This is a genomic window from Mycobacterium kubicae (assembly GCF_015689175.1).
Lineage (GTDB): Bacteria > Actinomycetota > Actinomycetes > Mycobacteriales > Mycobacteriaceae > Mycobacterium > Mycobacterium kubicae.
This window is the reverse complement of record NZ_CP065047.1, coordinates 3553495-3668837: the sequence shown is the minus strand read 5'-3', so window position 1 is coordinate 3668837 and position 115343 is coordinate 3553495. Positions and strand designations below refer to the sequence as shown.

The following is a 115343-nucleotide window of genomic DNA, read 5'->3' as shown; positions in this document are numbered from 1 at the left end:
CAGCGCGGCGATGAACACCATCGACGCGGTGAACGACAGGTTCCAGGTGGGCAGCGCCGATCGGACGCTGGCGCTATCAGCCCTGGAATTTGACCTCTCCGTTTATGACATCTTCGGCATGTTCTCCGTCGGCGGCTCGTTGGTCGCGGTCGATTCCGAGGAGAAGGCAGCCGCCACCACGTGGGTGGAACTGCTTCGCCACCATCGCGTTTCAATCCTCAACTGCGTGCCCAGCATGCTCGACATGATCTTGGAGCTCGGCGGCAAACGGCTCGGCGAATCGTTGCGAGCCGTAATTCTCGGTGGTGACTGGGTCGGCGCCGACTTGGCCCGCAGACTCGCCCGGCAAGTCCCAGGCTGCCGATTCTCCGGACTGGGGGGTGCGACGGAGACGGCCATCCACAGCACCATCTGTGAGGTGGTGGGCGAACCACCAGCACACTGGGCGACCGTGCCGTTCGGAGTTCCGCTGCGCAACGTGCGGTGTCGGGTGGTTTCGCCGTCCGGCCGAGATTGCCTGGACTGGGTCCCCGGGGAACTGTGGGTGGGCGGTGCCAACGTGGCGGCGGGCTACCGCAACGATCCGAAGCGGACGGCGGAGCGTTTCGTCGAGCACGACGGGATTCGTTGGTACAAAACGGGTGACCTAGCCAGGTACTGGCCGGATGGCACCATCGAATTCCTGGGCCGCGCCGACCACCAGGTGCAGATTCGTGGCTACCGGGTAGAGCTGGGCGAGGTGGAAAGCGCGCTGCGCGCCGTGCCCGGGGTGCGGCACGCCGTCGCGGTCGTCGTCGGCGCCAACGCGCCGAAACTCGTTGCCGCCGTAGCGGGTGACCCAGGTGAGATCGGTGACATCACCGCAGCGGTCGCAAAGTTGTTGCCCAGCTACATGGTTCCCACCCGCGTGGTGTTCTTCGAACGAATACCGTTGACCGCCAACGGCAAACTCGACCGCCGCGCCGTGGTCGCGCTGCTGGAACCCGAAGCCGCCGACATCCAAGACAGCGCGCCACGCAGTGATGTCGAAGCCGCTGTGGCCGCGATCGTCGCCGAGGTGTTGGGAATTGATTCTGTCGGCGTGCATGACGATTTCTTCGCGCTTGGCGGTGATTCGGTGCTGGCTACCACCGTTATCGCCCAGGTACGCGACTGGCTCGACGTAGATCACGTTGTGGTCGCGGACTTATTTGCGGCACGCACGGTGGCCGGTTTGACCGGGCGGCTGGAGCAGAAAGAAGCGCTGCGCGGAACATCGAATCGACTGGCCCTCATAGCGCGGCACTATCTCGACGTCGCTGCTCTGACCGATGAAGAAGTGCTCGCCCAGGATTAACTGCGGGCCGGCGAACCGATGACCATGCTGCCGACGCTGCACTCTTGCAGTTCGTCGACTCCGGTGGCGGCGACGAATGCGGAAGTGTCACCGTATCCCTGCGCACAGGCTCCAATGCCCATCGCAGTCGCGGCCAGGTAGATCGTCTGCATGAGCACGCCAACATCCTTCAGAATGGTGGCGTAGGCGAGCTGCTCATAGGTCCACATTATGCGACCGCAACGTGCTGCCATGACGATAAGCGCCTGCGGCTCAGCGCCTCCGGCCAAAGTTGCCGCCGCGGGTGCGATCAGCTGGGACACGGCCGTGGAATCTGCCGAAGCTACCAGACGCAGCGAATGGTCAAACGAGTCGTAGTGATACATACCCGGACTCAGGCCGGCCACATTTCGGATCACCGGATAAAGCTCGAGTTCGTAGACGCTACCCGCGGAGGGGTAAGGCCGTGACAACAGCTGTTCGGCGTCGCCAGAAGGTTGGGTTCGCCGCGTGCGTGCGGCGCGGTAGAGCAATTCGCCCACCTGGTCGGCGGTTATTGGGTGAGCTTCGTCGAAACTCCGTGTCGAAACCCGATCTTCGAGAACGGCCGTCAGCGTCGGGTCTCGTAACCGTTTCGCCGCGAGGTCGGGAACCGGCAGCCTGAACGGCTCGCCTGGGTAACTCTTCCTGCGTGCAGGCGGTTGCCGGAATCGGCCTTTCGCCCATTTGGTCGGACCGAAATGCTCCCATGTAATAGTGCGTTCACCTAGTGTGCTCCGGCGATGAAACCACAGATCCGGCGCGCTCCAGCTAAGGGTCTCGAATTGCGCCTCCTCTTGGCCGACAGGTACCAAAATGCCGGACCAGCGCAAATCTTCGATGAACCGCGATGTGACGGCGGCCGGCAAGCCAGAGCAAACTGCGGCCGTTCCATCAAGTAGCGTGAGCAGACGACAATCGTGAACGCGCACATCGCACCATGTCAGCGGATGCTCGATAACGAAACCATCTGAGTCACGGTGCACTATCGCGAATTTCGACATTGCGAGACTTCGCAGCTCCGGTCCAACCGGCCATTCCGGGGGTTCCCCGAACGGCAGTATGGAGTAGCACTGCTGGCCTTCATGTCGGACCGCGACCGCCAACCATCCTGTCGTGGCTAGGTCATCGATCAGCGCGGCTATTTCGCCCGCCTCTGCAGGTTGTTCGTTGCTTGAGATTTCTGAGATTGTCGCCGGCCCATGACTCAGTCTTTCTAACGCTTGCACCTCAATTTTGGTCAAGTCGGTCAACTGCACCCGGTGCGGAGGATCGAGCAGCAAGGCTCCGTCGCGGCGAACTACGCAGGTAACGCCGAAGCGAAACGCGAACGTGGTATCACCGGGGTAAGTGACAGCGAACAATGTGCACCTTCCCTCATCTTGAGTGTTAATGCATTCGCGAGGACATCAGCCTAGGTGCTCGCGATCAAGGATGGGGCATCCTTTTGTTTGACTGGTCGGCGCGGAAACCGACGTGTCCCACAGTGTCCCGCTATGGCGACACGATGCAGGTAACTACCTTCGGAAAGATACCTGCCGGTATTCGAGGTGTGGCTAGTTTGCTTGGCGAAGGCGCGAAGAAGAGGCCGATACCGTGGCCGGCTTCGCCACTCGCCTTCAGAAGCGAAGCGGCCCGCGGTACACCGGAGCGGTTGGCGCTGATCGCACGCCACTACCTGGATGTGGCAGCATTGACCGACGAGGAAGTGCTCGCCGAGGGCTAGAGCAAGACACAACTGCCACACAGCTGGCCCTTAGCTTCGGCTGCGAAGTTCATAGGCACTCGCATGTAACGTGGCGAGCCAGGCGAACGAAACATCAGTAACAAGCTGCACAACTGCAACACGTCGTGACCGTGTCACTCGAAGGGGAAATACACCATGGGAACCATCAAATCACTGGCCACGGGTGTGGCCGCGGTAGCCGCAATCGGAGCCGCCGCCGCCGGTGTCACCTCCGCCGCGTTCGCCAGCCCCACCTCCGTCCAGGTCCAGCCGGTTGTGTTCGGCACACCGCTGCCTCAAGACCCGGCGCCGGTACCAGCCCCAGCCGCCAACCTGCCAACCGCCGGACAGCTGACCGGCCTGCTCAACAGCCTGGCTGACCCCAACGTGTCCTTCACCAACAAGGGCAATCTCGTGGAGGGCGGCATCGGGGGCACCGAGGCCCGGCTGGCCGACCACGAACTCAAGAAGGCCGCCAAGAACGGTGACCTGCCGCTGGCGTTCACCGTGTCGAACATCCAGCCCGGCGCTGCCGGCGCCGCCACTGCCGATGTCGCGGTGTCGGGTCCGAAGCTGGCTTCGCCCGTCACCCAGACCGTGACGTTCGTCAACCAGGGCGGTTGGGTGCTGTCGCGCGATTCGGCCATGGAGCTGCTGCAAGCCGCGGGTCACTGACCGCTACCCGCCGAGGGCGCTCAGATCGAGTTTGGCGATTCGCGACGGATCGGCCAGCACATCGATCGCCGCGACCCGGCCCTCGCGCACCACGAAACCCATGACCGCTGAGGGCTGCCCGCCCACGACGATCACCGCGCCGGCGGCGCCGTTCACATACGCCGGGTAGATCTCGCGTTCCGGGCCCGCGTAACTGCGCGCGAGCTTGGCCACCTCCGAAGCGCCCTCGGCGCGGAAAATAGCGGCGCCGGAACCGAAATCGCCGCGCAGCACCACATTCGGGTGCAGCACAGCGACCAGGCGGTCAAAGTCGCCGCTGCGCCCTGCGGCGAAGAAGGCGTCGACCGCCTCCCGTTGCGCCGCCAGGTCGCTGTCGGGTTGTGGCTCGGCTTGCTGGATGCGTCGCCGGGCGCGGCTGGCCAGCTTCCGAGTGGCCTCCGGTGACCGGTCCACGATCGGCGCGATCTGTTCGAACGGGACGGCGAAGGCGTCGTGCAGCACAAACGCGAGTCGCTCGGCCGGCGGCAGCGTGTCCAGAACGACGTACAACGCCAGGCCTACCGCGTCGGCCAGCATGGCCCGGTGTTCGGGGTCGAACTCGCCGTCGGTATCCACCAACGGGTCGGGGATCCGCGCGACCAACTCCTCACGCCCGCGAAGACGCCGGTCCCGCAGTGTGTTCAGACAGATCCGCGCCACCACCGTGGTCAGCCACGCTTCCAGGTTGGCGATGGCGTCGGGTTCGGCACGGCTCAGGCGCAGCCACGCCTCCTGGACAGCGTCTTCGGCGTCGTCGACCGAACCCAGCATCCGGTAGGCCACCGCGCCCAGCTGAGGGCGGAAGGCCGCGAAGCGCCTCGTGAGCGCCGGGTCAGCGGTCATGCGTGGTGGGTGTCGGGCAGCGCGCACACATTGCCGGCCGACAACCCCGACGACCCGAGGCCCAGCGCAAGGTTGAACCGGGCCCGTAGGTTGCCCAGCGTGATGATGTGGGTCAACCCGACGAGTTGAGCCGTGTCGAAATGTTCGCGCAATGCGTCGAAGAGTTCGTCGCTGACCTCGACCGGCGTGCGGGTGATGGCTGCGGCGTAGTCCAAGATCAGCTTGTCCACGTCGGAGAAGCATGCGGCGTTCCGGTGGTCCGACATGGCCAGCAACTCCTCGTCGGTGATCCCCAGCCCCCGCGAAATCTGCGAGCCCAGGTCGATGCAGAACTCGCAGCGGGCCACCGTCGCGGACTTGAGTTCGGCCAGCGCCCGTTGCCGCGGAGTGAGCACGTCCAGTTTGGCTTCCGCCTGTTCCAGGCGGCCATAGGCGCGCAACAGCCGGGGGAGATGCGCATACATCCGCAGCGGTTCGAGCATGGTCGGACTCTCCCGTCCGGTCATCTGCTTGAACCGGCGCTTGGTGAAATAGAAGGCCAATTTCGCGCCCAAGCCGGCGTCCTGATCGGAGATTCCGTTGAGTCGTGCCATGGCGTCCTCCTACGGGTGCTTTACCTAGCTCGACACCTGGGGAGGACCGAACGTGACCGACTACCGCTGCCCGTTCACCGGCACGTCCATGTCGAACACCCGAGCGTGCAACACGGTCCGGTTACGCAGCGCCGCCCGCACCGCGCGGTGCAGACCGTCTTCGAGATAGGTGACGCCGCGCCACTTCACCGCATGCGGAAACAGGTCGCCGTAAAAGGTCGAGTCTTCGGAAAGGAGACGGTCCAGCGCCAGCACGGTGGTGGTTGTGACCAATTCGTCAAGCCGGATTTGCTGCGGCGGAATCTGCGACCAGTCCCGGTAGGTGAGGCCATGTTCCGGGTACGGCTTGCCTTCCCGAACACCCTTGAAGATCATTGCCGAATCTCTTTTGACGTGTCACCTGAGTTCGACGAAACCATGCTGGACAGGCTAGCTGGAAAAGTCATCGACCGGTGTGCCAGCCGCCCCGGACCTGCCCGCCCGAACACGCGGCTGAACTGTCAGTCTCTGCTGAGACCGTAAAATGAATCGGTCCAGGTGGTGCGGGAGGTGATAGTCGATGGGAACTGCCGACGATCGTCGATTCGAGGTGCTGCGCGCCATCGTCGCAGACTTCGTCGCCACCAAGGAGCCCATCGGCTCCAAGTCGTTGGTGGAGCGGCACAACCTGGGCGTCTCGTCGGCGACCATCCGCAACGACATGGCGGTCCTGGAGGCCGAGGGTTATATCACCCAGCCGCACACCAGTTCCGGGCGGGTGCCCACCGAGAAGGGCTACCGCGAATTCGTCGACCGCATCCATGACGTGAAACCCCTGTCTTCGGCCGAGCGACGGGCGATTCAAAGCTTCCTGGAATCCGGCGTGGACCTTGACGACGTACTGCGCCGCGCGGTCCGCCTGCTGGCGCAATTGACCCGGCAGGTCGCCGTCGTGCAGTACCCCACCTTGTCGAGTTCGACCGTGCGCCATCTGGAAGTCATCGCCCTGACCCCGGCTCGGCTGCTAATGGTCGTCATCACCGACTCCGGCCGGGTTGACCAGCGCATCGTCGAACTGGGCGATGTCATCGACGACCACCAGCTGTCCCAGTTGCGGGAGATGCTGGGCCAGGCGCTGGACGGGAAGAAGCTGTCCGCGGCCTCGGTCGCGGTCGCCGATCTCGCCGGTCAGCTCAGCGGCGCAGGCAGACTGGGGGACGCCGTCGGCCGCGCGGCGACGGTGCTGCTGGAATCGTTGGTCGAGCACACCGAGGAGCGCCTGCTGCTGGGCGGGACCGCCAACCTGACCCGCAACGCCGCCGACTTCGGCGGCTCGTTGCGCTCGATCCTGGAAGCCCTCGAGGAGCAGGTGGTGGTGCTGCGGTTGCTGGCGGCCCAACAAGAGGCTGGCAAAGTGACAGTACGCATCGGGCATGAAACCGAGGCAGAACAGATGGCCGGCACCTCGGTGGTGACCACCGCCTACGGCAGCAACGACACTGTCTACGGCGGCATGGGCGTGGTGGGGCCCACCCGAATGGACTATCCGGGAACTATGGCGAGTGTTGCCGCGGTTGCCATGTATATCGGCGAAGTGTTGGGTGCTCGATGACCGCGCACCCGGTGCTGCATTTATCGGGCCGCGCGACGCGGCCCGCCCAGGCTTAGAAAGGTAACTCGTGGCACGCGATTACTACGGGCTGCTCGGCGTCAGCAGAGGCGCCAGTGAGACGGAGATCAAACGCGCCTACCGCAAGCTAGCGCGCGAATTGCATCCCGACGTCAACCCCGATGAGGGGGCGCAGGCCAAGTTCAAAGAGATCAGCGTCGCCTACGAGGTGCTCAGCGACCCGGAGAAGCGCCGCATCGTCGACCTGGGCGGAGACCCGCTGGAAAGCGCCGGCGCCTCGGCCGGCGGCTTCGGCGGCTTCGGCGGCTTGGGTGACGTCTTCGAAGCTTTCTTCGGCGGCGGCTTCAGCGGAGCCACGGCTTCCCGCGGTCCGGTGGGGCGGGTGCGGCCGGGCTCGGACTCGCTGCTGCGTATGCGACTCGACCTGGAAGAGTGCGCGACCGGCGTCACCAAGCAGGTCACCGTCGACACCGCGATCCTGTGCGACCGGTGCCAGGGCAAGGGCACCAACGGCGATTCGGCTCCCATGCCGTGTGACACCTGCGGCGGTCGCGGCGAGGTGCAGACCGTGCAGCGGTCGCTGCTCGGCCAAATGGTGACGTCGCGGCCGTGTCCTACCTGTCGCGGCGTGGGCTCGGTGATTCCCGACCCGTGCCACCAGTGCATGGGCGACGGCCGGGTGCGAGCGCGCCGCGACATCAGCGTCAAGATTCCGGCCGGCGTCGGCGACGGGATGCGGGTCCGGCTCGCCGCTCAGGGCGAGGTGGGGCCGGGCGGAGGTCCGGCCGGTGATCTATACGTGGAGGTCCACGAACAGGCCCACGACATCTTCGTACGCGAAGGCGACGACCTGCACTGCACGGTGTCGGTGCCGATGGTCGACGCGGCGTTGGGAGTGACCGTCACCGTCGACGCCATCCTCGACGGCATGAGCGAAATCACCATCCCGCCTGGAACCCAACCCGGTTCGGTGATTACCTTGCGCGGTCGCGGCATGCCGCAGCTGCGCTCCACCGCCCGCGGCGACCTGCACGTGCACGTCGACGTGGTGATCCCCACCCGGCTCGATCACCACGACACCGAACTGCTGCGCGAGCTGAAGAACCGGCGCGGCCGCGACGTCGCCGAGGTGCGCTCCACCCACGGCGGTGCGGGCGGCGGGCTGTTCAGCCGGCTGCGCGAGACCTTCACCGGGCGCTAGGCGGTTGTAGGCGCGCGCATGGTTGCGACGCTGTTCTACGTCGACGCACTGCCCGATACCGGCGCACTGGCTGTGGTAGACGGCGACGAGGGCTTCCACGCCGCCACAGTGCGCCGAATACGTCCCGGCGAAGAGCTGGTGCTGGGCGACGGCGCCGGGGGACTGGCCCGCTGCACCGTGGAGGACGCCGGGCGCGACGGTCTGCGCGCGCGAGTGCTCGAGCGGTGGAGCGTCGAGCCGGTACGGCCGGCGGTCACCGTGGTGCAAGCCTTGCCCAAGTCCGAACGCTCCGAGCTCGCCGTCGAGCTGGCCACCGAGGCCGGCGCCGACGCGTTCCTGGCATGGCAGGCCGCGCGCTGCGTCGCCAACTGGACCGGTGCCCGAGTGGACAAGGGACTACGCCGCTGGCGTGCGGTGGCCCGCTCGGCTGCCCGCCAATCCCGGCGGGCCTACATCCCGTCAGTCGAGGGTGTGTTGTCCACCGCCGTGCTGGCCCGGCTGGTCGAGGAGCGGGTGGCTGCTGGGGCTACGGTGCTGGCCCTGCATGAGTCGGCGACCCATCGGTTCGCCGATCTCGCTGTGGCACAAGCGGATTCGCTGCTACTGATCGTCGGCCCCGAGGGCGGCCTGGCACCGGACGAGGTCGCCGCGTTGACCGAGGCGGGCGCGGCCACCGTCCGGCTCGGGCCGACGGTGTTGCGCACCTCTACCGCGGCCGCGGTCGCATTGGGCGCGCTGGGCGTGCTGACATCGCGCTGGGAGCCCCGCGCCGACTGTGAAGGTGACGACGCGACACGCCGTTGAGGCGTCGTCGGGTTCACGCTCGACGCGCGCGGCATCGATGCGAGTGCCCAACGAGACTTTGGCCGCGACGGCTGACCTGGACTCTCCTTGCGGGCGTCGAATCTTTGGGACGCTCTAGGCGACCGGCGGTAGACTGAGAATTCGATACTGACCGTTTGAATCGCCAGAAAGCAGGCATTAGAAGCCACGTGACGCCCCGCGAAACCCGCGATGCTGACGCATCCGCCTCTGCCCAGGTTCGCAGCAGCATCGACGTTCCGCCCGACCTCGTCGTGGGCTTGCTCGGTTCGGCCGACGAAAACTTGCGCGCCCTTGAGCAAGCGCTCAACGCCGATCTGCACGTGCGGGGCAACACCGTCACCTGCTCCGGTGAGCCCGCCGACGTCGCGCTCGCCGAACGAGCCATCTCGGAGTTGATCGCCATCGTGGCCAGCGGTCAGCCGATGACACCGGAGACGGTGCGTCACAGCGTCGCCATGTTGGTGGGCACGGGCAACGAATCACCCGCCGAGGTGCTCACCCTGGACATCTTGTCGCGACGCGGCAAAACCATCCGGCCCAAAACGCTCAACCAGAAGCATTACGTCGACGCGATCGACACAAACACCGTCGTCTTCGGCATCGGCCCGGCTGGTACCGGCAAGACCTACCTCGCCATGGCCAAGGCGGTCAACGCCCTGCAGAGCAAACAGGTCAGCCGCATCATCTTGACCCGGCCCGCGGTGGAAGCCGGTGAGCGCCTTGGTTTTCTGCCCGGCACCCTGAGCGAGAAGATCGACCCGTACCTGCGCCCGTTGTACGACGCGCTGTACGACATGATGGACTCCGAGCTGATCCCAAAGCTGATGTCTGCCGGGGTAATTGAGGTGGCACCGCTGGCGTACATGCGTGGTAGGGCACAACCGTTGTCGACCAATGTGTTGACGCCCAATGGGTTCCGGCCGATCGGTGAACTCCAAGTCGGTGAGTACGTGATCGGCTCCGATGGGTGCCCGACTGAGGTGTTGGGCAGCTACCCGCAAGGCTTCAAAGAGATCTACCGGGTATTCACGCAGGACGGTTCTTCGACGCTGGCTTCCGGTGATCACCTCTGGTCGGTCTATACCCGCGACGACCGCCGCCGCGGGAAGCCGGCGCGCGTCCTGCAAACCAAGGAAATGATCGGCAATCTGCGCGCCGCGCACTACCACCGGTACGAATTGCCGCTATTGAGCGCGCCGGTGAACTTCGAGAAGCGTCCGGTGCCGCTAGACCCCTACGCTCTTGGACTTCTGTTGGGCGATGGCTGCCTCACCTGTTCGACGACCCCGTCGTTTGCAACAGCCGATCCCGAACTCGCCGAGTCGTTGGGTCGTTTCATTCCCGGAATCCAGGTGCGCCGGAAGTCTGAGGTCGACTACATCCTCAACCGCAGGACCGCTCCGGGCGACAAGATCACGACGCCCAATCCCGTCACCAGTGCCCTGCGCGCCTTGGGTTTGGCGGGTACGCGCTCCGACACCAAGTTCATCCCCGACCAGTACCTCTTCAATGAACCCGGGGTGCGGCTGGCGGTCCTGCAAGGTCTCTTGGACTCCGACGGCGGCCCGGTCACTCAAACCGGGCGTACTTGCCGCATCCAGTTCACAACGGTCTCCGACCGGTTGCGAGACGGCATCGTCTTCCTCGTCCAATCCATGGGTGGTGTCGTATATGAGCGCACCAGGCCATCGGCGGGACGCAAGCCGGGACTGGCGCGCGGCCATGCTGTACACCACCGGTCAGATGCGCACATCGTGGACATACGGTTGCCCGCGGGCGTCGTTCCCTTCCGACTGGCCCGCAAAGTCGCAAAGTACGACGCGACGGGCGGCGGCCGGCCGATGCGGTTCATCGATCGAATCGAGCCCGCGGGGACCGAAGAAGCCGTGTGTATCCAGGTTGCGGCCGCTGACTCCTTATACGTCACCGAAGATTGCCTGCTCACCCACAACACCCTCAATGACTCGTTCATCGTTCTCGACGAAGCGCAGAACACCACGCCGGAACAGATGAAGATGTTCTTGACCCGGCTCGGGTTCGGCTCGAAGATCGTGGTCACCGGCGACATCACCCAAGTCGACCTCCCCGGTGGCGCCAGGTCCGGTTTGCGCGCGGCGGTGGACATTCTCGACGACATCGACGACATTCACATTGCCGAACTGACCAGCGCCGATGTCGTGCGCCATCGACTTGTCTCCGAAATCGTCGATGCCTACGCGCGGTACGAGGAGCCAGGCGCGGGGATGAATCGGGCGGCTCGGCGTGCCTCGGCCAGCCGCGGTCGTCGATGATGATGCGGTGAAGTCAGTGCATTACGACCGGAAACCGCGATGAGCATCGAAGTCTCCAACGAATCGGGTATCGACGTCTCCGAGGCCGAACTGGTCAGCGTCGCCCGGTTCGTCATCGACAAAATGGAGGTCAACCCCGGCGCCGAGCTCTCAATGGTGCTACTCGACACCGCCGCGATGGCCGACCTCCACATGAGGTGGATGGATCTGCCCGGCCCGACCGACGTGATGAGCTTCCCGATGGACGAGCTCGAACCCGGCGGTCGTCCCGACGCCCCCGAACCCGGGCCGGCCATGCTGGGTGACATCGTGCTGTGTCCGGAGTTCGCCGCCCAGCAGGCCGCGGCGGCCGGGCACAGCCTCGGACACGAACTGGCGCTGCTGACCGTGCACGGTGTGCTTCATCTGCTCGGGTACGACCACGGCGAGCCGGACGAGGAACGAGAGATGTTCGCGTTGCAGGACCGGCTGCTCGAGGAGTGGGTGGCCGATCAAGTCGAGGCTTACCGGAATGACCGTCAGAATGAGCGGGACCGCCGGTTGTTGGACAAGTCAAGGTATTTCGACCAACCGTGAACAGCGTCGACCAGCTGCTCGGAGCGATCGCACTGATCGGCCTGGGCGGGCTCTTCGCGGCAATCGATGCCGCGGTCAGCACGGTATCGCTGGCTCGGGTTCACGAACTGGTGCGCGAGGAGCGGCCCGGCGCCGTTTCGCTGCTCAAGGTGATGACCGACCGGCCCCGCTACATCAACTTGGTGGTGTTAGTGCGCATCGTCTGCGAAGTCACCGCGACGGCACTGATGGTCGCCTTCTTCATGCACAACCTGGGCGCGAACCGGGGCTTGATCATCGCCGCTGCCACCATGGTGATCATCAGCTTCGTGGTGATCGGGGTCGGCCCCCGCACGCTTGGCCGCCAGCACGCGTATTCCATCGCGCTCACGGCTGCGCTTCCGCTGCAAGCGATTTCCTGGTTGCTGATGCCGATCAGCCGGTTGCTGGTGGTCTTGGGCAATGCGCTCACCCCTGGCCGCGGCTTGCGCAACGGTCCGTTCGCATCGGAAATCGAGTTGCGTGAGGTCGTCGACCTGGCTCAGCAGCGGGGTGTGGTCGCCGCCGACGAGCGGCGAATGATCGAGTCCGTCTTCGAACTCGGTGACACCCCCGCGCGGGAGGTAATGGTGCCGCGCACCGAGATGATCTGGATCGAAGACGACAAGTCTGCCGCTCAAGCGGTGAATCTCGCGGTGAGAAGCGGACATTCGCGCATCCCGGTGATCGGTGAGAACGTCGATGACATCATCGGCGTGGTGTACCTGAAAGACCTCGTGCGCCAAGCCCTGTTCACGCCCGGCGGTGGGCGGGGAACTACTGTCGCCCAAATCATGCGCCCGGCGGTGTTCGTGCCGGACTCCAAGCCGTTGGATGCGTTGCTGCGTGAGATGCAGCGCGACCGCAACCACATGGCCCTGCTGGTCGACGAGTACGGCGCCATCGCCGGCCTGGTCAGCATTGAAGACGTGCTCGAAGAGATCGTCGGTGAGATCGCCGACGAATACGACGAAGCGGAAACGGCGCCGGTGGAAGAGCTTGGTGACCATCGCTACCGTGTCTCGGCGCGCCTGCCGATCGAAGACGTGGGTGAGCTGTACGGCATGGAGTTCGACGACGACCTCGACGTCGACACGGTGGGTGGCCTGCTGGCGCTGGAATTGGGCCGAGTCCCGCTGCCCGGCGCCGAGGTGGTGTCGCACGGTCTGCGGCTGCACGCCGAGGGCGGCCGCGACCATCGCGGCCGGATGCGGATCGGCACAGTGCTGCTCAGCCCGGTCGAGCCCGAGGACTCAGCCGGGGTGGACGGCCCTCAGGCGTCCAGGGACAGCGAGCACCGTGGCTGATCAGTGCTGCAACGGTGGCCCACGATGACAGCCGAGACCGAGTTCCGTTCCGGCTTCGTGTGTTTGGTCGGTCGCCCCAACACCGGTAAGTCGACGTTGACCAACGCGATGGTCGGCACCAAGATCGCCATCACGTCGATGCGGCCGCAGACCACCCGACACACCATCCGGGGCATCGTTCACCGCAAGGACTTTCAGATCGTCCTGGTTGACACCCCGGGCCTGCACCGCCCGCGCACCTTGCTCGGCAAGCGGCTCAACGACTTGGTGCGCGACACCTACGCCGAGGTCGACGTCATAGGATTGTGCATCCCGGCCGATGAGGCGATCGGTCCGGGGGACCGGTGGATCGTCGAGCAGATCCGAGCGATCGCCCCCAAGACCACCCTGGTGGCCATCGTCACCAAAATCGACAAGGTGCCCAGGGACAAGGTGGCCGCTCAGCTGGTCGCGGTGAGCGAGCTGGTCGGGCAATCAGCCGAAATCGTGCCGGTGTCCGCGGTTTCCGGCGAGCAGGTCGACGTATTGATCGATGTGCTGGCCGCGGCGTTGCCTGCGGGCCCGGCCTACTACCCCGACGGCGAGCTGACCGACGAGCCCGAAGAGGTCCTGATGGCCGAGCTCATCCGCGAGGCAGCCCTGGAGGGGGTGCGCGACGAACTGCCGCACTCTTTGGCTGTGGTGATCGAGGAAGTCGAGCCGCGCGAGGGGCGAGACGACCTGGTCGACGTGCACGCCGTGCTGTACGTGGAGCGGGACAGCCAAAAGGGGATCGTCATCGGCAAGGGCGGTGCGCGACTACGGGAAGTGGGAAGTGCGGCGCGCACCCAGATCGAGAAACTGCTGGGCACCAAGATTTATTTGGACTTGCGGGTGAAAGTTGCCAAGAACTGGCAGCGCGACCCCAAACAGCTTGGCCGGCTTGGGTTCTAGCAACGAAAAATCGGCGCGGGCCGGCGCTCACGCCGTTTCGGGGTGGGCGGATGTCGACACCTCCAGCAGCCCGTGGTCGCGCACCGCGGCCATCGACAATGTGCGATAACCGAATTCGTCGAACAACACGGTAACGCGTTCGCGGTCGCCGCCGATCACGACGCCCGGCCCCCATTGCCGATGCTGCACCGCGGTGTCCACAGGGATCGCTGGGCCTTCCGCGGTGAGGTCTCCGAGCTCGGCGGCCTGTTCGCAGCAGTCACAGTTTCCGCAGGGCTGCGCCAGATACTCACCGAAATAGGAGAGTAAGAAGATCCTTCGGCAAGAATCGGTCTCGGAGTACCCGCGCATCATCTCGATCCGGCTCTGATCTACCCGTTCGCGCAATTCCACCATGTGAACGGCTTCGGCGACCGCCTCCGCCGCCGGCAGCTTGCCGCTCAGCAATCCCTTGCGGGTGGATCGGATCGCGCCTGACTCGTCGAGCAGGTTGATGCCGTTGGTCAATCTGCGGCCGGGAATATCAAGCTTGGCCCGCAAGTCTTTCGGTTTGGTGGGGCGTTGGGTGTCCAACGCGTTGTACACCGCTTCCAAAAGCTCCTCGTCCGGGCTGCCTGTGGTGAAGAACCGAGCCAGGCCGAGGTCTTCGGGCCGATATAACAACAACGCGCACGCGTCCTCGCCATCGCGGCCCGCCCGCCCGATTTGCTGGTAATAGCTATCCAGCGAATCGGGGATCGAGGCGTGTACGACGAACCGCACATTGGGCTTGTCGATACCCATTCCGAACGCGGAGGTCGCCACCACTACCTCGTAGTCATCGTCGCGGAAACCTTCGTGCACCCGGTCGCGGTCGGCCTTCGCCATGCCGGCGTGGTAGGCCGCCGCGGCAATTCCCTTGTCTCGCAGGCCCTGGGCGTAGAACTCCGCGTCCTTGCGGGTGGCCACATACAGCAGGCCGGGTCCCTGCAGGGTGGGCACTGTGTCGAGCACCGCGGTGCGCTTGTCGTCTTCGTCCAGGTGACGCTCGACCGTCAAGGACAGGTTGGGCCGGTCAAAACCGCCGACCACAATGGACGGATTGTGAAACCCGAGCCGATCCACGATGTCACGGCGCACCACCACCGACGCGGTTGCGGTAAGCGCGACGACCGGGATCGATTCGCCTAGCTGACGGAATACGTCGGCAAGCCGTCGGTAGTCGGGCCGGAAGTCGTGTCCCCACGCGGAGACGCAGTGCGCCTCGTCAACCACCAACAGCGACAGCTCGACCGCACTGAGCCGTTGCACCACTTCGTCATTGGCCAACTGCTCGGGCGATATGAAGATGAACTTTGCGTCGCCCCGATCGATGGCTTCCCAGTTGCGCCGCAACTGGGCAGCGCGCAGGCCGGAGTTGACCGCCACCGCCTTCCCGGCGCCGCAGTCGTCGATGGCCGCTATCTGGTCGTGTTGCAGCGCAATCAGCGGTGAGACGACCAGCGTCACACCATCCATCAGCAGGGTGGGCACCTGGTAGATCGCCGACTTCCCAGACCCCGTCGGCATCACCGCAAGTACGTCGCGCCCATTCAGCACCGCCCGCATCGCCGCGCGCTGATCTTCGGTCAGCTGTTGCCAGCCGAAGTGAGTAAGTGCCACGCCGTCGAGGTCGGCGGTGTCATCAGGCGATCGTTCCACCGCGGTCCATTACCCAGTGGCATGGTCGGCAAACGCGACCGGCCCCCTGGGCCCCTACATCACCTAACAACCGTTAATTTGTCGGTGGCGTGGGCACGTGCGGGATCGGTGCGGCGTTGGCGCCGGTGTTCCACCACACCTCCGGCTGCTTGGCCGGCCATCCGCTGAGTGCCTCGAGCTCGGCTGCCAACGAGATCAGCATGCCTTCGCTGTTTGCCGGTCCCATCAGTTGCACGCCAATTGGCAAACCGTCTGAGGTGAACCCGGCCGGCACGTTGATGGACGGCCAGCCCAGCACGTTCCACGGCCAGGCATAGGGGCACGCGGCGATCATGGTCCGGTCGGTGGCCAGCCCACCCATCCGGTCGAAGGCGCGGGCCAGCGGCGGCGGCTGAGCGGTAGTGGGGGCGAGCACCACGTCGACGATGTTGAAGATCGAGCCCACCCGGCGCTGGTCGGCGGCTTCGTGGCGGCGCGCGCTGCGCAAGATGGCTTGGCCGAGCAGGTGGCCGGTCCGCATGTTCGCCATGGTCCGCGGATCCAGGTTCACGTCGTCGCCGAGTCGCTCCCCCCACTCCCACAGGCCGGCGGTGGACCGGGCAAGGAAATCCCAGGACAGCCGCACGCCATAGTCGGGATTGCCCCGCACCACGGTGTGGCCGAGCAGTTCCAGCTGCTCACCAACCGTGCGAAGCGCGGCCAGGATTTCTGGATGCAGCTTCGTCCGGAACGCGGTGTAGGGAGCGCGGGTGGACAGCGCGATCTTGAGTGGACCGGGCGCGATGCTGACGTAGTCCGAGGCGGTCAGTGGCGGCGGTTTATGTAAGTCGCCTTCGACATTGCCCGACGCCGCGTCCAGCACCAGCGCCGCGTCGGCGACTGTGCGCGCCAACACGCCGTTGACGGTGATGCCGTTGAATGCCTCCGGGAGCGGCCAGGTTGAGATGCGCCCGCGTTGTGGCTTGATGCCGACCAAGTGGGTCCACGCGGCGGGGATGCGCACACTGCCCGCGCCGTCGGAGCCGATGGCGGCAGTCACCAAGCCCGCGGCCACCGCTGCGGCGCTGCCACCGGATGATCCACCCGGCGTGTGCCGCCGCGACCAGGGGTTGAGAGTGTGCCCGAAGGCGGGGCCGCTGGTGAACGGCCATTGGCCCAGCTCGCACGTGTTGGTCTTGCCGACGATCACCGCACCGGCCGCCTTGAGGCGGCGCACCACCTCGGAGTCCTGGGTGGCGGGCGGCACGCGACCCTCGGTGCCGAACGCGGTGGGTACCCCAGCCACGTCGACGTCGTCCTTGACCGCGATCGGAATGCCCAACAGCGGAGCGGTGTCACCGGCGGCCCGTCGACGGTCCGCCTTGGCCGCGTCGGCCAGTGCCGATTCGGTGAGGACCACCCGGAACGCGTTCAGGGTGGACTGGCTGACATCGATCGCATGCAGGGACCGTCTGACCAGCTCAGCGGAGGTAACCTTGCGGGTCGCCAGCTGGTAGAGCAGGTCGGTCAGGGTGGGCAGGCGCTTGCCGCTGGGGCCGTCGACGGCCCCGGATTCGGACTCAAAAGCGCCAATCACGGGGTACGAGACTATCGGCGCGGATGCGCGAGATGTCGCAGCGGGGTGCAAAACTATTGTGATGCGGCTGTATCGAGACCGAGCTGTTGTGCTGCGCCAGCACAAGCTTGGCGAAGCCGACCGGATCGTTACCTTGCTGACGCGCGACCACGGGTTGGTCCGCGCCGTGGCCAAGGGCGTGCGCCGAACTCGCAGCAAATTCGGTGCGCGGCTGGAGCCGTTTGCTCACATCGACGCGCAGCTGCACCCGGGGCGCAATCTGGACATCGTCACCCAAGTCGTCTCGATCGACGCGTTCGCCACCGACATCGTCAGCGACTACGGCAAGTACACCTGCGGCTGTGCGATGTTGGAGACGGCCGAACGGCTCGCCGGTGAGGAACGAGCCCCCGCTCCGGCGCTGCACCGGCTCACAGTCGGTGCGCTGCGGGCGGTGGCCGACGGGCACCGACCTCGTGACCTCTTGTTGGATGCGTACTTGTTGCGTGCCATGGGTACCGCCGGCTGGGCGCCGGCGTTGACCGAGTGCGCCCGCTGCGCCGACCCCGGTCCGCACCGGGCGTTTCACATCGCCGCCGGAGGCAGTGTGTGCGCGCATTGTCGCCCTGCCGGTTCCACCACACCGCCGCAAGGCGTGCTGGACTTGATGTCGGCACTGCACGACGGTGACTGGGCAGCCGCCGAGCAGTCACCGCAATCCCATCGCGGCTATGTCAGCGGATTGGTGGCCGCACACCTGCAGTGGCATCTGGAACGCCAACTCAAAACGCTGCCCCTCGTCGAGCGGTCTTATCAGGGTGATCGCACGGTCGCCGAACGTCGTGCCGCACGGATCGGGCAGGATAGCGAGTGTGGCTAGGAGAGCCGAGCGAAAGCTGAAGTCCACCGACTTCCCGCAGCTGCCCCCGGCGCCCGACGACTATCCCACCTTCCCCGATAAGTCGACGTGGCCGGTCGTCTTCCCGGAGTTGCCGCCCGCTCCCGACGGCGGGCCGCGTCGACCGCCGCAGCACACATCCAAGGCCGCGCCACCGCGGATCCCGCTTGACCGGCTGCCCAATCACGTCGCGATCGTCATGGACGGCAATGGCCGCTGGGCCACGCAACAAGGCTTGCGGCGCACCGAAGGCCACAAGATGGGCGAAGCGGTGGTCATCGACATCGCGTGCGGCGCAGTAGAACTCGGCATCAAGTGGCTCAGCCTCTATGCCTTCTCCACCGAGAACTGGAAACGATCGGCCGAAGAGGTCCGGTTCCTCATGGGTTTCAACCGCGACGTGGTGCGCCGCCGCCGCGACATTCTCAACGAGATGGGTGTCCGGATCCGGTGGGTGGGTTCGCGGCCGCGGTTGTGGCGCAGCGTGATCAACGAACTGGCGGTCGCCGAGCAGATGACCAAGAACAACGACGTCATCACCATCAACTACTGCGTCAACTACGGCGGGCGCACCGAAATCGCCGAAGCAGCAAGGGAAATTGCGCGGGAGGCCGCCGCAGGGAGGCTGAACCCCGACCGCATCACCGAGACGACGATTGCCCGCCACATGCAGCGCCCTGACATCCCCGACGTCGATCTGTTCTTACGGACGTCGGGGGAGCAGCGTGCCAGCAATTTCATGTTGTGGCAGTCGGCTTACGCGGAGTACATATTTCAGGACAAGTTGTGGCCCGACTACGACCGCCGCGACTTGTGGGCAGCCTGCGAGGAATACGCCTCGCGTAATCGACGGTTCGGGAGTGCGTAGTGCCATCGCTACAGGAGCGTCTGGCGGCGATATTGAGCGACGTGATGCGCGTCGAGGAAGAACCCGACGGGGGGTTGACCGTCCGTCACGATGGCACTTTTGCGTCGCTGCGGGTGGTGACCATCGTCGAGGACCTCGATCTGGTGTCTCTGACTCAGATATTGGCCTGGGATCTGCCGCTGACCGAACAGGTCAGCGAGCAACTGGCCAAGCAAGCCCGCGAGGCCAACTTCGGCTCGGTGACCACGGTGGAGAAACCCGCGCCCCGCGCCAAGGGCACCACCAAGACGGCGACCAGAACGGCCGCCAAGACCGCAGATGTGATGTTGCGCTACAACTTTCCGGGCGCCGGCCTGACCGACGATGCACTGCGCACGCTGATCCTGCTGGTGCTGGACTCAGGCACCCGGATACGAAACCTGCTCGTCACTTAGCTGCGGCAGTCGGAGCACAACCCGAAGATCTCGATGGTGTGGCTGACGTCGGAGAAGCCGTGTTTGGTCGCCACTTCCGCGGCCCATCCCTCCACCTCACGGTCGGCCACCTCAATCGTGAAGCCGCAGTTACGGCACACCAGGTGGTGGTGATGATGCTCGGAACAGCGGCGATATACCGATTCCCCGGTGTCGGTTCGCAGCGTGTCCACCGTGCCCGCCGCCGCCATCGACTGCAGCGTTCGGTACACGGTGGTCAGTCCGATGTTCTCGCCTCGCTGGCGTAGTTCGTCATGCAATTCCTGAGCCGACCGGAACTCATCGAGCGTTTCGAGCAGTGTTGAGATGGCCGCGCGCTGGCGCGTGGAACGCACGCTCGCCGAACTAGAGGAGGTCATACGCGGTCCTCGCCGGCGTGGGCCACCGCGTCGACGACGATGTGCGCCAGGTGATGGTCAGCCAGCCGGTACAACACTTCGCGACCCGACCGCTCCCCGGCGACCACGCCCGCGGCTTTGAGGATCTTCAGATGCTGACTGACCAACGGCTGCGGCACGTTCAGCGCGTCGACCAGTTCATGCACGCAGCGCTGCGACTCGCGTAGTTGCAGGACAATCGCGATGCGAACGGGGGCGGCCAGCGCGCGCAGCAGCTCGCCGGCGGCGTCGAGAATCTCGCGCGGGGGCGGGGTGGGAAAAGCGGTGAAGGCAGCTGCGTCGTGCTCGTGACGGGCCGGCTCGGCGAAAGCGGCGTCATGCGGCATGCTCGGTTCCGATGTCGGCCTGAGCGCAGGCGTCGCAGGAGACGTCACCATATGGGAGTCATCACCTCGAGAATTCCAGAGTGGGGAAAGCGGCCCGCGGCCGACTTCCACTGTCACATGCATATTGATGCATGTCAAAGACCCCTGGCATTGATCGCTACCATGACTGATGTTTTGCAGGCGGTGGTCGCTGCTGCCCGCCTCCGCTCGATTCCGTGAAAGGGAGTGGACTACCCCGTGGCGTCCGTCATCGACTCAGTCGTCAACCTGGCCAAACGGCGCGGCTTCGTCTTCCCTTCGGGTGAGATCTATGGAGGCACCAAGTCGGCGTGGGACTACGGCCCGCTGGGGGTGGAACTCAAGGAGAACATCAAGCGGCAGTGGTGGCGATCGGTCGTCACCGGCCGCGACGACGTCGTGGGACTCGACTCGTCGATCATCCTGCCGCGTGACGTCTGGGTAGCCTCGGGCCACGTCGAGGTCTTCCACGACCCACTGGTCGAGTCGCTGATCACCCATAAGCGCTACCGGGCCGACCACCTCATCGAGGCATATGAGGCCAAGCACGGACACCCGCCACCCAACGGCCTGGCGGACATCCGTGACCCGGAGACCGGTGAACCCGGTCAGTGGACTGAGCCGCGTGAATTCAACATGATGCTCAAGACCTACCTCGGGCCCATTGAAACCGAGGAGGGGCTGCACTATTTACGGCCGGAAACCGCACAGGGCATTTTCGTCAATTTCGCCAACGTGGTGACCACTGCCCGCAAGAAGCCGCCGTTCGGCATCGGACAGATTGGCAAAAGTTTCCGCAACGAAATCACGCCGGGCAACTTCATCTTCCGAACCCGCGAGTTCGAGCAGATGGAAATGGAGTTCTTCGTCGAGCCGTCGACGGCGCCGCAGTGGCACCAGTACTGGATCGACACCCGCGAGCAGTGGTACATCGACTTGGGCATCAACCCGGACAACTTGCGCCTTTACGAACACCCCAAAGACAAGCTCTCGCATTACTCCGACCGCACTGTCGACATCGAGTACAAATTCGGCTTCGCCGGCAACCCTTGGGGTGAGCTGGAAGGCGTCGCCAACCGCACGGATTTCGACTTGTCAACGCACGCAAAACATTCCGGCACCGACCTGTCGTACTACGATCAGGTCAACGACACCCGGTATACGCCCTACGTCATCGAACCGGCGGCCGGCCTCACCCGCTCCTTCATGGCCTTTTTGATCGACGCCTACACCGAGGACGAGGCCCCGAATGCCAAGGGCGGCATGGACAAGCGCACCGTCCTCCGCCTGGATCCGCGGCTGGCGCCAGTCAAGGCGGCGGTGTTGCCGCTGTCGCGGCACGCAGACCTGAGCCCCAAGGCCCGCGACTTGGCCGCCGAATTACGCCAGAACTGGAACATCGATTTCGACGACGCCGGCGCGATCGGCCGCCGCTACCGGCGCCAGGATGAAATCGGTACGCCCTATTGCGTGACAGTCGACTTCGATTCACTCGAGGACAACGCGGTCACGGTGCGTGAGCGCGATGCGATGACTCAAGAACGAGTGGCCATCGACAACGTCGCCGACTATTTGGCGGTTCGCCTGAAAGGCTGCTGACGCTTTCACTGCCGCTGCTCGCATGACAGCGCGCTGTTGACAACTCGGGGGTTTCGCATATCGGCAAATGTGCGTTCCGGGAATCGGGAGCCCGAGTCTATTGATGTCGGGTAACGGACTCCCGAAATCGTTGCAGAACGCATTCAAGAGCACGGCCCAAGACGCCCCCTGACCACCCATGACCGGCGAACCGGCGAGCGGGGCGGCACTCTCGAATGGGTACGGCTGTCCAATTTCGGCGGATCCCCGCGGCGTCAAAGGGGTCGTATTCTCCGGCACGCGTCGAATTGGTCGAGGTGATTTCGCGAAAGCCGACACCTCGAAGTGTGATCTAGCTTACGATCCGCCCGTGGGCTTGTGTGAGTTCGTGGTCCCAGAGGACGAGTGGTTGTCGGAACCGTGGAAGCGGGGGGTGTGATGATTCCAGAGTTCTCCTTTTTGCCGCCGGAGATCAATTCGCTACGGATCTTCTCCGGTGCTGGTGCGGCGCCGTTGATGATCGCGGCGCAGGCTTGGGAAGGCCTAGCCGCTGACCTGCAGGCGTCGGCGGCCTCATTTGACTCGGTGATCACCGGGTTGGCCGGTGGGGCGTGGACGGGCCCTGCTTCCATGTCGATGGCTGCTGCTGCCACCCCCTATGTCGGGTGGTTGAGCGCGGCGGCTGGTCAGGCGGAACTGGCGGCCAGTCAGGCTCGGGCGGCGGCCTCCGCGTTCGAGACGGCGCTGGCCGGCACTGTGCATCCGGCCGCGGTGGCCGCCAACCGCGCGTTGCTGATGGCGCTGATCGCGACGAACTTCCTGGGCCAGAACACTCCGGCGATCGCGGCCACCGAGTTCGACTATGTCGAAATGTGGGCTCAAGACGTCGCGGCGATGTTCGGCTACCAGGGCGGGGCCACGGCCGTGGCCGCCTCCCTGGTTCCGTTCAGCACGCCGCCACTGAGCTTGGCGGGATTGGCGTCGGGAGTGAATGCCGGACTCGCCGGGTTGGCGACGACGGCGACGGCGGCCGTGAGTCCACTGATCCAAGGCGTAACGGCGGGCGCTCCGGCGCTGGTGGCCGGCGTGCAGTCGGTCGCCTCGGCGGTTCCGGTGCAGTCGCTCATGTCGGTGGCGCAACTCGGCGCGATGCCGGCGAGCATGTTGATCTCGCCGATGATGTCGTTGGCCCAGACTGCCAACGCAGGTACCGCCGGCTTGGCCAGCGCGGGCATGGCGGCGGCCGCGGACGTTCCGAAGCTGGTGGGCGACACCGCTCCCGCTGCTGCCGGCCTGCGGGGGCTGGGCGGCGCCGGGATGGGCGCTGGGATGGCAGCGGACCTGGGCAAGGCCCACCTGGTGGGTGCGATGTCGGTGCCGCCGACCTGGCAGGGCTCGACGCCGAAGGCGATGCTGACCTCGGCCATGTCGGGTTTGGGCGCCGCGCCAGAGGCTGCGGCCATGCCTCCCGCCGGTGCTGGCGGAATGCCGATGATGCCGATGCCGATGGGTATGGGCGGCGCCGGTGGCGGTATGCCCGGCGGGATGATGGGCCGCGGCGGCGGTGGTGCCCACGTGGTGCAGAACCGGCCGAGCGTGGTGCCGCGCATCGGGGTGGGATAAAGCGGGGGGTGATTGGCCGGGATCTTCGGGTTGGCCGTGGTTCGCCGATGTGGCGTGTCACGTATCGGGGTTGAGTTTTTCGGTAGGAAAGGAAAAGGAAAATGGCTTCTCGGTTTATGACCGATCCGCACGCGATGCGCGCGATGGCGGGTCGTTTCGAGACGCACGCGCAGACCGTTGAGGATGAGGCGCGTCGGATGTGGGCGTCGTCGCAGAACATTTCGGGTGCTGGCTGGAGTGGTCAGGCCTCGGCGACGTCGTTGGACACGATGGGGCAGATGAATCAGGCGTTTCGCAACATCGTGAACATGCTGCACGGGGTGCGCGACGGATTGGTCCGGGATGCGAACAACTATGAGCAGCAAGAGCAGGCCTCTCAGCAGATCTTGAGCAGCTAGAAGGGACAGCAGCGATGACGATCAATTACCAGTTCGGTGATGTCGATGCCCATGGCGCGTTGATTCGCGCGCAGGCGGCCAATCTGGAGGCCGAGCACCAGGCCATCGTTCGTGATGTGCTGGCTGCCGGTGATTTCTGGGGTGGCGCCGGTTCGGTGGCGTGCCGGGAGTTCATCACCCAGTTGGGTCGTAACTTCCAGGTGATCTACGAGCAGGCCAACTCCCACGGCCAGAAGGTTCAGTCCGCCGGCAGCAACATGGCGCAGACCGACTCTGCTGTGGGTTCGAGCTGGGCATAGCCCACTTCGCCACGGGCGCGGGTATCACCGGGGGGTCGTGATATCCGCGCCTTTGGCATGTCGATTCAGCAATTACACTGGAGTCAGTAAGTACGGCGACTCGGTGCGCTGAAACCTCACCAGGCGAACATTCCGTGAAAGCGCAGTGTCACGGTATGGCTTGCTCTAGCGTGGGTATTCGCGTGTATCGGGTTGCGGACATGAGTCGTTGTCGGAGCCGTTTGAGCGGCTGGTTGGTTTGGGGTTTGGATGATTCCAGAGTTTTCGTGGTTGCCGCCGGAGATCAACTCGCTCCGTATCTTCTCGGGCGCCGGCGCTGGGCCGTTGATGATTGCCGCGCAGGCCTGGGAGGGCCTAGCAGCTGACCTGCGCGCGTCAGCCTCGTCATTTGACTCGGTGGTCACTGGATTGACCGGGGGCCCGTGGACGGGTCCGGCGTCGGTCTCGATGGCGGCCGCTGCCACCCCGTATGTCGGGTGGTTGAGCGCGGCGGCCGGTCAGGCCGAGTTGGCGGCCAGCCAGGCGCGGACGGCGGCGATGGCGTTCGAGACTGCACTGGCGGGCACGGTGCATCCCGCTGCAGTGGCCGCCAACCGCGCCTTGCTGATGGCGCTGGTCGCGACGAATTTCCTGGGGCAGAACACCCCGGCGATCGCTGCTACCGAGTTCGACTATGTCGAGATGTGGGCCCAGGATGTCGCGGCAATGCTCGGCTATCACGGCGGGGCGACATCCGTGGCGGCGGCGCTCACTCCCTTCAGTGCGCCCCCGGTCAACTTGGCGGGACTGGCTTCGTCGATCGGCACTTCGGTCACCGGGCTCGCCTCCACCGCAACGAGTGCCGTCAGCCCGGTGATTCAAGGTGTCTCATCGGCGGCTGGCCCATTGGTGGCGGGTGTGCAGTCCGTAGCTTCAGCGGTGCCGGTGGAGTCGGTGATGTCGGTGGCGCAGCTTGGCGCGATGCCGGCGAGCATGTTGATCTCGCCGATGATGTCGTTGGCCCAGACGGCCAATGCGGGCACCGCTGGCCTGGCCGGCGCAACGATGGCCGCTGATGTGCCGAAGTTCGTCGGTGACACCGCGCCGGCCGCCGCGGGATTGCACGGCTTGGGCGGCGGCGGCGGAATCGGAACGGGCATGTCCGCCGGACTGGGCCAAGCCCGCTTGGTGGGCGCGATGTCGGTACCGCCGACCTGGGAGGGATCAGTGCCCAAAGGCATGGCCACCTCCGCCATGTCCGGGCTCGGTGCGGTGCCCAATGCCGCCGAAATGGCGCAAGCCGCCGGTGCCGGGGGCACCGGCGGTATGCCGATGATGCCGATGCCCATGGGGGCTGGGGGCGCAGGCAGCGGTATGCCCGGAGGCATGATGGGCCGCGGCGGCGGCGGCGCGCACGTCGTGCAGAACCGGCCTAGCGTGGTTCCCCGCACGGGCATCGGATAGCTTCTCGCGATACCGTACGCGTTTTGCGCCAATAGGATTGTGCGCGAACGCATTTCGTTGCGACGCGCGGCCCCCGCAATTGCCGCGGGTCGGCTGCGCTGCGCCACCGCGCGCCGCGTGTCACTACCGACGCAGCGCCTGAGATCGCCTGTCCGGCATACCCTTCCGGCACTCGAGCAGCCCTCGGTCGAACGGGCTCGCAGCTGCACAGGACGGCCCCGAGGCGGAGCATCAGCTCCGCGCAACGACGGGTTAAGCCAACTTTTTGGGCGTGTGTGTACTAGAACCAGAGAAATTGGGGAATCACGGACATTGTGCCGCGTGTTGGCATACGATTTGGTGTGCTCGGTGGTTTGTCATGGCCGCTGAGCCGTGGTGTGTGAGATCGGCACTGGAAGGGGAAAAGGTGCTGTTGCCTCTAGGTCCGCCCTTGCCGCCCGACGCCGTAGTGGCGAAGCGGGCTGAATCAGGCATGCTCGGCGGGTTGTCTGTTCCGCTCAGCTGGGGCGTGGCTGTTCCGCCCGATGACTATGACCACTGGGCCAAGGAGTCCGAAGAGGCTTCCGACGCCAGCATGCCCGCGGCCGAAGCGCTCGGTCCCGAAGGTGCCGACGGCACGGGCGAGTGGAACGAATGGGCCGAATGGAACGAGTGGGAAGCCGAGAACGCTGAACCTCGCTTTGAGATGCCACGCTCGAGCAGCGTGATACCGCATTCTCCGGCGGCCGGTTGAGAGAGAGGGGGGAAGACTGTCGTTGTTTTACGGGTGATCGACGACTTCGGCACCCCCGCGGCCGGCGATTACAACAGTCAATGTGTATGAGGAATCCGGGTAATTCAGTCCAGTAGGTCCACTTAACAAGGAGAACAGACAACATGGCAACACGTTTCATGACGGACCCGCACGCTATGCGGGCCATGGCGGGTCGTTTCGAGACCCACGCGCAGACGGTGGAAGACGAGGCCCGCCGGATGTGGGCGTCCTCGCAGAACATCACCGGTGCTGGCTGGAGTGGTCAGGCCTCGGCGACGTCGTTGGACACCATGGGTCAGATGAATCAGGCCTTCCGCAACATCGTGAACATGCTGCACGGGGTGCGCGACGGACTGGTCCGCGACGCCAACAACTACGAGCAGCAAGAGCAGGCCTCGCAGCAGATCCTGAGCAGCTAACGCCGCCGCGGCGAAAGCCGCTGCAACCCATCAAACTTCACAAGCTAAGGAGAAAAAGTTCAATGACCATCAACTACCAGTTCGGCGATGTGGACGCCCACGGCGCTCTCATTCGCGCGCAGGCCGCCAATCTGGAGGCCGAGCACCAGGCCATCGTTCGCGATGTGCTGGCTGCCGGTGATTTCTGGGGTGGCGCCGGTTCGGTGGCGTGCCAGGAGTTCATCACCCAGTTGGGTCGTAACTTCCAGGTGATCTACGAGCAGGCCAACTCCCACGGCCAGAAGGTTCAGTCCGCCGGCAGCAACATGGCGCAGACTGACAGCGCCGTCGGCTCCAGCTGGGCCTGAGAAGTTCCGTCAGCGGCGGGCGCACCCTTGGGGTGCGTCCGCCGCTGCTTTTGTCGTTCTAGAACCTGCCCCCGCCGCCCATCCAGCCGCCGCCGGACGAGTCGCCGGAAGAATTCGATGAACCGCCGAACGAGGTGGGGCTCCACCCACCGAAACCGCCACGCAGGCCGCCGCTGAGCAGGTCGCCGATGATGATGCCGCCGATCATCGCTCCCAGATCACTGCCGCCGCCGCGGCTGGTGTAGGCACTATGGGCCGACTGCACGTCGGCGTTCGCCAGTGACTGCGCATGAGCGGCCAGGGTGGACGCCGCGTTGGCGTAACCGATCGCCTCATTGATATTCGTCGCCCTTCTGTCTTGGGCCGCGTCGAGGTTGCGTTTGGCCTCCGCGAGCCGGGTTCGGGCTTCCGATCCCACGCTGCCGCGCCGGGTGTCGATGTAATCGGACACCGTGCGCACCCGCGACTGCGCAGTGAACAAAGCCTGCTCGAAGGAGCGGTTGAGCCGGTCGGCATCCGCCCGTTCTTGTGCCACGGCGGCCAGTAGCCGATTGAGTTCAGCGTCGGCCTTACTCAACTGTGCGAATGAGCCCAGCGGGTCAGCGGAGCCTCGGGCGCGATCCACAGCCCGGACCGCCGCATCGCGCGCCGCAGTCAATTCGTCGACGTGCGGTGACTTGTTCGTGCCCGCCTGCTGCAGCTGTTGATTCGCGTGCTCGATAGCGGACTGGATGTCAGCAGTGACCGACGGCAGCTCCGCAACGGCGTGCCTGATGTCACCCGCGGCGTTGTCCACCGCGTCGAGCAGGGCGCGGGCCTGGCCCAGCGCCGATTCGGCAGCCCGCACCCCATCCACCAAACGGCTCTGCTGTCCACTCACCGCCCGGCCGGCCAGTTCCCTGGCTGCGGTGATGTTGCGGTCGGCGAATTGCAGCCGCTCCTTGGCGGCGCCGATATTGCCGGAGATGGAAGCGATTGTGGCCGAACCGAATTCTCTATGAAGGTCGGACATGCGCTGTTCGGTCGGCGATATGCGGGTCGTGAGCTCGATGTACTGCTGGGTCAGCAGATCCAGCCGAGACTCGGCATTGATCACCAGGTCGCGCAGCTGCTCGAACGCTTGGGCCTGCGATTCCAGTTCACGATCGGCCTGAGCCGCCGACACGATCACCCGGGTGAGCAGATCACGGCGCTGAGCGGGCGTTTCTGGAACCCTGTCGTCGAGTTGCTGGCGCACGCTGAAGGCCTGCGCGAGAGCGGCTTTGGCCTTGTCGACCGCCTGCCGGAACGGCGCGGTGCGCTCCGCGCCGAACTCGTCGATCGCCACCTCGAGCTCGTTGGAGCTGGTGCGCACGGCGTTGTCGACCTCGACCACCATCGACCGGGACAGTTCGTCGAGCGCGTCGAGAGGCACGGCGGCCAGTGCCCGCGGGTCGGTCGGGTCGACGCGTCGGGCCGCGGCCACTGCATCGGCGTGCCGGCGCCGAGCGCGGTAACGCATGACGACCAGCAGCACCACGACAGCGAAGACGACGGCACCCAGCGCGAGCAACACCACCATCCGACCCGTTGAGCTGGGGGGTTCGTCGAGTCCGTTGGCCGCGGCGACGGCGGCACCGCTCCAGTCGTTGTTGCGCAGTGCGGGCTCTATTCGATTGCGCCGCAGGTCGTCTACCCGACGTTCGTTGGCGCTTTGCACGCTGGATCCCACCAGGAAGGCGTACGCCCGTCCGGTGGTCGACACGGCCAGCAGCGCGTCGTAGGTACTGAGCTCGCTGGCCTGGATGGTGCGTTGCGCCCAGTTCTGCGCGCTCTCACCGGAGAAGTTGTCGACGTATACGACCCACAGCCGCACATGCCGATCGGCGTAGAGCTTGTCGACGGCCGAGACGACGGCGGCGCGCCCCGAATCGCTGAGCACACCCACGTTGTCGGTGAGGTAGCCGGGCAGTCGGAACGGAGGCTGCGCGCCGGCCGACGGCGCAAACAGCAGCCCACCGGCCAAGCTCATGGTGACGAACGTCAGGAACGCGCCGAGCAGGCGAGCAATGCGCATACGTCAATTTACTGCGGCCCGCCAATGCGCTGGGAGCTTGACGTTCGATGCGTCGCGCGACCGCGGGGCACGGTCAACCCGGAGGCCGTGGTGGTAGCCATCGACGTCCGGGCAACCGCGCCCCGCGGCGCCCTCCCCCCGGGGATCTGGGTTAGGTGCGGCCGCCGCCGCCGGCGCCCAGGTTGCTCTGCACGTCGCCCTTCATGGCCACCAGCTGGGAATTCCAATAACCCCAGCTGTGCACGCCGTTGCTATCCAGGTTGAAAGTGGCGTTGTGGCCACCGGCAGCGGTGTAGGCATTTCTGAAGTCGTTGTTGCTTTGTAGTACGACCTGCTCGATCACCGTGCCGGGGATACTGCCTTGCCCCAGCTCTGAGGGAGTGCCGTTGCCGCTATAGATCCAGAGGCGAGTACCGTTGCCCGCCAGTCTGCCCGCCTGAACCGTAGGGTCGTGGCGCTGCCAGCCCGGGCCGCCAGCCGGTCCCCACATGTCTTCCGGATTGAAACCGCCCTCGTCGTTCATCGCGAACCTGATCAGGGTGGGTCCGTTGCCGCTAGAGGGAGTCAGGTACGCCGAAAGGGAGGCGGCATAGGAGAACAGCTGCGGGTGGTAGGCCGCCAGGATCAGCGACGACAGCCCCGACATCGAGACTCCCACCACCGCATTGCGTGTCGTCCGGACACCTTTACCCGCCAGGTAGGAGGGCAGCTCGCTGGTGATGAAGGTTTCCCACTTGTAGGTGGCGCCGTTGGCTGACCCATACCAGTCGGAATAGAAGCTGGAGCGCCCGCCCACTGGCATGACCACTGAAATGCCGGAACCGCGGTATTCGTCGAAAGCCGGTGTCTCGATATCCCAGCCATTGCGGTCGTCGCGGGCCCGCAAGCCGTCGAGTAGGTAGACCGCCGGCGCGCCGTCATTTTGGAACTCCACGGTGATGTTGCGGCCCATCCCGGCCGACGGAACCTGCAGGAACTCAGGCGAAGCCGCCCGTGCGGTCGGTTCGGTTCCCGTTACACCGACTAGTCCTGGCAGCGCGGCGGCTGCGACCGCAGCTGTCATCAGGCGATGCAGCCACCGCCGTTTGTGCACGTTCATTTCCGCTCCTTGTTTTCGCGAGTGTGGTCTTGCCCTAGGTATTAGGGGTGCGCGGGCCACCGGCCCGTCTTCGATGCAGCGCTTACCAGACCCGATCGGGCGTAAGCGTTGGGCGCTCAGAAAGCTGGCGCATACGTGATGCCGACTGGTCAGGCCGGCGCGCGAAAGCCGACCGCGGTCAGACTTCGCCGAGGCTCTTCGCCGCTATTGGTCGAACCAAGAGTGCTGTCCATCCGTCTTGCACATTGTTTGCCACCCTGGATCCGACCCAGTGATCCTCTTGGTACCCGTCACGGAACGGTCTCAACCAATCTCGCGAGCCCGATGGGCAGGCCTGCCTGCAGGCGATTTTCGGCACCGCCCTGGCAGACTGTGGGTCGGTGATCACGAATCAGCGAGACCCGTACGACGACTTCGATCGTCAACGGCGGGTGCCCGAAGCGCCGAAGACCGCAGGTCTTCCAGGTACCGAAGGGCAGCACCGGACCGACTTCGCCCGCGACCGGGCGCGGGTCCTGCATAGCGCGGCGCTGCGCCGGTTGGCCGACAAGACACAGGTCGTCGGTCCTCGAGAAGGTGACACGCCCCGCACCCGGCTCACCCACTCGCTCGAAGTCGCCCAGATCGGACGTGGCATGGCGATGGGGCTGGGCTGCGACCTCGATTTGGTCGAGTTGGCCGGCCTGGCGCACGACATCGGCCACCCACCGTACGGGCACAACGGTGAGCGGGCGCTTGACGAGGTCGCCGCCGCTTACGGTGGCTTTGAGGGCAATGCGCAGAATTTCCGGATACTCACCAGCCTTGAGCCCAAAGTGCTTGACCCGCAGGGAAATAGCGCCGGCCTGAATCTGACCCGGGCAGCCTTGGATGCGGTGACGAAGTATCCCTGGACGCGTGCCGAGGGGCACCGCAAGTTCGGCTTCTACGACGAAGATCGCGACGCGGCGGACTGGGCCAGACAGGGGGCGCCGCTGCACCGAACGTGCTTGGAAGCCCAAGTCATGGACTGGGCGGATGACGTCGCGTATTCGGTGCACGACGTCGAGGACGGTGTCGTCTCCGAACGCATCGACCTGCGCGTGCTCGCAGACGAGGAGGACGCGGCCGCACTGGCCAAGCTAGGGGAGCGCGAATTCCCCCGGGTCAGTGCCGACGACCTGATGGTGGCCGCCCGCCGGTTGTCGGGTCTGCCGGTGGTAGCCGCGGTCGGCAAGTACGACGCCACGTTGGCCGCGTCGGTGGCCCTGAAACGGTTGACCAGTGAACTGGTCGGCCGGTTCGCGACGGCCGCGATAGCCACCACCCGCGCCGCGGCCGGCCCCGGGCCGTTGGTGCGCTACCAAGCTGACCTGCACGTGCCCGATCTGGTTCGTGCCGAGGTTGCCGTGCTGAAAATCCTGGCGCTGCAGTTCATCATGTCCGATCCGCGGCACTTGCAACGACAGGCCAGGCAGCGCGAACGCATTCACCGGGTGGCGCAGTGGCTTTATGCCGGAGCGCCGCGGACGTTGGATCCGGCTTTCGCCGCGGCATTCATCAACGCCGCCGACGATGCCGTCCGCTGGCGTGCCGTCGTCGACCAGATCGCCTCCTACACCGAAAGCCGGCTGGAGCGAATCGACGACGGCCAAGCGCACTGAACCTGGTGCCACTGGCTTATCAGCCACGCCGTTAGGCTGCCGCGCATGGTCAACCGCACCGCCTTTGCCGCTATCTCGTTGGCGATCACCGCCGTGGCTGGAAGTGCCTGCAGCCCCGGCCAGAATCCCAGCAGTCAGCCTCCGGTCCAGAGCGGTCCTTCGTCAGCGGCGAGCGTCAGCCCACCGTCGGCTGGCTATTCGCTTGTCGCGCAACTGAAGACACCGGACGGACGCCCAGTGGCCACGGCGACATTCGACTTCACCAACGGCTACGTCACGGTGACGGTCAAGACGGATGTGACGGGAATCCTGGCGCCCGGCTTGCACGACATGCACATCCACCAGATCGGCAAATGCGAGCCGAATTCGGTCGCCCCTACCGGCGGACCACCCGGAAACTTCCTCTCCGCCGGAGATCACTACCAGGCACCCGGACACACCGGGAAGCCGGCCAGCGGAGACCTCACCATGCGGTCAAGTCCAGAGATGTGGTGTACGACGTCGTCGTGTGATTCTTCGTTGTCGTGGTTAGGCGGTTAGTGCCGCGGGGGTGTCCTCCTGTTCTGTGGGGGTGTCGGTTGAGAGGCGGGATTTGCTGAGGACGTCGAGGCCGCTGTAGCGGCGCGATTCGGCCCATTCGTCGTGTTGTTCGGCCAGGACAGCGCCGACCAGGCGAATCAGGGCGTCGCGGTTGGGGAAGATGCCGACGACGTCGGTGCGACGGCGGATCTCTTTATTAAGGCGCTCTTTTATCCGGCCCTCGGGGGCGGGTCAACCCGTCGGGGTGGGATGTTCATCGATCGAGGCGCTGGAGGTGGTCGGTAAGGGCGTGGGCGACGCGGTCGTGGCGGGCGGCTTCGTCGGTCCAGCCGCGGCACTCGGCGTCGGTTCTGAGGGCCTGGACGTCGGCGAGTTGGTCGGTGAGCGTGTCGCGGAATTCGGGGGCGGTGACGTAGTTGTCGCAGGTTTCGCAGATGTTGGCATAAGGGCACGCGCCCGCGGATTCGTGGCGAGCGCAGTATCCGTGTGCAACGCGGGTTTTCAGCATTTCACTGTGCAGCCAGCCGACCTTGTCGGGCAGGATCGGTTTGCCGACCGGGGTGAGGGTGAACTGGCGGCGCATCTTGCCCATCGCTTCGTCGTAGGCCGCGCGCAGGGTGGGCGAGGCCAGGGTGGCGTAGCGGATCGTCATTTGTGGAGTGACGTGCCCGAGTAAGGACATCAAGGCCTGCAGACTCATCCCGGCGTTGGCGAGTTCGGTGGCCCAGGTGTGGCGCAACTGATGTGGAGTGACCATCAGGACGCCGCCGTCGGGACGGTGCAACCCGGCGGATTCAGCGGCGGTGAGCAGCCCGTTGCGCAGCCGGGTGTAGCCCAGGCGGCGTCCGTGCCGGGTGAACAGAAAGTCGGTGAGCACGCCGGTGCGTGGGTGCGGCAGCGGCCGGTGCGTGCCGCGGAGGGCGACCCACTCGTCGAGCGCGGCGAGGGTCGCGGCGGAGAGCGGGACCATGCGTTCGGTGGCGAGCTTGCCCAGTGGCACCTTCAGCCAGGTTCCGGCCGGTCCGTAGTCGATGATGCTGCCCAGTTCGAGGTCGAGCAGTTCCCCCGCCCGCAGGCCGGCACCACGCAGCACGGTCAGGCCGATGCGGGCGAACGGATCCTGCAGGTGGGCAACGGCGTTCATCACTGCCGCGTCCACATCGGGTGCTAGCGCGCGTGGCAACGGCTGGTCGAGTTTGGGGACGTCGGCGGCGAATACCAACCGCCGTGGTGGGGCCTGCGCCCAGCCCCAGGCGGTGATGTCGTCGAGCAGGTTGCGCAGACTGAGCACTGCCGACTGGGCCACCGCGGCCGAGACGGTGCGCCCGGCGCCCGCGGCGGCGCGCTGACCACGCCAGCCCCGGGTGCGATTCCATTTCAGGTAGCCCTCGATGCAGCTCCGGTCGAGTTCACGCAGGCTGATGACGTCGGGATGGTGAGCGGTGAGGTATTCGGCGAAGGGCAGCAGGTCGTTGATCAGCGACTCGACCGATTTGGGCCGCAGCACCGCCGCGCGCACGCCGATGTAGCGCAGCAACGTCTGACGGATCGGGTCGGGCATCTCCACCTCGGTGAAGCGCTGCTCGAGGCTACGGGCCCACCGCCGGCGTTTCGGCGCGGTGTCGATGACCGCGGTCTCGAACAACAGCTGCCGCAGGCTGGCCAGCCGCCCCCTGTATGCCCGCCGCGACGATGGCGGCACCACGGTACGTGACAGCGCGGCGTCGAAGTCGTCGAGCGCGTCGCCGGTCAGGTCGGCGACCATTCCGCCGTGGTGTGCCAGCACTACCGCCAGACATTCGCCGAGGACCGTCTCGACCCAGGAACTCCTCCAGCCCAACCGAATTCCCGCATTCCGCAACGCGGCGAATCCGCTCGGATCCCGGTCCTCCACTGCGCGGCCCAGCCCGGTCAACTGTTTGACCGCGGCCAGCTCGACGTCCAGCCGTAACCGGCCGGTGCCGATCGTGTGACAGATCAGCGGCCACGCCCCGGTGTCCCGTATCTCGGCGATCCGCTCGGCTGCCGGCAGCGTCATCCAGGCGTGCAGGTCGCGGTGGCGTGCGGTGAAGTCGCGAGCGATCCGAATCCGGTCGCGTACCGCCCGCCCGCTCAAACCCAGGGTGGCGACGTGGTCGAGATAATCCGCCACCACCTCGTCGGCGCCTACGGGTTGGCCGACCAACACCGTGGTCACTGCCGGGCTCCGGCCAACGTCGCACGAGCAGCACCGTATTCGGCGGCGAGCTGCTCGATCGACAAATGCACGTAGCGGGCCGTGGTCTCCGGCGAGACATGCCCCATCAACGCCCGCAACGCCAGCAGATCGATTCCGGCCGCCGACAATTCGGTGCCGTAGGTATGCCGTAAACGGTGCGGGCGGACTCTTGTGGCGCCAGAGGTCTCCCGGTGCCGACGGAACAGGCTGCGCAGCCCGGCCTCGCTGACCGGTGCACCGGTCGTCGGGCCGCGCAGCACTACGAAGCACTGCGGCGTCGCCAACCCCGGCGGCCGCTCCCATCGCAGGTAGGCGGCGAGCTCGGTGAAGAACGCCGCATCGACCGGGACATGACGTTCCTTGCCGCCCTTGCCGATCACCCGAAGCCGGCGCCGGCCCATATCGACGTCGGCGAGCAGCAGGCCACGCGCCTCGGCCGAACGCAGCCCTCCGAGTAGCATCACCAGCACCATCGCCCGGTCCCGGTGCGTTGCCAGTGTCGCCAGGAACGCGTCGACATCGTTGGTGGACAACGATTCCGGAAGACGCTGCGGCTGACGCACCAACCTACCGCCACTGCGTGCACGCCCGGGACCCAGATGACCGAGCAACCCCCGCTGCGACTGGCGCAGCCCCTGTCCCCGCCGCGGCGACGGCACCGGATTGTCGGTGCAGACACCGGTCATCACCAGATACTCGAATAACGCGCGCACTGCCGCGACCCGGCGGTTCACCGTCGAAGCTGCCGGCGGGGTCGACGAGCGGTGACCGCCGGTGGGCTGGTCCGTTCGGCGGACGCCTTGCCAGTCGATCCAGTCGAACACCAACGGCGCATCGACCGCGGCGAGCCCGACCGCTTGCTGGACGAGGAACCGGCTCAAATTGGCGACGTCGAATGCGTAGGCCCGCACCGTGGCCGCGCTGAACCCCCGTCCCGCCAAATGGTTGAGAAACGCGTTCACCGCGTCCTGCCCGTCCCAGTCGCCCTCCAGGACATATCCGCTGTCGCTCTTGAGTACCCGCATCGCCGCTCCGCCTTCCCCCACCGAGATGCAGACAGCATCCATCCGTGCTCAGCGCTTGTGCGTGAACCTCACGCTGCAGCCCGAACCGTGTCCCCGGAGAGCCGGTTAACGGATAGAGGGTTGTTGGACCAGATTTGGCGCCAGATCTGCTTGGGAAATGCGGTGAACGCCAGCAGATCGGACCGGGCGGCTTCGAGGTGATCGGCGACCTTGGGCAGCTTGTCGGACAGGGCGTCGATGATCCGGTCATATTGCGCGGCAACGGAATCAGCGTCAGGTTGGTCGAACACCGAGTGCACCAGGGTGCGCACCCACGGCCAGGAGCTCTTCGGGGTGACGGCCATCAGATTGGTCGTGTAATGGGTGCGACAGCGCTGCCAGGACGCGCCGGGCAAGGTAGCCCCGACAGCCGAGAGCAGGCCAGCATGAGCGTCGCTGGTGACCAGTGCCACCCCGGACAGGCCGCGGGCGGTCAACGACCGCAGAAACGTCAACCAGCCCGCTCCATCCTCGGCGGTGGTGACGTCGACGCCCAGGATCTCGCGGTAGCCCTCGGCGTTGACGCCCACCGCGATCAGCGCGTGCACGTTGACCACGCGGCCGGCCTCGCGCACTTTAAGGACCAGGGCATCGGCGGCCATGAACGTGTACGGGCCGGCATCGAGGGGCCGGGTGCGGAAGGCTTCCACGGCGGTGTCGAGTTCTTTGGCCATCACCGACACCTGAGACTTCGACAGCGACGTAATCCCGAGGGTCTCGACGAGTTTGTCCATCCGTCGCGTCGACACGCCCAATAGATAGCAAGTGGCCACCACCGTGGTCAGTGCCCTCTCGGCGCGTTTGCGGCGTTCCAGCAGCCAGTCCGGGAAGTACGAGCCCTGACGCAGCTTGGGGATCGCCAGATCCAATGTGCCTGCCCGGGTGTCGAACTGGCGCTGCCGATAGCCGTTTCGCTGATTGGACCGCTCGGCGCTGCGCTCCCGGTATCCGGCACCGCACAGAGCATCGGCTTCAGCACCCATCAGGGTATGGATGAACGTGGCCACTAGCTCGCGCAACACATCAGGGTGGGTGGTAGTGAGTCGCTCAGCCAGCAGCGCCGGCAAGTCGATATCGTGGGCAGCGGTCATCGCGTCGATTCCTTTGCTCGAGTGACTTTGGACGGTCTCTCGAAGAATCACGCGATGACCCTCATCTATCCGGCTACGACACGCCGGTACTCAACTCACGGCCCGACTCGTACACCACCTTGGTGGACGCAACCCCGCGCTACCGCAGACCGAAGGGCAAGCAACTCCCGTATTGAACGCGGAAGCAAAGGCTTAAAATCTGAAGTAGTCGTAGGTAAGCGGTTCGGCTTACTGTGACGGAAAAGAGGTGACACCGGTGGGTGGTTTGCAGATTACCCCGCAGAATGTGCGTGCTGGTGCAGATCGAATCGGTGCGGAGAAGGCGACAGTGACAGGGATCGCGATACCAGATGGTACCGCCGCGATGTCGGGGCTACCCGGATTCGCCACCGCCGCGGCCCTAGCAGACGCCCATGACCGCGTGGTCGCGTCATTAATGGTTGTCGGCGGCAGATATGAGCGAATGGCGCAGCTGTGCCGAAATTGCGCCAAACAGTTCGAACTGGCGGATCTAGTGCGACCCGGGGTGATGTCATTGCCCAAGATGCTTGGTGACGGGTTAGGCGGCCTCGGCGATCTCAACCGGGCGGTACCAGGCAGGTGAGTTTCAGATGACGGCGAACCAGCCCGAACCTTAAGGGATGTCGTGGGACGTCCACAAAAGAGCAATGTTCTGAGAGCTAATGCGACGGCCCTCGGTGACTTAGCCAAGCCCTTACGCGATGCTGCGACCAGCCTGCTGCAGTCCGCGTGGCGCGTTCACCAGAACGTGCACGACTTCAAATGGGAAGGCCAAGCCAAGAACGCCGCTGAAGGGCGCGCGGATCGTGAGTACTTCCAGGACCGCGCCGTCGCCGCCGGCTACGAGGACCTGGCCGATGCCTATGAGGACGGCAAGTCGGCGATGCAACCCATGATCGAGCACCTCAAGTCCAAGGTGCAAGGCCTCGAAGCTGATGATTTCGCGGTGTCAGAGGATTGGGTGGTCACCGACACCTACGACTATGCGGCGGCCAGGAAGCTGGCAAAATTGATGGGATTGGATGACTCCGACATCAACACCTTCCAGGCCCAGCGGGCCAAGAGGGCGGCTGACGAGACCGCGAACTTGCAGCAGCTGGCCGACGATTTGGGCACCGCCGACGCCAGCACAGCTAACGCGATAAACGAGGCTAAAGCCGCACTGGGTGCCACCACCGACCCCAACGGACCCCAAATCGTGCTGGTGGACAACGACACGCAACTTGCTCCGACCATTAACGCTGACGCGACACCCCCCGTGTTCGAATCGAGTGGTGACGACTTGGATGCGACAATCCCCAACACTGGTATCAACATCGGCGGTGACGGGGCGCACCACCATCCATATCTAAACGGTGGACCCAATCCCCTGGAATCAAACGTGGGCCCAGATGCTCGCCCAATACCCACGGGTACAGCCGCCGGACCGAACGGGCAGCAGCTTGCGTTTTACAGCACACCGCCGTACCACCTCCCGCCCGGCTCGAATACCCCCAACAACGGGTATGTCACGCCCAACAGTGTCATCGTGGACCTACAAAATCCGTCGACGGTCATCGGACGCGCACCTGTAGCCCAAGCCAGCGGAGCCTACGACAGAAGGTCGAACACCATATTCGTCGTCGGGAACCCGGGAGATGGGCACGGCATAGGCAGGGAGCTGTGGCAGTCCGATCCCATTGACCCCCACAATCCGAACGCCTGGGCAAATAATTGGCACAAAGTCGGCGAAGTTCTGCCGGGCAACCGAGAGAACCAAATCACCGCTCTTCAGGGCGGCGGCTTCATGCTCACTGGCTCGACGGATGATGGTCCAATTTCGGCAGTCGCTGCTGCAACACCAGAAGGGCTCGTTGGGCAAACGCGTGGTATCCCCGTTGTGACTAACCTGCCCGATGGGGGTGTCCCGGGAGTTTACGGACCAACGGTTGTCAGCGATCATTTCGATCCCGCGACGGGCAGAGACACGATCCAATTACGGGTCAGCCAGTACGCGCCGCCGGGCTCGCCTCCGGATGTCTACGACCCTCAGACATTCACCTCGACCTTCACAGTTTCGCAGCCGCCCCCTGTAACGCCCCCACAGCAATAATGCGATAGGAGAGCATGATGTACGTCATGAGGTCGATGCGTGGTCTTGCCAGCGCCGCTCTTCTATTCTCGGCCACCATCGCTCCAGTCGCTGCCGCGCAACCGCCCGGTTTCCCGGACCTCAGCGGCTTCTCAGATGTGACCAGTAGCTTTACGACCCCGGGCGGACATGGAAATCCCGGCGTGAACTTCTCTACTGCAGATGGTGTCAACTGCGGATTCGGCAAGCCTCCACAAGTGACGCCAGACAGTCAGCTCGTCCAGTGCTTCGGTACCTTGCCAGGAGTGCAGAATCTCCCCATTACTAATGGCAACACCCAAGGAGCCTGCGACCTGGGCGGTGCTCAAGTCGCAGGCGGACCAGGAGATGTCTGGCACTACAAGGGAAATTGCCCCGCCCCCAGCGGCAACAAAATTCTCAATCCCGGCCAGAAGGTCTACTACGGCAACATCACCTGCGGCGTGGCACCGGGCGGCGTTACCGCGTGCCAGAGCACTGCTAACGGCGAGCACGGCTTCGTCCTGCAACCGTCTGGCTCGTCGGCGTTCTGACGGGCCGGAACCATGGTTGATCTCTCTGACTTCCACCCATTAATGCAGGAAGCACTGCGGACAGGCAAAATCCCCGACAATGACGAGTTAGCTCGCGCCCTTGGCGATGGACCCGGGAGGGTGACCCGATTTCGTAACCAGCGGGAGAGTGAGTCGCCGGACCCACATGTTAATGCCGAGCCCGATCTGCACGAGCCTAATGAGAAGCGGTTCCGCGAAAAGTATCGCGATATGGTCGCGACTATCATTGCCGACTGGCACGAGGACAACCCCAGCGCTGGCAACAGTCTTCCTGACGATGAGCGTGAACGGATCGAAGATTACTGTCACCGCCAGATTCAGCAAGAATGGCGAATGCACCGGAAGCGGTTAAAAGACGAGCAGGAAAGCTGCGAAGGGTCTGAAATCTGATGACATCGTTTTTGATCAGCCTGGAGCGCCCAGGGACATGCCGTTCCTCAACTTGACCGCGATCTTCGGCCGCGAGACGGCGCGGCAGCGCTTACGCCAAGCGACCCAAGAATCGTTCACGGTTCCTACGTTCAGCGCCCCATTAGATTGCACACCTTGGATTATCGGCGGTCTGTGGCCCGACGAATTGTCACGCCGCAATGCCGAAACCGAGACGCTCGCAAACAGTCTTCGGGAAGACCTGCAACGGATAGCCGCGTCAGCGAACGCTGGCCTGCAGGCCATCGGCCGCACCGGAATGGTCTATTCGGCGCGTCGGAGGGCCGAAGCCAAGGTCATTGACGAAGCCCGCGCGCTGGCGGTGCGCCGCGTCGAATCCACGATGCGTCACTTGCATCGGATGACATACCGCACGCCGAACCACGCCCCGGGAGGTGATGCCGGTTGCCCACCTCTTCGACGCAACAGCCATCCCGATATGGACAGGACGGAAGTGCTACCGGCGGTTCGGGATCATGTTCCGCCAAGTGATATGGACGACACACAGGTCATCCCGGCCCTCAGAGACCAGACATGGCCGACGCCGGTGATCAGCGATCAGCGGGAGGAAGTGGATTACGGCAAGCACCGGTTGCTCAACGATGGCTGAATCCATGCCGTCTCTGCGGTCAGAGTGGCGGTGATCCAAGGTCTGCAAGGGCGCTGCTCCACTCCGCATTAAGCCTTTCCACCTCGGGAAAGGACCGTATCTGCGGTGGGCCAAGGGGCCGGTTGGCGTAATCACTACGAAGGCGATTGAAGACGGTCCGCACTATCCGCCGTTGCAGACGCCGCAGAGCCTCTTTCGGTGGATCATGGGAGTCGCGACGTTTCCGGTAGTACGTCTGGCCGGGACTGTTGTGTCGAATTTGAACGAGCGCGATGCGATATATGGCGGTGTGAAGTTGACGATTCCCTGACCGACTTGTCCGTAACGCCACTCGGGTGCCTCCCGATGACCGCGGGGTTGGTGCGAGCCCGGCATAGCGGGCGAATGCCGCTTCGTTGCGGAACCGGACGACACCGGCTGTCTCCCCGACAACCTTGGCCGCCGTTAATTCCTTGCAGCCGAAGATTGTCAGGAGCGATGGAGCGTTAGCTCGCACTCGTAGAGCGATGCGCCTTTCCAACGCATCTATCTGGTCGGTGAGAACGATGATGTCGGCAAGTTCGTCACGGGCGAGCTCGGCGACCAGTCCCAATTGAGTGGTAAGCCACGCGCGCAGCTCCCTGTGGGTCTTGGCCCGGCCCAACGATGCGGGTTTGGGGGCACGGGACGGATCGAGTTCGTGGATTCGCCACAACAATCGGTTCATCGTCGCCGAGCTGACCTGTTCCCGGTTCCCCGGACGGTTGGTGTTGGGTGTTCACGCGGCCGTGTTCGTGGTCGTGTGGTGTCTTTCGTAGTCGATGGGGCTGCGGTAGTCCAGGGCACTGTGGCGGCGCACCGGGTTGTAGAAGGCTTCGATGTATTCAAAGATTGCTGTGGCGAGCTCGGCGCGGGTGTTCCAGGTGCGGCGGTCGAGGAGCTCGATCTGCATAGAGCCGAAGAACGATTCGATCATCGCGTTATCGAACGCAGAAGCGACTCGCCCCATGGAGCCCAGCAGGCCGGCCTCGCGTAGCCGGTGGCCGAAAAGCCACGAGGTGTATTGAGTCCCACGGTCCGAATGGACCACTGTGCCAACGGGTTTGCGGCGTAGGCGGGCCATGTCCAGGGCGTCGGCGACCAGTTCGGTGCGGAGGTGATCTGCGATCGACCAGCCCACTACCCGGCGGGAGTACACGTCGAGCACGACCGCGGCGTATATCCAGCCTTCGCAGGTGCGGTGCTGGGTGTAGGGGTCGGACCGGGGCGCGGTGTCGGCATTTCTACCGATCCGTTTCCCCGGCCCGCCCTCCGAACCCGCCGAGCGAATTTCTCCGCAACGGGCTCTCCACGGATTCAGGCCACTGGTGCAGTGATGTCCGTCGGCCTCGCTGTCCAAGGGGTGATGATTTTCGTGCCCCGGTAGCGGTATCGGGTGACCTCTACCTTCTGCGGCCGAAACATCGCCGTCTTGCCTTCGCGGATTTGCCAATTGGGCAGGAACCGTCGATGGAAGACGCCCCACGCCAGCCCGTGGTGCCGTTTGCGCATCCAAGTCACCACCCGCCACCATGTGAAGTGGTCGAGGTAGTCGAAGGTGCGTTTGGACACCCCGTGCTGGAAGTAATTGCACCATCCCCGCAGGACGGGGTTGAGTTGGCGCAGCAGATCAGCGAGCGTTCGATGTTTGTGTCGCCGCGTCAGATTCCTGACTTTGTCGGTGATGGACATAAGTGCCTTCTTCGACGGCCAGGTGTAGACGTAGTGCTTGGTCGTGCCCCTTTTGATCTGCCGTTGGATGCGGAAGCCGAGGAACTCGAACCCCTCGTCGACGTGGCAGATCCTGCTCTTCTCGACCGACAGGCGCAGGCCCATCGGCGCGAGCACTGCTGCGATCTCGTCCCAAAGCGCTTCGGCATCAGCGCGAGTGCCGTGGACCATGACACAGAAATCGTCTGCGTAGCGGACGATTTTCATGGTCGGAACTCCGGCGCGTCGATGCTTGGCACGTGTCCATTCCGGGCCGAGCGCCTTCCACTTCGCGGCGAAGTGCTCGTCGAGAACGGACAGGGCGACATTGCTGAGCAGTGGTGAGAGGATTCCGCCTTGCGGAGTGCCGGTGATGGTGTCCCGGTAGCCGAGATCTTTCGAGAGAATCCCGGCTTTGAGGAACGACTTCACCAGGGCCAGAACGCGTTTGTCCCCGACACGTCGCCGCACCCGGCCCATAAGGGCCGAATGCGAGATTTCATCGAAGCACGCCGTGATGTCTCCCTCGAAAACCCAGTGATAGGCCCGTGAGCCGCTGGCGAGGTGATGGATCTCAGCGATGGCGTCCTGGGCTCGCCTGCCCGGCCGGAACCCATATGCGCACGGATGAAAGTCCGCCTCGAAAATGGGCTCCAGCACCAGCTTCAGCGAAGCTTGCACGACCCGGTCGGCGACGGTCGCGATACCCAGGCGGCGGAGCTTGCCGTTCGCCTTCGGGATCATCACCTCCCGCACCGGATCCGGCCGGAATATCCGCTCCTTGAGTTCCTCGCGGAGCCGCTGAAGCAGTCCGACCGCCTCTGCCGCACCGACAGACCGCGGTGCGGTCCCATCGGCACCGGCTGAGCGCGCACCCTTGTTCGTCCGCACCCGCTCCCACGCGAGGGTGAGGAATGCGGGGTCATAAACGAGGTTGTACAAATCATCGAAACAGCGGTCGCTTTCATCAACCGCCCAATGGTGCAGTTTGCGTTGCATCCTGCGTACCCGCAGCTCGGCCGTGTCCGGGTCGGGCCACAAAGCACTCGTATTCACAAGTGACCTCCACAGTCTGCGTACTCGCCGCGAACCCGCTGGAGCCCTTTGCCATGCGACCGGCTTTCCCGGCCTCGGACTACTACGGCTCCTCCGCCCCACCACACCGGCATCAGCCGACGACTGCCTACCCCTCCAGCCCGGCTGGCTGCCGGATCTGACCGGGGACCGGCGCGGTGGTTCCCGTGTTCACTGTCAACCGTTTGACGGGTGAGGTGTCCAGCTATGCCCCTGCGACCTCGTCACGGCTACGCCGCAGTCCTTCACCGTGACCTCCCGAACCGGCGACATCAACCGGCCCACGAGTTCCCCGCCCTCAGGGCGGGTGCGCGTCGCTGCCCAGCCCGCATCCGCCAGGTTGGAGCTGGTGGTCTTCTCTTAAGAGGCGTTCAGCCGCTGGTTCCTCGCGTACACCTTCCCGTCTCGCTAGCCGGACCCGACCCGTCTGGCAGTACCAGGCCGTCCCGGCGTTGTCGGGGCTGCTTCCCACCCTCACCAAAGTCTCTTTAGATCAGGCTGCCCCCAGCTTCTACCGGGCCACTGCGATGGCTCGGCGACGGTGGTCTCTCACCTCCGTTCGGTTGAACAGCGCCTCACGGCGCTCGATGTCGGTGACCCACAACCGGTCGGGACCTTCGGCGCGGAACTGCCGCTGAACCAGATCCGGCCACGATGCGGCCGCCGGCGGTTCCCGCCTCCAGCGGCGGCGATGAACGCCCTGCACGCCAACCAGTTTCATGCACCGCCACACCCGCTTATGGCTGACCTCAATCCCATGGCCGTGACGCAGCTCAGCCTGGATACGGCGCACCCCGTAGGTTTGACGCGACGCGGTGTGAATTGCGGTGATGGTGTTGGCCAGCTCGGCGTCGTGGCGGTCGCGATCGCAGGCCGGCCGAGTGCGCCATTCGTAATAGCCGGACGTCGACACCTGCAGGATCCGGCAGGTCAGCGCGACAGGGAAGCCCTGCGCAGCCAGCTCTTGGACCAGCCGGAACCCTATTTTGGGAGGATGTTGTCCCGGGCGAAGTAGGCGCTGGCCCGTTTGAGGATCTCCACTTCCATCTCCAGAACCCGCTTTTCTCGGCGCAGCCGCACCAGTTCAGCGCGCTCATCGCGGGTCAGGCCCTCTTTGTGGCCCTCCTCAACGTCGGCCAGATCCATCCATCGACGCAAACAGGACTCGCTGATCCCCAGATCTTTGGCAACCTTGGCGATCGGCTTCTCCCGCAGACGGGCCAACTCCACCGCACGACGGCGAAACTCCTCCGGATGAGCAGCAGGCATCTTCTCTCGGACTCCTTCCCTTGAGACGATCATCGCCTCAACCTCGGTGTCCGGGAAATCGGGAACAGGTCAATATCGTGGGCAGCGGTCATCGCGTCGATTCCTTTGCTCGAGTGACTTTGGACGGTCTCTCGAAGAATCACGCGATGACCCTCATCTATCCGGCTACGACACGCCGGTACTCAACTCACGGCCCGACTCGTACACCACCTTGGTGGACGCAACCCACCATGCTCGAAGTGCGCGGTGACGGTTCGGCATATCTGGTGACCACCACCGACGCATTCACCCGGGATCAGTTGCTGGCAGGTGAGAAAACCGCCGTGATGCTGCACGGCGCCGAAGGCAGCGATGACGCGATGCAGCGGGTGGCCTGCGGCGTCATCGAACCAAGGAGCTGAGCTGGTCGCCCGGACCTGCCTGCGTCGCCTGACCCGGCGCTTAGACTGAGCCGATGGCTGGCCGGATCTCTGATCGCGATATCGCCGCCATCCGGGAAGGCGCACGCATCGAAGACGTCGTGGGCGACCATGTCCAGCTGCGTAAAGCCGGTGCCGACTCACTCAAGGGCCTGTGCCCGTTTCACAACGAGAAGTCACCGTCCTTCCACGTGCGGCCCAATCACGGCCACTTCCACTGCTTTGGCTGTGGCGAGGGCGGTGACGTGTTTGCCTTCGTCCAAAAGATCGAGCACGTCAGCTTCGTCGAGGCCGTCGAACTGCTCGCTGATCGCATCGGCTACACCATCACCTACGCGGGGCCGGCCACCAGCGTGCAACGAGACCGCGGCAGCCGCAGCCGGCTCGTCGCGGCCAACGCGGCCGCTGCCGAGTTCTACGCCGAGGCGCTGGAGTCCGACGAGGCCGCCCCGGCTCGCCGGTACCTGACCGAACGCAACTTCGACGCCGCAGCCGCCCGCCGGTTCGGTTGCGGCTTTGCGCCGTCGGGCTGGGACCGGCTGACCAAGCATCTGCAGCGCAAAGGTTTCGAGTTCAAGGAGCTGGAGGCCGCTGGGCTGTCCCGGCAGGGCCGCCGTGGCCCGATCGATCGCTTTCACCGGCGACTGCTGTGGCCCATCCGTACCGCGTCCGGCGAGGTCATCGGTTTCGGGGCCCGACGCCTGTTCGACGACGACCCCATGGAAGCCAAGTACGTCAATACTCCCGAAACGGTGCTGTACAAGAAGTCGTCGGTGATGTTCGGCATCGACTTGGCGAAGCGCGACATTGCCAAGGGCCATCAAGCGGTCGTCGTCGAGGGCTATACCGACGTGATGGCCATGCATCTGGCCGGGGTCACCACCGCCGTCGCATCGTGCGGAACCGCCTTCGGTGACGAGCACCTGGCGATGCTGCGCCGGCTGATGATGGACGACAGCTTTTTTCGCGGCGAGCTGATCTACGTCTTCGACGGAGACGCGGCCGGCCGCGCCGCCGCCCTCAAAGCCTTCGACGGCGAACAGAACCTCGCCGGACAGTCCTTTGTCGCTGTCGCCGCTGACGGCATGGACCCGTGCGACTTGCGGCTCAAGTCCGGTGACGGCGCCCTGCGCGATCTGGTCGCACGGCGCACGCCCTTGTTCGAGTTCGCGATCCGGACCGCGATCGCGGAAATGGATTTGGACAGCGCCGAGGGCAGGGTGGCCGCCCTGCGTCGTTGCGTGCCGATGGTCAGTCAGATCAAAGACCCGGCACTGCGCGACGAATACGCGCGCCAGCTCGCGGGCTGGGTCGGCTGGGACGACGTCCCCCAAGTCATCGACCGGGTACGCAACACGGCCAAAGGCGGCCAACCGGCCGGACGGAGCGGGAACGGGTCGGGTGCGCCTGGGCAAGGCACCCGGCCGGGCTCGAAGGCCAAGGCCGGCAGCGCGACCCGCCCCGACCCGCGTGACCCGACCCTGTGGCCACAGCGTGAGGCGCTCAAATCGGCGTTGCAGTATCCGGCGCTGGCCGGTCCGGTGTTCGACACGTTGACCGTGGAGAGTTTCACTCACCCCGGCTACGCGGCGGTGCGCTCGGCCATCGAGGCCGCCGGAGGTACGTCGACCGGTGCCAGCGGCGCCCAGTGGATCGACGCGGTGCGTCAGCAGACCTCATCGGAGTTGACCGCGGGGTTGATCACCGAGCTGGGCGTGGAGTCCGTCCAAGTCGACGACGAAAAACTGCCGCGGTATATCTCCGGGGTGCTGGCCCGCTTGCAGGAGGTGTGGGTGGGCCGCCAGATCGCCGAGGTCAAGGCGAAATTGCAGCGCATGTCGCCGATCGAGCAAGGCGATGAGTACCACGCGCTGTTCGGCGATCTGGTCGCCATGGAGGCTTACCGACGCAGTCTGTTGGAGCAGGCCAGCGGCGACGACGTCAGCGCCTGAGCGCGGTCAGGGCGCCGTTCTCTGTTGCCGCTCGATGACTGCCGTGTGGTCGTCGATCTCGGTCAACGTGACGAACCCGGCATCGGGGGAGATACGGTTGGCGATTTTGCGGCGTCCGGCTTCGATAACCGATTTGGCGGCAGGGCTGCCGGTGAGCGCGCGGTAGGTGCCCGCGATCTGCTCGTAACGGCGACGCCCGGCCTTGGTGCCCAACACGTAGCCGACGCCGAGGACGGCGACATATCCGATCAAAACGGTCCCTCCACTAACAGTCCGTTGGTTCCATCCTGCCTCACCCAAAGGGACCCGCGCGCGGCATGGTCCGGTCGGGTTCTAGTTGGGTGTGACCATGCCAGTACGCTAGAGTCGTCCCGCGTCGGCGCCAGCAATCGCGCGGAGCGGTAGTCCCCTGTAGCTCAACTGGCAGAGCATTCGGCTGTTAACCGAAGGGTTGAAGGTTCGAGTCCTTCCGGGGGAGCCACCTGCGAACGATCAGTGCACTCCTGCAGCCCGTTGTTGTTGGGCTGCGCGGACGATCAAACCGGCCGTCAGGAATGCGCGTTTGTCCCGGTCCACAGCATTGATCGGAAGATTTGCCGCGCAGCGCAGCACCATCAGGGCCAGCGCGGTGTAGGTGGCGAACGGAATGACCAGCAGGTTCGCGCATGCGTCGGCGCCGCAGACGCTGATCACGTGTTGGCGCTTGTGCTCCCACCCGGCCCAGTTGAAGTCTGGTGGCCGTTGCAGCGGCGGCCAGTTGACATTGATGCCTGTGATGGACCCCAGCGTGGGCGTCAAGAGCGAGACAAGCTCAGGCAGTTCGTTGGTAAGGCGGTCTGCGCGAGGCCACCAGGCCCCGTCGATGTCCTGTCCCAGCTCGGTGGCAAGCGACATCCGAACGGGATTGGATCGCCCTCGCGTGGTGAGCGGGCGGGTCATCGGTTAGTAGAGATAGCGGCTGCAATAGACACGGACGGTTCCTTCCGATGGAGCTCTACCGCCCCACGGGTCGGGGCGGAAGGAGGAATCACATTGCCCGTGGGTGTCATCCGTGCCGATTACGGCGGACCACCGCTGACAACGAAACGGCTCAGCTACGACGGTACCTTTGACGTCGCCGGATAGGAAACGGGCCGCGCCGCATTCGCCTCCTTTTGGCCTTCTTGTACGCAACCACCCTGTAGGCTGGGGACATCGGTGATACCTCGAACTCGGCTAGTCAAAGCCAGTCGTCGCTGAAAAGTTTGACCGGCTTGCGGTCAAGACGGGAGCGTCGTGATGACGCTGCAACACGACCGCACGCATGTCGGGCGCCCGCATCCCCTTTCGGTACACGTATCGCTTCTGCGGCCTTCGGCGCAGGGGCAGGCGTTTGCCGTGACAGACATGAAGGAATAACAGGAATGGCTCAAAGTTGGTCGGAGGCACCGCAAGTGCATCCATCGGAGATTCGCGTCGGTGACGTCATCGGCACACTGCGGCCGACCGAGGCGCGTTACACGGTCAAGCTGATCGGCGGGCCGCAGAAAACCCCGAAGCGGTGGACCTTCTTCTGCCGCGATGACGTCGGCCAGCAATACGCGAACTCTTTCGGTGAGGACGAATTAGTCCGTCGGTACGCCAAAGCGTCATGACCTATGGCTGTGGCGACCGCAACGGCCGCTACAGCAGGTAAGTGAGGCCCCACTCCCGCTCAGCGGCCAGTTGAGCGGCGGCGTCCGCAGGCTGGTTGTCCGCGTCGCGGCTGGCCAGATTCACCAAAGCGCCCGCAAGAGCAAAGATCGGCACTCCCTGGCGTTCACTGACCGAGATCAACTCGCGGAACGCGGCGTAGGTGCTGCAGCGTCGCCAGCCGACGAGTATCCCGACCGCGGTGTCGAGCGAACGCGTGGTTTCGTTTCGACCGCCGCTGAATCGCGGTTGAGTGTCTAGACCCTCGATCAACTAACTTCTCCAATCGCGTTGTGGGGCCGCGGCCGCTCGTGACATGCCGGAACTGACACCGCGAATGAACCTGGCTGCATAACCAGGCGAGCGCCCCATCTGTACGTGAATCAAGAGCAGCAACAGTCAATTGTGAAGCGGCGCCTTACCACATACCGCAGCCGCGGGCACTGTTGCATGGCCACACTATAAGGCATCCACGGCAGATCCCCCGCCGATTCAAATGATCGACTCACGGGCGCTTTAAACCTTTGTCTCCGAGACTCTTTCGCCTACCGTCGATGCACCCGGTCTATGCTGTCGACGCGCGACGAAGCCGGGCGACGAACGGATACATCTGGCAGCCCAAGCAGATACCGAAAGCGGCGTTGAGGAACGAGGCGAATAGGGCGAAAGCCGTCGCGATCACGCCAATCAACTGGATGCCCGCCGCAAAGCCGATGACACCGACCACGGCAAATACCAGTCCGACCAGCTGCGCAAACTTCAACGGCGCCACCGGCTCTCGCTCCTTCACTGCGCCGATGCGAGGCGCGATGAACGTCCTGAACAGCAAACCGTAGGGGCTATTGCGAGGCCCGCGTACAGCGCTGACTGCGAAGATGATGGCTTGGATACCCAGGATCACCGCCGCGCCGGGAACACTGATCGCCGAGACGAGCAAGGTGACCACCAGTACGGTGGTGGTGATCCACGCTGCAAAGCGTGGACCCCGGACGTCTACCTGGTTGCTATCGGTCGACACTGCATGACTCCTGTCGGGATGGTGGCCTGAAATTCGTACCTAGTCAATGGCTTCTCCGCCCATCAGCGCCCGCAGTGCGGTCTGCAAATCGGGCGCCTTGGGCACGCCCGACGTCCGATACCGTTGCCGCCCTTGGGCGTCGAAGATGAAAGTAGTGGGTAGCGAGAGCACCGACAGTCGCCGTGCGGCGACCGAGTTCTCGTCGATGTCCACTTCCACGTGCGCGACACCGGGCAGTTCGGCGCAGACTTGGTCGACCACTCGGCGCACGCCAGCGCACGGCCCGCACCAATCCGCACTGAAATGCACGATGGTCGGACCGGTGTCGGACAACCCCAATCCCGCTGTCTCTGCAGCACTTTCGATGCCGACCGACGCGCCGCCGGAAGGGCTGGCGTCGCGCAGCACACCCGAGCGTCGATTGACCGCAACGCCGATCGCGGTGGCACCGGCCAAAGCCGCCACGGTCGCCGTCGCTGCGGCCACGAGTCCACTCACCAGCACACCATCGCTCTTCAGCTCCAACGAATCTCAGTCGCGATGCGACCCACCGGGCCGTTGATCACTGGCCGCAACCACCGGAGCACGTCCCTTATTCCTCAGATGGAAAAGTCTTCGCCGTGCCAGACGCCGGCTTCAGGAGGCCGGATGACCCGGCCGGTTTGCGGCCTGCCATCGTGTGCCTCCAGTCGGGCTACCCGAGCGAGCAGCGATTGCAGACTGACGCCGACAAGGTCGGGCAGCTTGGATTCGTCCTCGCTGGCAGGAGTGGACCGACTGACGATCTGGCCGGGCACTCCGACGACGACAGCGCTCGACGGCACCTCCTTTACCACGACAGAGTTGGCGCCCACTCGGCTGCCGTCCCCGATTTTTATCGCACCCAAAATTTTGGCTCCGGCGCCGATGACGACCCGATCACCGACGGTCGGATGTCGCTTCCCCGTGTCCGCGCCGGTGCCTCCCAAAGTGACCCCGTGGAAGATCGTCACGTCTTCGCCCACCTCGGCGGTCTCACCGATCACTACGCCGGTCGCATGGTCGATGAACAGGCCGCCGCCGATCTCGGCACCGGGGTGGATGTCGACTCCGGTGAAGATCCTGGTCAATTCTGAAACCACGCGGGCAACCACCCGTGCCTCACGGCGCCACAGCCAGTGGCTTACTCGGTGGCCCCATACGGCGTGCACGCCTGGGTAGGCGAAGACGACCTCGAGGACACTCGGTCGAGCGGGGTCCCGGTCGCGGGCCGCCTGGATGTCACGCCGGATCGCCGCCAGCATGACTAGTCCTTCAGATCGGCGAACAACACCGTACTCAAATAGCGCTCGCCGTAGCTGGGGAAAACGACGACGATCAGTTTGCCGGCGTTCTCCGGCCGACGGGCCAATTCGATGGCGGCCCAGGCGGCCGCGCCGGAGGAGATGCCCACCAGCAGTCCCTCTTCGCGGGCCAGTCGTCGCGCTAGTTCCAGCGACTCGTCGTTGCCGACGGTGATGACCTCGTCGACCAGACCAAGGTCGAGCACCGGCGGCACGAACCCCGCGCCAATGCCCTGGATTGGATGTGGTCCCTTCTGACCGCCGGACAGCACCGGCGACGCGGCGGGCTCGACGGCGACGAATTGGGCCGACGGTCGGCGTTCCTTGATCGCCTGCGCAACCCCGGTGATCGTGCCGCCGGTCCCCACGCCGGAGACGAAGATATCGATCTTGCCGTCAGTGTCCTTCCACACCTCTTCAGCGGTGGTGACGGCGTGGACTGCCGGATTGGCCGGGTTCTCGAACTGCTGCGGAATGAAATAGCGGTCGTCGGATTTGGCGAGTTCCTCGGCTTTGGCGATCGCGCCGGCCATGCCTTCGGGGCCCGGCGTCAGGATGACCTCGGCGCCGTACGCGCGCAGCAGCATCCGCCGCTCAACGCTCATCGTCTCCGGCATGGTCAGCACACACTTGTATCCGCGGGCAGCCGCTACCATGGCCAACGCGATACCAGTGTTTCCGCTGGTCGGTTCCAAGATGATGGTGTCTTGCTTGATCAACCCGGCTTTCTCGGCCGCGTCGATCATGGCCACCCCAATGCGGTCCTTCACACTGCCCGCGGGGTTGAACGACTCGAGCTTGGCGACGACGTCGGCCACGGCGCCTTCGGTGACCCGGCGCAGCCGCACCAGCGGCGTCCCCCCGATCAATTGCGTGATGTTGTCGGCGATGGTCATCGGCAAACTCCAACGATGTCGGCGGAGGCCTCGTCGGCCCAGGTGGTGTCAAACACAATTGTCACGTGCGCGGGTGTGGTTGATGCAAGGGGAGTAAGAGGTTGGGTGTTGCCGGCCATCGCAGCGCCGGTCAACAGGTTGGGCACTGCGGTTGGTCTCGTCCGGAGCTCGCCGCGCCTGGCACGGGCCGGTTCAGAGTGCACAGGCATGGGCGGGTGATCTCCTGAGAATCCTGGCGGAGCATCGCGGCCGTGCTGGGCGGCTCACTGCAACCGTTGGTCGGCGAACGACGCGGAACTTGCTCGGGACAAGAAGATCAACAACAACAGCCCAGGTCGTGGCGCGAGGGAGCGAAGCGCGGCGGACAGGCCTGTTGCATGAGGCCCACTATAACCATGCCGCATTCTGGCCGTTTTGCTCACGCCTGTGGAACACATATGCGGAGATCGGCGCCTTCTCGCCCGCGCTGCGCGCAATTAACACGGGGACAGGACCGTAGGGTGTCGTGCACGACTAGAGACCGTGACTGCGCCGTTATTGGCGTGACGGGCGCATTACTTTCTGGCTGATCGCAAAGCTGGCAAACGTATGCACCGGCTTTTAAGCTGTGCCCGTGCATCTATCTGCAATTGGGCCGTCGGGCCGAGCCCGGGTTGCGGATATCGTTATGATGTTGCAGCGCAAGGGATTTCACAGAATAGTGATTCCGACCGCTCCTTCCGGGGTGTGAACGTTGGGCGGCTCGAGCCGCAGAGAACACTGGGCGACCTCGGGGGTGAGCAAAACCGATGAGCACCACGACCTTCGCAAAACCCATGAACGCGTTGGGTGAATTCTTCATGCTCAGCGCCGAAACATTGGTGACCGTGTTGCGCCGACCCTGGGCGTGGCGCGAGATTTTGGAACAAATCTGGTTCGTGGCCCGAGTGTCGATTTTTCCGACCATTATGTTGTCGATCCCGTACACCGTCCTGATCGTGTTCGTGCTGAACATTCTGCTCGTCGAGATCGGTGCGGGCGACCTATCCGGAGCCGGGGCAGGACTGGCGTCGGTGACGCAGGTGGGTCCGGTGGTCACCGCTATGGTCGTCTCGGGCGCCGGTTCCACCGCGATGTGCGCGGACCTGGGGGCGCGCACCATCCGCGAGGAAATCGACGCGATGAAGGTGATCGGGGTCAACCCGGTTCAGGCCCTGGTGGTTCCTCGCATCATCGCGGCTACCTTCGTCGCGGTGCTGCTGTACTCGGTGGTCGCGGTCACCGGGTTGACCGGCAGCTACATCTTCGTGGTGTTCGTCCAGCATGTCACCCCCGGTGCCTTCGTCGCGGGGATGACGCTCGTCACCGGCTTGCCGCAGGTGGTCATCTCGCTGATCAAGGCAACGATGTTCGGACTGTCCGCCGGACTGATCGCCTGCTACAAGGGCCTGTCGGTAGGAGGCGGCCCCACCGGTGTGGGGAATGCGGTGAACGAGACGGTCGTGTACTCCTTCATGGCGTTGTTCTTCATCAACATCATCACCACGGCGCTCGGGGTGAAGGTGACGGCCAAATGAGCGCGGGCGTGAATGAGCCGTCGTGGTTAGGCGCCGTCGGCCCCAGGGTGGTGTCGTCCACCCGAAAGTTGGGTGAGCAGACCGCCTTCTACGGACGGTCCCTGGTCAACATCGGCGAAGCGGTGCGTCGCTACCCAGGAGAACTGCTGCGTCTGATCGCCGAAATGGGTATGGGCACCGGCGCTTTGGCGGTGATCGGGGGCACCGTGGGCATCATCGGGTTCCTAACCCTGACCACCGGTGCCCTGGTGGCGGTGCAGGGTTACGACACCTTGTCCAACATCGGGGTGGAAGCCATGACCGGTTTCCTCTCTGCCTTCCTGAACGTCCGCATGATCGCGCCCTGCACAGCGGGACTGGCGTTGGCGGCGACCATTGGCGCCGGCGCGACCGCCCAACTCGGTGCCATGCGCATCAACGAGGAGATCGACGCCCTGGAGGTGATGGGCATCCGCGCAATCACCTACTTGGCGTCCACGCGGATCATCGCCGGCATCTTGGTGGTCGTCCCGCTGTACGCCGTGGCGGTGCTGATGTCATTCGTCGCAGCCAAATTCCTCACCATCTCGGTGTACGGCCAATCTCGCGGCGTCTACGAGCACTACTTCTCCACCTTCTTGCGGCCCACCGACCTGATGTGGTCGTTCGTCTCTGCCCTTGCCATGGCAACCGGTGTCATGGTCGTGCACACCTACTACGGTTTCACCGCCTCGGGCGGCCCCGCCGGCGTGGGTGAAGCGGTCGGTCGTTCCGTGCGGTCATCGATGATCGTCACAGCGTTCGTTTGCCTGATGGTTTCGCTGTCCGTCTACGGGCAGCACGGCAACTTCAACTTGTCGGGATAGCCGTCCATGAGTAACCACCGCGACAGCGGCCCGTTTCGGCAAAACACGGTCCGCTACAGCAAGATCGACCCGATCTGGTGGGCGCCGACATTGTTCCTCGTCGTCGCCGGATTGATCGTGATTACCGCGGGGTCGTTCTCCGGCAAATTCGAATCGTCGATTCCGCTCACGCTGGTGTCGGATCGTGCCGGGCTGGTGATGGAACAAGGCGCCAAGGTCAAATTGCGCGGCGTCCAGATCGGTCAAGTGGGCTCGATCGGCACTGACGTGAAAACCGCGCGGCTGCAACTGAAGATGCAACCCGGCGCGTTCAAGTATCTACCCAGCAATGTCGAGGCCGAAATCAAGTCGACAACCGCATTCGGGTCGAAATTCGTCGACCTGATAGTGCCCGAGCATCCCAGCGGGACTCCACTGAAACCCGGCTCGGTGTTGCGCTCCCGCAATGTGACCGTCGAAGTGAACACGGTGTTCGAGAACCTGCAGTCGGTGGTCCAGGCCCTGGACCCGGCCAAGATGAACTCGATCCTGTCCGCGTTCGCACAGGCACTGCGCAACAAGGGCCCTCGGCTGGGGCAGGCGATCACCGACACCAACGACATTCTGCTGGCGGTCAACCCGCGCATGCAGACCGTGCATCAGGACTGGCGGTTGTTCGGTAAGACCACTGCCGCTTACTCGACCGCCGCACAAGACATCCTGTCGATCCTGGATTCCGCTGCGACGACCAGCAACACCATCACCGCCAACCAGCAGTCGCTGGACGCGTTGTTGATGTCAGCAATCGGCTTCAGCCAGACCGGCATCAGCGTCATCGGTAGGAACGAAGCCAACATCGTGCACGCCATCAATCAGCTCGACCCGGTGACCAAGCTGCTGGAGACCTATTCGCCGACCTACACCTGCTTGTTCCAGGGGGCACAGTGGTACGTCGAGCACGGCGGCCGAGACACGCTGGGCGGCAACGGATATTCCTTCATCATGGACGCCGGCCTGCTCTTCGGTGACGACCCCTACCGCTACCCCAAGCATCTGCCCAAGGTGAATGCCACCGGCGGCCCCGGAGGCCGGCCCAGCTGTGGGTCCCTGCCTGACCCCAGCGCGAACTTCCCGGTGCGTGCGCTGGTCACCGACACCGGCTGGGGTGCCGCTCCGAATGAAATCCGCACCAACGTCGCGGCCGGCAATCCCTGGTGGGCCAACTACTTCCCGACCACCAAGAACCCACCCGAGCCGCCGCGCTACTTCTACCGTGGGGGACAGCCGCCGCCATGAGAAGGAAGCTTTCCAGCATCATCGCGCGAGTCGCGCTGTTCACGGTCGTGTGCTTGCTGTTCACGTTCACCCTGATCGCGGTGTTCGGCCAACTGCGCTTTGAGGACCGCACCGATTACCATGCGGTCTTCACCAACATCTCCGGACTCAAGTCCGGCAACTTCGTCCGCATCGCCGGGGTCGAAGTCGGCAAGGTCGGCGACCTGACGCTCAATCGCGACGGCACGGTGCACATCGACTTCGCCGTCGATCGGGGCGTGCGGCTCACCGAAGGCACCAAGGCCGTCGTGCGCTACGAAAACCTCATCGGGGACCGGTATCTCGCGCTCGAAGACGGTCCCGGACCGCCGCGCCGACTTGCCCCCGGGGCGACCATTCCGTTGGCCCGAACCTCACCCGCCCTCGATGTCGATGCGTTGATCGGCGGTTTCCGTCCGCTGTTCCGCGCACTGGACCCAGACCAGGTCAACGCGCTGTCCGGTCAACTCCTGCGGGTGTTTCAGGGGCAGGGCGGCACGCTCGCCTCGGTGCTGGCGCAGACCTCCGTGCTCACCTCCACGCTGGCCGGACGTGGCCAACTGATCTCCGAGTTGATCACCAACCTGAACACCGTGCTCCACACCTTCGCCACCCGCGACCACGAGTTCTCCGACGGATTGGACAAGCTCGCGCAGTTCGTTGACGGACTGGCCCAGCGCAAAGACGACATCGCCACCGGACTGGCGTACGTCAACGCGGCCGCCGGGTCGATCACCGACTTGCTCAGCCAGTCGCGTCAGCCGATCAAGGACGTCGTGCACGAGACCGACCGCATGTCGGGTCAGGTGCTGGCCGACCGCGACTATGTCGACGGCCTGCTCAAGAGCTTGCCCGACGTTTACCAAGTGCTGTCCCGGCAAGGCCTCAACGGCGACTACTTCGGCTTCTACTTCTGCGAAGTACTGCTGAAGCTGAATGGCAAGGGAGGCAACCCGATCTACGTCAAGCTGATCGATCAGCCGTCTGGGCGGTGCACGCCGAAATGACTCGTGGCACCGACAAGTGGCGCACCAAGCGCAGCCCGTTCCTGCTCGGCGTGATGGGCACCGTAATCATTCTCTGCGTAGTCGTCGTCGCCTTCCAATACAACAAACTGCCGTTCGTCAACCAATACAACGACTACGCGGCCTATTTCTCCGAAGCCGGCGGCATCAAACCCGGCAACACCGTCCGGGTGTCCGGCATGGGTGTCGGCAGGGTCACCGACGTGCGCCTGGACGGCACCAAAGTGCGGGTCGGCTTCACCGCTCGCAAGAACGTCGAATTGGGCGACCGCACCGAAGCGTCGATCAAGACCGAGACGATCCTGGGCACCAAAATGCTCGAGCTGACATCGCGCGGCGACGGGCGGTTGAAGATCACCATCCCGCTGGAACGTACTACCTCTCCATACGACCTGCCCGACGCGCTGGGTGACTTGACCACCACGATCAGCGGCCTGGATACCACTCAATTGTCCTCGGCCCTAACCACTTTGGCCGACACCTTCAAAGAAACGCCGGCCAATCTCCGACCCGCCCTGCAGGGAGTGGCGCGGTTCTCCGAGACGCTCAACAATCGGGACGCGCAGCTGCGCAGCCTGTTGTCGAACGCCAACAATGTCAGCGGCGTTCTGGGCAAACGCAGCCAACAGATCGCCGGGCTGGTGCGCAACTCGAACGCCTTGCTCGCGGCCCTGCTGCAGGAGCGGGATTCCATCGACGCCCTGATGAACAACCTCACCGCGGTATCGCACCAGATCTCCGGCCTGGTCGCCGACAACCGCAGCCAGCTCAAACCGGCGCTGGACAAGCTCAACGGCGTGCTCGAAGTACTCGACAACCGCAAAGAAGATCTACAGCGGACTCTGCCCAAATTCAAGCGCTATGCGATGTCGTTCGGCGAAGTCCTGGGTTCCGGCCCGTTCTTCAAAGCCTATGTCGCGAACTTGATTCCCGGTCAGCTCAGCGGCCCGATCCTCGACTCACGCATGTATGACCGGTATCTGGACCCGAACCAGCGGGTGCCTTCGCAGTCGGTGGATCCACCGACCGGCACGCCGCCCGTCCCGCCGGAGGCCGCACCGGTGCCATTGTGGTCCCAGCCTCCTTCGCCGGGACCCGCCCCGGGACCACCGCCGGAGCCCGCGCCCGCGCCGGCGCCCGCCGAAGCCGGAGGGCAGTGACCATGGATCGGCACACACTTCGACGAGCCACAGCCATCAGCCTGGTCCTGACGCTAGCCGTCGCATCGTTTCTCGTCGGCAAGGGGTTGTGGAAAGACGTCGACAAGAACTCCTACTCGGCGTATTTCCCGGAGACGACAGGCCTTTTCGTCGGAGACGAAGTCCGGATCTTGGGTGTCGGAGTAGGTGTCATCGACAAGATCGAACCGCAGCCGGCCAGCACCAAGGTGACTTTCTCCGTCGACAAGCAATATGCGATCCCGGCCGACGCGCGCGCGGCGATACTGTCGCCTTCGCTGGTGACATCACGGGCCATCCAGCTCGTTCCGGTGTACTCCGGCGGCCCCAAACTGACCCCCGGCGCGTCGATTCCGCTGAACCGCACCGCGGTGCCCGTCGAATGGGATGACTTCCGTAGACAACTGGAAAAGCTGACCGACGCTCTGCAGCCGACGAGCCCCAACGGCGTGAATTCCCTTGGCGAGTTCGTCAATTCGACGGCGGACAACCTGCGAGGCGAGGGCGACACGGCTCGAGACACCGTGATCAAGCTATCTCAGGCGATTTCCGCACTGGGTGATCACGCCGACGACATCTTCAGCACCGTGCGCAACCTGCAGCTGCTGGTGTCGGCGCTGTCCTCGAGCAGCGATCTGCTGGCGTCGTTCAACCAGAACCTGGCAAGCGTGACAACCATACTCAGCAACACGCCCAACGAAGTCGCCAACGCGGTCCAGGGGCTCGATGGGGCGCTGTCGGACTTGCGCGGGTTCTTGTCGGAGAACCGGGAATCGATCGGCGTCACCTTCGACCGGCTGAGTTCCATCACCACCGCCCTCAACGACAGCCGTGCCGATATCAAGCAGATACTGCACATCGCCCCTACGGTGTTTCAGAACTTCACCAACATCTACCAACCGGCGCAGAGCGCGATGACCGGCATCATCGCGTTGAACAACTTCGCCGACATCCCGCAATGGATTTGCAGTTCAATCGAAGCGGCCTCCCGGCGAGGCTTGGACCGGGTGTCCAAGCTGTGCCTGCAGTACGTCGAGCCGATCATCAAAAACCGCATCTACAACTACATTCCGGCCGGGATCAATCCCTTCGTCGGAACGCAGGCGCGGCCGACCGAGATCACCTACAGCCAGGACAGTCTGCGGCCTGACTTCACCCCGCCGCCCCCGCCGGATGCACTGGCCCCGGCGCCTGGTGAGCAGCAGCCACCCGCCGAGGTGCCGTCGTCGCCGGCGCCGACGGTGCCCGATCCGAAACTTGGCCTGCAGGGCCTGATGGTCCCGCAGGGCGGCGGATCATGAGGCGCGCCATCATCGCAGCGTTCAGCGCTGCCTGCGTAGTGGCACTTTCGGGGTGCGGATGGCACGGGCTGAATTCCTTCACCCTGCCCGGGACCGCCGGCGGGGGACCCGGCTCCTACACCATCCAGGTCCAAATGCCGGACGTCGTAAGCATTCAGGAGAACACCCGAGTCCTGGTTGACGACGTCAACATCGGCAATGTGACCAAAATCGAGCTGCAGGATTGGCATGCCCTGGTGACCATGCGCATCAACGGTGATGTCCATCTGCCGGGTAACTCGACCGCCAAGTTGGGGCAGACCAGCCTGCTGGGGTCGATGCACATCGCGCTGGCGCCACCCAAAGACGAGCCGCCGGTCGGTGAACTGAAGAACGGGTCGGTCATCCCCTTGTCGCGCGCCAGCCTGTATCCCAGCACCGAGCAGACGTTGGCTTCGGTGTCGGTGTTGCTCAACGGCGGCGGCCTCAATCAGCTGCAGGAGATCACCCAAACGTTGGCCAAGGCATTCACCGGCCGTGAGAACGACATGCGCAGCCTGCTGGGCCAACTCGACCAGTTCATCGCCAGCACCAACGTCCAGACCGACGACATCATTGCTGCGGCCGAGAACCTCAATGGGTTGGCCGGACAGGTCGCGGCCAAGGACCCGGTCGTCGATCGGGCTTTGACGACGGTGCCCAAGGCGCTGGCGGTCTTGGCGCAGCAGCGCAGCAAGATCGCCGAGGCGATCGATCAGCTGGGCAAGTTCAGCGCGATCGCCGCCGACACCATACGGCAGAGCAAGGAATCTCTGGTCAACAATTTGCGCAACATCGCGCCGGTGCTCCGCTCGCTCGCCGACGCCGGACCGGCGCTCACCAAGGGTCTGGACGGGTTGGCGACCTATCCGTGGCCGACTTCCACGGTCACCAACTGGTTCCGCGGTGACTACGCGAATCTGACGATGATCGTCGATCTGACGTTGAGCCGCATAGACACCGGGCTCTTCACGGGTTCTCGGTGGGAAGGCAATCTCACCCGGCTCGAGCTGCAGTGGGGGCGCACCATCGGCATGCAGCCCAGCCCGGCCACCGGCGGGAACCCGCTGACCTTCCCCTACCACGACGGGGGATATTGATGCTGCGCCTCAGTCGTCGGACCTGGATTCAGTTGGCGGTCTTGTCGTTGGTGACGCTGGTCTCGTGTGGTGCCATGGCTATCAACTACATGAAGCTGCCCGAGACATTGTTCGGGATCGGCGAGTACAACGTGACGGTCGATCTGCCGCAATCGGGTGGCCTGTACCAGACTTCGGTGGTCACCTATCGCGGCACCGACGTGGGTCAGGTGAAGTCGGTCGACGTCACCGCCACCGGAGTGCGGGCCGTGCTCGCCATGCGGTCCGGGGTCAAGGTTCCCGCCAACGTGCAGGCGTCGGTGCACAGCCGCTCGGCGATCGGCGAGCAGTACATCGAACTGACCCCACAACCCGGAAAGGACGCGGCACCGTCACGGATGCTGCGGGCCGGTGACGTCATCCCGGCCGGACGCGTCGATGTGCCCGTCGACATCGGGCGTCTGCTCGACATGACCAACCGTGCGCTGCAAGCGATCCCACGGGACAACCTACACACGGTCATCGACGAGACCGATCGGGCCGTCGGTGGCCTGGGACCCGAACTGTCCCGGATCGTCGACGGGTCGACAGCGCTGGCACTGGCCGGTGGCCGGACCATCGATCCACTCGTCAGCCTGATCGACCAGTCGCCCCCGGTGCTGAACTCTCAGGTACAGACATCCGACGCCATTGCGACCTGGGCTCACCACGCCGCAGCTATCACCGCGCAGTTTCAGGCGCAGGACGCTGCCCTACGAGATCTGCTGACGCAAGGCAGTTCTGGCATCGAGGAAGGCCGCGCGCTGTTCGATCGGGTCGCACCCGCGGTGCCGGTACTGTTCGCGAACCTGGTGAGTCTCGCTGACATCGCTGTCGTGTACCGCCACGACATCGAACAACTTCTGGTGCTGTTTCCGCAGGGCATCGCGATCATGTCGGGGTCGCTGGTGCCGAACGCGGGCACCAAACAGGATTACCGCGGCTTTTATCTCGATTTCAACCTCAACATGAACCTGCCGCCGCCCTGCACCACGGGGTTCCTGCCGCCGACGCAGCGGCGATCGCCGGCCGACGTCGACGCTCCGGACCGGCCGGCCGCCGACCTGTATTGCCGCTTGCCGCAGGACTCGGAGCTCAATGTCCGTGGCGCGCGCAACATTCCGTGCGAGAACAAGCCGTGGAAGCGCGCTCCTACGGTCGAACTGTGTGAGAGCGACGAGGAGTATGTGCCGCTCAACGACGGATACAACTGGAAAGGGGACCCCAATGCGACCACCAGCGGTCAAGGCGTCCCGCAGTATCCGCCGGGACAAGATCCGCGGCTGTCACCACCGCGGGGAACCGCACCACCGCAACCACCGCCCCCGCCGGTTGCGGTCGCGACTTACGACCCGAACACGGGTGACTACGTCGGCCCGGACGGGCACCGCTACACCGAGTCCGACTTAGCGCACCCGCGTGCCAAGAACTGGCAGTCCCTGCTGGTGCCGCCGCCGTAATCAATCTCAAGGAGCGACGTGGCCGACGAGCCGAAAACCCCTGATACCGAAGACAGCCCCGCCGACGAGGCAGTCGACGAGACGGACGCACCCGAAACCGCGGACGGCACAACGCCATCCGCGCATCGGCCGGCGCGCCGACGACACCGCAATGCGCGTCGCCGACTGTCCCAGGCCGGGCAGGCGCTGGTAGCCGGCGGCGCCGCCGTGCTGGCGCTAGCCGGACTGACGGGCTGGTTGGGTTACCGCGCCTACGAACAGCGTCAGGCCCAACAGCAACGGGAGCTGTTTGTGCAAACCGCTCGCCAGGGCGCAGTGAACCTCACCACGCTCAGCTACACCGAGATCGACGCGGATGTGCAGCGGATCCTGGATCTGGCGACCGGAGCGTTTCGCGATGACTTCGACAAACGATCGCAACCGTTCAAGGAACTGGTCAAGGCCGCCCAGTCGAAATCCGAAGGCACCGTTACCGACGCGGGATTGGAATCCCAACGCGGAGATTCGGCTCAAGTTCTGGTCGCGGTCGCGGTGAAGTCACGCACCGCCGGCGGCGAAGAGGCACCAAGGGAGTGGCGCATGCGCATCGAAGTTCAGCAGGTCGGCGGCGACGCCAAGGTGTCCAACGTGGTGTTCGTCCCATGACCGCCCTCGAACAGCAGACAGTCGACCGCGACGAGGAAGACCAGGCCGTCGCTCCAGACCTCGAGCCAACCTCGGAAACTCCGACGGGCGCGGAAGATTCGGTCAGCAGCAGCGAGTCCTCCACCCCGGACGATGAGGAGGCCGCAACCAGTCGGCAACGGCGACCGATCGTGTGGTCGCGGGTGCTGGCCTTCGGTGTGTTGCCCGGGCTGGCATTGTTGCTGACCTTGGCGGCCGGATACTTCAAATGGGTAGACGTGACCGCGACAGAGGTAGCGCAGGCCCGGGCGGACTCGGTTCGGGTGGCCAGCGAAGACGCGGTCGCGTTGTTGTCGTATCAGGCCGATTCGGCGGACAAAGAGCTGGGCGCGGCGCGCGAACGACTGACCGGTGACTTCAAAGACGCCTACACGGCCCTGACCCGCGAGGTCGTCATTCCCGGCGCCAAGCAAAAGCACATCTCTGCCGTCGCCAAAGTTAGTGCCGCATCGTCTGTTTCGGCAACGGCGAAGCATGCCGTGGTCCTGTTGTATGTCAACCAGTCGGTCACCATCGGGGACGGCGCTCCGACCGATACCCAACCCGTCATACGAGTCACCTTGGAGAAGGCCAACGGTCACTGGCTCGTGTCGCGTTTCGATCCGGTCTGAGTCACATGTTCGACCGGACGCGTCGCGTGTCAGGGATTGCCGCGCTCTGCGTCGTTGCCGCGTCAGCGCTGCCGGCTGCGGCGCATGCTGACAACAAAAGGCTTAACGACAGCGTGATCTCCGGCGTCTACACGATTCAGCACCAGGCGGGTTGCACCAACGACGTCACCATGAACAACTCGTTGTACCTGGCCGCCCAATGGCACGCCGACGACATGATCAACAACCGGAACATCAACGACGACATCGGGTCGGACGGGTCGACACCGCAGGATCGGGCTAACGCCGCGGGCTTCCACGGCAAAGTCACCGAAACCGTAGCGATCAACCCGGCGCTGTCGATCAGCAGTCTCGAGTTGATCAGGCAGTGGTACTACAACCCGGACTACCTGGCAATCATGCGCGATTGCGCCAATACCGCGATGGGAGTCTGGTCGAACAACAGCCTCGACCGCACGGTGGTGGTGGCCCTCTACGGGCAGCCGGCCCGCTAGTCGTCGACGGCTAGGAACCCGAGCTCGACGCGGAGATGTTCTCCTGGTCGACACCAGGTTCGCGTGCCGTGAGCTCGCAAACGCAGTCCGGTGTGCCGTTTCCCAACAACCGTCGCAGCAGGGCGCCGCGTCGGCGTTTTTCATGCTGGGCGTACACCTTGTCGCGTTGCTCCCGGGAAAAAGCCATGTCGAGGTTGACGGGCAAACCCGCCCAGTCCACTCGGTCGGCCGCTGTGGACGATCCGGCTCCTTGCCGCAGCCGGCACTGCAGCGGGCAGGTCCGGTTCACGCCGTTTTGATCCGGCCGATCACTCACGCGTCCCATCCCTCCCACGAGTGCCAACCTCTTGGGTGAATGGTGCGACCGAAATGTTTCAGCAATGGTCGCCGGATGTTTCCGGCGCGTGAAGCGATCCTTGCCGCCCGGCCGGCTCAGTAGACGTCTTTGTGGTAGCGCTTGTCCGCCCGCAGCGAGCGGACGTACGCTCGGGCCTCTTCGGCGTCGAGGCGGCCGTGTTCGGCGGCGATCTGGCAGAGCGCCTGCTCGACGTCTTTGGCCATCGGGTCAGCGGTACCGCACACATACAGGTAGGCGCCGTCCTGTAGCCATTGCCACAACTGCGCGCCGCGCTTACGCATCAAATGCTGCACGTAGACCTTGTCCCGCTGGTCGCGAGAGAACGCCAGATCCAGTTCGGTCAGGAACCCGTCGGCGCGCATCGACTCTATTTCTTCGCGATAGTAGAAGTCGGTGGCGGCATGCTGCTCACCGAAGAACAGCCAATTGGGTCCGGTGTGGCCGAGCGCGCGTCGTTCTTGCAGGAAGCCGCGGAAGGGCGCGATTCCCGTTCCCGGCCCGATCATGATCATCGGCGTCTTCGGGTCGCTGGGCGGCCGGAACGTGCCGCACGGCTTCACGTAGACGGCGATCTGATCGTTGGGGGAGCGGTCGGCGAGGTAGGTCGAGCACACACCGCGCCGTGGTACGCCCTGGAAGTTGTACCGCACCGGTGACACGGTCAGATGCACTTCCCCGGGCGTGGCCTTGGGGCTCGACGAGATCGAGTACAGGCGCGGCCGCAGGGGTTTGAGCACGCTCAGCCATTCGTCAACGGGCGCGCTGACGGGTGCGTGGGCGAGCAGGTCGACCGATTGCCGTCCCCAGGACCAATCCGCCAGCGCCGCTTTGTTTTCCGGCTTCATCAGCTCGGCGAGTTCGTCGGCGGCTTGACCGTCGCGGGTGTGATGGCGCACGAAGCGAAGCAGTTCGGGGTTGATGTGGGCGATCTCGAACCGGTCGGTGAGCGCGGTGCGCAGCGACATGGTCCCGCGGTCGGCCAGTTCCACAGCGGTGTCGCCGTCCAAGCCGGTCACCGACAGCCATTCGTCGACGAGCTGACCGCTGTTACGTGGCCATACCCCGAGCGCGTCTCCGGCCTCATAGCTGACAGTTTCAGCGGGTAACCGGAACACCAACTGCCGCACGTCTTTTGCCGACTGCGGCCGGGTCAGCGTGGTGTTGCGAATCAGGTCGGTGACCAGTGGCCGCTTCTTGTCATAGGCCGGCGCGCTGCCGGGAAGACGCTGCAGCACAATCGGTTTCGCCACGGTGGTCGCGCTACCGCGCGTGTCGGCCGGCGCCTGGGTCAAAGCCTGGATGATGCCGGCGAGCCACTGCGCCGCCGACGCGTCGTAGTCGGGTTCACAGTCGACCCGGTCGGCGATGCGAGTGGCGCCGAGCTCGGCGAGCCGCTCATCGAGTTTACGGCCGTGACCGCAGAAGTCGTCGTAACTGGAGTCGCCGAGCGCCAGGACGGCGTAACGCGTGTCATCGAGGCGAGGCGCATCCGGGTCGGCCAACGCGAGCCAGAAGCCGGCGCCGTTGTCGGGCGCGTCGCCGTCACCGGTGGTGCTGGTAATCAGCAACAACTCGCGAGTCGTGGCCAGCTCGGCCACCGAGAACTCGTCCATGGCGCGCAGCGCCACCGGCAGCTCGGCCTGACGCAGTTGCTCGGCGACCTGCGCGGCGAGTTGTTCGGCATTGCCGGTCTGCGAGGCCCACAACAGCACGATCGGTGCCCGGTCCGACGCTCCCTCTGCTTCAGCAGGCCGTGCCAGCGGCTGGGTCAGCGGGGTGCGGGAGAACATGCCCGCCAGCAATCCGTCCAGCCACATGCGCGTGCCGGCATCGAACGGGGCGGTCTCGGGCAACGTCGGCAGCCCGGTCATGGACCGGCCCGCTTGGGACCGCAACCCGGCCAGCATGCCGGCCAGGTAGGCCCGGCCCGAATCGTCGAACTTTGGCGTCGGTTCGCTTGCCACGCCGAGAAATTCCGCGATGGCGTCGATTTGCGCCAAGCTGATCTCCGGCGGCTGATAGATCCGCTCAATCGGATCCAGCGCCGCAGTCTCGCCTGCAGCCGGTTGCGGAGCCTGGTTTGGTTTGGCGGCGGCGACTTTGGTGAGAGTCACTGCGCAGGCCTTGTACTCGGGCTGCCGCGATATCGGGTCGACGGCGTCATTGGTGACGGCGTTGATCGACAGGTACTCACCGAAGGTGTCGTTCCAATGGAACGGAGCAAAGCAATTGCCCGGCAACACCCGATCGGTGATGACCGCGGGCAGCACCGCCCGGCCGCGCCGCGACGCGATCTCGACGGAGTCGCCGTCGGAAAGCTGCAGGCGGGCGGCGTCGTCCGGGTGAATTTCGACGAGCGGGCCGGGGTTGAGTTTGTTGAGCTTGCCGACCTTGCCGGTCTTGGTCATGGTGTGCCATTGGTGGGGCAGCCGGCCGGTGTTGAGCAGGAATGGATAGTCGCCGTCGGGCATTTCCTCGGGCGGCAGGTGCGGACGGGCGAAGAACACCGCTCGACCGTCTTTGGTCGGGAACGCCAACCGCGGGGCGGATCCGTCTTTGCGGACCAGACGGGTCTGACTGACACCGTCGTTGAGATAGCGAATCGGGTTGCGCTTTTTGCCGTTCTCCGGCGGGCACGGCCATTGCATCGGGGCTCGGCGCAGTCGGTCATAGCTGATGCCGCGCAAGTCGTACCCGGTTGCCGGATTCCAGAATTGCTTGATCTCTTCGAACACCTCTTCGGCGCAGGAGTAACTGAAGAAGTCCGAATACCCCATCTCGCAGGCGATCCGAGCGATCAACTGCCAGTCCGGCAGTGCCTGCCCGGGCGGGTCGATGGCTTGCTGGAACAAGGTCAGGTTGCGTTCGGAGTTGACCATCACACCGTCGGATTCGGTCCACAAGGCGGCTGGCAACAGCACGTCGGCGTACTCGTTGGTTTCGTTATCGACGAATGCGTCCTGGGTGATCACCAGTTCGGCCTTGTCCAGGCCGGCGATCACCGTCCGGCGATTAGCCACCGTGGCAACTGGATTGGTGCAGATGATCCAGCACGCCTTGATGTGACCGTCGGCCATGCGGGAGAACATGTCGATTACCCCGTCGCTCACGTCGGTGCGCAGGGAAGCGCGCGGAATCCCCCATTGATCCTCGACGAATTCGCGGTCCGCACTCGAGATTACCGACCGCTGCCCGGGCAGACCAGGGCCCATGTAGCCCATCTCACGGCCACCCATCGCGTTGGGCTGGCCGGTCAACGAGAACGGGCCGTTGCCGGGCTTGCAGATGGAGCCGGTGGCCAGATGCAGATTGCACAGGGCGTTGGTGTTCCAGGTGCCATGAGTGCTCTGGTTGAGACCCATTGTCCAGCAGCTCATCCAGTTTTCGGCTGCCCCTATCCAGCGGGCCGCGGTGCGCAGGTCTTCGACCGGGATGCCGGTGATTTGGCTGACCGCGTCGGGCGGGTACTGCTCGAGGAAGCTGGGCATCACCTCCCAGCCGTTGGTGAACTCACTGATGAATTCGGGGTCGGTGTGGCCGTTTTCGACGATGAGGTGCAGTAGTCCGTTGAGCAGAGCCAGATCCGAGCCGGGATTGATCTGCAGGAACAAATCAGCTTTGGCCGCGGTGGCGGTGCGGCGCGGGTCGACGACAATCAACTTGGCGCCGGCTTTGACCCGTTCCATCATTCGCAGGAACAGAATGGGGTGACAATCGGCCATGTTGGCGCCGATGACGAAGAAAACGTCCGCCCGGTCGAAGTCGTCGTAGGAACCCGGTGGTCCGTCGGCGCCCAACGAAAGCTTGTAACCGGAGCTGGCGCCGGCCATGCACAGCCGCGAGTTCGACTCGATCTGGTTGGTGCCGATGAAGCCTTTGGCCAGCTTGTTCGCCAGATATTGCGCCTCAAGGGACATCTGCCCCGACACGTAGAGCGCCACCGCGTCCGGTCCGTGCTTGTCGATGATGGCTCGCAGCCGCTTGGCCGATCGGGTGATCGCCGCATCGACGTTCGTCGGCTCGAGGGGTTGGCCGCGGTCGGGCCGCAGATACGCCGAGTCGGCCCGGCCGGGAGCCGCGAACAGGTCCGCCGTGGTGGCACCTTTAGTGCACAAACGCCCGAAGTTGGCGGGATGGTCTTTGCGGCCAACCGATTTGGCGATGTGACGACGGCCGCTTTGCGGGTCCGTTGTGACCTGTAGCACCATCCCGCAACCCACGCCGCAGTAGGCGCACATCGTGTGCACGGCGTCGTTATCGGGCGCCATGAGCCTCGCCGACATCCTTCCTCAACTGTGGACAACTGCTGCCTTGAATCGTGCGTCGGGCATGTTTCAGCACGCGACATGCAAGGTTTCGGCCGCTTTACGGAGTTCTCGCACTGCGTCAGAGGTCGCAGTGCGCTGGTCGAAACAGGGAGAAAACGCAATTCCCTTCGAGTCGTCGTCGACCCGCCGATCTGCTGGCCAGACTACCCACGCAAAAGTCACAAACAGGCTGCGGACCTGGGCTTATGACGAAACCGGGGGGACATTCACAGTGTTCGCTAAGCTCGCGTGGTGCGTTGGCGGCGAAGCGTGATCAGGATCTGCCTGTGCCTGGCCGTCGCCGGCTGCGGCGCACCGCGGCCGGCACCGCCGGCGGCCGCACCGGATGCCTGCAAGGCATCGGACGGGCCGACGGCCGAGACGGTACGCCAGGCGATCGCCGGCGTACCCGTCGCCGTGCCGGGTTCCTTCTGGGTGGAGATCGCCCGCGGCCATGCCCGCAAATGCCGCCTGCACTGGGTGCAGATCATTCCCACCATCGCCTCGGAGTCGACTCCTCAGCAGGTGTTGTTCTTCGACCACAACCGGGCCCTGGGTCCGGCCACGCCGAATCCAAAGCCCTACATCACCGTGCTGCCCCCGGCCGACGACACCGTCACCGTGCAGTACCAATGGCGCCTGGGCAGCGACTCAGAGTGCTGCCCTACCGGCCGAGGCAAGGTGCGGTTCCGGATCGGACCGGACGGCAAATTGAAAGCGCTGGACCCGATTCCGCATCAGTAGCTCCAGCGTGCGCTCGCGGCTCCCGGGGTGCGGCCACGGCGCACACCCGACGAGATCTCCGCCCTGGGCGCTCAGTGAAAGCCGTACCCGCACACCGGATACCGCAGCAGGTCACGCACCAGCCGGCAGGTTCTCCGGGTGCAGCATCTCGGCGTACCGCAATTGCTCGGGTATGCCGAACCCGTCGACCAGCGTCTGCGCGTAGGGGCGCAGCTTGCGGCAGCGGTCGTTGATGCCGCGGGTGACGGCCTTGGCGCGCTCGGTGGACAGGTAGCGATGCTCGATGTACCACGCCTTGTCTTCTTCGATCACCGTCAGCGCGAACAGGTCACACACCAGGCCGAGCAACTCCCGCGCCTCGGGATCTTCACAGGACTCGATCCCGGCGACGAACGCCTCGAGCACCACGCGGTCGATGTGCGCGTGCGCCGCGTGCAGCACGTGATCCTGGACGGCATTGAAGGCGTCGAACGCCGACATCTCTTTGGATTTGCCCTGCAACCGACGTGCCACCGAGGAGATCAGGTACTCCTCGCGTTCCTCGAACATGGTGACCTGGGTGCCCCGGTTGAACAGGCTGCCTTCTTCTTCGCTGTCCTGCCGCGCGTCCACGATCCGCTGCATGAACGCTTCGGCGGCAGTGCGTTTCATGACCCGTTCTCCAACGGTGTTGGCGGCGAAGCGGACCCACTCGACCGGGCTCATGCTCTTGATGTCGTCGGCGTACGCGGTCAACAGCTCCTTGGCCACCAACTGGCTCAGGACGTGGTTGTCGCCTTCGAACGTGGTGAAGACGTCGGTGTCGGCGCGCAGCGCGATCAACCGGTTGTCGGCCATGTAGCCGGCGCCGCCGCACGCTTCCCGCGCCTCCTGGATGGCTCGGGAGGCATGCCAGGTGTTGGCCGCCTTCAGCCCTGCGGCGCGTGCCTCCAACTCACGCTGCTCCTCGGCGTCTACCACGTCCGACGTTTGCAGGTCATGGGTCTTGGACACCAGTTCGTTCTGCGCGAACTGCAGCGCGTAGGACTTGGCGATCAACGGGAACAGCCGGCGCTGATGTACCAGGTAGTCCATGATCAGCACTTCTTTGTCATCGTCGTCGGGCGCACTGAATTGCCTGCGCTGCAACGCGTATCGGGTCGCGATGTCCAACGCGACGCGGGCGGCGGCGCCGGCGCTGCCGCCCACTGTCACCCGGCCCCGGATCAGGGTGCCGATCATGGTGAAAAACCGGCGACTCGGATTGTCGATCGGCGAACTGTAGGTGCCGTCGGGCGCCACGTCACCGTATCGGTTCAGCAGGTTCTCCCGCGGCACCCGCACGTGGTCGAAAACGATGCGGCCGTTGTCGACACCGGGCAGCCCGCCCTTGTACTGACAGTCTGATGTCGTCACGCCGGGCAGGTCGTTGCCTTCGGCGTCGCGGATCGGGACGAGCACACAGTGCACGCCGTGGTTGACCGGCTTGCCGTCCTCGGTGGTGATCAGCTGAGCGAAAACCGCTGCGATGGTCGCGGTCTCGGCAGCCCCACCGATGTAGTCCTTGCGGGCGGTCGGAGTGGGGGAGTTGACGACGAACTCTTGGGTCTCGGCGTCGTATGTTGCGGTCGTCTCCAGCGATTGAACGTCGCTTCCGTGGCCTGTTTCGGTCATCGCGAAGCAACCGCGCAGTTCCAGGCTGATGATCTTCGGGACGTATTCCTCGTGATGGCGTTCGGTGCCCAGGTTCTCGACGGCCCCGCCGAACAGGCCCCACTGCACGCCGGCCTTGACCATCAGCGACAGATCCGACATGGCCACCATCTCGATCATGGTGATGGCGGCACCGACGTTGCCGGTCCCGCCGTGCTCCTTGCGGAACCCTTCGTCGGAGATGCCCGCATCGGCCATGATCTGCATCTGCTCGGCCACCTTGGCACGAGCAATCACCGTGTTCGGGGTGTAGTGGGGGCGGAACACCTCGCCGGACAGAATCTTGCGGGTTTCGTTCTTCACATCGCGCCAACGCCCGTCCAGCGCGTTCCGGAGGTGATCGGCAGTGCTTGTCTTGTTCGACGCCATACCCCGACGTTAACCCGTCGTCCGGGCCCGCCAAACAAATCCGTTGGTGCGTGTTTTCTCAATCACCCGGCCCGCACCGCGAGGACCCGCTCTGATGGGTTTGAATAGCGCCATGTCCCAGCCACAGACCGGTGACTCGGCTGCAGATCCCGAGGCGGCACTCGACGTCGGGCATACCCATTCCGACGTCAGTGGCGGCTGGTTGCGGGCAGCGACCTTCGGAGCGATGGACGGTCTGGTCAGCAACACGGGCCTGATCGCCGGTGTGGCGGCCGGCGAAAGCGCGCACACCACGATGGTCAGCGGCATCGCGGGCCTGCTGGCCGGGGCCTTCTCCATGGCACTGGGTGAATACACGTCGGTCACCACCGCCAACGAGCAGATCGACTCCGAGGTCCAGGTGGAACGACGGTTTCTGCGCGCGCGCCCGCAAGCCGAGCGAGCGGAACTGGTCGCCATGCTGGTCGACATGGGCATGACCGAACAGACCGCACGCACCGCCACCGACGAGATCCACCGCGACGAGACCCGTGCGGTCAACTTCCATCTCGTACAGGAGATCGGGGTAGATCCCGCCGAGAAGCCCTCACCGTGGCTGGCCGCCATCTCCTCGTTCGTGACATTCGCCCTGGGCGCGGTCATTCCGCTGCTGCCCTACCTGCTGGGGTATGGCTCGCTGCGAGCCGGCCTGATCTGCGGCGCGGCAGGCCTGCTGGTGGCGGGTGGGCTGACCGCGCGATTTACCCGAAAACCGCTGTGGTGGGCGGCATCCCGGCAATTAGTGTTCGGCCTGGTCGCGGTGGCCGCCACCTACCTGGTCGGGTTGCTCATCGCAGCGCTTATGTGATGTCTGTGCTCGCACGGGTATTGGCAACCTGCTGCCTCACTGCTGGGGTGCTGGCAGGCTGCAGCGCGGCCAAGCTCCCGATCAATACGCCCCGGCCGCTGCTGAGCTACCTGGGGCAATCGCGGGTCCCGTTCGGCGCCACCTTCGACGGCACGGTGATCGGCGGCTTGTCCGGTATCAGTTACGACGCGGCCAGCGGCCTCTATTACGTGATCAGCGACGACCGTTCCAAAACCGGCCCGGCCCGGTTCTATACCGTGCGATTGTCGCTGTCGGACAAGGGAATCGAAGACATCAACTTCACCGGCACGCATCCGCTGCTGGACGCGAACGGGCAACCGTTCGGTCCGCTGCAGTTGGGCACCACACCGCCGGTGGTGCCGCCCGACCCCGAGGGCATCGCCTTCGACGGCCCGCGACAACGGCTGTATTGGAGCTCTGAAGGTGAACGGCTGACCGATCGGCAGCCCGTTCTCGCCGATCCCTGGGTCCGGATCGCCGGCCTGGACGGCAGCTACCAGGGACAGTTCACCTTGCCGGCCAACCTGGCGATGTCGGCCCAGCACACCGGGCCACGACGCAATCGGGCCCTGGAAGGGCTGACCCTGACCCCGGACGGCCAGTCGGTGTTCGCGGCAATGGAAGGGCCCGGATACAACGACGGACCGAGCAATGACGACGACCACCAGGTGTTGACCCGATTGACCAAGTTCGATGTCGCCGCCAGCGCGCCCACGGCCCAGTACGCCTACCCCATGGAGCCGGCCGATTGGCCCGCCGACCGCAACGGCGTCTCAGATCTGGTCGCACTATCCAGCAGCTCGTTCCTGGTCCTGGAACGCTCCAACGCGGTGCCTCCGGTCGTGCGGATCTACCGCGCCGAAATCGGTAGCGCCACTGACGTTTCGGCCCTGCCGTCGCTGCACGGCGCGACGCTCACCCCGATGACCAAGTCACTGGCTTTCGACTTGTCCGCCACACCGGGGATGTCACCTCCGCAGAATCCCGTCGACAACGTCGAAGGCATCACCCTCGGCCCTAAACTGCCCGACGGCCGTCAAGCGGTGGTGCTGGTCAGCGACAACAACTTCTCAGCCACCCAGGTCACTCAATTCCTGCTGTTCGCGATGTAGTGCCTGGGCCTTGCCGCTGTCTTGAATAGGTGAGCGCAACCGGTACCGCGCCAGGCCTGCCCACACCGCGCCGAAGGCGGTCAGCATGATCATGTCGAACACCCACCAGCCGGCATAGTGAGTCCACAACGCGTTGGTGTCGGCCAGCGCGTCGACCCGGCGCAAGTTGATCGTGGCCGCTGACGCCGCATATCCCCACTGGGCCGGGACGAACCAGGACACCTGGTCATAGCCCCAGGTCCCCACCAGCGACACCAAGCCCCCGGCGAACAGCAGCGATGCCAGCACGGCCGGCACCAGCAACGGCAGCACCTCACGCAGCGATCTACCCACGGACGACAGTGCCAGCCCGACGATCGCCGAGACGATGGCGGTGACCGCCACGCTGAGGTAGAGCTCGGCATCGGAATTGTGCAGCAGGGCCCCGCCATGCCGGGGCCCGCCCTTGATGACGATGACGATGACCGTGAGGATCGCTGCCTGGATGGCGGCGACGACCGCGAAGAAGAGGATTTTCGCAATGAGGTACGCCGTCGCGGATAAGCCGATGGACTGCTCGCGCCGGAAGATTCGCCGTTCGGAGACCACCTCAGCGATGGTGAGCAAGGTGCCCATGAGGACAGCTCCGAAGTTGAGCGCGGCCAGCAGCTCGACGGCTTCGTGTTGATTGGAGCTGGCCGCCGCGGGCCGGTCGAAGCCGGAATCCCCGGGAATCAGCAGAGTCAGCGCCCCCAAGACGAACGGCAACAGCAGCAAGAGCAGCGAGTAGACGCGGTTGGCGAAGAACAGCCGGGCCTGACGCCGCGCCACCCACCGGATCTGCTGGCCGAGGGTGAGCACGGCGGGCAGCTTCTCGGGGGCGGCCACCGCTGGCGGAGTGGCGGACACCGCTGCCTGTTGGCGCGACAGATAAGCGTGGTGGGCGCCGTGCGGATCGGCATTTATCTGCGCATAGATGTGCGACCAGTCGGTGCTGCCCAGCGCCGGGCCGAGTTGGGCGGGCGGGCCGGCGAACGCCAGCGCACCGGCGGGAGTGAGCACCAATACCTGGTCGCAAAGGTGGAGATGGTGCGGTGCCGTCATGGCCACCACCACCACGCAGCCCAGGTCGGCCTGCCGGCGCAACAGAGCCATCACGTGGTCGTCCTGCGCGGCATCCAGCCCAGCCGTTGGCTCGTCGGCGACCAGCAGGGACGGCCGGGTGACGAGTTCGACGGCCAGTGCTACGCAGCGGCGCGCTTCGGGCGGCAGTTTGGCCACCCGGGTGGTGCGGTGCGGTGTCAGTTCCAGCTCGTCGAGAACCTGGTTCACCACGCGGGCGCGGTTGTCCGGCGAGGTTTTGGGCGGTAACCGCAGTTCGGCCGCATACCGCAGGACCTGCTCCACGGTGAGGCGCCGATGCACTCGCTCGCTCCGAGTGACGACTCCGACGCGCGAGCGCATGGCCTCCGGCTCGGCGACCGCATCGTGGCCGTCCACCGTGAGCAGGCCTGAGGTCGGCGTTCGGGTACCGGCGAGCACCCCGAGCAGCGCAGAGTTGCGTGCGGTCGACGGCCCGACCACGGCAATCATCGATCCTGGCGGCGCGGTGAACGAAACACTTGACACCAGCGCGTGGTCGTCGGCGGCGAGGGTGAGCTCATATGCCGCGACCCCGATCGTGCGCGCACCCGGCTGCAGGGGCAGCCGATTGGTGGACGGCGCGACGTCGCCTGGGCCGGTATCGGGACGTGTGACCCGCAGCTTCCGCGTCGCCTCGGTCATCAGGTTGACGAAGTTGCGGCTCTTGGGCGACGTCTCCACCGTGGGCCGCTGGGAGGGCGGCGGAACGGGCCGGCGCGGCGGGGGCGGCGCCGGCGCGGCAGCAGGCGGCGGTGCCGGTGGCGGCGATCCCGGTGGCGGCGGTGCCGGTGGTGGTATCCGCATGGGCCGGGTGGCCCGTTCCAGCGGAGTCTGGGCGGCGGCCATCTTCTGCGTGGCCGGTTCAGGCGCTGGATTGGGGGCGGGCGTGACGGCGATCTTCTGGGTCGGGGGCTCCACCGGGATCTTCTGGGTGGTCGGCTCGACGCGAATGCGCTGGGTGGCCGGCTCCGGGGCGGCTTGGCGACGCACTGCACCCGCAGCCGGTGGCGCCGGACGTGCGGGTTCGTCGCCCGTCGTCAACTGGAATGTCAGCCGTGGCCCGTGCTGGGGGTCACCGAGGGTGATCGACTGGCCATCGTGGATGTCCACCGTTGAGGTGCGGGCGCCGTCGGTGAACAGGCCGCTGTCGTTGCGGTCGATGGCCACCCAATGAGATCCGGTGAACCGCAGCACCACATCGGGTATCGCGTGGTGCGGCGCGGGGCCGGGTTGCCCGGGGCGATCCAGGCGGATATCGCAGTGGTCACCGTGGCCGACGATCACGTCGCGGCCCGGGGTGAACAGGTACCGCATCGAGCCGAACCACACGGTCAACGGTGAGGCGTTGGGCATCACGATGCCTCGATCCGCATCGCCGCCACCTTTCTCCGGGGTCTTTCTCGTCCGGGGAGCGTTTACCCCCTACAAACGTCTTGCATCCAGGATGCCTTGCCCGCTCACAGTGTGTTGCGGCCCGGCGTGGCTGCGGCGTTGTCGAGCAGCCGGCGCAGCACCTGCACGGCGTCGGCCAGCACCTGCCGATCCGTCGCATCCAGCCGGGCCAGCTGCGGTTCGATGGCCGCGGCGCGGTCGGCCCGCACGGCGTTCAACGTGCGCATGCCCTGCGGCGTGATGCGGATGCGGACCGCCCGCGCATCACCGGGGTCGGTGGTGCGGGCCACCAGCCCGGCGTCCTCGAGGCGTCGCACCTGGGTCGTCATGGTCGGTTGCGAACAGTGGTCGACGGCGGCCAGGTGGCAGATGCGTGCCTCTCCCTGGGCTTCGATGGTGGACAGCAGCCTGGCTTGGGCGGCAGGCAGGGGCATTTGGATGCGCTGAGTGGCCAGCCTGTTGAGCCGTGCAACGACGGCCAAAAGGTCGGCGCCCAGGCCGTGAGCAACGTCGGCGTCGTTGCCGGCGGCGGATGAAGTCATGCTCCCATGGTTGCATAGCTTTGCTAAGCGCAACCAGTTCTGGCGCCAGGACGGCGAAATTCACATCGTCTGCAGTGCTGCGCTGAGGGAGGTCCCGGGCCTGGCACAATCGGAGAAGTGACCGCGCCCGGCCCCCACCTAACGCATTACCGGGGTCGGTTGCGGCCGGGAGAACTGGCGCAGGCTGCGGTGATGGCCGCACTGTGCGCCGTCATCGCCATCATCTCGGTCATCGTGCCGTTTGCTGCGGGCCTGGCACTGCTCGGCACCGTCCCCACCGGGCTGCTCGCGTACCGATACCGCCTCCGGGTGTTGCTCGCCGCAGCGGTCGCCGCGGGGTTGATCGCCTTCCTGATAGCCGGCCTGGGCGGTTTCATGGGCGTGGTTCACAGCGCCTACATCGGTGGCCTGACCGGGTTCGTCAAGCGCAAGGGCCGCGGCACACCCACGGTGATCGTGTCGTCGCTGATCGCCGGGTTTGTGTTCGGTGCCTTCATGGTCGGCTTACTGGCGCTGTTGGCCCGCCTGCGGCATCTCATCTTCGATGTCATGACCGCAAACGTGGAGGGCGTCGCGTCCTTCCTGACCCGGATCGGCATGCCCGGAGTCGGGGAAGACATCAAGCGGGATTTCATGGCCGCTCTGCACTACTGGCCGTGGTGGCTGCTCGCCTACTTCACCATCGGCATTTCGATCGTGTCGCTGATCGGCTGGTGGGCATTGTCGCGGCTGCTGGAACGCATGCGCGGGATTCCCGACGTGCACAAGCTTGACGCGCCGGTCGACGGTGACGTGGGCGCCGACATCGCTCCGGTGCCGGTGCGGCTGGACAAGGTCCGGTTCCGCTATCCCGGCGCCAGCCAAGACGCGTTGCCCGAGACCAGCATGGAAGTGAAGCCGGGCGAACACGTGGCGGTCACCGGCGCGAACGGTTCGGGCAAGACGACGTTGATGCTGTTGCTGGCCGGTCGAGAGCCCACGTCCGGCACCGTCGAGCGGCCTGGCGCCGTGGGTCTGGGCAGGCTGGGTGGCACCGCCGTCGTACTGCAGCACCCCGAATCCCAGGTCCTGGGCACTCGCGTCGGCGACGATGTGGTCTGGGGCCTGCCGCCGGGCACCAAGCCCGACGTCGATCAACTGCTCAGCGAGGTGGGTCTGGACGGATTCGCCGAACGTGACACCGGAGGCCTGTCCGGTGGGGAGCTGCAGCGCCTCGCCCTTGCCGCCGCTTTGGCCCGAGAGCCGGCCGTCCTCATCGCCGACGAGGTCACCACCATGGTCGACCAGCAGGGCCGAGACGCGCTGCTGGGTGTGTTGTCGGGGCTGACCAAACGGCACCGGACCGCGTTGGTGCACATCACCCACTACAACAACGAGGCCGATACGGCCGACCGCATCATCAATCTCAGCGACTCGCCGGACAACACCGGCATGGTGGAGGTCGCCGAGTCGCCGAAGACGCCCGTTACGCGGGGCGATCAGGCTCGCGCTCCGGCGCTTGAACTGGTCGGAGTCGGCCACGAATACAACGTCGGAACGCCATGGGCGAAAACGGCATTGCGCGACATCAACTTGGTCGTCGAACAGGGCGACGGCGTGCTGATTCACGGTGGCAACGGGTCGGGCAAATCGACGCTGGCCTGGATCATGGCGGGGTTGACGGTTCCTACCACCGGCTCCTGTTTGCTTGACGGCCGGCCCACCCACGAACAGGTCGGCGCCGTGGCGTTGTCGTTTCAGGCGGCCCGGCTGCAGTTGATGCGCAGCCGTGTCGACTTGGAAGTCGCTTCGGCAGCAGGCTTTTCGCACCGCGACCAGGACCGCGTGGCAGCGGCGCTCAGCGTCGTCGGGCTGGATCCAACCCTCGGAAAGCGGCGCATCGACCAACTCAGCGGCGGCCAGATGCGCCGCGTGGTGCTCGCCGGACTGCTGGCCTGTTCGCCGCGTGCGTTGATTCTCGACGAGCCGCTGGCTGGATTGGACGCGGCCAGCCAGCGCGGTCTGCTGCGGCTGCTGGAAGACCAGGCTCCACCGCGCGGTGTCCAACTCGCGGGGATCCACTCCTGCCGCGGCCAGCAGGTCGGCGTTGTAGAACACCGCGATGCCCGCGTCGGTCAGCTGCGGCACTCCCCAGAGCGCGCCCTTGCGGGTGAACTGCTCCACCACAGCGGAGTCCCAGTCGGCGGTTTGGCTGGTGTCGATTTTCAGCAATCGACCGCTGTCGGCGTAGGCGTCCAGGTAGGCGTTGGAGAGCCAGAAGATGTCGTCGGCGCTGCCACCGGCCACGTCGGTGCGCAAGGTATCGAAATAATTCGAGTACGCAACAAGATTGGTGTGCACCTCGATGTTGGGATGGGCGCGGGTGAACGCCTCGAACGACTGTTTGTAGGCCGCCGCGATCGGTTCGGCCCACAACCGCACCGTCACCACGATCTTGCCGTCACGCGGTTCACCGGTGCGGCCCATCAACACCGCCGTGGTCAGCAGCAGCGCCGCGATGGCCACCAGCGCGGCGGCGACGAGTGTGGAAAAGCGTGGTCGAGTCACGGTGCCCGCCGGTTTCGCCGAGATTGCCGTGGGGGTTGTGATCCGCCCGGATTGGCAGCCGCTACGGCAATCTCGACGCCTATGCCGGTCACTTGATCCCCGAGACGACGATCGAGGACACAATGTGGCGCTGGAAGACCACGAACAAGACGATCAGCGGCACAATCGCCAGCGTCGTCGCCGCCATCACCAGCGTCCATTGCGAATTGAACCGGGATTGCAGATCGGCCGTGGCCACGGTGAGTACCCGCCAGCGGTGGCCGCTGGTGATCACCAACGGCCACATGAAGTTGTTCCACTGCGAGACCACGGTGATCATCGTCAGCGCCGCAAGAACCGGCCGGCTGGACGGGATGATCACATGCACGATCACGTCGAGTGTGTTGGCGCCGTCGAGGCGTGCGGCGTTGATCAGGTCATTGGGGATCATGCGAAAGTGCTCACGCAGCAAGAAGATCGCGTACGGGGAGCCGAACATGAACGGAATCACCAACGCCCAGAACGTATTCCGCAATCCCAGCTGCGCCATCATCAAATACAGCGGCACCACCGTCACCGTGCCGGGCACCATCAGCGTCGCGATGTAGACCCAGAACAGCGTGTCGCGTCCGCGAAACTCCATCCGCGCGAACGCAAACGCCGCCAGTACCGAGAACGTCAGCTGCCCAAGCAGAATCACCGCCGTCATCAACGCGGTCACCGCGGCCGCGCGGCCGAACCCGGCCCCGGCCAGGTCGCCGTAGTTGGAAAGTGTCGGTGGACGCGGCAACTGCAGCGGCGTACCCGTGGCGAACTGGTGCGCGGAGGTGAACGAGGTCAGCAGCCCCAGCAGGAACGGCGCCAAGGTGAGCACCGCCCCGACAATCAAACCGGCGTAGACGACGAGACGGCTAAGTGAGGTCATAACTGATCCGCCGCCGGAAGTACAGATGCTGAACGAAGGTGACGCCGACCAGGATGATGAACAGCACCACCGCCATCACCGACGCGCGGCCAATCGCCGCCGCGCCGAAGGCCTCCGCGTAGATGCGGTGCGCGACCAGGTCGGTGCTGCCCTCCGGCCCGCCGCCGGTCAGAGCGTAGACGGTGTCGAATACCTGTGCGGCGCTGACGATCCCGGTGACCAGGACGAAGAACATCGTCGGTCGCAGCATCGGCAAGGTGATGCGCCAGAACCGCTGCCAGGCGTTGGCGCCGTCGGTGCGAGCGGCGTTGTGGATGTCCTCGGGGATGGCCAGCAGACCGGCCAGGAAGGACAGCGCAATGTAGCCGACGTTGGTCCACACGACGACCGCCGACACCACCGGCAACGCCAGATCGGGATTGGTCAGCCATTCGATGCGGTGTCCCAGCACGGTGCTGACCGCGCCGTCGGTGGGCGCCAGAATCCAGCGCCACAACACCGCGATCGCCAGCGGGGCGCAGATCCAGGGCAGCACGTACAGCGTGCGGAACAGGCCGGTGCCGGGCAGATCGCGGGCCAGCATCGCGGCCGCCAGCAGCCCCAGCACCGTTTGAGCGGGCACGACGAGTGCCACGAAGAGGGCCGTCACCAGCAGCGAGTTGGCGAAGGTGCCGTCGGTGAGCACGGACTTCCAGTTGGCCAACCCGACATAGTGCAGCGGCCCCAGCAGGTCCCATCGGTACAGACTCAGCCACACCACGACCAGGATCGGCAGCAGCAGAAACGCCACCACGCCGAACAAACTGGGCGCGAGCAGGGCGTACGCCGCCGCCGTGGTGCGGCGAGGCGCGTCGGGCATGAATGTATTAAAGCCGGTCGTTACGGTGGAGCCGTGACAGCGAACCGGGGGATCGATGCCGACTTCCTGGACCTGCCGCGCCACGAGTTGGCGGACGCCGCGTTGTCGGCGGCCAAGGCGGCCGGGGCCAGCTACGCCGACCTGCGCATACACCGCATCAGCACCGAAATCATCCAGCTGCGCGACGGTGAACTCGAGACGTCGGTAATCAGCCGCGATGTGGGGTTGGCGGTGCGGGTCATCGTCGCCGGGACGTGGGGATTCGCCTCTCACGCCGACCTCGCCCCCGACGTCGCCGCCCGAACCGCACGCCACGCCGTGCAGGTCGCCACCATCCTGGCGGCGCTGAACAACGAGCGCGTCCAACTGGCGCCGGAGCCCGTCTACCCCGACGCCACCTGGGTCTCCGATTACGAGGTCGACCCGTTCGGTGTGCCGGCCTCCGACAAGATCGCCGTGCTGCAGGACTACTCCGCCCGGTTACTGAACGCCGACGGCGTCGACCACGCATCGGCCAGCCTCAACGCCGTCAAGGAACAAACCTTCTACGCCGACACCTTCGGATCCTCGATCACCCAGCAGCGGGTGCGGTTGCTACCCACTCTCGAGGCGATCAGCGTCGATCCGCAGGAGGGCACCTTCGACTTCATGCGGACACTGGCGCCGCCGACCGCCCGCGGCTGGGAAGTGGTGGCCGGCGACGAGGTGTGGAATTGGAGCGAGGAACTCGCCGAGCTGCCCGAGTTGCTGTACGAGAAGGTTCGGGCGCCCAGCGTGATGGCGGGTGTCACCGATCTGGTCATCGACCCCACCAACCTGTGGCTCACCATTCACGAATCCATCGGCCATGCCACCGAATACGACCGCGCCATTGGTTATGAGGCCGCCTACGCCGGGACCTCCTTCGCCACCCCCGACAAACTCGGTAGCATGCGGTACGGCTCACCGGTGATGAACGTTACCGCCGACCGCACCGTCGAACACGGTTTGGCGACAATCGGTTACGACGACGAGGGCGTGGCTGCCCAAAGCTGGGATCTGGTGCGCGACGGAATCTTCGTCGGCTACCAGCTCGACCGAGTGTTCGCGCCGCGGCTGGGGCAGGAGCGCTCCAACGGCTGCTCGTATGCCGACTCGGCCCACCATGTGCCGATCCAGCGGATGGCTAACGTCTCGTTGCAGCCCGGCACCGACGACCTGAGCACTGCGGACCTGATCGCCCGGGTGGACGACGGTATCTACATCGTCGGCGACAAATCTTGGTCAATCGACATGCAGCGGTACAACTTTCAGTTCACCGGGCAGCGGTTCTTCCGGATTCGCGACGGCCGCCTGTACGGGCAGTTACGCGACGTCGCCTACCAGGCCACCACCACCGACTTCTGGAATTCCATGGAAGCTGTTGGGGGACCGTCGACGTGGCGGCTCGGTGGGGCGATCAATTGCGGCAAGGCCCAGCCCGGGCAGGTCGCCGCGGTCAGCCACGGCTGCCCGTCAGCGCTGTTCCGCGGCGTCAACGTCCTCAACACCCGTACCGAGGGCGGCCGATGATCACACCGCAGCACGTCGTCAACATCGTTTTGGATGAGGCGGCGAAAGCCGGCCGTGCCGATGAAACCATGGTGCTGGTCACCGATAAGGTCGAGGCCACCTTGCGGTGGGCCAACAACACCATGACCACCAACGGCGTCACGGTCAGCCGCAACATCGCGGTCATTTCGGTTGTCCGGCAAGGCGACAGCGCCCAAATCGGCACCGTGGTGACCGCCGAAGCCGATCCCACCGTGTTGCCCGGACTGGTGGTGTCGTCGCAGGACGCCGCCCGGTCCGCGCCGGAAGCCGGTGATTTCGCGCCGCTGCTGGGTGACTCCGGTGAGCCCGGCGATTGGGACGCGCCCGTGCCCGGCACCGGGGCCGGTGTGTTCTCCGGTATCGCCGGTCGGTTGAGCCGCCAGTTCCGCGGGGCCGATCGGGTGTTCGGCTATGCGCACCACAGTGTTTCGACGACGTTCCTGGCGTCGTCGACGGGGTTGCGGCGGCGCTACACCCAGCCCACCGGCGCCATCGAACTCAACGCCAAACGGGGCGAGGCCAGCGCGTGGGCGGGCATCGGCACTCCGGATTTCGCCAACGTTCCTATCGAGGCGTTGTTCGGCCAGCTGTCGACCCGGCTCGGTTGGGCGCAGCGCACTGTGGAGCTACCCGCGGGGCGATACGAGACGATCATGCCGCCGTCGACGGTGGCCGACATGATGATCTACCTGGGCTGGTCGATGGCCGGCCGCAGCGCCCAGGAAGGCCGCTCGGCGTTCTCGGCGCCCGGCGGGGGAACGAGGGTGGGGGAGCGGCTCACCGATCTGCCGCTGACCTTGTTCAGCGATCCCATGGCTCCCGGCTTGGCCTGCACGCCGTTCGTCGCGGTCAGCACTTCATCGGAGACGCGGTCGGTCTTCGACAACGGCATGGAGATCGGGCAGGTGGACTGGATCCGCGACGGTGTCATCAACGCGCTGGCCTACCCGCGCTCCACGGCAGCCAGATTCGACGCCCCGGTCGCCGTGGCTGCCGACAACTTGATCATGACGGGCGGGTCGGCAGAGTTGGCCGACATGATCGCGTCCACCGAGCGCGGCCTGCTGCTCACCACCCTGTGGTACATCCGTGAAGTCGACCCGACGACCCTGCTGCTCACGGGGTTGACCCGCGACGGCGTGTACCTGGTGGAAGACGGCGAAGTGACCGCTGCGGTCAACAACTTCCGCTTCAACGAGAGCCCGTTGGACTTGTTGCGCCGGGCCACCGAGGCCGGAACCAGTGAGAAAACGCTGCCCCGGGAGTGGGGAGACTGGGCCACCCGCGCGGCGATGCCGTCGCTGCGAATCCCGGATTTTCACATGTCGTCGGTGAGCCAAGCGCAATAGGCGATTGCTGTGGAGTCCGGCGCGTCCTAGCGTGTGGAACATGGCAGCACTTCCCGACGACCTGCTGAGCCGATTGGTGGCGTTGTCACCGGGTGATCCGCGGATCGTGGGGCTGGTTCGGCAGGTGTGCGCCGAGGCGGTGGGGTTGCCGCCGTTGCCCGCGGAGGTGGCGGTGAGCGAGCCCGCGTCGGAGGCCGAGGAAGCCGTCGCCGACTTCGCCGAACAATTCGCCCTCGACGTGTCGATGATTACCGCCGAGCAGCGGTCACGGCTGGTGAATACTCTGGGCAACAAGGCTTTTGGGGTCGTTGTGTCGATGTACATTGCCGACGCCGTGCCGCGAGTGCGTGCTGGACTGGAAGCGCTGGGTGTCGGTTCTCAGTACCTGGGCTGGGTCGGCGAGCCCCTTGCGTGGGATCACACCACCGACCCGTCCGAGGAATTGTTCGTGCGCTTCATGCCCGCGGTGGCCCGGTTGCGGGCACTGGATCCGGTGACCTCGGAGTTGGTGCGGTTGCGCGGCGCGGCCCAGCACAACTGCCGGCTGTGCAAGTCGCTGCGGGAGGGCAACGCGTTGGACGCCGGCGGCTCGGAAACGCTGTACGGCGACATCGAGCGGTTCGAGGAATCCGAGCGGCTCGACCGGCGGGCCAAGGCGGCGCTGCGGTATGTAGATGCGCTAATTTGGAGCCCTGCGCACCTCGTCGTCGACGCTGCCGCCGAGGTGCGCTCCGGTTTCTCCGAGGACGAGGCCGTCGAGTTGACGTTCGACATCATGCGCAACGGCAGCAATAAGATCGCCGTGTCGATGGGCGCCGACGCGCCTCGGGTGGAGTCGGGCACGGAGCGGTATCTGATCGACGTCGACGGTCAGACGGTGTTCAGCTGACGAGAGCCATGGTGCATACAGCAGGAGTCGCCCTCGCCGTGGGAGTGGTCGCGGCCTGTGCCCTAGCGGGCTGTGGTGGGTCCGGCGGCAAAACGGCCGCGCCCACCATGACCGTGCGCAGCAGCAGTGGGACGCAGTTGCCGCCGATCTATCCGGGGACGACGGTTCCACCGCTGCCGTCGTCCACACCGACGTCCGCGCCCACCTCAACGCTGCCGTCGACGTCACCCACCACATCCGCGCGTAGCTTCCCCGGTGACGGTGTGTACCGGATGGGCCAGGACATACAAGCCGGCACGTATCAGGCGCAGGGGAGTAGCTCGTGCTCCTGGGAGCGGCTGCGGGGATTCCGGGGCACCTCGACCGATGTGATCGAACACGGGGAAGGCGCCGAGCCGCAGGTGGTGCGCATCGAGCCATCGGATGCCGGGTTCAAAACGCAACACTGCGGTACGTGGACCCTGCAATCGGCCGGTGCGGTCACGTCCACGGCGCCCGTGTCGCTTCCCCCGGGCGCACAGGCATGCCCTCCCACGAGCGGGACGCCCGGCAGCCTCGGCAATTCCGCCGTCGGATCACCCGACACGACATGTCCGTTCGCCGAACAGGTGCGGCTGGCGTACGTGTTCACCGGTCCCGCGAGCCCGACACCCCGACAGATCGACGCCGTCAGTCCCGTCACTGGCCAGCACTACTCGATGACCTGCGCCGCCGACGGATCCTTGGTCTGCAAAGGCGGCAACGGCGCGGTCGTCTACGTGTATTAACTGCGCCTCGGTGGGTACTTTTCGTCTCGTGCCGTTGCGAAGGGATAGTCCGGCCCGCGGGCGCCGGCTTCGGTTCTACGAGGCCGTGACCGAGCGCATCGCCATGAGTCGCGTCGGCTACCAGCTGGCCATCAACGTGGCGCCGAAGATCGACAAGGTGCTGATCCCGCGGACCAAGGGCCGATTGAGCTCGATGGGATTGGACAAGGTGGGTCTGGTCACCTCGACCGGGGCCAAGTCGGGTCAGCAGCGCACCCATCCGCTGGCGTTGATCGAAGACGCTGACGGGTTGATTGCGATCGCTTCCAATTACGGGCGTCCCAAGCATCCCTCGTGGAGTGCCAACCTGATCGCCCACCCCGACTGCACCATCGAATACAAGGGCCCGCCCCGGCGTTACTGCGCCGAGCTGCTGACCGGCGAGGCGCGCGCCGCGGCGTGGGCGGCGGCCGTCGACTTCTACGCGGGATATGAGAATTACCGCGAGAAGTGCGCGCCGCGAGAGATCCGAGTGTTTCGGCTCCGGCCGGCAGGCGATTGAGGCTTGGGCCGTATCTCGGGCAGTCGGTGGTGTCGCGCTAGTGTCGTGGTCGTGCAACGCCGGGGGCGGTAGCTCAGTTGGTTAGAGCCGCGGACTCATAATCCGTTGGTCGCGGGTTCGAGCCCCGCCCGCCCCACCTTAAATGTGTATGACTTCGGTTGATGTCTGACATTTCTGCTTCGGGTGATGCCTGACAGTGTTTCGGCTGATGCTTGACAGTTGTTTCGGTTGATCCTTGACACTCCCTAGATGAGGGAGTTGAGCGTGGCCGAGCAGCGGTATCAGGCCGTGATGGCGGTGATTGGTGATGGCCTGTCGATCTCGCAGGTCGCGGAGAAGGTCGGGGTGTCGCGCCAGACGTTGCATGCCTGGTTAGCGCGGTATGAGGCGGCGGGCCTGGACGGGCTGGTGGATCGGTCGCATCGGCCGGCGAGCTGTCCGCACCAGATGCCGGCGGTGGTCGAGGCGGCGTTGTTGGAGTTGCGGCGTTCGCGGCCGTATTGGGGTCCGCGACGGTTGGTCTTTGAGCTCAAGAAGCGTCGGGTGAGTCCGGTGCCGTCGGAATCGGCGGCGTATCGGGCGTTGGTGCGGGCCGGGATGATCGATCCGAGCGTGCGGGATCGGCGGTCTCGGAAGTGGAAACGCTGGGAGCGCGGTGCCCCGATGGAGTTGTGGCAGATGGATATTGTCGGTGGGTTTCCGCTGGCCGATGGCACCAGCGCCAAAGCGCTGACCGGGGTTGATGATCATTCCCGGCTGTGCGTCTGCGCGCGGTTAATGGCGCGGGAACGCACCCGGGCGGTGTGTGATGGGTTGCGGGCGGCGCTGGTGACCTATGGCGCGCCTGAGCAGATTTTGACCGATAACGGCAAGGTCTTCACGGGCCGGTTTTTCCATCCGCCGGTAGAGGTGCTTTTCGATGCGATCTGCTGCGAGCACGGCATTGAGCATCTGCTGACCCAACCTCGCTCACCGACGACGACGGGCAAGATCGAGCGATTCCACCGCAGCCTGCGCGCGGAATTCTTAATCGCGCACAAGCCTTTCACCACTCTTAAGGCCGCCCAGCAGGCCCTGGATGAGTGGGTCGACTACTACAACAACTCCCGCCCGCATCAAGGGTTGGACATGACCACCCCGGCCCAACGATTCGCCACGCGATCCGTTACCAGGCCTGCGGTGGCGGTCACGGTGACCCCACAAGATCGCACCGGTGAGGACTGGGTCAGCCGGCGGGTGACCACCAACGGGGTGGTCAGCGTGGCCTGGCAGCAGGTCTGTATCGGCGCCCATTACGCCGGATCACGCTGTGATGTCCACGTCGATGGCCAGCTGCTGCGGTTTTTCATCGGCGACGATCTGGTCAAGACCGCCGCGCGAACCACCCACACAGAGGTACGAAACAAACGGGCCTTCCGCACCCGCGAACAGGCCTAACAAATAACCCAGAGTGTCAAGGATCAACCGACATAGAAACGTCAACCATCAACCGACTCTGAACAGCCCCCACCTTAAATGGCCTCATCAGAGGTGGTACAGGCGAGCTGGCCGCGCTGACTAGGTCCGCTCACCCCGGCGTCACCCCGGCGGCTGGTTGGAGTGTCGCCCACAGGCGGCGGCGCTAGCTAACTCGCGTGTCAGCCGTCCATGTCAATCTGTACGGCGTGGATGAACGCGAAGATGCTGAACTAGCTGAGCTTGCCGCACTACTTCGCGAGCGCAACGCGCTCGATGCTCGGCTAGGCGCTTACTGGATCGACCCGTCAACACGGGGAGCATCGGCGAGTGGATTGCGGCTCGGATTTTTGACATCGAGTTGGAGGCCGCAGCGAACGCAGCGGGTTACGACGGACACTTCACCACAGGAGTCCTTGCCGGTCGGACCGTAAACGTGAAGGCGTACACGAGGCACGAATCCATGCTGGATATAAATCCCAGCGCTCCGTTGGATTTCTACCTTGTCTTCACCGGCCCCAAAGGTGCGTCCGCGTCGTCTCGGGGCACTCTCAGGCCGTTCTGTATCGACGCTGTATTCCTGTTCGACGCCCTGTCGGCTCCGGTCGAAAAGTGAGCAGGTAGTTCCGGTCGAAAAGTGAGCACCCTTCTGATTGGAGAGTGATCACTGTGGAGGATTGGGCGGAGATTCGCCGGCTGTATCGGTCGGAGAAGCTGTCGCAGGCTGCGATCGCGCGGCGGCTGGGTCTGTCGCGGAACACCGTGGCCAAGGCGCTGCGCTCGGAGGCGCCACCGCGCTATGAACGCAAGCCGGCGGTGATGTCGGGGTGGGCCCAGGTCGAGATGGCGGTGCGGGTGCTGTTGGGGCAGTTTCCGACGATGCCGACGACGGTGATCGCGCAGCGGGTGGGTTGGACTGGCGGGCACTCGTGGTTCGCCGAGAACGTTGCGCGGATCCGCCCGGAGTACACCCCGGTCGATCCGTGCGATCGGCTGGTGCATCTGCCCGGTGAGCAGGTGCAGTGCGATCTGTGGTTTCCTGGCCAGCTGGTTCCCGATCACGCTGGGGTATTGCGGTCGTTTCCGGTGCTGGTGATGGTCGCTGCGTACTCGCGGTTCATCGCCGCGATGATGATCCCGTCACGGGTGACCGGGGATCTGTTGGCCGGGATGTGGCAGTTGATCGCCGGGAACATCGGTGGTGTGCCACGGACTCTGTTGTGGGACAACGAGGCCGGTATCGGTCGGCGCGGCCGTTTGGCTGAGGGGGTGGCCGGGTTCTGTGGTGTGCTGGGCACCCGCTTGATTCAGGCCCGGCCCTATGATCCGGAGACCAAGGGTCTGGTCGAGCGGGTCAACGGTTACCTTGAGACGTCGTTTCTGCCGGGCAGGATGTTCACCTGCGCAGCCGATTTCAACGCCCAATTGTGGGACTGGTTGATCTCGATCGCCAACCGCCGCGTGCACGCCAGCACCCGGCTGGTCCCTGCCGAGGCCTTGGCGGCGGACCGGGCGGCGATGGCCATACTTCCGCCGGTGGCTCCGGCGGTCGGGACGACGATCACGACGCGGTTGGGTCGCGACTACTACGTCGGCGTCGGCGGCAACGCCTACTCGGTGAACCCGGAGGTGATCGGGCGGATGATCACGGTGGCCGCCGGCCTGGATCGGATCACCGTCCGCTGTGGTGACCGGCTGGTCGCTGATCATGAACGGCTCTGGGGCACAGCCGGATTGGTCACCGATCCGCAGCATCTGGCGGCTGCGGCGGTGCTGCGCGAGCAGTTCCGGACCCGGCCAGCCAAGGGAGCTCACCTGCAGGTAGATGTCGAGATCGCCGACCTGAGTGCTTATGACGCACACTTCGGGACCGGGGAGGTCGCCTGATGGCCACCACGAAACGCAGCCCCTCGGCGCCGGGTGAGGCCGACAAGCTGATCGCCCACCAAGCTCGTCTGCTCAAGGCGCCGCGGATCGCCGCGCACTACCACCGGCTAGCTGAACAAGGCCGTGAAGCGAACTGGTCGCTGGAGGACTACCTCGGCGCCGTCTTGGCAGTGGAGTCCAATGCCCGTGCTGAATCCGGTGCCCGTCAACGCATCCGGTATGCCGGATTCCCAGCGATCAAGACGATCACCGACTTCGACTTCACCGCCCAACCCGGCATCGACCGCGCCCAGATCGCCCGCCTGGAAGCCGGCGGCTGGCTGGCCGAAGCCCGCAACATCGTGCTGCTCGGCCCGCCGGGCACCGGTAAAACGCATCTGGCCACGGCCCTGGCAATCGCGGCCGCCCACACCGGGCACCGGGTTGCGTTCGCCCCGGCCACCGGCTGGATCACCCGCCTGGCCGAAGCGCACCGCACCAACCGCCTCGACGCCGAGTTGCGCAAAATCTCCCGCTACGGGCTCATCGTCATCGACGAGGTCGGCTACATCCCCTTCGACACCGAAGCGGCCAACCTGTTCTTCCAACTGGTCTCCACCCGATACGAGAAATCGTCGATCATCCTGACCTCCAACCTGCCGTTCTCCCGATGGGGACAGGTCTTCGGCGAAGCCACCATCGCCTCAGCCATGATCGATCGGATCGTGCACCACGCCGACGTCATCGCCCTCAAAGGCGCCAGCTACCGCATCAAACACACCGCGATCGAATCCCTACCCTCCGTGGAAGCCGATCGTCAGGCAGACTCAACCCCGTAAACCTGCTCACTTTTCAACCGGAGCAGGCTGCTCAGAATTCAACCGGAGCCGACACGCCCAGCGCCTCCAGGCTGAGCTTGGGGAGCGCGGTGTGAAAATCGGCATTGCAACTAGCGTGCTTTCGGCCCAGTGGGATCAAGCCCAGATTTACCCGGTGGCGAACAGCTCCCTACTGGTAGTGAGCGAAGCTCAGCGCCGTCAGCTTGAAATGTTCGCCTGCGATTAACAGCTTGTCAGTAAGTGTCTTCCCGCCGAGCGACGTAGGTAGCGCGGACCCGAGTTGAGGTTCGTTTGACCCGGGGCCACTGCTGGGAAACTTGTCGGTGTGGTGTGCTGTAATCATCGGCTCGATACAACACGGGGCCGAGGGGGACGATAGTGACCACTATTGCTGATCTGACACCGGGAACGGTACTCAGCGGTGTGCGCCCAGGCCTGGTCACCGTCGTCGCGGCGACCCCGGTCGGTGACTCGCTCAACCTTGTCTTCCGGGACGCCGACGGTAACTACGGCGATCGATTGCTCTATGCGGCAGATTTGGCCATTATCGCGGTCCACGCTCCAGAGAGCCAGTGGACTTTGGACGCCGACGGAGATGAGTTCCGCCTCGCCGCCGAGGCGCTGCGAATCCGGATGGCCGGCATTCACGACCCCATGCTGGCGGTCACGACCAGCAACATTCGGCCGCTCCCGCACCAGATCAAAGCCGTCTACGAAGAGTTGCTGCCGCGAATGCCGCTTCGGTTTCTGCTCGCCGATGACCCGGGTGCCGGAAAGACAATCATGGCTGGGCTATATGCGAAAGAACTGATCCTGCGCGGCGACCTGCAGCGCATGCTGGTGATCGCTCCGGGTGGCTTGGTCGAGCAGTGGCAGGACGAGCTGTACACGAAGTTCGGGATTGACGCCGAACTTCTCACTCGCGATCTGGCCGCCTCAACTAAGGACGGGAACCCGTTCACCGACAGGCATCCTCTGCTCATCGCCCGCATGGATCAGCTCGCCCGATCCGAGGACTGGTGTCATTTTCTGGACCACTCGGAGTGGGATCTCGTGGTCGTTGATGAGGCACACCGCATGTCCGCCAACTGGTGGGCGGGCGAATTGCGCAAGACCCGCCGTTACGACCTGGGTCAGCAACTTGGACGGATTGCCCGGCACCTGCTGTACATGACTGCAACACCGCACGCAGGCAGCGAGGAGAACTTCCAGGCTTTCATGGCGCTGCTAGACCCCGATCGGTTCGAGGGGCAGTACCGGGCAGGCGTGCATTCCACCGATACCAGCGGCCTGATGCGCCGCATGGTCAAAGAAGAATTGCGCACCTTCGACGGCAAGGCACTCTTTCCCGAGCGCATCGCCGAGACGGTGCCTTACCAGTTGTCGGCGGGGGAGGCTCAGCTCTATGAGGCGGTGACGAATTACGTACGTACGGAGATGAATCGGGCGGACGCGCTTGACGACAGTTCCCGACAGCGGACGGTCGGCTTCGCGTTGACAGTGTTGCAACGACGGTTGGCCAGCAGTACCCACGCGATCCTGCGTTCGCTGGAGCGGCGACGGGAGCGACTAATCGCTAAGCGAACGGAGATGCTGAACCCCGTTCGTGCGACCGGTCCAGGAGACAGCGATTACCGTTTTACGGCTCGCACGATCGAGGATTTCGACGCCGACGAGCTCGACGCCGAAGAGGCCGAGGCCTTTGAAGAGAATGTCGTTGACCTGGCTACGGCGGCACGCACCGCGGCTGAGCTACAGGTCGAGAATGATCTATTGGGGGACCTGGTTGCTCTTGCGCGAAAGGTGCGCGATTCACGGCGCGATACCAAATGGGAGAAGCTGCGCGACCTGCTGCTAGATCAGCAGTTGCTGCGTGAAACTGACGGCAGTCCTCGCAAGCTAATCATTTTCACCGAGCACCGCGACACCCTCGACTACCTGACGGCGATGATCCGCAATCAGGTCGGAAGTGATCAGGCTGTGGTGAACATCCATGGCGGTACGTCTCGGCTGGAGCGTCGACGGGTTCGCGAAGAGTTCACTCACGAGCCACACCGCCAGGTCTTGGTGGCCACCGACGCTGCCGGCGAGGGTCTGAACCTGCAAGCGGCCTACCTGATGATCAATTACGACCTGCCGTGGAACCCGAACCGCATCGAACAGCGGTTTGGCCGCATCCACCGCATCGGCCAAGAACACGTGTGCCGGCTGTGGAATCTGGTTGCCGAAGACACTCGCGAAGGGCAGGTGTTCGCGCGGCTGCTGTGGAAGATGGAACAACAGCGCGCGGCCTACGGTGGCCGGCTCTTTGACGTATTAGGGGAGGCCTTCACGCGCCGGGCGTTGCGAGACTTGCTCATCGACGCGATCCGCTACGGTGACGACCCCGCCCGACGCGAAGAAAACGAACGCATCCTCGATACCGAATTGGCTGAGGGCACAGCCAAACTCGTCGCTGAACGAGCACTAGCCCGCGAGGCGATCGACCCAGTGGCGCTGGACCATATGCGCCGCAAGATGGATGAAGCCCGCGCCCGTAAGTTGCAGCCGCACTACATCCGTGCCTTCTTCACCGATGCGTTCGGCCAGCTCGGCGGCCGACTCGCCGCCCGCGAATCCCAGCGCTACCAGGTCACCCACGTTCCCGCTGCGCTGCGTAGCCGACAGCGTTCCGGCACCTATCAGCCTTTGGCTTCGAGTTATGAGCGCGTGACGTTCGAGCCCACCGCCACCATGGTCGACGGCCGCGCCGCCGAATTTCTTGCGCCAGGGCATCCCCTGCTGGATACCGTCATCGACCTGATGTTGGAACGGCATCAGCATGCGTTGACCCGCGGCACAGTGCTAGTGGACCCGTCCGACACCGAAACCGATCCGCGCCTCGTCGTCGCGTTGTTGTCAGAGATCATCGACGGCACCGGCCGTACCGTGAGCAAGCGGTTCACCTTCGTGGCATTGACCCCCGACGGGACAGCGCAGTCTGCTGGACCTGCGCCTTATCTCGACGCGAGTCCGCCGACACAAGACGTCAGCGACATCGTCAAGTCAGTCCTGGCGCAACCATGGCTGGCTCCGGGCGTCGAGCAGCTGGCCACTGCTTGGGCGATCACTCATGACCAGCTCCAGCACCTCGGCGACGTCGAACAAAGTGTCAAGCCCATCCTCGACAAGACCGCCGCTGAGGTACGCCGCAGGCTCACCATGCAAATCAACCACCTGGACGGCGAAGCGGCGCGGCTGCATGCAGACCTCGAGGACGGTCGACGTGGTCGGCGCGCATTGCGCCACAGCCCGGAAAAGCTCGAAGCCCGGGCTCGTGATCTAGAATTGCGGCTCGCACGACGATTGACAACGCTTTCTGCCGAAAAGCAGCTTGCCGCAAAGCAACCCACACTGGCCGGTGCGGCGCTGATCCTGCCCGTTGGACTTGTTAACCCGGTTCCCGGGCCTGCTACAACGTTGGACACCTCGCTGGTCGAACGGCGTGCCGTCGATGCGGTGATTGCCGCCGAGCTCGCTCTGGGCCGGCAGCCTGCTGAGATGCCCCGCAATAACCCCGGATATGACATCGCGTCGACGAGCGCTGACGGACACACCGTCTTCATTGAAGTGAAAGGCCGTATTGTCGGCGCACCGGACTTTCACGTCACCAAGACCGAGGTATTGACCGGCAAGAATGCGGCACCGCACCACCGTCTGGCGATGGTGGCTGTGCATCCCGACGGACCCGCGCTCGACGAATTACGTTATCTCGATAGCCCTTTCACGGGTCTCGACATGGATTTCAACCAGACTTACCTCGGCTTGGCCTGGGCACCGCTATGGAATAAAGGAAGCTCACCACTATGACCGTCGAGCGACGCAAACTCATCGAAGTCTCGCTGCCGCTGGAAGCGATCAATCGCGAAGCAGCACGGGAGAAGTCGATTCGGCACGGCCATCCTTCGACTTTGCATCTGTGGTGGGCACGCCGCCCGCTGGCCGCTGCGCGGGCAGTGCTTTTCGCCCAACTGGTGGACGACCCCTCGGCGCATCCCGAGCGTTACCAGACGGCGGCCGATCAGCAGCGTAGACGGGAAGAACTCCATGCTCTGATCGAAAAGCTGGTTGTGTGGGAGAATTCCAGCAATCCCGACGTTCTCGCCGAGGCGCACAAGGAAATCCTGGACTCCACCGGGGGCAATCCACCCATCATCATCGACCCATTCGCAGGTGGCGGGACGATCCCCCTTGAGGCACAACGTCTTGGGCTCGATGCCCGAGCGTCAGACCTCAACCCGGTCGCCGTTCTGATCAACAAAGCACTGATCGAGATCCCACCGAAGTTCCGAAACAAGAAGCCGGTCTTTCCTGGCCTGGCTGATTCGCAGATCCGTACATGGAAGAATGCCGAAGGTCTCGCGGCCGATGTACGGGCTTACGGGCAATGGATTCGTGATGAAGCCGAGAAGCGCATCGGACACTTGTATCCGAAGGCAACTTTGCCTGATGGTACGAAAGCGCCTGTGATCGCGTGGATTTGGGCGCGGACTGTCACATGCCCGAACCCCCGGTGCGGCACTCAGATGCCCTTGGTGCGGTCATGGTGGCTAGGCAAGAGGAAGGGAAAAGAGGCGTTCGTTGTGCCCTCGGTCGTGAACGGGAGAGTCTCGTACAGCATCAGCGGCGATCTGAGGAACGCACCGGTTGAGGAAAGTGAGGGCACCGTCGGTCGGACTGGAGCCACCTGCATCAATTGTCGGACCGCGGTGGAACTTAAATACATTCGCTCCGAGGGGCGGGCAGGGCGGATCGGCGCGCAATTGATGGCGATTGTAGCTGAAGGAAAACGGCAGCGCGTGTACGTCGATCCCGACGCCGAACACGAAGAAGCGGCCCGCGTTGCCATGCCTGAGGATGTGCCTGACGGCGGGTTGCCAAACAACCCAAGAGATTTCAAGACTCCAAACTACGGGATGACACGGTGGTCGGACCTCTTCACAGTGCGCCAGCTAGTCGCACTTACAACGTTTAGTGAGCTGGTGCGAGAGGTTCGTGATCTCGTCGAGGCTGCGGCAAAGGCCAGTGAATTACCCGGAAGCCGACTCGCGGAAGGCGGTATCGGTGCCGCAGCATACGCGGACGCCGTCGCAACCTACATCGGTTTGGCGCTCAGTCGCACGACAGATCTCAACAATCGTATTGTCACCTGGTCCAATTCACGCGATCAAGCTCGGAACTTGTTCGCACGTCAGGCGATTCCAATGGCGTGGGACTTCGTCGAAGTATCACCGTTTGCCGATGCAGCCGGCGACATTGCAATTGCGACACGCACAATGTCGGAATCGTTACGATTGCTTCCTTCTGCGGCGGTCGGCTCCGTCAACCAGCGCGACGCGGCGCAGAGTGATTTCTCCGACTGTGTAATTTCTACTGACCCGCCTTATTACGACAACATTGGGTACTCCGATCTGTCTGATTTCTTCTATGTGTGGCTACGCCGGTCGCTCAGATCAATCTGGCCTGATCTGTTTGCCACGATGTTGGTCCCGAAGGCGGAGGAGCTAGTGGCCAATCCATACCGCCATAACGGTAATGATGGTGCACGACAGTTCTTCGAAGACGGATTTGTGACCGTGTTTACACACGCGCGTGCAGGCGCTACCAGTGAATTTCCCATCACTGTGTTTTACGCCTTCAAGCAGTCTGAATCGACGGACGATGGCGCCGTTTCGCGCGGTTGGGAAACCTTACTTGAGGGGATGGTTCGGGCGGGATGGGTGATCACCGGAACCTGGCCGATGCGCAGCGAGCGCGGTGGCCGGATGATCAGCGTAGGCCGAAACGCTTTGGCTTCGTCGGTCGTACTTGCACTTCGGCCTAGACCGGCTGACGCTCGAACCGTTGATCGGCGGGGTTTCATCACGGCTCTTCACGATGAACTGCCGACACGCCTTCGCGAACTCCAGCATGGCGCGATCGCTCCAGTCGATCTACCCCAGGCCGCGATCGGTCCAGGGATGGCTGTGTTTTCCCGTTACGCCAAGGTGCTGGAAGCTGATGGTTCATCAATGACCGTTCGCTCAGCGCTCGCGCAAATTAACGAGGTGCTCGACCAAGTGCTTTCGGAGCAGGAGGGCGACTTCGACGCCACAACGCGGTTCGCCGTCGTGTGGTACCGCCAACATGGTTATAACGCAGGTAGTTTTGGCGAAGCCGACAATGTGGCCCGTGCGCGTAACACTTCTGTAGCTGCGATGGAACGCGCAGGCATCCTAACCGCTCGGGCAGGCAAGGTCGCGCTGCTGGCGCCCGCCTATCTGCCGACCGATTACGATCCGGCAAGCGACCTCGATATCAGCGCATGGGAAGTTCTGCACCACCTGATCCGTCTGCTCGACGCTCATGGCTTAAATGCGGCAGGCGATTTCCTAAAGCATATCGGTGACCGCGGTGATGGCGGGATTGAGCCAGCACTCGTGAAAGAGCTTGCCTTCCTTCTGTTCTCGATCGCTGACAAGAATAGATGGGCAAAGGATGCCATTGCCTTCAACAACATAGTCACGTCATGGTCGGACGTGGTCGAGTTGTCGCGCGGAGGCGCACCCGCCGACCCGGCAATGACCCTGGACTACAGCACCGAAGACGAGGAGGTCTAGCCGTGGCTGTCACCAACCGCGACCGCATCGGACAGATGCTTGAAACCCTTGCGCCAGCGCTCGATACCTTCATCCAGCAAGTGGTCAAGCCGGAGTTGCCTAGCGGCGAGGATTGGACCTACATCGCGGAGATCCGGGACCAAGGCCGGAGTCAAGGCGGCGGGGTCAAGACGTATTCACGTATGGACCCGCAGCTTCAGCTTCGGATGCTGTGCGAGAACATCACCAGCCAGTTCAAGCCGAAGTGGTATCCCTTCGACAAGTATCTGAGCCGGCCGCAGAAAGCCTTGGCGATGGAGCTTGCTGATGTCCGAAACCGCTGGGCGCACAACGAGGCCTTCAATAACGAGGACGCTGCGCGGGCTCTGGAGACAGGCGAGCGGTTACTGCGCGCAATCAACGCGGGGTCCGAAGCTGACAAGGTGCAGCGAATGAAGCTGGATCTTCGCCGAGTAGCTGTGGAACGCGATGACCAGCGGGTGTTGAAGAAAGCAACCTTGGAGACTCCGACTTCCGGACTGCGGCCATGGCGGGAGGTCTTGGTGCCCCACGAAGATGTTGCGACCGGCAACTTCAAGGCTTCCGAGTTCGCCGCCGACCTGTTTAAGGTCGCAACCCACAGCATCGACACCAGCCGCGAGTACAGCGATCCGGTGGAGTTTTTTAATCGCACTTACCTAACCGAAGGGCTGCGTGAGCTGATCGGCGGTGCGGTTGACCGCCTGCGCGGTGATGCGAATGCAGCTCCGGTGATCAATCTACAGACGAACTTCGGTGGCGGTAAGACGCACTCCATGCTGGCTCTGTGGCACCTGGCGGCTGTACGGCCTATTACTGACTTCCCCCAAGAGGTCCAAGAACTTCTTGGGCTTCATGAGTATGGCGAGCTTGCCGGAAAGCAGGTCGCCCGAGTCGCGTTCGTAGGCAACCACTTCGCCCCCTCGGGTGAGCCCCGCGGCGACCTTCATATCAACACGGTGTGGGGTGAGTTGGCCTATCAGCTTGGCGGCGCTGACGCCTACGAGCTCGTCCGCGCATCCGATGAGTCTGCGACCGCGCCCGGCGAGGCGCTGCACGAGTTACTGCAGTACTACGCCCCTGCGGTGATCCTGATCGACGAATGGGTTGCCTACGCGCGCCAACTACTTGGCCGAGATGACCTCCCGGGTGGCGCCTTCGACACTCAGTTCACCTTCGCGCAATCGTTGACCGAAGCGGCCAAGGCTACACCCGGCATCTTGTTGGCAATCTCCATCCCCGCATCCTTTGACCCCAGCGAGGACAGTCCAGACGAACTCGGCAGCGACGAGGAAGTTGGTGGGCTAAACGGAATCGAGGCCTTGCGTCGACTTCGGAATGTAGTGGGCCGAGTGGCCGACCAGTGGCGTCCGGCGTCGGCAACAGAGTCGTACCAGATCGTGCGGCAACGCCTTTTTGTTGAGCCCAATGCTGAACAACTCGCGCTCATCGGTGAAACAGCACGCGCCTTCGGTGACTTTTACCGCAAGCATAACGCTGACTTCCCCCGAGAGGTGCTAGAGAAAGCCTACGAGGACCGCATCAAACGGTCCTACCCGATCCACCCTGAACTATTCGACCGACTATACGGCGAGTGGTCGACACTCGAGCGCTTCCAACGCACCCGCGGAGTTTTGCGCCTGATGAACACAGTGATTCATGCGGTATGGGTGGGCGGTGACACGGCGCCATTGATCATGCCTGGCTCCATCCCGCTGCACGTGTCTAGTGTTAATTCCGAGTTGACGTCCTATCTTGCCGATTCATGGAAGGCCATCATCGACGTCGACGTCGACGGACCCCAGTCGACACCTGCTCAGATCGATAAATCACGGCCCGTATTCGGTCAGGGTTCGCTCACGCAACGAATTGCGCGGACGGTGTTCTTCGGTGCTGCACCGACTTTGGGCTCTGCGCACAAGGGCTTGGAGACTACTCGCGTGTTCCTTGGCACGGCGTTGCCCGGCGACGTCGTCGGCAACTTTCACTCCGCGCTCAACGCGCTCAGCGATGCGGCCACCTACTTCTATTCGGGTGCCGGCCGTTACTGGTATGACCTACAAGCGAACATCAGCCGGACTGCGAAGGACTATGCGGAACGGCTGCACGACGAAGACGTCTGGGCGGAAATCGAGAACCGCCTGGCCGTCCAGCGCAGAACCTCCGGCGGTTTCGGAGGCGTCCAGATCTGCCCCGCGGACTCAGCCGACATTCCCGACGTCGACGAGGCCCGACTCGTCATCATGCACGCCAAAGCCGGGTACTCGCGGCGACAGGGGAACGACTCTGATGCCTGGCGATTCGCTCATGCGGCACTCGAGAAGCGAGGAACGGCGAACCGCACGCACCGGAACATGGTTGTTTTCCTAGCCGCCGACAGGGACCGGCTCATCGAGGTCAATGCAGCTGTTCGGGAGTACCTGGGTTGGAAGAACGTCACCGAACGCGTCGACGAGCTCGGGCTCACGCCGCAGCAGTTGCGTCAGGCGACCGAGCGTGCTGAGCGCGCTTCCACCACGGCTGATGACCGTTTGATGGGTGCGTATCACTGGGTTCTCGCGCCTGAGTGGCCTCCGAGCGCTCAAATGTTCACCTTGCCGGCGATCAAGGTGGAGATCAGTGGCACTTCGCTCGCCGAGCGCGTGAGCAACAAGATGATTAATGATGGAACTCTGAGTACTACGCGTGCTGCCTCGTCGATCCGACACGACATCACGACGCACTTGTCGTCGCTATGGGAGCGAGGCCATGTATCGGTGGGTGAGCTGTGGACTTACTACAGCGACTACCCGTACATGCCGCGGCTGCGCGAACGCAGCGTGCTAAACGCCGGCGTGGAAGGTTTTCGAGAGGGCTCGTCGTTGTACTGGCAGCAAGAGAGCTTTGCTCTTGCCGACGGCGTCCAAGACGGGGTCTATCAGAACCTTATGCTGCCCACCGACGAAAAGACCGCCGTTATCCGCAATGACACGCTCATCGTCCGTCCAGAAGTGGCTGAGCACCAACGAAAGCACGAGGGACGGGAAGAGCTCGATGAATCAGACGTCACGACGAAGCGGGGCGATAAGGGGTTTCCACCACCACCGCCAGAACCGCCGTCGCCCCCAAAGCCGACTTTCACGAGATTCTTCGGTACCCGACTTCTGAACGACCAACGTTATGCCGCGGACTTTTCCAAAATCATCAACGAAGTGTTGCAACCCTTGGCCGCAGCCGAGGGAACGAAACTTGAAGTCCGTGTCGAGATTACCGCGACAAACCGGTCTGGCTTTGAGGACAACAAGCGTCGGATCGTCAACGAGAACGCCACGACGCTCAAGTTTGAGCAACACGGATTTGAAAATGACTGAGAGTCCCAAAGATTCAGCACACACCGGTGGCAGCGTGGAACTGGTGCCGCTGCAACACGGTGAAGTTGCCATTGCAATCCAACCGGAGGGCGTGCTGGTAGAGGGTGATTCGGCTGATGTCGAGGCATACATCCGGCGGATACAGGATGGTTCAATACAGGCCATCGACGTCAGTGACCTGCCCGCGGAGAAGCTTCTCAATGTGGCTGGTATAGCGGCCGGAGCCGCGGCAATCGCAGGGAATTCAGCCAAATTCGTGCGGCTTTCGCCCGACAGTGTGAAGGCGCTGGCCGTCGGCAAGAGGATTCCCGGCACCAACGGTTATTTCCGCATGATGACACGTGGCGCAGACGGCAAGTTCTTGAGTCAGTTGCAGTGGAAACACACCTCAATCAATCCGCAACGCCTGATGTCGATCCAGATGATCGCCGTTCAGATGGCGCTCACGTCGGCAATAGCGCAAGTCGAAGATTCGGTCCGACGTGTCGAAGGCAAGGTAGAGGCCTTGCTGCAATTGGCAGAGGCTTCCCGCGCCGGGGACATCATCGGTCACAACGCCGCAGTCAACCGCAGCGTGAACTACCTGAAGAAGACCAACGCACTCCCAGACGCAATGTGGAGTTCGGTTACCGGCTTAGGGCCGACTCTTGCGGCCGCGGTCGAGAAACTGCGCAGCCACATCACACGCTGCATTGCGTCACTGGACCCATCGCTCCCAGTGAAGGACCGAGCGGAGCTTCTGCACCGCACTGTGAAAGACAGCAAGCTGCAGGAGTCGCTAGACCTCCTCGTCATCGCGGAGGAGACGCTGTACAAGTGGCAGAGCCTATTGGTAGCACGTGTCGGCGCTACCGAGCCTGAACATCTCGCTGAGGTAATCAGCGATTCGCGTGAGCTTATGACGGCGCAGCTGGCCGAGGACGGCAAGGTCTACCAGCAAGCGAAACGTGCGATTGACTTGGTTGCCCGGACCGAGGACATTGACGGGTTCCGCTTCTTGTCGGCGCAGAGGCTGGCGCGTGACCGTCAAGTCCTTAGAGAGGCCCTCGACAACTTCGCGAGCGCGCGGAGACACCAGCTTGACACCTGGGAGGACTTTGAAGTCCCCGACCCGCTCGACGCCGCGTCGGCGGTTGCCGACAAGATGCTGGACGCCGCTTCGGCCGCCACGGACAAGATGATCGAGTCAACAAGTCGTGCCATTTCTGGCGCCGGGGAACGGCTGCTCAAGGCCGGTGACCTTCTCGCCGAACGGCAACGTCGGCGGGAAGTCATCAGAGAGAAGCGGTCTTCTTTTGAGGAACCGAGCAATCGACAATCCGAGGGTGACACAAACTGATATCCCCTCAGTCCAGGATTTACACTGCAGCACCTCTAACAAGAACCTTTAGCGCTACGGAGCCCCTCGGGGCGCTAGCAGCCAAACCCCGACCCCGACGAGACCCTCGCCGCCTGGGTCACAGACGCACTCGTAGGCACACCGACGCAACGCTAGGCGATACCGAGCGCCGGGCTAACGATCGGCTTGCGTCCCGGGCCGAAGCAGGCGGCATTCGTGGCCGAACCACGTGGTACGCGTGTGTACCGCGGAACATAAACCTTTCGATGAGCTAATTGAGACTTAGGACCCACTAAAGGTTTCTGACGCTTCGGCCCGGTCTGACCCATACGATTCGCTGAAAGGTATTGGCTTGTAATCTGATTCGGCAGCGCATAGATTCGACATCAGTTACCCGCGCCTCTAGCGCCCCGACGCGGGATGCCGCCTATACCAAGAGCCTGGCCAGGTGTTCGTCGTTATACGAGCGACGTGCAGTGGAACCCAGGTCGCGTGTAGGCCCGTGACGACACCCTTGGGCGTGAAGTGGGTGCCACGGACAGCACCATCGTGCACAACCGTATGCGGTGGAAATGCTTTCCGGGGCACCCTTCTAGGTTTCTCGGGGAGTACCGAGAGAAAGTCATGACAATGACCGTTCCATCAATAACATCCGATCCGACGATGCCCATTGGGCGCGTCGAGTGGTGGCGTGACGACAAGTTGCCACGCTGCATAACCGCCCGGCGGATCGCCAGAGGCACAGACGCCTGGGTAGCTACACGGGTCGGCTTGTACCTGAGCGCCGAAGCACTCCTGAATAAGCACAGCGAAATCCTGCAGGCGTACCCGTACGCATCCGTAATTCGGTTCGCCGTTTCGGAGTTCGATTGGGTGTCACGCGCTGAGAAGAAGGGCATGCGCGTGCTGTAATCGGTTGTCCCGCTGTCGCGTTCGCCGGCCTTAATACGTCGGCGGGCGCGGCGCGGGTGGCGTACGCTATAGAGACCGGCCTCGCCGAATGTGTTTGGCGGCCCTTCGGCGCTAGAGGTCTCGGGACAACCAGAAGGGAACTCGGCCGTAACAAGCCTGTTGCGGTCGTCGGTATCTGCCTGCTTAGCGGGCCAGACCTTCCGGGAGTTGTCCGTGAATGAGGAGGAAAGCCAGTGCTCAGCGAAGATGAGCTGTGGGAATACCTGCATCACAAAGAAGGCATTCCCGTTACCCGCCGCACTATCAAGTGGGCGGTGCTACGGCGCGAGATCGTCCCAACCCGACTGGGTAATAAGAACCTGTTCTCGAAGCGAGATGCCTTGAACTGGCTAGCTTCGCGGCGTCAAACCGGCCCATATCGCGCGCCGAAGGCGGCGGCCTTCCCCGCCGCGAAGTGACCACTCCCGGCCGATTGGCAGCCGGCCAGGGGCGACTCCAACGAGCTAGCACATGGAGAAGAAAAGCAATGGCTAGTCTGCCGCGATAACGCTCATCCGCGACAACGGCGTGTGGAATGTGGTTGCAGGGGAAGCTAACACAGTGCTGGCTGAAGCCGACTACGAGAACATCATGGATTACGTCTCGACCTACGCCTGGCACGTCGAACATGCCGAACAAGAGGGTTGACCGGTCATGAAACTCGTTGCTTATCTGCGAGTCTCGACCATCGAGCAGGCCGACAAAGGCTATGGGCTCGATGTGCAGTGCGAGGCCGTCCGCAAAGCGGCCAAGGCGCTGGGCGCGAAGATTGTCGCCTGGAGCATCGACGAGGGGCAAAGCGGTGCCCTCGACGTGTCCAAGCGTCCCGGCCTACTCGACGCCCTGACGATCATCCGCGACGGCAAAGCGGACGCGCTCATCGTGCGTGAGCTCGACAGGCTTGCCCGCGCGGTGAGCGTGCAAGAGGCCGTGCTGGCGGAGGTTTGGGGCAGCGAGTCGTGCGCGGTCTTTACTTCCGTTCCCCCGCAGGAGGTTTCGCGCGATGATCCAGATGACCCCATGCGGACAGCCATGCGCCAGATGCGCGGAGTTTTCCATGAATTGGATCGCCGACTCATCGCCAAGCGGCTGCGTGACGGCCGCAATGCCAAGGCTGCGAACGGTGGGCACGCCACAGGCTCACCCCCATATGGTTGGCGGGTAGACAAGCCGAACCCGGAGAACCCGCACGGTGCGCTGGTGGTCGAACCCGCCGAGCAAGCTGCCTTGGCTCGCATGAGAGCCATGGCAGGGGAGGGCGCGTCAACCCGGGAGATCGCGCGTGTGCTCGCCGCTGAAGGTTACCCGACCAAGCGCGGCGGTCGTTGGACCAGTCCTGTGGCCGCGCGCATCTTGTCCCGCGGGAGCAGACAGAATGCCGCCGCATGAGGCACACGATAGGCAACATTCTTCGAGGTATCACCTACGCCTACATCCAACCCACACTGACAGAACGGCAGTCGTGACATGGCGTACATCCGCAGCTACGACACGAAACAAAAGCGCAAAGGCAAGACCGTAAAGCGGTATGAGGTGGTTTGGCGGGAGCCCGCCACGGACGCCAGGGGTATGCCCATACCGGGCCGGGTACGTTCACGGCAGGAGAGTTACCCAACGCGAGAAGATGCCGAGGCACGCCGGGACGAGCTCAACAATGCCAAGCACTTCGGCACAACAACCGCCCTAGCTGAGCAGAAGAAGGCAGCCGCGTTGACGTTCAGTTATTACGCGCGCGCGTGGCTCGATTCCCAACGTGTGAAGGTCACTTCCGCCAAGGTGAAGGCAGACACCGTCGACGGCTATGAAGCTCGCCTAGCGGTGTACGCGCTGCCGGAGTTCGGCGCAAAGGCGATCGCGTCGATTACCCCGGCCCACTGCGAGCGGTATCTTGCCGGACTGGTGGCGCGCGGGTTGACACCTGCCACGCTAAAGCATCATTGGTCAGTGCTCCGCGGCGTGTTCGTGTATGCCATGCGACACAAGGCAATTGCGTCGAACCCGGCTGATGGAGTTGACTTTTCTTCCAACAGCGCGAAACGCCGGAACCGGCGGCACCACCCGCTAACGGCCGAGCAGGTCGGGGCCGTGGCGGCCAGCGTCGGTAGGCGATACCCCGTGTACGAGCTCCTGACGCTGTTTGCCGCGTATACCGGCCTGCGTGCGGAGGAGCTAGCCGGCTGCGAGGTAGCTGGCCTCATCTTCGTGCTGGGACCGGATGGCGTCCGCGCGAGTGTGAACGTTCGTCGGGCGAAGAAGCGACGAGCCCGGGTATGGGTAACGGACACGCTCAAGAGCGCCAAGAGCGCACGCGCGGTGCCGTTGCCGGGGTGGCTCGCGGAGCGGATGCGCCATTATCTCGAGCACACGCACCCACGCGCTAAGGAGCCAACCGCGCCGTTGTGGCCGAATTGCGCACTCGGCGGCTCGCGTCAGCGCGGCCAACTTGCGGTCGCGCCGATCGACTTCTCTGAGCCCGTCGACACCGGGGCGTTCTATAAGAACGTATTTTGTCCGGCATTGGAAGCTGTCGGCCTACCGGCGAGCCGCCCAGCCACGAAAGATGCACCCGCTGTTCAAGGGGTGCGGTTACACGACCTACGGCATACGGCGGCGACACTCTGGCTTTCGGCGGGTGTCCACTTCATGCAGGTCTCGAAGTGGCTGGGACACAGCACGTTCACGCTGACGTTGGACGTGTACGGCGATTACATACCCGAGGACGACGGTGGCGCGGTTAACCCGTTGCCGGAACCACCTGGCCAGACTAGCGGAGATGAAGGAAGTACCAACGTCGTTTCTTTCCCTTTGAGGTCTTCTCGTTGAGAACCTCGCCGGCCTTTTGAATGAAGAATCCGCGTACTGTAGCCATCCGCGCGATAGAGGCTGCAAATTCTGACTCGGCATTCGTGAGCCCTACTTGCCTAGCCTCGTTGGAAGCCGCTGCTACCTCCAAGGGCGTAGCCTCAGGGGAGGCGTTCTTGAAGTCGTCCAGAAGGTTTTCATATGTGATTCTTGCGACGACGAATTCCTCGGCATAGGTCTGGATGCCATTGCACGCTTCCTCTAGCCGTCGGGCGAGTTCGACGAGGGCAGTGATCCCGATCAGATTGATCGTTTCAGCCACGGGTCCGATCTTGTGAATCGCTGCAGCTATGGCGTCTCCGTCGAGATTTTGCCGTTCCTCGACTCCCTTCTCGTACAGAGTTTCGACATCAAGTGATGCCGTCACCGCATCCGAACAGAGACGCAGCAACGTATCTCTTCGCCACTTGTCTACTTCTCGTCCGTCGGCGGCGGCAATCGCACGACGGTTGGTGCGGTTACTTAGTAGAACCCCGGCGAACGCGACCATCGCGACCACTAGCCCGGTGCCGACCGGGAGCCAGGGTTGCCACCACTCGGTGTGATTTGTGATCTCTACGGGGAGAGGTGCAAGCGGTACAAGAAGCATGGTGGTTAGAACGTCAGAGTGATTGTCTCTTCCTGGATTTCGCCATTCTCAAGCCATCTGACTCTAATAATGATCTTGTTGGCGCCCCAAGCGAGTGTGATGGGGAAGCTGACTTCGGATAGCGGCGGGAGGTCGATCGGTGTGCCGTCGTAAAAAAGCCTAAATGGGCCTTTTTCGATCACTTCGAGTGTAAGCTGTTCGGCCTTAACGGTTTGACTCTTGTTTTCGAGAATGACGCGCTTACTACCGTCGTCGTACCGCAGCCTCGGCATTGCGTGGTCGGCGGCCGCCTTATGTGCGGTTGGTTTAGGGCGGGCTGTTAAATCCATCTCGTAGATGTCGTGCTCAACCGCGGCGCGTACCTGGTAAGCAAGGTCTTGAGGATTGGCGTATTCGCCAAGTAGCCCACGCTTTTCGAGGTCGGCGCGAAATGCGCGGAGTTTGGCAAGCTGGTCGAGGTCGGCATTCCGGGGCAAGTCCTCGTTTGAAAACCACACGTGGACGAATTTGCCTTGGTCTATGGCGCGGTCTATCTCCTCGGCGGTCCCTGACACCGCGTTTGTTGTCGCTTGTCCTAATCGGCTATCAAACAGCGCCACGAGGATGTCTGCCTTATCGACAATCTGCTCATTGATAATGCCCTGCGGGCCGCCCGAGCCCATTCGCGGAATCGCGTCGGATTTCCAATGTTGGGGTAGCACAATCACGCCGTCCCGCTCGGCGCGCGCACCGTTGAGGCCGTGCAAGGCGCTTTTGATGGCATCCACTTCTTCAGAGGTGTCGCCCGGCGCCGAAATCATCACCAATACGCCCTTCGCATCAATCATCAGTCCCCCTTATTAAGTGGTGCTCCGACTAAACCGTCGCATAATCTTCACATGGCCTCCGCCGTCGCGGTATACGCGCCGACGCCCTCAACTCGCAACAGGGCCTTCACCAGCCGTTCAGCGGCGCTTTTCCAGTCGAACCGGTGAGGCCTTTTCGCGACGGCATCGAGAGCGGCCCTCGCGACCCACTCAGGGTGATTCAAAGCGGTTGTCCACCGAGTCTGGGTTTCGGCCACTTCCACGAGTCGGCGCTAATCATCAATCGCCGCTCGTTGAATGGACCATGTGGTTTTCCGTCTGCTCTCAGTGCCAAACCACTAGACCTTCGGCTTTGGGAACGGGCGGCATGTTGGGGTCGGTTCCAACGTATCCGAGCGCCAGCACACCGATTAGGTCGCCAGTGAAGCTCAATCTCTGCTGGATCGCGTTCTCAGCGACAACGACGTCGCCCATAAATGCTGCTGCCAATCCGAGCGCGTGGGCAGCTAGCCACATGTTCTCGACCGCTGCCCCGAGGCCAACAAGTTCCAGCCCATACCCTGTCAGAGAGCCGTTCAGGGCTTCCGGTGTTGCGCGGGCCAGTGTGGTTCGGCCACCGCTGAAGACACCGCGATTCTCGACGAAGATGGCAGCGGAAACCTCGGCGAGGGCCCCAGCCGATTCGACAACGGTAGAGACATACTGGGGGTACGGCGCACCGGTTCGCGGGTCGTGCGGTACGTAGGTCGAAGCGTCCTCAGCGTCGCGGACGGCGTCGGCGATCGCTTCCAGCGCTTTCTGGTCTCGAACCACATGGAACCGCCAGGGTTGGGCGTTCTTCGATGAAGGTGCTGCGAGCGCGCACCTAACGATGAGCTCCAAAGCGCCCGTTGGCACTGGTCTGGCATCGAACCCGCCTCGAACACTGTGCCGTGTCAAGATAAGATCGATAGCCGAACCCACAACATTACCTGTCACTCTCTGACCCGTCTTCCCAGATCCGATGAGAGCGATACTAGACCGCGCGCAACCGCCACCAAATACCAGGAGCAATCGCCGATTTGTGACGTCGCAAAGCAAGATCGCAAGGTAGACGGCCATGTCAAACGCGCTCACCCCAGCTCAGCTGCTCAAGTTCGCTCTATTTGACAAAGGATTGTCGCTGGCCGAATCAGCCCGACGGGCTCTTCGGGAACTCAATGGTGACCGCGCGGTGTCGCCTCATGACTACGCATCGACATCCGGTATTATTCTTGAACTCGACGACGACGTTTGGGTGAATGCGCCAATCGAGTTATATAATAGAAATTTCGTTTCCCATACTCCCTATCAGCTGCTTTACGACGACGGTTTCCGGGTGGAGGGGGAGGGGCTCAGCGTCGGTGCGTCTTTCTGGCCGCAGCCGTCATATCACGGGACGGCCGGTCCATGGGGACCGATAAACAATTTTGTCGTGACGCATGGCGACCGGGCGCGGCTCTCACCGGTGCGAAGTTGTGCGATGACATGCACATTTTGCAACGTTCCGTACGACGATCCGATCAACGTATACGCGTTGAAGTCGCCGGAGGCCGCCTTGTCAGCGGTCCGCACCGCAGTCACCGACCCACTTCAGCCCGCGCACCATCTGCTCATCTCCGGTGGCACGCCCAAACCGAAGGACGTCGGCTGGCTAAGGGAACTCTACGCACGTATGCTCGTCGAGCTTCCGGACGTGCCGATCGACATCATGATGGTGCCACTCCCAGAACTCTTTGATCTCAGGGAGCTGGCAAAGTTGGGGCTAAATGAACTGTCGATCAACATCGAACTCTTTAACCGGGAACGAACACGTGAATACGCTCGCCAGAAATACAACCAGGGCCTTAATTTCTATCTAGACTTCATCGAGCGGGCAAGTAATGAGTTAGGAATAGGCCGCACCCGCTCAATGCTCATGGTGGGCCTCGAGCCCCCCGAGGACACGCTCGCCGGTGTACGCGCTATCGCCGAACGGGGTGGCACTCCGGTTCTGAGCCCGTTCCGACCTGATCCCGCGACTCCGCTGCGCAGCTTACACCCGCCCTCCACCGATCTGATGCTGAAGACGTACCTTGAGGCACATGAGATCGTAGAGAGGTACGGCGTCGCCATTGGCCCCGACTGCCCTCCATGCACCCACAACACGCTGAATTTTGCGACTGGCACCGACGGGACGCTTGCATACCCGCACAAGCGGCCCACAATGCTCGGGCACAGCTGATGCTTCTGCGGTCGGCTGATGATCTTTCCGATTCGGCGGTCGACTGGATCATGTTCCGAGCAGAGCAACATCGCACCGCGAGCGCAAAGGCCAATACTCGTGTAGCGGCGGTTATCGGCCTGGTGTTCTTAGAAACATCCCTGCGGACGCGGGTCGGATTCGCGGCGGCGGCAGCGCGACTCGGCGCGGCTTCGGTGGAAGCGTCCGAGCAGCGCCGCAGTCCAGTGTCGATGGCCGAATCGGTACACGACACTCTGCGCACCGTCGCAGGATACGTCGATGTAGTCGTGGCCAGGGTGAAAGAGGAGCTGACCGCGCCCGCAAATCTGACTGTCCCGATAATCAGCGGAGGTGATCGAGGACCTCGGGCCGAACATCCAACGCAAGGTCTAATCGATGTCTTCGCGCTGCGGAGACTGCATATTGCGCCCGAGCATCAGGTGATAGCGGTATGTGGCGACCTCCGGATGCGCTCTGTGCGAAGCCTTTTCGGGTTTTTGGCCCGCAATCCTCCCCGGAGATTGCTCCTGGTGACTGTCCACGAACTGGGGGATGGTCTGCACCTGCCTTCGGCGCTCGAAGAGATTAGTGAACGGCGCACCCTGCTTGAGCTTGAAGACACGGATGTCCTGTACGTGGCAGGGATTCCGCATGGCGCACTGGATGAAGCCGGCCGGACCAGGCTACGAGTCACACCGGGGACACTGGAGGCGCTGCACCCGCGTGCAGCTGTGCTCTGTCCGCTGCCTGTGATCGACGAGATCGACACCGCGGCGCGGACCGATAGCAGAATGCGAATATTCCAGCAGAGTGACGAAGGGCTCTATGTCCGTATGGCGATTCTCGAATGGGTGCTAGATCCGAGCCTCTTTTAGTTTAGGCCTAAGAGTGCGCGGCCGACCGCCATCTGTTTGCAGTTGAGCCGGCCGTTGATCTAATCAGTCAGGCTGAAATCGGCGGTGGTTTGTGGCTCTTCGACGAGGGCGACAGCGCCTCCCCATCGACACAGGATTTGTTTGAACTGCAGGGCTGAACGTAGTTGACGAGTCGGATGCCGAGATCAGTCCTGATTCAGCTGCGCCGAGGAGCTCGGCGAGGATAGGTGGCAATATCCCGCCGCGGTACGGCTCCGCCATTCAAGTACTGGCGGAGTGGCTAAAAGCGGCCATCTGCTACGGGGCCGCCGTGATGCGCTAATGGAAGCGCGCGCTGAACACTGCCTGCGAGCATAGAGACCGACGAGTGCGGTCGATGAACCACGTCGATAGGATAGCCTGGGGGCACCTCGCGATTGATGGCTTAGACCGCACGAGCGCCCGGCCGGGGTGTCCGATGTGTTCGACGCTAGTGGTTGACTTGAATCATGACGTTCACGCCCGTCGCCGCCGTACTCATGATTTGCGGGCCAAGCGACACACAACAGCAGGCCCAACTAGTCCGCGATGTGATCGGCAAATGGAACAGCGCGCATGCTCAAGATGAGGGCGTGGTCTTCATTCCGAAGCATTACAGCACTGACACGGTAGCTATCTATCGGGAGGGATCAGACGGCCAGTTAATAATCAACGAACAGATAGCCGCTGGCAGCGACCTATTCATTTGCCTGTTCATGCACAGGCTTGGCAGCCCCACGCCAAGAAACAAATACTCTGCCAGCGTTGAAGAAGTCGAATTGGGGAATGCCAAAGGCCCACACATCTACTTCTGGGGCGGAGACGTTCCCGCGGAAATCGCGAACAACGCTGAGAGACTCGCCGAGCGGGAGCGTCTGCGACAATTCCGCGCGTCGATGGAAAGCGAAGGGGGCGGCAAAGGACTGTACGGCATCTTCCGGACTAACGATGAGCTCGCGACTCATGTCGAGCGGGCTCTTTGGCTTGATGCGCGCCGGATAAAGCGCGAGCGCAGGGAGGGGGAGGTCAGCGATGCCAACTTTCAGCCCGCAGAGTATGAGCGTGAGCGGTTTCAGCACAGATCGACGGCGAGCACGATGACTGTGGCGGATAACAGGCGAGCAACGGTCAATCAGGTCTCGAACGCAACGGATGACGCAGGTGTGGATCTCAGCAAACAGGGTTCAGCGATGGTGACATCGGAATCCACGTCTCCGAACCCCCACCACTCGCGCTGGGTCAGTGTCATCCGGACGGGCTCCGGGGATGTCCATCGTTTGGTGCGTGGAACCCAAGGAACGGTCTTCGCCACTAGTCGCCACCGCCCATCTGTCGGCGAGGATTGGGTTCGAATATCACCGGATGCCCGCGCAGTGGGAGTACTCCATGCCGGCCACCTCCGAATTAGCTGGGTTAGCCGGTCAGGGGAGCTGGAACCCTGGAAGCCCGCGCCGATGTCCTTCGCCGACTCAGCCGATACGACGGGGCTCCTTGCGCTTGCCAGAAGTGGTCGGACATGCGTCATGTGCGTTCTGAGCGACGTCGCTTCGACCTACGTTGTGCAAGTTTGGCCGTCAGGGCAGGTACGCAGGGTGCGAGAGCTGTGCTCGGCTCCCGTGTTCGACGCTGTGTTATGGGAAGACAGGGCTTTGCTCATTCGCGTAAATAACGATCAGAAGCGAACGTGCGACGCGTTTCCTCTTCTAACCGACATATTGGCGATCGACGCAGCCTTTTCTGGCGATTCTTTGTGCGTTGTGGCGATAGGAGAGGACTCGGACGGCATGGCGAGCATCCACGCCAACGGTCAACCGGCCGCCGAGGTTCCCGGTCCCGCGCAAGCGATCGGGTTGGTACACGAAACCGACCCTCATCGCCCGCCCTCCGTGATGGCCGTCTTGAACATGGACAAGCTGGACCTGCGTGACCTCTCGATCGTCGAGGATTGGTCTACGGAAAACTGGCTCTGAGGCAGGTCAGTCGCAGACCACTGGGCCCGCCGGTCGGCTCGTAAACTCGTCTTACTGGCATGGCACCAATGGGGTTGACAAAGAAATCGGGGTAGGCGTCTTGACCAACCGGGTCCGGCTCTTGGCTGAAGTTTGCCAACGCCTCGGCAACAGGCGCTTGGTGTGGGCCGGGCTCCGTGGCGATGACATCGAACCTCTTGCGGATCTTCCCCAACTTCACGCTTCGTTTTCGATAGTGGGTTCATACGAACACCGCATGCTAATGACATCACTTGCCTACGAGAACCTCACCGGTATGCGGCTCGATCCCGAGCTATGGGATATCGATGACCATCTCGACGCAGACGCCACAATCGAGTTTCGCCGTGCACTGCTGGCAGCGCTCAACTCCGAGAGCGTCCTGCTTCCCTATCGGCCTTCGAATTTTCTGTCTGCAATTCACTTTGCCAGACAGGACCGGTGCACTCAACTCGGGCTGTTCGGCGCCCAGCAATCCGCCTTCGAACACAAGCCCTGGGTCGAAAGTGCAATCCGTGGCCTCGGTTTGCCGAGCATTCCGTGGACCTACATCGCAGACGAGGAGCAGCTGCGTGCCAGGGATCTCTGTTCGCGGGGGGCAGTTGTTCTGCGGCGCAGCCGGACCTCTGGCGGCGAGGGATTCACCCGGGTGCATTCCCCGGAAGAGCTGATCCGGCAGTGGCCGAATGTCGCTGAGTCCTTCGTAAGCGTCGCACCATACCTTCAAAACGCATTGCCGATTAACATCGGCGCTACCGTGTGGGCAGACGGCGTCACCGTCCACCACCCATCAGTTCAGCTAATTGGAATAAAGTCTTGCGTTACGAGAGACTTTGGCTATTGCGGTAACGACTTTGGCCTAGCTCGTGACTTCGATCATGCCGTAATATGTCAGCTCGAGACCTCCACGACCCGAATCGGTCACTGGCTGCGCAACCACGGTTATCTCGGATCTTTTGGCGTCGACTATTTGCTGCACAACGGCCAACTGCTTTTTACAGAGATCAACCCTAGGTTTCAGGGATCCACACACTCTTCATGCAGATTGGACGTGGAAGCTGGCGAGTCTTGCCTGCTGCTCGAACACGTCGCGGCCTGGCTGCAGGTACCCTGTCCCGAGAGTATGCCGCTGGCCACCAGGGTCAGCAACGCGCCCAATTTTGCGAATCTGGTAGTGCACTGGACGGGCGAAGACGGTGCGCACGTGGACACGGGTTCCCTCATGGATGCTGTTCGTGTAGTCGAACCGCAGGTTCGCGCCGACGTTATCGTGGGCAGCGCCGTCACGAATCAGCGCGGCTCCGCCGTTGCCCGGCTCGCGTTGCGCCGGAGGGTCACACGAACGGGGTTTGATCTCGATGACCAACTCAACACAGCGATCGGCCAATGGCAAACCGCGGGTGCGACAGAACTAACGGGAGGGCAGGCTTAGTGGGTTTCCGGATTCAGCGTCGGGCCAAAGACGGCGTCTTCTACGAAGGCTGGGATGAGTACCTCAAGGATCGCAACGAAGGGTCCGGTGACCGTTCGCTCTGCCGACTTCTCAAGATAAATACACAGGGCCTCCGCGACTTGATGGCGAAACCGGCCGACGAGATAGCCCTCAGCACTGAAAAGGAACTTGATGTTGCCCGGAGCGCTGGCAAGGACACGATGGCACTCGAACAGGAATACCGGCAGGATTTGAATAATGCTGCCAGGGTCCGTCGCAGGGCAGCCTTTCCGTGGATCACACCAGTGCTGGGAACGGGTTGTCTTAGCGCATCGGACCACGCGAATGCCGGGGATATTGCAGCCGTCCCCGAGCAGTTGGCAGCGTGTGCCAAACAATGGGGAAAGTTATACAAAGGCGGTGACGAAACGGCAAAAATCGTGTTCGACTTCGCGGCAAGCCTAGTTAAATCCAGAGTGTCATTGCCACGAACTATCTCTCTTCCTGCCTACGAATCTTTGGACACTGACCCCAAAAGAAGCGAGCCACGCCCGGAGAAAACGCTGGCCGCAAGAGCCGCCTTGGCCGCCGCACTGCTGACCCGGCTATTCCACCGTACGGCCGCACTGAGCAACCAGCCGATTGGCCATTGGCATGTGGCCTCATCGCTCAGCGACGACTATGAGTTCCGCGATATCGAACGCCAGCTCGTGGAACCATTGGCCAAAAACTTGCAGATTTTCGTTCAATTGGCTGAAAAGCGTGAAGACCTCTGCTTCTTAGCTCGCTACCTCGAACAGATTACGTTGCAAATTGAGCGCGATTTCCAGGTTGTGAGCATCGCGGACGCGCAGCTGCTGACCGAAATCACCTGGCACTTGATGACACGTGACACTGAGCGCTACGCCGGTTGGTCTGATCTACTTTTTCTGATCGGACTAAAGTCACGCGAGTATCACCCGGATCGCCCTTTGCCGTTCCTGACTAACCTCGTTGATGCCGACGGGCTCATCTCCTGGCTAACCGATGGGTTGTGGCGAAACACCCGGAATTCATGGGAATCGCGCGAAGGACCCGGCTCGGAAAGCGATCGAGATAATTTCTACAACGTGGTCGCCGAGCTTATGTCCAAGCAAGCAAAGCTCGACGAAGACCACAGGGAATCTCCGCACAGTGATCAATTCCCCCCAGGTGTTGCATACGTAACGTCCTTTGACCTAGAGCTAGAGATGGCGTTGCATGCACTGCGCGAGACTTTCGTCCAAGTCGCCCCGTTCGAGGTGTGGCGCGGCGCTGGGCCCGCGAGGCGTGCATCGCTGGCCTGGTTTTACCGGATCGTGAATGCACCCGTTGACGGAGCCGAGCCCTCCTTGGAAGCACTCACCGAAGCAGGCAACTGGAGCCTCTTGAGGGAAAACGCATTGCGTCAAGGAAATTCGCCGCTCTGGGGCTTGCCGGTGGTGGTTAGACTAACTGGGTGTCCCCTGGCTCAGCTACCTGCTATTGGGGTCGACACGGAAACCAAGGCCATCCTTCACCAGGTTGCGCAATTTCCCAGAGGAACTTATAGCGTCGGGCACGCTGCATTGCTAGACGAACACACTGGTCTGCATCATTGGACCGCCGAGCTTCGAGAAAGTGTGAGGCTACCGCGAGAACTCGTCGGCAACAGGGTAACCCGCCACGACACATCCAACCTCGATCGACGATTCTGGATGCTTCTCGGCGTTCAAATACGCGACGACGCTGTGCGGCATCGGGTCGCTGCGTTAGTAGCCGCGGAGTCGATCAGAGGAGACATACCCGAGGCGGAGTTCGAGACTCCTTGGACCGGGGTGGTGGTCAATCGAAGGTCAGAACCGGCTCAACGAGACATCTTTCAGTGGCAAGGACTGGATGTTGTATCTGCTGATCATTCGGAGGTGGTGAAGGCCCTACGCCACTACACACTCCACCTTCTGGATCCATTGTCCCGACCAGTTGATGACGAGAATTGCAGGCTGGGCAAGGACGACGCATGAGCCTCCTCAGAAATTGGCGCACAGAACTCGCGCATATCGATAACTGTCCGTGGCCAGGGCCGAGGCCGATGACGGACTTGGCACAAGGAGCCAACGCACTACATGGGCGTGACGCGGATGCGCACGAGTTTGCTCGACGCGTCCAGGATCATTCGGTAGTTGTATTCACCGGAGCATCAGGCGTAGGTAAAACCTCCGCGCTCTATATGGCGGTGCGGCCTCAACTGGAACGCTCGGGATTCGCCGTGATGTTGTGCGACACCTGGAACCCCCCGGACGACTTCGATCCCGCCACGCTCATCGAAACTCAGGTTTCAGCGCAACTTCCTAGAGGCGTGCGCCTTGGAGACGAGCAGCCTTCATTGATCGAGCAATTGGACCGTTACTACCCCGACCGAGCGGTTGTGGTCCTCGATCAATTCGAAGAGCTCATTAGATATAAACCCAGCGCTTATCAAAAGTTGTTGGAATGGATCAAAGAGACTACCGAAACATCGCGAGTGCGGATTGTCGTTTCATTACGCATTGAGTATGAACACGAACTGGCCGGCCGCGCCGGGCTCCAAATTGCCCCATTCCAGATGACCCGCTATGAGTTAGCTCCGATCACCGACGCAGAAATCATTGAGCAAATAATTCGTGCTGCGACCACCTCCTCCGGCAGACCGGCGGCCTCCGACGAGGCG

The 115343-nt window shown here is 63.9% G+C and carries 98 protein-coding genes, 2 tRNA genes and 7 pseudogenes (2 of these 107 only partly in view); 70 read left to right on the top strand and 37 right to left on the bottom strand.

What is annotated here, in order from left to right; all coding sequences use genetic code 11:
• A protein-coding gene (locus I2456_RS17270) for a non-ribosomal peptide synthetase (protein ID WP_085072647.1) crosses the window boundary here: on the top strand, positions 1-1336 show its end. 2159 nt of this gene lie to the left of the window's left edge; 1336 of the gene's 3495 nt are visible here — the last part of the coding sequence; its start codon lies off the left edge, out of view; its stop codon occupies positions 1334-1336.
• Here the strand turns inward: I2456_RS17270 and I2456_RS17265 are convergent.
• Entirely contained in the window at positions 1333-2718 is a 1386-nt protein-coding gene (locus I2456_RS17265; protein WP_139822979.1) for a SagB family peptide dehydrogenase, read from the bottom strand. The two genes, I2456_RS17270 and I2456_RS17265, sit on opposite strands and share 4 nt — an antisense overlap.
• A gap of 188 nt (positions 2719-2906) precedes the next feature.
• On the opposite strand from I2456_RS17265, the gene I2456_RS17260 reads away from it, so the two are divergent.
• Both I2456_RS17260 and I2456_RS17255 read left to right on the top strand, forming a co-directional pair.
• Positions 2907-3080 (top strand): hypothetical protein, encoded by a 174-nt coding sequence (locus I2456_RS17260; RefSeq protein WP_163703932.1) that lies wholly within the window; start codon positions 2907-2909, stop codon positions 3078-3080.
• Between the two features lie 156 nt (positions 3081-3236).
• A complete protein-coding gene (locus tag I2456_RS17255) occupies positions 3237-3755 on the top strand; it encodes an MTB12 family secreted protein (RefSeq protein WP_068029574.1) in 519 nt (172 codons plus the stop codon).
• 3 nt (positions 3756-3758) lie between these two features.
• On the opposite strand, the gene I2456_RS17250 is transcribed toward I2456_RS17255, so the two are convergent.
• From I2456_RS17250 to I2456_RS17240, 3 genes are read right to left on the bottom strand one after another with little or no spacing between them, the layout of a single operon-like run.
• Positions 3759-4637: a sigma-70 family RNA polymerase sigma factor gene (locus tag I2456_RS17250; protein WP_068029577.1), complete on the bottom strand. Its 879-nt coding sequence runs from the start codon at positions 4635-4637 to the stop codon at positions 3759-3761.
• Complete coding sequence (locus I2456_RS17245) at positions 4634-5230, bottom strand: carboxymuconolactone decarboxylase family protein (protein ID WP_068029579.1); 597 nt, start codon at positions 5228-5230, stop codon at positions 4634-4636. Before I2456_RS17245 ends, I2456_RS17250 begins: the two co-directional genes overlap by 4 nt.
• Positions 5231-5290: 60 nt before the next feature.
• Entirely contained in the window at positions 5291-5605 is a 315-nt protein-coding gene (locus I2456_RS17240) for a type II toxin-antitoxin system VapB family antitoxin (RefSeq protein ID WP_068029582.1), read from the bottom strand.
• A 184-nt stretch (positions 5606-5789) separates the two neighbouring features.
• On the opposite strand from I2456_RS17240, the gene hrcA reads away from it, so the two are divergent.
• The 8 genes and pseudogenes from hrcA (at position 5790) to era (ending at position 13990) form a co-directional block, all read left to right on the top strand.
• Positions 5790-6821: a heat-inducible transcriptional repressor HrcA gene (gene hrcA, locus I2456_RS17235; protein WP_068029585.1), complete on the top strand. Its 1032-nt coding sequence runs from the start codon at positions 5790-5792 to the stop codon at positions 6819-6821.
• Between the two features lie 67 nt (positions 6822-6888).
• Complete coding sequence (dnaJ, locus tag I2456_RS17230) at positions 6889-8040, top strand: molecular chaperone DnaJ (RefSeq protein WP_068156913.1); 1152 nt, start codon at positions 6889-6891, stop codon at positions 8038-8040.
• A gap of 18 nt (positions 8041-8058) precedes the next feature.
• Positions 8059-8844: a 16S rRNA (uracil(1498)-N(3))-methyltransferase gene (locus I2456_RS17225; protein WP_085072648.1), complete on the top strand. Its 786-nt coding sequence runs from the start codon at positions 8059-8061 to the stop codon at positions 8842-8844.
• 188 nt (positions 8845-9032) lie between these two features.
• A pseudogene (locus I2456_RS28595) lies at positions 9033-9740 on the top strand (PhoH family protein); the annotation flags it as partial.
• A 1074-nt stretch (positions 9741-10814) separates the two neighbouring features.
• A pseudogene (locus I2456_RS28590) lies at positions 10815-11156 on the top strand (PhoH family protein); the annotation flags it as partial.
• Between the two features lie 39 nt (positions 11157-11195).
• Complete coding sequence (gene ybeY / locus I2456_RS17215) at positions 11196-11732, top strand: rRNA maturation RNase YbeY (RefSeq protein ID WP_068156927.1); 537 nt, start codon at positions 11196-11198, stop codon at positions 11730-11732.
• The gene (locus I2456_RS17210; protein ID WP_085072650.1) at positions 11729-13057 is read left to right on the top strand and encodes a hemolysin family protein; all 1329 of its coding nucleotides are present in this window, start codon (positions 11729-11731) and stop codon (positions 13055-13057) included. Before ybeY ends, I2456_RS17210 begins: the two co-directional genes overlap by 4 nt.
• A gap of 24 nt (positions 13058-13081) precedes the next feature.
• Positions 13082-13990, top strand: a complete 909-nt coding sequence (gene era / locus I2456_RS17205; protein WP_068029609.1) for a GTPase Era — start codon at positions 13082-13084, stop codon at positions 13988-13990.
• A gap of 27 nt (positions 13991-14017) precedes the next feature.
• On the opposite strand, the gene I2456_RS17200 is transcribed toward era, so the two are convergent.
• Positions 14018-15670: a RecQ family ATP-dependent DNA helicase gene (locus I2456_RS17200; protein ID WP_241007743.1), complete on the bottom strand. Its 1653-nt coding sequence runs from the start codon at positions 15668-15670 to the stop codon at positions 14018-14020.
• Between the two features lie 73 nt (positions 15671-15743).
• Positions 15744-17246 carry an amidase gene (locus tag I2456_RS17195; protein ID WP_085072651.1) on the bottom strand — a complete coding sequence of 501 codons (1503 nt, stop codon included), beginning with the start codon at positions 17244-17246 and terminating at the stop codon, positions 15744-15746.
• A 61-nt stretch (positions 17247-17307) separates the two neighbouring features.
• On the opposite strand from I2456_RS17195, the gene recO reads away from it, so the two are divergent.
• Genes recO through I2456_RS17180 form a run of 3 tightly spaced genes read left to right on the top strand, consistent with a single transcriptional unit; the run spans position 17308 to position 19425 of the window.
• Positions 17308-18105, top strand: a complete 798-nt coding sequence (gene recO, locus I2456_RS17190) for a DNA repair protein RecO (protein ID WP_068029618.1) — start codon at positions 17308-17310, stop codon at positions 18103-18105.
• On the top strand, positions 18098-18991 hold the full coding sequence (locus tag I2456_RS17185; protein WP_068029621.1) for a decaprenyl diphosphate synthase: 894 nt from the start codon (positions 18098-18100) through the stop codon (positions 18989-18991). Before recO ends, I2456_RS17185 begins: the two co-directional genes overlap by 8 nt.
• Positions 18991-19425, top strand: coding sequence for a hypothetical protein (locus I2456_RS17180; protein WP_068029622.1), 435 nt, complete (start codon positions 18991-18993; stop codon positions 19423-19425). The genes I2456_RS17185 and I2456_RS17180 overlap by 1 nt, the downstream gene beginning before the upstream one ends.
• Here I2456_RS17180 and I2456_RS17175 read toward each other — a convergent pair.
• Positions 19422-19823, bottom strand: coding sequence for a Fur family transcriptional regulator (locus tag I2456_RS17175; RefSeq protein WP_068156940.1), 402 nt, complete (start codon positions 19821-19823; stop codon positions 19422-19424). The two genes, I2456_RS17180 and I2456_RS17175, sit on opposite strands and share 4 nt — an antisense overlap.
• Entirely contained in the window at positions 19820-20239 is a 420-nt protein-coding gene (locus I2456_RS17170) for an ArsR/SmtB family transcription factor (protein ID WP_371869958.1), read from the bottom strand. Before I2456_RS17170 ends, I2456_RS17175 begins: the two co-directional genes overlap by 4 nt.
• 174 nt (positions 20240-20413) lie before the next feature.
• Between I2456_RS17170 and I2456_RS17165 the strand changes: the two genes are divergently transcribed.
• From I2456_RS17165 to I2456_RS17130, 8 genes are all read left to right on the top strand, one after another.
• Positions 20414-21805 carry a glycine--tRNA ligase gene (locus tag I2456_RS17165; protein WP_082952183.1) on the top strand — a complete coding sequence of 464 codons (1392 nt, stop codon included), beginning with the start codon at positions 20414-20416 and terminating at the stop codon, positions 21803-21805.
• A 417-nt stretch (positions 21806-22222) separates the two neighbouring features.
• Positions 22223-23407, top strand: a complete 1185-nt coding sequence (locus I2456_RS17160) for a PPE family protein (protein ID WP_068029632.1) — start codon at positions 22223-22225, stop codon at positions 23405-23407.
• Between the two features lie 101 nt (positions 23408-23508).
• Positions 23509-23805, top strand: coding sequence for a WXG100 family type VII secretion target (locus tag I2456_RS17155; protein ID WP_068029636.1), 297 nt, complete (start codon positions 23509-23511; stop codon positions 23803-23805).
• Between the two features lie 14 nt (positions 23806-23819).
• Positions 23820-24104 carry a WXG100 family type VII secretion target gene (locus tag I2456_RS17150; protein ID WP_085072652.1) on the top strand — a complete coding sequence of 95 codons (285 nt, stop codon included), beginning with the start codon at positions 23820-23822 and terminating at the stop codon, positions 24102-24104.
• A 249-nt stretch (positions 24105-24353) separates the two neighbouring features.
• Positions 24354-25547, top strand: a complete 1194-nt coding sequence (locus tag I2456_RS17145) for a PPE family protein (protein ID WP_085072653.1) — start codon at positions 24354-24356, stop codon at positions 25545-25547.
• Positions 25548-25953: 406 nt separating this feature from the next.
• Positions 25954-26280: a hypothetical protein gene (locus I2456_RS17140; RefSeq protein ID WP_082952197.1), complete on the top strand. Its 327-nt coding sequence runs from the start codon at positions 25954-25956 to the stop codon at positions 26278-26280.
• 143 nt (positions 26281-26423) lie between these two features.
• On the top strand, positions 26424-26720 hold the full coding sequence (locus I2456_RS17135) for a WXG100 family type VII secretion target (protein WP_068029645.1): 297 nt from the start codon (positions 26424-26426) through the stop codon (positions 26718-26720).
• Between the two features lie 62 nt (positions 26721-26782).
• On the top strand, positions 26783-27067 hold the full coding sequence (locus I2456_RS17130) for a WXG100 family type VII secretion target (RefSeq protein WP_068027678.1): 285 nt from the start codon (positions 26783-26785) through the stop codon (positions 27065-27067).
• Positions 27068-27125: 58 nt separating this feature from the next.
• Here I2456_RS17130 and I2456_RS17125 read toward each other — a convergent pair whose 3' ends face one another.
• Positions 27126-29123, bottom strand: a complete 1998-nt coding sequence (locus tag I2456_RS17125; protein WP_085072654.1) for a TPM domain-containing protein — start codon at positions 29121-29123, stop codon at positions 27126-27128.
• Between the two features lie 151 nt (positions 29124-29274).
• A complete protein-coding gene (locus I2456_RS17120) occupies positions 29275-30222 on the bottom strand; it encodes an esterase family protein (protein ID WP_139822980.1) in 948 nt (315 codons plus the stop codon).
• 380 nt (positions 30223-30602) lie between these two features.
• Between I2456_RS17120 and I2456_RS17115 the strand changes: the two genes are divergently transcribed.
• Both I2456_RS17115 and I2456_RS29170 read left to right on the top strand, forming a co-directional pair.
• On the top strand, positions 30603-31865 hold the full coding sequence (locus tag I2456_RS17115; RefSeq protein WP_068029651.1) for a deoxyguanosinetriphosphate triphosphohydrolase: 1263 nt from the start codon (positions 30603-30605) through the stop codon (positions 31863-31865).
• A gap of 237 nt (positions 31866-32102) precedes the next feature.
• Positions 32103-32405 carry a superoxide dismutase family protein gene (locus I2456_RS29170; protein ID WP_371869959.1) on the top strand — a complete coding sequence of 101 codons (303 nt, stop codon included), beginning with the start codon at positions 32103-32105 and terminating at the stop codon, positions 32403-32405.
• Here I2456_RS29170 and I2456_RS17105 read toward each other — a convergent pair.
• The 4 genes and pseudogenes from I2456_RS17105 to I2456_RS17090 all read right to left on the bottom strand — a co-directional run.
• Positions 32394-32612 (bottom strand): annotated as a pseudogene (locus I2456_RS17105) (transposase); the annotation flags it as partial. The gene I2456_RS29170 and the pseudogene I2456_RS17105 sit on opposite strands and share 12 nt — an antisense overlap.
• A gap of 46 nt (positions 32613-32658) precedes the next feature.
• Entirely contained in the window at positions 32659-34602 is a 1944-nt protein-coding gene (locus tag I2456_RS17100; RefSeq protein WP_007172497.1) for a tyrosine-type recombinase/integrase, read from the bottom strand.
• Positions 34599-35648, bottom strand: coding sequence for a tyrosine-type recombinase/integrase (locus I2456_RS17095; RefSeq protein ID WP_007172498.1), 1050 nt, complete (start codon positions 35646-35648; stop codon positions 34599-34601). The genes I2456_RS17100 and I2456_RS17095 overlap by 4 nt, the downstream gene beginning before the upstream one ends.
• A 116-nt stretch (positions 35649-35764) precedes the next feature.
• Positions 35765-36778 (bottom strand): annotated as a pseudogene (locus I2456_RS17090) (IS256 family transposase); the annotation flags it as partial.
• A gap of 646 nt (positions 36779-37424) precedes the next feature.
• Here I2456_RS17090 and I2456_RS17085 point away from each other — a divergent pair.
• From I2456_RS17085 to I2456_RS17070, 4 genes are read left to right on the top strand one after another with little or no spacing between them, the layout of a single operon-like run.
• Positions 37425-38891, top strand: coding sequence for a hypothetical protein (locus I2456_RS17085; protein ID WP_139823150.1), 1467 nt, complete (start codon positions 37425-37427; stop codon positions 38889-38891).
• A 17-nt stretch (positions 38892-38908) separates the two neighbouring features.
• Positions 38909-39442, top strand: coding sequence for a hypothetical protein (locus tag I2456_RS17080; RefSeq protein ID WP_139823151.1), 534 nt, complete (start codon positions 38909-38911; stop codon positions 39440-39442).
• Between the two features lie 12 nt (positions 39443-39454).
• Positions 39455-39853, top strand: coding sequence for a hypothetical protein (locus I2456_RS17075; RefSeq protein ID WP_139823152.1), 399 nt, complete (start codon positions 39455-39457; stop codon positions 39851-39853).
• Positions 39854-39890: 37 nt separating this feature from the next.
• On the top strand, positions 39891-40502 hold the full coding sequence (locus I2456_RS17070) for a hypothetical protein (protein WP_085074120.1): 612 nt from the start codon (positions 39891-39893) through the stop codon (positions 40500-40502).
• A 19-nt stretch (positions 40503-40521) separates the two neighbouring features.
• Here the strand turns inward: I2456_RS17070 and I2456_RS17065 are convergent, their stop codons facing one another.
• The 5 genes from I2456_RS17065 to I2456_RS17045 all read right to left on the bottom strand — a co-directional run bounded on the left by I2456_RS17065 (position 40522) and on the right by I2456_RS17045 (position 44573).
• Positions 40522-41208, bottom strand: a complete 687-nt coding sequence (locus I2456_RS17065; protein WP_085074121.1) for a transposase — start codon at positions 41206-41208, stop codon at positions 40522-40524.
• Between the two features lie 51 nt (positions 41209-41259).
• Positions 41260-41880: an IS3 family transposase gene (locus I2456_RS17060; protein ID WP_163703924.1), complete on the bottom strand. Its 621-nt coding sequence runs from the start codon at positions 41878-41880 to the stop codon at positions 41260-41262.
• Positions 41838-43286 (bottom strand): group II intron reverse transcriptase/maturase, encoded by a 1449-nt coding sequence (gene ltrA, locus I2456_RS17055; protein WP_007168383.1) that lies wholly within the window; start codon positions 43284-43286, stop codon positions 41838-41840. The genes I2456_RS17060 and ltrA overlap by 43 nt, the downstream gene beginning before the upstream one ends.
• A 529-nt stretch (positions 43287-43815) precedes the next feature.
• Entirely contained in the window at positions 43816-44217 is a 402-nt protein-coding gene (locus I2456_RS17050) for an IS3 family transposase (RefSeq protein WP_186246559.1), read from the bottom strand.
• Positions 44218-44285: 68 nt separating this feature from the next.
• A complete protein-coding gene (locus I2456_RS17045; protein WP_163703934.1) occupies positions 44286-44573 on the bottom strand; it encodes a transposase in 288 nt (95 codons plus the stop codon).
• Positions 44574-44800: 227 nt separating this feature from the next.
• Here I2456_RS17045 and I2456_RS17040 point away from each other — a divergent pair.
• Both I2456_RS17040 and dnaG read left to right on the top strand, forming a co-directional pair.
• Positions 44801-44974: pseudogene (locus I2456_RS17040) on the top strand (superoxide dismutase[Cu-Zn]); the annotation flags it as partial.
• A gap of 53 nt (positions 44975-45027) precedes the next feature.
• Positions 45028-46944 (top strand): DNA primase, encoded by a 1917-nt coding sequence (gene dnaG / locus I2456_RS17035; RefSeq protein WP_085073526.1) that lies wholly within the window; start codon positions 45028-45030, stop codon positions 46942-46944.
• Positions 46945-46950: 6 nt separating this feature from the next.
• Here the strand turns inward: dnaG and I2456_RS17030 are convergent, their stop codons facing one another.
• Entirely contained in the window at positions 46951-47196 is a 246-nt protein-coding gene (locus I2456_RS17030) for a hypothetical protein (RefSeq protein WP_068029657.1), read from the bottom strand.
• Positions 47197-47349: 153 nt separating this feature from the next.
• Here I2456_RS17030 and I2456_RS17025 point away from each other — a divergent pair.
• Positions 47350-47425 (top strand) — tRNA-Asn (locus I2456_RS17025).
• 11 nt (positions 47426-47436) lie between these two features.
• Here I2456_RS17025 and I2456_RS17020 read toward each other — a convergent pair.
• On the bottom strand, positions 47437-47883 hold the full coding sequence (locus tag I2456_RS17020) for a DUF5994 family protein (RefSeq protein WP_068029660.1): 447 nt from the start codon (positions 47881-47883) through the stop codon (positions 47437-47439).
• Positions 47884-48347: 464 nt separating this feature from the next.
• Between I2456_RS17020 and I2456_RS17015 the strand changes: the two genes are divergently transcribed.
• On the top strand, positions 48348-48578 hold the full coding sequence (locus I2456_RS17015; protein WP_068029663.1) for a hypothetical protein: 231 nt from the start codon (positions 48348-48350) through the stop codon (positions 48576-48578).
• A gap of 28 nt (positions 48579-48606) precedes the next feature.
• On the opposite strand, the gene I2456_RS17010 is transcribed toward I2456_RS17015, so the two are convergent.
• The 5 genes from I2456_RS17010 to cysK all read right to left on the bottom strand — a co-directional run bounded on the left by I2456_RS17010 (position 48607) and on the right by cysK (position 51851).
• Positions 48607-48888: an ANTAR domain-containing protein gene (locus I2456_RS17010; protein WP_241007742.1), complete on the bottom strand. Its 282-nt coding sequence runs from the start codon at positions 48886-48888 to the stop codon at positions 48607-48609.
• Positions 48889-49180: 292 nt separating this feature from the next.
• Positions 49181-49633, bottom strand: coding sequence for a DUF4395 domain-containing protein (locus I2456_RS17005; protein WP_068029667.1), 453 nt, complete (start codon positions 49631-49633; stop codon positions 49181-49183).
• Between the two features lie 39 nt (positions 49634-49672).
• The gene (locus tag I2456_RS17000; protein WP_085073532.1) at positions 49673-50131 is read right to left on the bottom strand and encodes a thioredoxin family protein; all 459 of its coding nucleotides are present in this window, start codon (positions 50129-50131) and stop codon (positions 49673-49675) included.
• A gap of 101 nt (positions 50132-50232) precedes the next feature.
• Entirely contained in the window at positions 50233-50916 is a 684-nt protein-coding gene (gene cysE, locus I2456_RS16995; RefSeq protein ID WP_068029671.1) for a serine O-acetyltransferase, read from the bottom strand.
• A gap of 2 nt (positions 50917-50918) precedes the next feature.
• Positions 50919-51851 carry a cysteine synthase A gene (gene cysK / locus I2456_RS16990; protein ID WP_085073525.1) on the bottom strand — a complete coding sequence of 311 codons (933 nt, stop codon included), beginning with the start codon at positions 51849-51851 and terminating at the stop codon, positions 50919-50921.
• A 788-nt stretch (positions 51852-52639) separates the two neighbouring features.
• Between cysK and I2456_RS16985 the strand changes: the two genes are divergently transcribed.
• The 11 genes from I2456_RS16985 to I2456_RS16935 are packed head-to-tail and all read left to right on the top strand — an operon-like array spanning position 52640 to position 63434.
• Positions 52640-53407: an MlaE family ABC transporter permease gene (locus I2456_RS16985; RefSeq protein ID WP_068029677.1), complete on the top strand. Its 768-nt coding sequence runs from the start codon at positions 52640-52642 to the stop codon at positions 53405-53407.
• On the top strand, positions 53404-54252 hold the full coding sequence (locus I2456_RS16980; protein WP_068029680.1) for an MlaE family ABC transporter permease: 849 nt from the start codon (positions 53404-53406) through the stop codon (positions 54250-54252). The genes I2456_RS16985 and I2456_RS16980 overlap by 4 nt, the downstream gene beginning before the upstream one ends.
• Positions 54253-54258: 6 nt before the next feature.
• Positions 54259-55527, top strand: a complete 1269-nt coding sequence (locus I2456_RS16975; protein ID WP_085073524.1) for an MCE family protein — start codon at positions 54259-54261, stop codon at positions 55525-55527.
• Positions 55524-56552: an MCE family protein gene (locus I2456_RS16970; protein WP_085073523.1), complete on the top strand. Its 1029-nt coding sequence runs from the start codon at positions 55524-55526 to the stop codon at positions 56550-56552. Before I2456_RS16975 ends, I2456_RS16970 begins: the two co-directional genes overlap by 4 nt.
• Entirely contained in the window at positions 56549-57730 is a 1182-nt protein-coding gene (locus I2456_RS16965) for an MCE family protein (protein ID WP_139823087.1), read from the top strand. The genes I2456_RS16970 and I2456_RS16965 overlap by 4 nt, the downstream gene beginning before the upstream one ends.
• Entirely contained in the window at positions 57727-59049 is a 1323-nt protein-coding gene (locus tag I2456_RS16960; RefSeq protein WP_085073522.1) for an MCE family protein, read from the top strand. Before I2456_RS16965 ends, I2456_RS16960 begins: the two co-directional genes overlap by 4 nt.
• Complete coding sequence (locus I2456_RS16955; RefSeq protein WP_085073521.1) at positions 59046-60167, top strand: MCE family protein; 1122 nt, start codon at positions 59046-59048, stop codon at positions 60165-60167. Before I2456_RS16960 ends, I2456_RS16955 begins: the two co-directional genes overlap by 4 nt.
• Positions 60167-61645, top strand: coding sequence for an MCE family protein (locus I2456_RS16950; protein WP_085073520.1), 1479 nt, complete (start codon positions 60167-60169; stop codon positions 61643-61645). The genes I2456_RS16955 and I2456_RS16950 overlap by 1 nt, the downstream gene beginning before the upstream one ends.
• An 18-nt stretch (positions 61646-61663) precedes the next feature.
• The gene (locus I2456_RS16945) at positions 61664-62290 is read left to right on the top strand and encodes an Mce protein (RefSeq protein ID WP_085073519.1); all 627 of its coding nucleotides are present in this window, start codon (positions 61664-61666) and stop codon (positions 62288-62290) included.
• Positions 62287-62940, top strand: a complete 654-nt coding sequence (locus I2456_RS16940) for a hypothetical protein (RefSeq protein WP_085073518.1) — start codon at positions 62287-62289, stop codon at positions 62938-62940. Before I2456_RS16945 ends, I2456_RS16940 begins: the two co-directional genes overlap by 4 nt.
• A gap of 5 nt (positions 62941-62945) precedes the next feature.
• Positions 62946-63434, top strand: a complete 489-nt coding sequence (locus I2456_RS16935) for a CAP domain-containing protein (RefSeq protein WP_085073517.1) — start codon at positions 62946-62948, stop codon at positions 63432-63434.
• Between the two features lie 10 nt (positions 63435-63444).
• Here I2456_RS16935 and I2456_RS16930 read toward each other — a convergent pair whose 3' ends face one another.
• On the bottom strand, positions 63445-63723 hold the full coding sequence (locus I2456_RS16930) for a hypothetical protein (protein ID WP_068029806.1): 279 nt from the start codon (positions 63721-63723) through the stop codon (positions 63445-63447).
• Between the two features lie 143 nt (positions 63724-63866).
• Complete coding sequence (locus I2456_RS16925; protein ID WP_085073516.1) at positions 63867-68060, bottom strand: bifunctional nitrate reductase/sulfite reductase flavoprotein subunit alpha; 4194 nt, start codon at positions 68058-68060, stop codon at positions 63867-63869.
• A 324-nt stretch (positions 68061-68384) separates the two neighbouring features.
• Between I2456_RS16925 and I2456_RS16920 the strand changes: the two genes are divergently transcribed.
• Positions 68385-68843 carry an LppP/LprE family lipoprotein gene (locus I2456_RS16920; RefSeq protein WP_276052831.1) on the top strand — a complete coding sequence of 153 codons (459 nt, stop codon included), beginning with the start codon at positions 68385-68387 and terminating at the stop codon, positions 68841-68843.
• A gap of 111 nt (positions 68844-68954) precedes the next feature.
• Here I2456_RS16920 and I2456_RS16915 read toward each other — a convergent pair whose 3' ends face one another.
• A complete protein-coding gene (locus I2456_RS16915; RefSeq protein WP_068029706.1) occupies positions 68955-70904 on the bottom strand; it encodes an acyl-CoA dehydrogenase family protein in 1950 nt (649 codons plus the stop codon).
• A 112-nt stretch (positions 70905-71016) separates the two neighbouring features.
• Here I2456_RS16915 and I2456_RS16910 point away from each other — a divergent pair, with 112 nt between their 5' ends.
• A complete protein-coding gene (locus I2456_RS16910; RefSeq protein ID WP_241007741.1) occupies positions 71017-71751 on the top strand; it encodes a VIT1/CCC1 transporter family protein in 735 nt (244 codons plus the stop codon).
• On the top strand, positions 71751-72884 hold the full coding sequence (locus tag I2456_RS16905) for an esterase-like activity of phytase family protein (RefSeq protein WP_085073514.1): 1134 nt from the start codon (positions 71751-71753) through the stop codon (positions 72882-72884). Before I2456_RS16910 ends, I2456_RS16905 begins: the two co-directional genes overlap by 1 nt.
• Here the strand turns inward: I2456_RS16905 and I2456_RS16900 are convergent.
• Both I2456_RS16900 and I2456_RS16895 read right to left on the bottom strand, forming a co-directional pair.
• Positions 72843-75359, bottom strand: coding sequence for an ATP-binding cassette domain-containing protein (locus tag I2456_RS16900; RefSeq protein ID WP_085073513.1), 2517 nt, complete (start codon positions 75357-75359; stop codon positions 72843-72845). The genes I2456_RS16905 and I2456_RS16900 overlap by 42 nt on opposite strands.
• A gap of 104 nt (positions 75360-75463) precedes the next feature.
• Complete coding sequence (locus I2456_RS16895; protein WP_068029718.1) at positions 75464-75940, bottom strand: MarR family winged helix-turn-helix transcriptional regulator; 477 nt, start codon at positions 75938-75940, stop codon at positions 75464-75466.
• Between the two features lie 117 nt (positions 75941-76057).
• Between I2456_RS16895 and I2456_RS28585 the strand changes: the two are divergent.
• Positions 76058-77962: pseudogene (locus I2456_RS28585) on the top strand (ATP-binding cassette domain-containing protein); the annotation flags it as partial.
• A gap of 3 nt (positions 77963-77965) precedes the next feature.
• On the opposite strand, the pseudogene I2456_RS28580 reads toward I2456_RS28585, so the two are convergent.
• The 3 genes and pseudogenes from I2456_RS28580 to I2456_RS16875 all read right to left on the bottom strand — a co-directional run.
• Positions 77966-78487: pseudogene (locus I2456_RS28580) on the bottom strand (ABC transporter substrate-binding protein); the annotation flags it as partial.
• A gap of 88 nt (positions 78488-78575) precedes the next feature.
• On the bottom strand, positions 78576-79391 hold the full coding sequence (locus I2456_RS16880; protein ID WP_085073510.1) for a carbohydrate ABC transporter permease: 816 nt from the start codon (positions 79389-79391) through the stop codon (positions 78576-78578).
• The gene (locus I2456_RS16875; protein ID WP_068158000.1) at positions 79378-80250 is read right to left on the bottom strand and encodes a carbohydrate ABC transporter permease; all 873 of its coding nucleotides are present in this window, start codon (positions 80248-80250) and stop codon (positions 79378-79380) included. The genes I2456_RS16880 and I2456_RS16875 overlap by 14 nt, the downstream gene beginning before the upstream one ends.
• 33 nt (positions 80251-80283) lie before the next feature.
• On the opposite strand from I2456_RS16875, the gene I2456_RS16870 reads away from it, so the two are divergent.
• The 17 genes from I2456_RS16870 to I2456_RS16795 all read left to right on the top strand — a co-directional run bounded on the left by I2456_RS16870 (position 80284) and on the right by I2456_RS16795 (position 104647).
• Entirely contained in the window at positions 80284-81801 is a 1518-nt protein-coding gene (locus I2456_RS16870; RefSeq protein ID WP_068157996.1) for a TldD/PmbA family protein, read from the top strand.
• Complete coding sequence (locus I2456_RS16865) at positions 81798-83171, top strand: TldD/PmbA family protein (protein ID WP_085073509.1); 1374 nt, start codon at positions 81798-81800, stop codon at positions 83169-83171. Before I2456_RS16870 ends, I2456_RS16865 begins: the two co-directional genes overlap by 4 nt.
• A 40-nt stretch (positions 83172-83211) precedes the next feature.
• On the top strand, positions 83212-84060 hold the full coding sequence (locus I2456_RS16860) for a carboxymuconolactone decarboxylase family protein (RefSeq protein WP_085073508.1): 849 nt from the start codon (positions 83212-83214) through the stop codon (positions 84058-84060).
• A gap of 8 nt (positions 84061-84068) precedes the next feature.
• On the top strand, positions 84069-84827 hold the full coding sequence (locus tag I2456_RS16855) for a hypothetical protein (protein WP_260865557.1): 759 nt from the start codon (positions 84069-84071) through the stop codon (positions 84825-84827).
• Between the two features lie 28 nt (positions 84828-84855).
• Positions 84856-85368, top strand: a complete 513-nt coding sequence (locus I2456_RS16850) for a nitroreductase family deazaflavin-dependent oxidoreductase (protein WP_241007739.1) — start codon at positions 84856-84858, stop codon at positions 85366-85368.
• Positions 85369-85430: 62 nt separating this feature from the next.
• Positions 85431-85504 (top strand) — tRNA-Ile (locus tag I2456_RS16845).
• 113 nt (positions 85505-85617) lie between these two features.
• Positions 85618-86805, top strand: coding sequence for an IS481 family transposase (locus I2456_RS16840; protein WP_085073507.1), 1188 nt, complete (start codon positions 85618-85620; stop codon positions 86803-86805).
• Between the two features lie 379 nt (positions 86806-87184).
• Positions 87185-87439, top strand: a complete 255-nt coding sequence (locus I2456_RS29165; protein WP_085073506.1) for a hypothetical protein — start codon at positions 87185-87187, stop codon at positions 87437-87439.
• A gap of 53 nt (positions 87440-87492) precedes the next feature.
• Positions 87493-88710: an IS21 family transposase gene (gene istA / locus I2456_RS16835; protein WP_085073774.1), complete on the top strand. Its 1218-nt coding sequence runs from the start codon at positions 87493-87495 to the stop codon at positions 88708-88710.
• Positions 88710-89528, top strand: a complete 819-nt coding sequence (gene istB, locus I2456_RS16830) for an IS21-like element ISMyma9 family helper ATPase IstB (RefSeq protein ID WP_085073773.1) — start codon at positions 88710-88712, stop codon at positions 89526-89528. Before istA ends, istB begins: the two co-directional genes overlap by 1 nt.
• A gap of 378 nt (positions 89529-89906) precedes the next feature.
• The gene (locus I2456_RS16825) at positions 89907-93377 is read left to right on the top strand and encodes a helicase-related protein (RefSeq protein ID WP_241007738.1); all 3471 of its coding nucleotides are present in this window, start codon (positions 89907-89909) and stop codon (positions 93375-93377) included.
• Positions 93374-96166: a DUF1156 domain-containing protein gene (locus I2456_RS16820; RefSeq protein WP_085075169.1), complete on the top strand. Its 2793-nt coding sequence runs from the start codon at positions 93374-93376 to the stop codon at positions 96164-96166. Before I2456_RS16825 ends, I2456_RS16820 begins: the two co-directional genes overlap by 4 nt.
• Positions 96167-96168: 2 nt before the next feature.
• Positions 96169-99534 (top strand): Swt1 family HEPN domain-containing protein, encoded by a 3366-nt coding sequence (locus tag I2456_RS16815; RefSeq protein WP_174814236.1) that lies wholly within the window; start codon positions 96169-96171, stop codon positions 99532-99534.
• A complete protein-coding gene (locus tag I2456_RS16810; protein ID WP_174814237.1) occupies positions 99527-100873 on the top strand; it encodes a hypothetical protein in 1347 nt (448 codons plus the stop codon). The genes I2456_RS16815 and I2456_RS16810 overlap by 8 nt, the downstream gene beginning before the upstream one ends.
• A 1145-nt stretch (positions 100874-102018) precedes the next feature.
• Positions 102019-102243: a hypothetical protein gene (locus tag I2456_RS16805; protein ID WP_085075171.1), complete on the top strand. Its 225-nt coding sequence runs from the start codon at positions 102019-102021 to the stop codon at positions 102241-102243.
• Between the two features lie 235 nt (positions 102244-102478).
• On the top strand, positions 102479-103213 hold the full coding sequence (locus I2456_RS16800) for a recombinase family protein (protein ID WP_085075172.1): 735 nt from the start codon (positions 102479-102481) through the stop codon (positions 103211-103213).
• A 78-nt stretch (positions 103214-103291) separates the two neighbouring features.
• Positions 103292-104647: a tyrosine-type recombinase/integrase gene (locus I2456_RS16795; protein WP_139823285.1), complete on the top strand. Its 1356-nt coding sequence runs from the start codon at positions 103292-103294 to the stop codon at positions 104645-104647.
• Here I2456_RS16795 and I2456_RS16790 read toward each other — a convergent pair.
• The 3 genes from I2456_RS16790 to I2456_RS16780 form a co-directional block, all read right to left on the bottom strand.
• Entirely contained in the window at positions 104589-105275 is a 687-nt protein-coding gene (locus tag I2456_RS16790) for a hypothetical protein (RefSeq protein WP_139823286.1), read from the bottom strand. The genes I2456_RS16795 and I2456_RS16790 overlap by 59 nt on opposite strands.
• Before the next feature lie 5 nt (positions 105276-105280).
• Entirely contained in the window at positions 105281-106102 is an 822-nt protein-coding gene (locus I2456_RS16785; protein ID WP_085075173.1) for a hypothetical protein, read from the bottom strand.
• Between the two features lie 303 nt (positions 106103-106405).
• Positions 106406-106963 carry a nitroreductase family protein gene (locus I2456_RS16780; RefSeq protein WP_241007737.1) on the bottom strand — a complete coding sequence of 186 codons (558 nt, stop codon included), beginning with the start codon at positions 106961-106963 and terminating at the stop codon, positions 106406-106408.
• Between the two features lie 217 nt (positions 106964-107180).
• On the opposite strand from I2456_RS16780, the gene I2456_RS16775 reads away from it, so the two are divergent.
• From I2456_RS16775 to I2456_RS16750, 6 genes are all read left to right on the top strand, one after another.
• Positions 107181-108323: a radical SAM protein gene (locus tag I2456_RS16775; RefSeq protein ID WP_085075176.1), complete on the top strand. Its 1143-nt coding sequence runs from the start codon at positions 107181-107183 to the stop codon at positions 108321-108323.
• On the top strand, positions 108323-109198 hold the full coding sequence (locus I2456_RS16770; protein WP_163703936.1) for a hypothetical protein: 876 nt from the start codon (positions 108323-108325) through the stop codon (positions 109196-109198). The genes I2456_RS16775 and I2456_RS16770 overlap by 1 nt, the downstream gene beginning before the upstream one ends.
• Positions 109199-109686: 488 nt before the next feature.
• Positions 109687-111186, top strand: coding sequence for a hypothetical protein (locus I2456_RS16765; RefSeq protein ID WP_085075178.1), 1500 nt, complete (start codon positions 109687-109689; stop codon positions 111184-111186).
• A gap of 100 nt (positions 111187-111286) precedes the next feature.
• Complete coding sequence (locus I2456_RS16760; protein WP_085075179.1) at positions 111287-112636, top strand: hypothetical protein; 1350 nt, start codon at positions 111287-111289, stop codon at positions 112634-112636.
• Positions 112636-114657: a hypothetical protein gene (locus tag I2456_RS16755; protein ID WP_085075180.1), complete on the top strand. Its 2022-nt coding sequence runs from the start codon at positions 112636-112638 to the stop codon at positions 114655-114657. Before I2456_RS16760 ends, I2456_RS16755 begins: the two co-directional genes overlap by 1 nt.
• Before the next feature lie 68 nt (positions 114658-114725).
• On the top strand, positions 114726-115343 hold the 5' end (the start) of the coding sequence (locus tag I2456_RS16750) for an nSTAND1 domain-containing NTPase (protein WP_163703937.1). Its footprint extends 1863 nt past the window's final position; 618 of the gene's 2481 nt are visible here — the first part of the coding sequence; the start codon lies at positions 114726-114728; its stop codon lies beyond the right edge, outside the window.

Coding starts and splice junctions, on each gene's coding strand:
- I2456_RS17170 (WP_371869958.1), bottom strand. CDS start 20,239: ATGGTGACGTCTCCTGCGACGCCTGCGCTCAGGCCGACATCGGAACCG.
- I2456_RS16975 (WP_085073524.1), top strand. CDS start 54,259: ATGAGTAACCACCGCGACAGCGGCCCGTTTCGGCAAAACACGGTCCGC.
- dnaG (WP_085073526.1), top strand. CDS start 45,028: ATGGCTGGCCGGATCTCTGATCGCGATATCGCCGCCATCCGGGAAGGC.
- I2456_RS17245 (WP_068029579.1), bottom strand. CDS start 5,230: ATGGCACGACTCAACGGAATCTCCGATCAGGACGCCGGCTTGGGCGCG.
- I2456_RS17080 (WP_139823151.1), top strand. CDS start 38,909: ATGTACGTCATGAGGTCGATGCGTGGTCTTGCCAGCGCCGCTCTTCTA.
- I2456_RS16980 (WP_068029680.1), top strand. CDS start 53,404: ATGAGCGCGGGCGTGAATGAGCCGTCGTGGTTAGGCGCCGTCGGCCCC.
- I2456_RS16915 (WP_068029706.1), bottom strand. CDS start 70,904: ATGGCGTCGAACAAGACAAGCACTGCCGATCACCTCCGGAACGCGCTG.
- I2456_RS16795 (WP_139823285.1), top strand. CDS start 103,292: ATGGCGTACATCCGCAGCTACGACACGAAACAAAAGCGCAAAGGCAAG.
- I2456_RS16985 (WP_068029677.1), top strand. CDS start 52,640: ATGAGCACCACGACCTTCGCAAAACCCATGAACGCGTTGGGTGAATTC.
- I2456_RS16800 (WP_085075172.1), top strand. CDS start 102,479: ATGAAACTCGTTGCTTATCTGCGAGTCTCGACCATCGAGCAGGCCGAC.
- I2456_RS16855 (WP_260865557.1), top strand. CDS start 84,069: ATGGTGCATACAGCAGGAGTCGCCCTCGCCGTGGGAGTGGTCGCGGCC.
- istB (WP_085073773.1), top strand. CDS start 88,710: ATGGCCACCACGAAACGCAGCCCCTCGGCGCCGGGTGAGGCCGACAAG.
- recO (WP_068029618.1), top strand. CDS start 17,308: ATGCGGCTGTATCGAGACCGAGCTGTTGTGCTGCGCCAGCACAAGCTT.
- I2456_RS17070 (WP_085074120.1), top strand. CDS start 39,891: ATGCCGTTCCTCAACTTGACCGCGATCTTCGGCCGCGAGACGGCGCGG.
- I2456_RS17125 (WP_085072654.1), bottom strand. CDS start 29,123: ATGCGCATTGCTCGCCTGCTCGGCGCGTTCCTGACGTTCGTCACCATG.
- I2456_RS17250 (WP_068029577.1), bottom strand. CDS start 4,637: ATGACCGCTGACCCGGCGCTCACGAGGCGCTTCGCGGCCTTCCGCCCT.
- I2456_RS16820 (WP_085075169.1), top strand. CDS start 93,374: ATGACCGTCGAGCGACGCAAACTCATCGAAGTCTCGCTGCCGCTGGAA.
- I2456_RS16940 (WP_085073518.1), top strand. CDS start 62,287: ATGACCGCCCTCGAACAGCAGACAGTCGACCGCGACGAGGAAGACCAG.
- cysK (WP_085073525.1), bottom strand. CDS start 51,851: ATGACCATCGCCGACAACATCACGCAATTGATCGGGGGGACGCCGCTG.
- I2456_RS16965 (WP_139823087.1), top strand. CDS start 56,549: ATGACTCGTGGCACCGACAAGTGGCGCACCAAGCGCAGCCCGTTCCTG.
- hrcA (WP_068029585.1), top strand. CDS start 5,790: ATGGGAACTGCCGACGATCGTCGATTCGAGGTGCTGCGCGCCATCGTC.
- I2456_RS16970 (WP_085073523.1), top strand. CDS start 55,524: ATGAGAAGGAAGCTTTCCAGCATCATCGCGCGAGTCGCGCTGTTCACG.
- I2456_RS17255 (WP_068029574.1), top strand. CDS start 3,237: ATGGGAACCATCAAATCACTGGCCACGGGTGTGGCCGCGGTAGCCGCA.
- I2456_RS17175 (WP_068156940.1), bottom strand. CDS start 19,823: ATGACCTCCTCTAGTTCGGCGAGCGTGCGTTCCACGCGCCAGCGCGCG.
- I2456_RS16910 (WP_241007741.1), top strand. CDS start 71,017: ATGTCCCAGCCACAGACCGGTGACTCGGCTGCAGATCCCGAGGCGGCA.
- I2456_RS16790 (WP_139823286.1), bottom strand. CDS start 105,275: ATGCTTCTTGTACCGCTTGCACCTCTCCCCGTAGAGATCACAAATCAC.
- I2456_RS17150 (WP_085072652.1), top strand. CDS start 23,820: ATGACGATCAATTACCAGTTCGGTGATGTCGATGCCCATGGCGCGTTG.
- I2456_RS16865 (WP_085073509.1), top strand. CDS start 81,798: ATGATCACACCGCAGCACGTCGTCAACATCGTTTTGGATGAGGCGGCG.
- I2456_RS17065 (WP_085074121.1), bottom strand. CDS start 41,208: ATGAACCGATTGTTGTGGCGAATCCACGAACTCGATCCGTCCCGTGCC.
- I2456_RS16925 (WP_085073516.1), bottom strand. CDS start 68,060: ATGGCGCCCGATAACGACGCCGTGCACACGATGTGCGCCTACTGCGGC.
- I2456_RS16880 (WP_085073510.1), bottom strand. CDS start 79,391: ATGACCTCACTTAGCCGTCTCGTCGTCTACGCCGGTTTGATTGTCGGG.
- I2456_RS16765 (WP_085075178.1), top strand. CDS start 109,687: ATGACGTTCACGCCCGTCGCCGCCGTACTCATGATTTGCGGGCCAAGC.
- I2456_RS17145 (WP_085072653.1), top strand. CDS start 24,354: ATGATTCCAGAGTTTTCGTGGTTGCCGCCGGAGATCAACTCGCTCCGT.
- I2456_RS16900 (WP_085073513.1), bottom strand. CDS start 75,359: ATGCCCAACGCCTCACCGTTGACCGTGTGGTTCGGCTCGATGCGGTAC.
- I2456_RS16770 (WP_163703936.1), top strand. CDS start 108,323: ATGCTTCTGCGGTCGGCTGATGATCTTTCCGATTCGGCGGTCGACTGG.
- I2456_RS16950 (WP_085073520.1), top strand. CDS start 60,167: ATGCTGCGCCTCAGTCGTCGGACCTGGATTCAGTTGGCGGTCTTGTCG.
- I2456_RS17135 (WP_068029645.1), top strand. CDS start 26,424: ATGGCAACACGTTTCATGACGGACCCGCACGCTATGCGGGCCATGGCG.
- I2456_RS16895 (WP_068029718.1), bottom strand. CDS start 75,940: ATGACTTCATCCGCCGCCGGCAACGACGCCGACGTTGCTCACGGCCTG.
- ybeY (WP_068156927.1), top strand. CDS start 11,196: ATGAGCATCGAAGTCTCCAACGAATCGGGTATCGACGTCTCCGAGGCC.
- I2456_RS17045 (WP_163703934.1), bottom strand. CDS start 44,573: ATGCCTGCTGCTCATCCGGAGGAGTTTCGCCGTCGTGCGGTGGAGTTG.
- I2456_RS16785 (WP_085075173.1), bottom strand. CDS start 106,102: ATGATTGATGCGAAGGGCGTATTGGTGATGATTTCGGCGCCGGGCGAC.
- I2456_RS17075 (WP_139823152.1), top strand. CDS start 39,455: ATGGTTGATCTCTCTGACTTCCACCCATTAATGCAGGAAGCACTGCGG.
- I2456_RS17240 (WP_068029582.1), bottom strand. CDS start 5,605: ATGATCTTCAAGGGTGTTCGGGAAGGCAAGCCGTACCCGGAACATGGC.
- cysE (WP_068029671.1), bottom strand. CDS start 50,916: ATGCTGGCGGCGATCCGGCGTGACATCCAGGCGGCCCGCGACCGGGAC.
- I2456_RS16935 (WP_085073517.1), top strand. CDS start 62,946: ATGTTCGACCGGACGCGTCGCGTGTCAGGGATTGCCGCGCTCTGCGTC.
- I2456_RS16840 (WP_085073507.1), top strand. CDS start 85,618: ATGAGGGAGTTGAGCGTGGCCGAGCAGCGGTATCAGGCCGTGATGGCG.
- I2456_RS17225 (WP_085072648.1), top strand. CDS start 8,059: ATGGTTGCGACGCTGTTCTACGTCGACGCACTGCCCGATACCGGCGCA.
- I2456_RS16860 (WP_085073508.1), top strand. CDS start 83,212: ATGGCAGCACTTCCCGACGACCTGCTGAGCCGATTGGTGGCGTTGTCA.
- I2456_RS17130 (WP_068027678.1), top strand. CDS start 26,783: ATGACCATCAACTACCAGTTCGGCGATGTGGACGCCCACGGCGCTCTC.
- era (WP_068029609.1), top strand. CDS start 13,082: ATGACAGCCGAGACCGAGTTCCGTTCCGGCTTCGTGTGTTTGGTCGGT.
- I2456_RS17020 (WP_068029660.1), bottom strand. CDS start 47,883: ATGACCCGCCCGCTCACCACGCGAGGGCGATCCAATCCCGTTCGGATG.
- I2456_RS16810 (WP_174814237.1), top strand. CDS start 99,527: ATGACTGAGAGTCCCAAAGATTCAGCACACACCGGTGGCAGCGTGGAA.
- I2456_RS17095 (WP_007172498.1), bottom strand. CDS start 35,648: ATGCGGGTACTCAAGAGCGACAGCGGATATGTCCTGGAGGGCGACTGG.
- I2456_RS16955 (WP_085073521.1), top strand. CDS start 59,046: ATGAGGCGCGCCATCATCGCAGCGTTCAGCGCTGCCTGCGTAGTGGCA.
- I2456_RS17155 (WP_068029636.1), top strand. CDS start 23,509: ATGGCTTCTCGGTTTATGACCGATCCGCACGCGATGCGCGCGATGGCG.
- I2456_RS17160 (WP_068029632.1), top strand. CDS start 22,223: ATGATTCCAGAGTTCTCCTTTTTGCCGCCGGAGATCAATTCGCTACGG.
- I2456_RS17015 (WP_068029663.1), top strand. CDS start 48,348: ATGGCTCAAAGTTGGTCGGAGGCACCGCAAGTGCATCCATCGGAGATT.
- I2456_RS16775 (WP_085075176.1), top strand. CDS start 107,181: ATGTCAAACGCGCTCACCCCAGCTCAGCTGCTCAAGTTCGCTCTATTT.
- I2456_RS17120 (WP_139822980.1), bottom strand. CDS start 30,222: ATGAACGTGCACAAACGGCGGTGGCTGCATCGCCTGATGACAGCTGCG.
- I2456_RS16875 (WP_068158000.1), bottom strand. CDS start 80,250: ATGCCCGACGCGCCTCGCCGCACCACGGCGGCGGCGTACGCCCTGCTC.
- I2456_RS16905 (WP_085073514.1), top strand. CDS start 71,751: ATGTCTGTGCTCGCACGGGTATTGGCAACCTGCTGCCTCACTGCTGGG.